The following is a 91,474-nucleotide window of genomic DNA, read 5'->3' on the forward strand; positions in this document are numbered from 1 at the left end:
CTCAAAAGTGAGGCGCTGTAAAAGCGCAACCGATAGTCGCCGTGACTGCGGTAACGGATATGCACACAAAAATAACTAATGGACGGTGTGTGGTCCACGGCACTCCTCAATCCCACCCATCCCCCCATCTTTGCTAGAATCCGCCCCGCGCTGCACACCCTGCGCGTTTTTATTGAATTATTTTCTATCCGGTAGGCCCTTTGCGAGGGTCGCCACCTGGAGATACACATGACACAACAGCCGATGAATCAGCCGATCGTCGTAGCGGCGCTATACAAATTCGTCACCCTCAGTGACTACGTCGAACTGCGCGAGCCGCTGCTGCAGGCGATGGTCGACAACGGCATCAAAGGCACCTTGCTGATCGCCGAAGAAGGCATCAACGGCACCGTTTCCGGCAGCCGTGAAGGCATCGACGGGCTGCTCGCCTGGCTCAAAAACGACCCGCGCATGATCGACATCGATCACAAGGAATCGTACTGCGACGAACAGCCGTTCTACCGCACCAAGGTCAAACTGAAGAAAGAAATCGTCACCCTGGGCGTCGAAGGTGTGGACCCGAACAAGGCCGTTGGCACCTATGTCGATCCCAAAGACTGGAACGCAATCATCAGCGATCCGGAAGTACTGGTGATCGATACCCGTAATGATTACGAAGTGTCCATCGGCACCTTTGAGGGCGCCATCGATCCCAAGACCACAACCTTTCGCGAGTTTCCCGAATACGTCAAAGAACACTTCAACCCCCAAGTGCACAAGAAAGTTGCGATGTTTTGCACTGGAGGCATTCGTTGCGAGAAGGCCTCCAGCTACATGCTTGGCGAAGGCTACGGCGAGGTGTTTCACCTCAAGGGCGGTATTCTCAAGTACCTCGAAGAAGTCCCGCAGGATGAAAGCCTGTGGCGTGGCGAGTGTTTCGTGTTCGACAATCGGGTTACCGTCCGTCATGACCTGACCGAAGGCGACTACGATCAATGTCATGCGTGCCGCACCCCGATCAGCGCAGAAGACCGTGCCAGTGAGCACTACTCGGCCGGTATCAGTTGCCCGTATTGCTGGGACAGCCTGAGCGAGAAGACTCGCCGCAGCGCCATCGACCGGCAGAAGCAGATCGAACTGGCCAAAGCCCGTAACCAGCCACATCCGATTGGTCGCAATTATCGTTTAGAAGACCGCCAGCCAGACGAGGCCTGATCCATGACCACCCGCTTGCTTTATGTGATGGACCCTATGTGCTCCTGGTGCTGGGGGTTTGCTCCTGTGGCGCAAGCGCTGGTTCAACAGGCGCAGGCGAGTGGTGTGACCTTGCATCTGGTGATGGGTGGTTTGCGCACCGGCAGCGGGGCAGCGCTCGACCCCACCACCCGCCGGTACATTCTTGAGCATTGGCAAGCGGTGGAGAAAAGCACCGGGCAGACGTTTCGTTTTGAGGGCGCGTTGCCCGACGGTTTCGTCTATGACACCGAGCCCGCATGCCGGGCTATCGTCGCGGCGCGGCATCTGGAGCCGGAGTTTGCCTGGAAGCTGGTGGGGTTGATCCAGAAGGCGTTCTACGTCGAGGGGCGTGACGTAACCCGTGCTGCGGTGCTGACGGAGCTTGCCGAGCAGGCTGGCTTGCCGCGTATCGAGTTCGCTGCAGCGTTCGACAGCGCCGAGCAACTGGCTGCCACTCAAGCAGACTTCGCTTGGGTACAGGATTTAGGCATTGCTGGTTTCCCGACCTTGCTGGCTGAACGCAATGGCCAGTTGGCGTTATTGACCAATGGCTATCAGCCGCTGGAAGTATTGGCCCCCTTGCTGGGCCGCTGGCTCGAGCGTGCTGCCAGTGCCTGAGCCTCTCAAGAGCACCGCTGATCAGGACGACGCCTGTACCACGTTCAACCGTTTGAGCTGGGCGCAGATCCGTCGTCTGGCTTCACGGCATAAAAAAGCGTTGTGGGTTGCCAATGGCGTGGCAGTGTTGGCCACGCTGTGCACCGTGCCGATTCCGTTGCTGCTGCCATTGCTGGTGGACGAAGTGTTGCTGGGCCACGGCGACAGCGCGTTGAAGTTCATGAATAACTTCCTGCCTGACAGCCTGCAGAAACCTGTCGGTTACATCGCCTTGATGCTGCTATTTACCTTTGGCCTGCGCATTGGAGCGTTGGTGTTCAACGTGGTACAGGCCAAGCTGTTTGCCCGGCTCTCCAAAGATATTGTCTATCGCGTACGGGTTCGTCTGATCGAGCGCCTCAAGCGAATCTCTCTGGGGGAGTACGAAAGCCTGGGAGGCGGTACGGTCACCGCGCACCTGGTGACCGATCTGGATACGCTGGATAAATTCATCGGCGATACCCTGAGTCGGTTTTTGGTTGCGATGCTGACGCTGACCGGTACCGCGTCGATTCTGATGTGGATGCACTGGAAACTGGCCCTGCTGATCCTGTTGTTTAACCCGTTGGTGATCTACGCCACGGTGCAATTGGGCAAGCGGGTCAAGCACCTGAAAAAACAGGAAAACGACAGCACTTCCCGTTTTACTCAAGCGTTGACCGAAACTCTGGATTCTATTCAGGAAGTTCGCGCAGGTAATCGGCAAGGGTATTTCCTGGGCCGACTTGGCGTACGCGCCCGGGAAGTCCGGGATTATGCGACCTCTTCACAGTGGAAAAGCGACGCGTCCAATCGCGCCAGTGGGCTGTTGTTCCAGTTCGGCATCGATGTGTTCCGCGCTGCGGCCATGCTGACGGTGCTGTTTTCCGATCTCTCGATTGGCCATATGTTGGCGGTGTTCAGCTACCTGTGGTTCATGATTGGCCCGGTCGAGCAGTTGCTCAACCTGCAATACGCTTATTACGCGGCGGGTGGGGCACTGACCCGGATCAACGAACTGCTGGCACGTGCTGATGAGCCGCAGTATCCGGGCGGTGTCGATCCGTTCGCGGGGCAAAAAACCGTTGGGATTGAAGTCCGTGGTTTGAGCTTCGGTTATGGCGAGGAGAACATTCTCGATCAGTTGAACCTGACGATTGCCCCGGGTGAAAAAATTGCCATCGTGGGTGCCAGTGGTGGCGGTAAGAGTACGCTGGTGCAATTGTTGTTGGGGCTCTACACGCCCCAATCCGGCACGATCAGCTTCGGTGGTGCGAGCCAGCAGGAGATTGGTCTGGAGACTATTCGCGAGAACGTTGCGGTGGTGCTTCAGCACCCGGCGTTGTTCAACGATACCGTCCGCGCAAATCTGGCCATGGGCCGCGAGCGCAGTGATGACGCGTGCTGGCGAGCGCTCGAAATCGCCCAGCTTGAACAGACCATTCGCGGGTTGCCGCACGGGCTCGACAGTGTTGTGGGGCGTTCGGGTGTGCGCTTGTCGGGGGGGCAGCGTCAGCGGCTGGCCATCGCTCGAATGGTGTTGGCTGATCCGCGGGTCGTCATCCTCGACGAAGCCACCTCGGCACTCGATGCGGCGACCGAGTACAGCCTGCATCAAGCTTTGTCACGATTCCTCAGTGGGCGCACGACGTTGATCATTGCTCACCGCCTATCTGCGGTAAAGCAGGCAGACAGGGTGCTGGTGTTCGACGGCGGGCGTATAGCCGAGCAGGGCGATCACCAGCAATTGATCGCTGAAGGCGGGCTCTACGCAAAACTCTACGGGCACCTGCAGCACATTTAATTTCCATGACCACTTGCCAATAGCGCGTTTAGGGTCTTTCTTAATAGTAAGTTCTCACAGCAGTAACAGCACTCGCTCATCTGATTCACACTCGCTTATCCATCTTTATGTGCACTGCCTCGCGATTCCACAATGCGGGGCGGTAGCGTGTTTCAAATTTGATAATTTGCACGACCGGTTTTATGGATTTGGCCTAGGCTCTGCTCAGGACGAAATAAACGCAGCTTGTTGAGCATCTGGCACCGCTTATGAAAGGGAACCCATGAAGCAAACGCGGATCCTCGAAAAGCCCCGCCTGCTGGGCATCGTATGGCCATTTATCGCCGTTGCGCTGTTTCAGGCCCTGTTGGGCTGCGTCAGCCTTTACATGCTCTCGGCCGTACGCAGTTATGTCGGAGGCGAAAGCCTCTGGTCCAAGGGCCAGAAAGACGCCATCTATTATTTGAACCTCTATGCCAACGGGCACGACGAGATCAATTACCTGCGCTACGAACAGGCCATTTCCATCCCTAAAGGTGGACATACGTTGCGTATCGCGCTGGATAAACCCGTACCGGATATCGATACAGCGACGGAAGGTATTCTGCAGGGCGGTAATCATCCTGATGATGTGGCCGGGATTATCTGGCTGTACGTAAACTTTCGGGAATTTGGCTACATGAAAAAGGCTATCGACCAGTGGCGCCTGGGCGATGAGTACCTGATGCAGCTGGACGATGTCGCGCAGCGGATGCATGAGCAGATTTCATCGGGCGAAGCCACCAATGCCGACATCATTAACTGGCGGGGGCAGATCACAGCAATCAATGAGAGTGTCACGCCGGTAGCGCGTGCATTCAGTGATGCGCTGGGCGAAGGCTCAAGGGGAATCCTGCGGCTGTTGCTGATGATCAATCTGGCGACAGCGGTGGTGTTGATTATTCTCGCCTTGCTCAGAACTCACAAATTGCTGGCTCAGCGCCATGCTTTTGCCGACGCTCTACAAGTGGAGAGAGAGCGCGCTCAGGTGACGCTGGAGTCCATCGGTGACGGGGTGATTACCACCGATGTTGAAGGTGCCATTGTTTACATGAACCCCGCTGCCGAAAATCTGACCCACTGGAAAAACGTCCAGGCCAGCGGGTTGCCGCTCGCTGCGCTGTTCAATCTGCTGGACGAAAATGATCAGAAGGACAGCTCGACGCTCATTGAGCATATTCTGAGTGGCAAGCTCAGTGGTGGCAGTGAACATTCCAAGTTGATCCAGCGTCTGGACGGCAGCACCGTTTCAGTGGCACTTGTAGGTTCTCCGATTTTCACCGATGGCAAAGTCAGCGGCACAGTCCTGGTGCTGCACGACATGACGCAAGAGCGGCAATACATTGCCAATCTGTCCTGGCAGGCGACACATGATGCGCTCACCGGGCTGGCCAATCGGCGAGAATTCGAATATCGCCTGGAGCACGCGCTCAATGATCTGGCACGGCAACCCAGCAACCACTCGGTGATGTATCTGGACCTTGACCAATTCAAACTGGTCAATGACACCAGTGGTCATGCGGCAGGTGATGAGTTGTTGCGTCACATCTGCACGATATTGCAACAGGGCCTGCGGGAAGGCGACACGTTGGCCCGGTTAGGTGGGGATGAGTTCGGGATTTTACTGGAGCATTGTCCTCCAGACACTGCACAAATCATCGCAGAAAACCTGCGTCAGACGGTTCAGAGCCTGAACTTTGTCTGGAAGGGCAGGCCATTTCAAAGCACGGTCAGCGTGGGGCTGGTGCATATTTCGCATGTTCCCACGACGCTTGAGGCATCGCTGCGTGCGGCGGACATGGCGTGTTATATGGCCAAGGAAAAAGGCCGTAATCGAGTGCAGGTCTACCACGCTGATGATTCTGAAGTGTCGTTGCGCTTTGGTGAAATGGCCTGGGTTCAGCGCTTGCACATGGCGCTGGATGAGAACCGGTTTTGTCTGTTTGCCCAGCAGATTGCGGCTATCGGTCATCACGGGGCAAATGACAGCGGGCATATAGAGATTTTGCTGCGCCTGCGCGATGAGACGGGGCGCATGATCCTTCCAGAGAACTTCATCCCGGCCGCCGAGCGCTACGGCCTGATGACGTCGCTGGATCGCTGGGTGGTACGTAACGTCTTCAAAATCATTGCGCAGTGTCAGGATGATGAAGGCTACAGCGGCCCTATGGTGGTCTGTGCGATCAATCTTTCCGGGGCGAGTATTGGCGATGAGGCCTTTCTCGACTACCTGAAGCAGCAATTCAGTATCTTCGGTATCTCTCCGTCGCTGATTTGCTTCGAGATCACCGAAACCATTGCGATTGCCAATCTGGGCAGTGCAATTCACTTCATCAACGAGCTGAAGGCTTTGGGCTGTCAGTTTTCCCTCGATGACTTCTGCGCTGGCATGTCTTCGTTTGCCTATCTCAAACATCTGCCGGTGGATTACCTGAAGATCGATGGCAGTTTCGTCAAGGACATGCTCGATAACCCGATCAACCGTGCGATGGTGGAGGTGATCAATCACATTGGGCATGTCATGGGCAAACGTACGATCGCTGAATTTGTCGAGACACCACAGATCGAAATTGCTTTGCGCGAGATTGGAGTTGACTTCGCTCAGGGGTATCTGATTGAACGTCCTCAACTGTTTACGTGTGAAAGCCTTCACGCTCGTCCTTCAAGGGCAGCCCCACTTTTGTTCAGCACGCCAGGAACATTTCGCTAAGCCATTAACTTACTAAAAAGGAGTTACACAGTGATCGATACTTTCAGCAGGACCGGTCCGCTCATGGAAGCCAGCAGTTATCCGGCATGGGCACAGCAACTGATCAAAGATTGCAGTTTCGCCAAATCCAGAGTCGTCGAGCATGAGCTGTATCAGCGCATGCGGGATGGGCGGTTGAGTCCAAAAATCATGCGCCAGTACTTGATTGGCGGTTGGCCGGTGGTCGAGCAGTTCGCCATTTACATGGCTAATAACCTGGCTAAAACCCGGTTTGCCCGCCATCCCGGTGAAGACATGGCGCGACGCTGGTTGATGCGCAATATACGCGTAGAGCTCAACCATGCTGACTACTGGGTCCATTGGGCGGAGGCACACGGTGTCAGCCTTGATGATCTCAAGGCACAGCACGTGTCACCCGAATTGCATGCGCTCAGCCACTGGTGCTGGCACACCAGTTCGTCTGATTCACTGGTTGTAGGCATGGCGGCCACCAATTACGCCATTGAGGGGGCTACGGGTGAGTGGGCGGCGGTGGTCTGTTCGTCCGACGTGTACGCCGACGGCTTTCCCCAGGAGTCGCGCAAGCGCGCGATGAAGTGGCTGAAGATGCACGCCCAGTATGACGATGCGCATCCATGGGAAGCGCTGGAAATTATCTGCACCCTGGCGGGTAATAACCCCAGCGTGCAGTTGCAGACTGAGCTGCGGCAGGCCGTTACCAAGAGCTACGACTACATGTATCTGTTTCTCGAGCATTGCATGCAGTTGGAAAAAGCCAAATCGGTTCGCACTCGCGTAGCTGAGCTGGAAACCTGATTTTTACCCGGCCATTGCCAGGCGATTGCGTCCTTGCCGTTTGGCGACGTACAGCGCGATATCGGCACGCCGCATGAGACTGTCCGCAGACTCTGCTGGCAACAGCGTTGAGCAGCCAAGACTGATGGTCAGTTCCAGCGAGCTGTCCAGGCCTGGATGCAGCAGGCCGTGAGTCGATCGACGCAAGCGCTCACCCATCAAGCCCGCCGCGTCGCGATCAGTGTTGGAAAGCACAATCAGAAACTCCTCGCCACCGTAGCGAAAAATCCGGTCGATGTTTCTCAACTCGCTTTTGATCGCCTGGGCGACGGATTTGAGTACGTCGTCGCCTGTGGCGTGACCGTAGGTATCGTTGACTCGTTTGAAGTGATCAATGTCGAGCATCAGTATTGACAGCGGGTGTGAGTGGCGCCGGGCAAGCTCGATTTCGCGTGTCAGCGTCTGATCCATCGCAATGCGGTTGCCGGTATCTGTCAGCGGGTCGCGTAACGCACTTTGCATCGCGGCCCGATAGAGCAGCGCGTTGCGCAGCGGGAACAGCATGCACGTCATGAGTGACTCCAACGCCGCGAATTCCTGCTCGTTGAAGCGTTTACTGCGTTCGAAAGTAAACAGTCCTACCGGTTCGCCGTCATTGCTCAGGTTGTAGCTGACACTGTGTGGGGCGTGTTCACCCAACTGCAAGTGCAGGTCACTTTCAGCGTATTGGTAGGTCAACCCATTGAGAGGTATCAGACGTTGAACACCCTGAAAAAACAGGGTCAGGATTCGTTCGGCTTCCAGGCTGGTCTGCAACTGCAGGTTCAGTTGCTGTGTCAGCTGTTCCAGATCGACGGGCGGCTGAACGGTCTCCTGAACCTGTCGCTGGTACATGCCCAGGCGTTTCAATTTAGCAGCGTCAAAATCGATGGCGTTAGACGGGGTAGGAGAAATCATGGCTTCATTCCTCAGCGTGCAGTGCTGGATTAGCTGAGTCAGAGCGAAAGTCGTGCCAGTCCTGAATTTTTAATATAGGTCTTTAAATTCAAGAGCTTGGTGATTCTAGTCGGACGGATTTTGACTCTTGGTGACATAACCTTGACTTGTAGAACTCATTAGTCACCCGCCAGCGACGGTTTTCTGTCGTGGCGGATGGTTAGCAGGTCGGTCACTGAGCGTTAAAGGCCTGGCCGTTGACGTCGCTGCTGTCCGGTCCCATCAGATACAGGTACACCGGCATGATTTCTTCCGGGGTCGGATTGTTCAGCGGGTTCTCTGCGGGGTAAGCCTGCGCACGCATGCTGGTGCGCGTGCCGCCAGGATTGATGCTGTTGGAGCGGACTGGAGCTACGGTATCGAGTTCGTCGGCAAGGGTTTGCATCAGGCCTTCGGTCGCAAATTTCGAGACCCCGTAGGCGCCCCAATAAGCGCGACCTTTGCGTCCAACACTGCTGGAAGTGAATACCACCGAGGCGTCCTGAGACAATTTGAGCAGCGGCAGTAACGCACTGGTCAGCATGAACATCGCATTGACGTTGATGTGCATGACGCGCATGAAATTCTCGCCGGACAACTGCTCCAGTGGCGTGCGGGGACCGATGATCGAGGCATTGTGCAGCAGGCCGTCAAGTCGGCCGAACTCGTTTTCGATCATGGCTGCCAGTTCATCGTATTGATGGGGCTGGGCCGTTTCCAGATTAAAGGGGATAACGGCAGGCTTGGCATGGCCAGCGGCTTCGATTTCGTCGTACACCTGAGTCAGGTTAGCTTCGGTTTTGCCCAGAAGCAGTACAGTCGCGCCATGTGCCGCGTAGGTTTTCGCAGCCGCAGCACCAATGCCGCGTCCTGCGCCGGTGACCAGAATGACCCGGCCAGTGAGCAGGTCGGGGCGAGGGGAGTAATCAAACATGGGTTACCTCTTGAAACCGGGTTGTCGGCCTGCGCAAATCCCTGTGGGAGCCGGGCTCGCCTGCGATAAGGGCGCCGCAGACATGAAGTCAATTGCGTCCAGCTTTATCGCGGGCAATTCCCGGCTCCCACAGGTCCGGGCTTTGCATGCAGTTCTGAAGTGCCTTCAGCAGCTACAAAGCGCGTTATCCAGCACCTTGCGCAGTTCCAGCGGGTGATCCACTACCACGTCTGCGCCCCAATGATCGGGGTTGTCGTTGGGGTGAATGTAACCGTAGCGAACCGCCGCCGTTTTAGTGCCTGCGTCTCGGCCCGATTCGATGTCGCGCAGATCATCCCCTACAAACAGTACGCTTGCCGGATCCAGGTCAAGCATTTTGCAGGCGAGGGTCAATGGTTCAGGGTCGGGTTTGCTCTTGGTGACATGATCAGGACAGATCAATAAGGCCGAGCGTTGCGAGAGCCCGAGCTGATCCATGATCGGCTGCGCAAAACGTACCGGTTTATTGGTGACGACGCCCCAGATCAGGTTGGCCTTTTCAATATCAGCCAACAGTTCTGCCATGCCGTCGAACAGTTTGCTGTGTACGGCGCAGTCGCGCTGATAGCGCTCCAGAAACTCCAGGCGCAACGCCTCGAACCCTTCAGCCTCAGGCGACATAGCGAACGTTGCAGCGACCATCGCTTTGGCTCCGCCGGAAATCTCGTCCCGGATCAGCTTGTCTTCAACCGCCGGGAAACCGCGCTCTGCCAGCATCGCCTGGCAAATGGCGATGAAATCCGGGGCGGTGTCGAGCAGGGTGCCGTCCATGTCGAATAGAACTGCTCTCAAACGCATGGTTACGCCTCCCGAAGCGTCTGGATCATGTAGTTGACGTCTACGTCCGAAGCCAGCTTGTAGTGCTTGGTCAGCGGATTGTAGGTCAGCCCGATGATGTCTTTGACTTGCAGGCCTGCGGCGCGGCTCCAGGCGCCTAGCTCGGACGGGCGGATGAATTTCTTGAAGTCGTGGGTGCCGCGCGGCAGCAGGCCCATGATGTATTCGGCGCCGACGATGGCGAACAGATACGCCTTCGGATTGCGGTTGATGGTCGAGAAGAACACCTGGCCGCCGGGTTTGACCATGCGGTAGCAGGCGCGAATCACCGACGACGGATCTGGCACGTGCTCAAGCATTTCCAAGCACGTTACGACATCGAACTGCTCGGGCATCTCTTCGGCCAGGTCTTCAGCCGTGATCTGGCGGTATTCGACCTGAACGCCGGACTCCAGCTGATGCAGTTGGGCGACAGCGAGTGGCGCCTCGCCCATATCAATACCGGTGACTGTCGCGCCGCGCAGTGCCATGGCTTCACTGAGAATCCCGCCGCCACAGCCGACGTCCAGAACCTTCTTGCCCGCCAGATTGACACGCTCGTCGATCCAGTTGACCCGCAACGGGTTGATATCGTGCAGCGGCTTGAACTCGCTGTTACGGTCCCACCAGCGATGGGCCAGTGCCTCGAATTTGGCGATTTCTGCGTGATCGACGTTGCTCATGGAATGTCCTCTTGAACTCAAAATACGTGCAGCGGGCTGGCGATTGAAAACGCCAGCCCGGTCTTATTCGGTGTGCCCGGAAATACGCTTGCCCCAGGCTTTGGCGGTGTCGCAGAGCGCCTGCTCATCCATACGTGTCAGGCGGCGATCATCGAGCAGTTGCTTGCCAGCGACCCATACATGGCTGACACAGTCGCGGCCGGTGGCATATATAAGCTGTGAAACCGGATCATAAATCGGTTGGCGGGCCAGACCGGACAGGTCAAAGGCGACGATATCCGCAGCCTTGCCGATTTCCAGAGAGCCCACTTCGTTCTGGATGCCCAGTGCCCGTGCGCCATTCAGGGTTGCCATACGCAATGCGCGGTGGGCGTCCAGTGCGGCAGCCGAGCCTGCAACAGCTTTGGCCAGCAGTGCGGCGGTTCGGGTTTCTCCGAGCAGGTCCAGATCGTTGTTACTGGCTGCACCGTCGGTGCCTATCGCAACATTGACGCCCGCCTGCCACAGTCGTTCGACCGGGCAAAAGCCGCTGGCCAGTTTCAGGTTCGATTCAGGGCAATGGATGATGCTGGAGTTGCTTTCTACCAGCAACGCCAGGTCGTCATCGCTGATTTGCGTCATGTGTACCGCTTGAAAGCGCGGACCGAGCATGCCCAGGCGGTTCAGGCGTGCCAGAGGGCGCTCGCCTGTCTGGGCTACAGCTTGCTCGACTTCAAAGGCAGTCTCGTGAACGTGCATCTGGATCATGGCGTCCAGTTCGTCGGCGATGACCCGGATCCTCTCCAGATTTTCGTCGCCAACGGTGTAGGGGGCATGAGGGCCGAACGCGATCTTGATGCGTGGATGGTGAGCCAGATCATTGAACAGCTGCACGCCAATGTGCAGCGCTTCGTCGGTATTGCGTGCGCCGGGAATCTGGAAATCGAGGACCGGCACCGTAATTTGCGCACGGATCCCGCTGTTGTGAACGCGGTCAGCCGCCACCGAGGGGTAAAAGTACATATCTGAAAAACAGGTGATGCCGCCTTTCAATTGCTCGGCGATCGCAAGATCAGTGCCGTCGCGTATGAACTCCTCGTCGACCCATTGGCTTTCGGCGGGCCAGATATGGTCCTGCAGCCAGGTCATCAGCGGCAAATCGTCGGCCAGACCTCGGAACAAGGTCATCGCCGCGTGGCCGTGAGCATTGATCAGTCCTGGGCTGAGCAGCATCTCGGGCAGTTCCAGGGTTTGCAGCGCCGGCTGTTTCAGAGCTTCGGCGCGAGGGCCGATGTAAGCGATGCAACCGTCGCGGATGCCCAGCCCATGATCCTTGAGTACCACGCCAGCAGGTTCGACCGGCACCAGCCAGGCGGGCAGGAGCAAGAGGTCGAGCGGGGCAGCGGCGTTAGGCATGACTGGGCTTCCGGGGCTTATTATGGGGACGGAGCAGTATACCCGAGCGTCTTCGTCGACGGCTCGCTATAATCGGCCGCTTTTGATGTCCGGCTTGGGTTTTTTGAGTATGGGGTGTGCTATGCGCGATCGATTGTTGGCTGCTGAAAAGGTGAAAGCCATCGATTGGCGGGATGACGCTCTGTATCTGCTGGATCAGCGCATCTTGCCGTTCGAAGAAACATGGCTCGCTTACGACAGCGCGGCCGGGGTTGCCGAGGCAATTCGTTCAATGGTTGTACGGGGTGCTCCGGCGATCGGTATCAGCGCCGCTTACGGTGTGGTGCTGGGGGCTCGTGCCCGGATCGCCGCGGGAGGTGACTGGGTCGCCGCTCTGGAGGAGGATTTCCGGCTGCTGGCAGATTCGCGCCCGACGGCCGTCAACCTGTTCTGGGCGTTGAACCGTATGCGCGATCGGCTGCAGCGCCTCAAAGAGGGAGAAAATCCTCTGGTAACGCTGGAGGCCGAAGCTGTCTCGATCCACCTCAGTGACCGTGAAGCCAATCTGACCATGGCTCAACTGGGCGCGGACATGATTCGCAAACATCAGGGCAACCTGCAGGCGGTGCTGACCCACTGCAATACCGGTGCGTTGGCCACTGGCGGGTTCGGCACCGCGCTGGGCGTGATTCGCGCCGCGCATCTGGAGGGCATGATCGAGCGTGTCTACGCCGACGAGACCCGGCCCTGGTTGCAAGGCTCCCGTTTGACTGCCTGGGAGCTGGCTAACGAAGGTATCCCGGTGACCCTTAATGCCGATTCGGCAGCCGCTCACTTGATGCGCACCAAAGGTATTACCTGGGTGATCGTAGGTGCCGACCGGATTACCGCTAATGGCGATGTGGCCAACAAGATCGGGACTTACCAATTGGCCGTTGCTGCAATGCATCACGGCGTGCGTTTCATGGTTGTGGCGCCGAGTTCGACGATCGACATGGACATGGCCAGCGGTGAGGACATCGTCATTGAGGAGCGTGACGGTCGTGAGTTGCTTGAGGTCGGCGGTCAGCGAGTCGGTGCCGATGTCGATGCATTCAACCCGGTATTCGACGTGACGCCTGCTGACCTGATCGACGTAATCGTCACTGAAAAGGGGATTGTCGAGCGTCCGGACACTGCAAAAATGGCTCAATTGATGTGCCGCAAACGTCTGCATTGATCGCTTGGGCAGCCGGTGAAAGTTTTCGCCGCAAGGGCGCTGAACGGGCCTGTAAGCGTTTCTCAGCAATCTTGCGACGGATAAGCTCGTTTTCAGGGCTTTCAAAGGATAGGTGCTTAGCGGCGATTGTGGTAACATCCGGCGGTTTCCAGGGACGCTTGCGGTAGTCGTCCCTACTGCGCAGATCCAGGGCATAACTCGTTGATTTGTCGTAAGTCGTTGCCAGGCAAACGTGCCGGTAGCGGCGAGCTTCGTTCCTCCCGAATGGATGTACGAAGTTTCACCAGAAAAAGGAATCGAGCTTCTCATGGGCGAACTGGCCAAAGAAATCCTCCCGGTCAATATCGAAGACGAGCTGAAGCAGTCCTACCTCGACTACGCAATGAGCGTAATCGTCGGGCGGGCACTGCCCGATGCACGCGATGGCTTGAAGCCCGTGCACCGGCGTGTGCTGTTCGCGATGAGCGAACTGGGTAACGACTGGAACAAGCCGTACAAGAAATCCGCCCGTGTGGTCGGTGACGTTATCGGTAAGTATCACCCGCACGGCGACACTGCCGTATACGACACGATCGTTCGTATGGCGCAGCCATTCTCGCTGCGCTATTTGCTGGTAGATGGTCAGGGTAACTTCGGTTCGGTCGACGGCGACAACGCTGCGGCCATGCGATACACCGAAGTACGTATGACCAAGCTGGCTCACGAGCTGCTGGCTGACCTGCATAAAGAAACCGTGGACTGGGTGCCGAACTACGACGGCACGGAAATGATCCCGGCCGTTATGCCGACCCGTATTCCCAACCTGTTGGTCAACGGCTCCAGCGGTATCGCCGTGGGCATGGCGACCAACATCCCGCCGCACAACCTGGGTGAAGTCATCGACGGCTGTCTGGCGCTGATCGACAACCCGGAAATCTCCATCGATGAACTGATGCAGTTCATCCCGGGCCCGGACTTTCCGACTGCCGCGATCATCAATGGTCGTGCCGGTATCGTCGAAGCCTATCGCACCGGTCGTGGCCGCATCTACATGCGTGCCCGTTCGATGGTTGAAGACATCGACAAGGTCGGTGGTCGTCAGCAGATCGTTATTACCGAGCTGCCGTATCAGTTGAACAAGGCCCGTCTGATCGAAAAGATCGCCGAGCTGGTTAAAGAGAAGAAGCTCGAAGGTATTACAGAGCTGCGCGACGAGTCCGACAAAGACGGTATGCGCGTCGTGATCGAGCTGCGTCGTGGTGAAGTGCCTGAGGTCATCCTCAACAATCTTTATGCCCAGACCCAGCTGCAAAGCGTTTTCGGTATCAACATCGTTGCGCTGATCGATGGCCGTCCGCGAATCCTCAATCTCAAGGATCTGCTGGAAGCCTTTGTTCGTCACCGTCGTGAAGTGGTCACCCGTCGTACCGTATTTGAACTGCGTAAAGCCCGCGAGCGTGGTCATTTGCTCGAAGGTCAAGCGGTAGCCCTGTCGAACATCGATCCGGTTATCGCCCTTATCAAAGCCTCGCCGACACCTGCAGAAGCCAAAATCGGGTTGATTTCGACCCCTTGGGAGTCCAGCGCAGTCGTGGAAATGGTCGAGCGCGCTGGTGCGGATTCATGCCGTCCGGAAAATCTTGATCCACAGTACGGGCTGCGTGACGGCAAGTATTTCCTGTCGCCGGAACAGGCCCAGGCCATTCTCGAATTGCGTCTGCACCGCCTGACTGGTCTTGAGCATGAAAAACTGCTCACCGAGTATCAGGAAATCCTCAGCCAGATCGGCGAACTGTTGCGCATCCTCAACAGCGCCGTGCGTCTGATGGAAGTGATCCGCGAAGAGCTGGAACTGATCCGCGTCGAGTACGGCGATGTTCGTCGCACTGAGATTCTTGATGCGCGTCTGGACCTGACACTGGGCGACATGATTCCTGAAGAGGAGCGCGTCGTTACGATTTCCCACGGCGGCTATGCCAAGACTCAGCCTCTGGCGGTCTATCAGGCGCAGCGTCGTGGCGGTAAAGGCAAATCGGCTACCGGCATCAAGGATGAGGACTACATTGCTCACCTGCTGGTTGCCAACAGCCACACCACGCTGCTGATGTTCTCCAGCAAAGGTAAGGTGTACTGGCTCAAGACCTACGAGATCCCGGAAGCGTCCCGCGCTGCCCGTGGCCGTCCGTTGGTCAACCTGTTGCCATTGAGCGACGGCGAGTACATCACGACCATGCTGCCGGTCGACCTGGAAGCCATGCGCAAGCGGGCTGACGAGGAGGAAGAGGCTGGCATCGAAGGTGAGATCGACGACGCAGAGAACAGCAACGAGACCGAAGAAGAGCGTAAAGCACGCATCAAGGCTGCAGACAAGAAGAAGGCTCCATTCATCTTCATGTCCACCGCCAACGGTACCGTGAAGAAAACCCCGCTGGTGGCCTTCAGCCGTCAGCGTAGCGTGGGCCTGATCGCACTTGAGCTGGACGAAGGCGACATCCTGATTTCCGCAGCCATCACCGATGGCGAGCAGGAAATCATGCTGTTCTCTGATGGCGGCAAGGTAACGCGCTTCAAGGAATCTGACGTTCGCGCCATGGGTCGTACTGCTCGCGGTGTTCGCGGCATGCGTCTGCCTGAAGGGCAGAAGCTGATTTCGATGTTGATCCCGGAAGAAGGCAGCCAGATCCTGACTGCTTCCGAGCGTGGTTACGGTAAGCGTACGGCGATCACCGAGTTCCCTGAGTACAAGCGTGGCGGTCAGGGCGTTATTGCCATGGTCAGCAACGAGCGTAACGGTCGACTGGTCGGCGCGGTACAGGTACTCGACGGCGAAGAAATCATGCTGATCTCCGATCAGGGCACTCTGGTTCGTACCCGTGTCGATGAGGTTTCCAGTCTGGGTCGTAACACTCAGGGCGTCACGCTGATCAAGTTGGCCAGCGACGAGAAACTGGTCGGCCTGGAGCGTGTGCAAGAGCCATCGGAAATCGAAGGTGAAGAGCTGGTAGTCGGTGAAGACGGTGAAATCATTGAAGGCGAAGCGTTGAGCATTGCTGACGAAGACGTTTCCGCCGACGAGCTGCAAGCAGACGCCGCCCCGGACGAAGAAGAACCGCAGGAGTAACGCACAGCCTGCGGGAACGCGGTTTTTTCTGTAGGAGTGAGCTTGCTCGCGATAGCGTCAAGGTAGTCGATGAGTAATTGCCGAAATGACGCTATCGCGAGCAAGCTCACTCCTACAGGGATCATGTACATCAAGCAACCCTGTGTTGTTTGACAGAAGTAGCCAAAGGCTGCGAACGGTTCTGAACTGTGTCGCGGCCTTTGCCATCTTCGACTCCAAATGACCAAGCCTGAGAAAATCAGAGCGTAGTGAGAGTGGATATGAGCAAGCGAGCCTTTAACTTCTGCGCAGGTCCTGCTGCGCTTCCTGAAGCTGTTCTGCTGCGTGCCCAGGCGGAACTACTGGACTGGCATGGCAAAGGCCTGTCCGTCATGGAGATGAGCCATCGCAGTGATGAATTCACCTCCATCGCCAACAAGGCTGAGCAGGATCTGCGTGACCTGCTGACGATTCCCTCGAACTACAAAGTTCTGTTTCTGCAGGGTGGCGCGAGCCAGCAATTTGCTCAGATCCCCCTGAATTTGCTGCCGGAAAACGGCTCTGCCGACTATATCGATACCGGTATCTGGTCGCAGAAGGCTATCGAAGAAGCTTCGCGTTATGGTCACGTGAATGTGGCTGCCAGCGCCAAGCCCTACGATTACTTCGCTATCCCGGGTCAGAACGAGTGGAAGCTGTCCAAGGATGCTGCCTACGTTCATTACGCCCCGAACGAAACCATCGGTGGCCTGGAATTCGACTGGATTCCAGAAACCGGTGATGTGCCGCTGGTAGCTGACATGTCTTCGGACATTCTGTCCCGTCCGGTAGACGTCTCGCGTTTCGGCATGATCTACGCGGGTGCCCAGAAAAACATTGGCCCGAGCGGTATCGTCGTCGTGATCATTCGCGAAGACCTGCTGGGTCGCGCTCGTTCGCTGTGCCCGACCATGCTTAATTACAAGGTCGCAGCCGATAACGGCTCGATGTACAACACGCCGCCGACCCTGGCCTGGTACCTGTCCGGTCTGGTCTTCGAATGGCTGAAAGAGCAGGGTGGCGTTGAGGCCATCGGCAAGCTCAACGAAGTCAAAAAGCGCACGCTTTACGACTTCATTGATGCCAGTGGCCTGTACAGCAACCCGATCAACAAGTCTGACCGGTCGTGGATGAACGTGCCGTTCCGTCTGGCTGATGATCGTCTGGATAAGCCATTCCTGGCTGGCGCTGATGCGCGCGGGCTGCTCAATCTCAAAGGTCACCGTTCGGTCGGTGGCATGCGTGCCTCTATTTATAATGCTGTGGACATCAACGCGATCAATGCGCTGGTGGCTTACATGACAGAGTTCGAGAAGGAACACGGCTAATGTCCGAGCAAGAACTCAAGGCGCTGCGCGTCCGCATCGACAGCCTGGACGAAAAGGTCCTGGAGCTGATCAGTGAGCGCGCACGCTGCGCCCAGGAAGTGGCGCGGGTAAAAATGGCCAACCTGGCTGAAGGCGAAGTGCCGGTGTTTTATCGTCCTGAGCGTGAAGCCCAGGTGCTCAAACGTGTTATGGAGCGCAATCGCGGGCCGTTAAGCAATGAAGAAATGGCGCGTCTGTTTCGCGAAATCATGTCTTCATGCCTGGCGTTGGAGCAACCGTTGAAGGTTGCTTACCTCGGACCTGAAGGTACTTTCACCCAGGCGGCAGCCATCAAGCATTTCGGCAACGCAGTCATCAGTCTGCCGATGGCTGCGATTGATGAAGTGTTCCGTGAAGTGGCTGCCGGTGCGGTGAACTTTGGTGTGGTGCCGGTGGAAAACTCCACCGAAGGTGCGGTCAACCACACGCTGGACAGCTTCCTTGAGCATGACATGGTGATCTGTGGCGAAGTCGAGCTGCGCATCCACCATCATCTGCTGATCGGCGAAAACACCAAGACTGAAAGCATCAGCCGTATCTATTCCCATGCCCAATCGCTGGCCCAGTGCCGCAAATGGCTGGATGCTCATTACCCGAATGTCGAGCGGATCGCGGTTGCCAGCAACGCCGAAGCTGCCAAACGGGTCAAAGGCGAATGGAATTCCGCAGCGATTGCCGGTGACATGAGTGCAAACCTGTACGGTTTGACGCGCATCGCTGAAAAAATCGAAGACCGTCCGGACAACTCCACCCGGTTCCTGATCATAGGCAGTCAGGAAGTCCCGCCGACGGGTGATGACAAAACTTCGATCATTGTCTCGATGAGCAACAAGCCGGGTGCGCTACACGAGCTGCTGGTGCCTTTCCATGAGAACGGCCTGGATCTGACGCGCATCGAGACTCGGCCTTCGCGAAGTGGCAAGTGGACTTACGTGTTCTTCATCGACTTTGTGGGGCACCACCGAGATCCATTGGTCAAAGCGGTGCTGGAGCGGATCAGTCAGGAAGCGGTGGCGCTCAAGGTGTTGGGTTCGTATCCGAAAGCGGTTCTCTGAGGATTGAGCCGATACCTGTAGGAGCTCACAAGCAACGCGAGGCAGCGATAGCGGTGTATCAGACAGGACGCCATCGCTGCCTCGCGGTGCTCGTGAGCTCCTACGGATAATTGTTCCAATTCAGTAGATTGCATTTGTTGATAAGAGGTTAGCGACACATGACTGGCGACTTCCTCGCACTGGCTCAGCCGGGCGTGCAAAAACTTTCGCCTTATGTTCCAGGCAAGCCTGTGAGCGAACTGGCACGCGAGTTGGGCATCGATCCGGCAAAGATCATCAAGCTGGCCAGTAACGAAAATCCATTGGGTCCTAGCCCTAAGGCGCTGGCTGCAATTCGTGACGAGCTGGCAGAACTGACGCGTTACCCGGATGGCAATGGGTTTGAGCTGAAAAAACGCCTTGCCGCGCGTTGTGGTGTGCAAATCGAGCAAGTGACATTGGGTAACGGCTCCAATGACATTCTTGAGTTGGTCGCCCGTGCATACCTTGCGCCCGGGCTGAACGCGGTGTTCAGTGAATTCGCTTTCGCGGTGTATCCGATTGTCACCCAGGCCATCGGCGCAACGGCTCGTGTCACGCCCGCCAAGGATTGGGGGCATGATTTACCCGCAATGCTGGCAGCTATCGATAACGATACCCGCGTGGTGTTCATCGCTAATCCGAACAACCCGACCGGGACCTGGTTTGGCCCGCAGGCGTTGAGTGAGTTCCTTGCTGCCGTGCCGGAGCATGTGCTGGTGGTGCTGGACGAGGCGTACATCGAGTATGCCCACGGTGCCGACTTGCCCGATGGCCTCGATTACCTGGCTGATTATCCGAATCTGCTGGTCTCGCGCACGTTCTCCAAAGCCTACGGGCTGGCCTCGTTGCGGGTCGGCTACGCCCTGTCGTCCCCGGCAGTCGCGGACGTGCTTAATCGGGTTCGACAACCCTTCAACGTCAACAGCTTTGCGCTGGCTGCGGCATGCGCTGCTCTGGACGACGTTGAGTACGTGACCAAGAGTCGCCAGTTGAACGAAGTCGGCATGGAGCAGATTGAGGGTGGCTTGCGTTTACTTGGGTTGAGCTGGATTCCATCCAAAGGCAATTTCATTGCCATCGATCTTGGACGTGAAAGCGCTCCGGTTTATCAGGGGCTGCTGCGCGAAGGGGTGATTGTTCGCCCGGTCGCTGGCTACGGTATGCCCAATCATTTGCGTGTGAGTATCGGTTTGTTAGAAGAAAACACTCGTTTCCTTGAGGCGTTGGCCAAGGTTCTGGCGCGTGATTGATGTCATCTCAGTGAAACCAATCCAGCCTATTATTCGGCGCTTGGTGGTCGTGGGGCTTGGCCTGATTGGCGGGTCTTTCGCCAAAGGCATTCGTGAAAGTGGCGTGTGTGGCGAGGTAGTCGGCGTTGATCTCGATCCCCAGTCACGCAAGCTGGCCGTCGAGCTGGGTGTTGTGGATCGCTGTGAAGCGGATCTGGCTGTGGCGTGCCGTGATGCTGATGTGATTCAGCTCGCTGTTCCGATTCTCGCGATGGAAAAAGTCCTGGCGTTGCTGGCGACCTTTGACCTGGGCGACGCAGTGCTGACCGATGTTGGCAGTGCCAAAGGCAATGTGGTTCGAGCTGCGCGTCTGGCGTTCGGCGCAATGCCCCCGAGGTTCGTTCCTGGGCATCCAATTGCCGGGTCCGAACAGAGCGGCGTCGAAGCTTCCAATGCGCAGTTGTTCAAACGACACAAAGTAATACTCACGCCATTACCCGAGACTGATCCTGAGGCTCTGGCGGTGGTCGATCGACTCTGGTCCGAACTGGGTGCTGACGTGGAACACATGGAGGTCGAACGTCACGATGAGGTGCTGGCGGCAACCAGTCATCTGCCTCATCTGTTGGCGTTCGGGCTGGTGGATTCGTTGGCCAAGCGTAACGAAAATCTCGACATCTTCCGCTATGCAGCAGGCGGTTTTCGCGACTTCACGCGCATTGCGGGTAGCGATCCGGTGATGTGGCATGACATCTTTCTGGCCAACCGCGAGGCGGTTCTGCGCACACTCGATACCTTTCAAGCTGACCTGTATTCGCTGCGTGAGGCCATGGTCGCGGGCGATGGTCGTCAGTTGCTCGGGGTGTTTACCCGTGCAAGGGTGGCGCGCGAGCATTTCGGCAAGATTCTTGCGCGGCGAGCTTACGTAGAGCCAGCAGCGGCGGAGGATATGGTGTTTCTGGCCAGTCCTGGCGGTAGCGTGTCAGGCCGGGTGCGCGTGCCGGGCGACAAGTCCATCTCTCATCGTTCGATCATGCTGGGCTCGCTGGCTGAAGGGGTCACGGAAGTTGACGGTTTTCTTGAGGGCGAGGATGCACTGGCGACACTGCAAGCATTCCGCGACATGGGCGTGGTTATTGAGGGTCCGCACCATGGCCGTCTGACGATTCACGGCGTTGGCCTGCAGGGTCTCAAATCTGCACCTGGGCCGATTTATTTAGGCAACTCCGGTACGTCGATGCGTCTGCTGGCGGGTTTACTGGCTGCGCAAAGTTTCGACAGTACCCTGACCGGTGACGCTTCGCTGTCACGGCGTCCGATGGGGCGAGTTGTTGAGCCGTTGCGGGCTATGGGCGCAGTGATTGAAACCGCCGCAGAAGGGCGTCCGCCTTTGAAGATCAAGGGGGGGGAAACGCTCAATGGCCTGACCTATAACATGCCGATCGCCAGCGCTCAGGTCAAATCTTCACTGCTGTTGGCGGGGCTTTATGCCCACGGTATAACTACAGTGACCGAGCCAGCCCCGACGCGTGATCATACTGAGCGTATGCTGCGTGGCTTCGGTCATCCGGTGGACGTTGACGGGCCGAAAGTCTCGTTGTCTTCAGGCTCCGGATTGACGGGTGCGCGTATTGAAGTGCCTGCCGATATTTCCTCCGCCGCGTTCTTTATGGTGGCAGCTTCCATTGCCGAGGGTTCCGACCTTCTGCTTGAGCATGTCGGTATCAACCCGACACGTACCGGTGTTATCGAGATTCTGCGTCTGATGGGCGCGGACATTACGCTGGAAAATCAGCGTGAGGCGGGGGGCGAACCGGTGGCTGATGTGCGTGTGCGGTCTGCGCCGCTCAAGGGTATCGAGATTCCCGAGGCGTTGGTGCCGTTGGCGATTGATGAGTTTCCGGTGCTCTTTGTGGCGGCTGCCTGTGCCCAGGGGCGCACAGTGCTGCGTGGCGCGCAGGAGCTGAGAGTCAAGGAGTCAGATCGTATTCAGGCCATGGCCGACGGTCTGCTGGCGCTCGGCGTCAGTGTCGAGCCCACGCCGGACGGTATTATTATTGAGGGTGGTCAGATTGTTGGTGGTGTCGTGCACGCTCATGGCGATCACCGTATTGCGATGGCATTCAGTGTTGCGGCGTTGCGTGCCAGCGCGCCGATTCAGATCCATGATTGTGCGAACGTCGCTACGTCGTTCCCAAATTTTCTCGCGCTTAGCGCTCAAGTCGGCATGCGTGTAGCGCAAGAGGGGCAGTTGTGAAAACTCAAGCACCGGTTATTACCATTGATGGACCTAGCGGTTCGGGGAAGGGCACAGTTGCAGGGTTGCTGGCAAAGCGACTTGGCTGGTGTCTGCTCGATTCAGGCGCGCTGTATCGTTTGCTGGCGTTTGCTGCCCGCAACCACGGCGTGGACCTGACCAATGAAGAAGCCTTGAAGCTGTTGGCTGCACATCTGGATGTGCAGTTCGAAACCGGCACTGAAGGTCAGGAGCAGCGGATCATTCTCGAGGGTGAGGATGTCACTCACTCGATTCGTAACGAGCAGATTGGCAGTGGCGCCTCGCAGGTTGCTTCATTGCCTGCGGTGCGTGATGCATTGCTGCAGCGTCAGCGTGCTTTTCAGGAAGAGCCGGGCCTTGTCGCAGACGGTCGCGACATGGGAACCGTGGTTTTTCCGGATGCTCCGCTGAAGATATTCCTCACCGCCAGCGCCGAAGAACGTGCCCGTCGACGTTACTTGCAGTTGAAGGCCAAGGGGGATGATGTTAGTCTGTCGAGTCTGCTAGATGAGATAAGTGCCCGCGACGAGCGAGACACCCAGCGAGCGGTAGCTCCGCTCAAGCCAGCGCAAGACGCTATTCAGCTGGATTCAACCGAATTATCCATCGAGCAGGTGCTTGAACGCATTCTGAGTGAAATCGCGCTTCGCGATATCACCGGGTGACAAAGAAGCGTGTGGGAGACCAGAAATAGTCCCGCAGGCTTTCTTTTACTTGAACGAAACCCACGTTGTCTGGAGCGTGGCAGATGGGCGTATCCTTCGCCCTTGATCAACAGGAATTAAAATGAGCGAAAGCTTTGCAGAACTTTTTGAAGAAAGCCTAAAGACCCTCAACCTTCAGGCCGGTTCGATCATCACCGCTATCATCGTTGATATCGATTACCAGGCAGGCTGGGTGACGGTTCACGCCGGTCTGAAATCTGAAGGCCTGATCCCGCTGGAACAGTTCCACAACGACGCTGGCGATCTGACCATCAAGATCGGCGACGAAGTTCACGTTGCTCTGGACGCGGTAGAAGACGGCTTTGGCGAAACCAAGCTGTCCCGCGAAAAAGCCAAGCGTGCCGAGTGCTGGATTGTTCTGGAAGCGGCTTTCGCAGCTGAAGAAGTGGTCAAGGGCGTTATCAACGGTAAGGTTAAAGGCGGCTTCACTGTCGACGTTAACGGCATCCGTGCGTTCCTGCCTGGTTCTTTGGTCGACGTTCGCCCTGTGCGCGACACGACTCACCTGGAAGGCAAAGAGCTCGAGTTCAAGGTCATCAAGCTGGATCAGAAGCGCAACAACGTTGTTGTTTCGCGTCGCAGCGTGCTGGAAGCCGAGAACAGTGCCGAGCGCGAAGCTCTGCTCGAGTCCCTGCAGGAAGGTCAACAAGTCAAAGGTATCGTCAAGAACCTCACCGATTACGGCGCATTCGTCGATCTGGGTGGCGTCGATGGCCTGCTGCACATCACCGACATGGCCTGGAAGCGCATCAAGCATCCATCGGAAATCGTCAATGTTGGCGATGAGATTGATGTAAAAGTGCTGAAGTACGATCGCGAGCGCAATCGTGTTTCCCTGGGTCTGAAGCAACTGGGCGAAGACCCATGGGTTGCTATCAAGGCTCGTTACCCAGAAAGCACTCGCGTAACTGCGCGTGTTACCAACCTGACCGACTACGGCTGCTTCGCAGAGCTGGAAGAAGGCGTGGAAGGTCTGGTACACGTTTCCGAAATGGACTGGACCAACAAAAACATCCACCCTTCGAAAGTCGTACAAGTCGGCGACGAAGTGGAAGTTATGGTTCTGGACATCGACGAAGAGCGTCGTCGTATCTCCCTCGGCATCAAGCAGTGCAAATCTAACCCATGGGAAGATTTCTCTGGCCAGTTCAACAAGGGCGATAAAATCTCCGGCACCATCAAGTCGATCACCGATTTCGGTATCTTCATTGGTCTGGATGGCGGCATCGACGGTCTGGTTCACCTGTCCGACATCTCTTGGAACGAAGTGGGCGAAGAAGCCGTACGTCGCTTCAAGAAGGGCGACGAGCTCGACACCGTGATCCTGTCTGTTGATCCAGAGCGTGAGCGTATCTCGCTGGGCATCAAGCAGCTGGAAAGCGATCCGTTCTCCGAGTACGTCACTGTCAATGACAAAGGCGCAATCGTTCGCGGTATCGTTAAAGAAGTTGACGCCAAAGGCGCCATCATCACTCTGGCCGACGACATCGAAGCTTCCCTGAAAGCCTCCGAAATCAGCCGTGACCGCGTTGAAGACGCGCGTAACGTTCTGAAAGAAGGCGAAGAGATCGAAGCCAAGATCATCAGCGTTGACCGCAAGAGCCGCGTGATCAGCTTGTCCATCAAGTCGAAAGACGTTGAAGACGAGAAAGAAGCGATCCAAAGCCTGCGTAGCAAGCCAGAAGCCGCTGAAAACACTGGTCCTACCACTCTTGGTGACCTGTTGCGTGCACAAATGGAAAAGCAGAACTAAGTTCTGACTGACCATTAGAAAAAGGGCGACTTCGGTCGCCCTTTTTTGTGGGCGCAATTTGACCTTGGGTAGTCTGCATGACTTGTATTTCGGGGGTTGGCGCTTATGAGTGGATATCCCTCCATTGGAAGAGCAGCACATAAGTCAATACGCAGGCTATTAAATTTTATCCGGTCATGCTAAAACCTTCGGAGCGCTTATCTAGCTGCTTGAAAAAGAAGGGAAAAATATGACGAAGTCGGAGTTGATCGAACGAATTGTCACCCATCAAGGGCTGCTCTCATCGAAGGATGTCGAGCTGGCTATCAAGACTATGCTTGAGCAGATGTCCCAATGCCTGGCGACAGGCGACCGGATTGAAATACGGGGCTTCGGTAGCTTCTCACTCCACTATCGTGCGCCGCGTGTGGGGCGTAATCCGAAAACTGGCCAGTCGGTGAGTCTCGACGGCAAGTTCGTTCCTCATTTCAAGCCAGGGAAAGAACTTAGGGATCGTGTAAACGAAGATGAAGAGCACGATGATTGATTGTGCGTAGGGGGAAGGTATAAATGCTCAACCTGAAGCGTATGCTGTTTGCGTTGTTGCTGTTAGCGGTCGCTGCAGTCGTAGTGTTTTTTGTGCTGGAGAACCGGCAATCGGTTGTTCTGGTGTTGTTCGGTTGGTCGGCTCCTGCGGTGCCATTGGCGATCCCGGTACTGGTGGCTTTGCTCCTTGGGTTGGGTATTGGGCCCGTTTTGGGGGCTTATGTTGCACTGAGATCCAGGCGTCGTCTGCGCAGATCGAGCATCTGAATTAATTTTTCCTGACTGTCGCCGCTACTCGATATTTTCGGATATTTCGTACAGCGCTGGTCGAAGCATCCTAGATTCATCCGTGGTTTTTTATGGGGTAATGACGCCCCTCAAAAACACCATGGAGCGAGCAGGTGCGCATCTCATATCCCTTCATTTCCCATCATGGCGCTGTTCAAGGCGTCACGGGCTCCTGCCATCAGCTTCATCTTGATCCTGCGCAAAGTCTTCTAGTCGATTGCGGGCTGCATTTGGGGCTTGATGCAAGATCTGCCGACTCGTCGCGTATAGACTTTCCCACTGCGGGAATTACCGCGTTACTAGTCACTCATGTTCATCTGGATCATGTCGGGCGTATCCCTGATCTCATCGCAGCAGGTTACCGGGGGCCAATCCTGTGCAGCGAGCCTTCCGCGTTATTGCTTCCTTTGGTGCTCGAGGATGCGTTGAAAGTCGAGGGAGGTCGTGAGCCGAACGTAATCGATCAATATCTTCGCCATATTCGCAACGTGATTGTGCCGATCCCGTTCGGGCAATGGCACAGCCTGATTCTTGATGATGAGCTTACCTGTCGGGTCCGGTTGCAGCGTGCCGGGCATCTCCTTGGGTCGGCCTATGTAGAGTGCGACGTCTCATATCCTCTGCAAAGTCGAGATCAAAGGGTGGTTTTTTCAGGAGATGTCGGTGCGTCTCCAAATCCGTTGTTACGTGAGCCTTGTTCGCCGGAGCGAGCCGATATTCTCGTGCTGGAAAGCACTTACGGCGACAGGCTGCATGCGGACCGGTCAACGCGGCAGCAGCGTCTGGAGCAAGTGATAGATCGGGCGCTGGCTGATCAGGGAACAGTCCTGATCCCCGCGTTCAGCATCGGCCGTACTCAAGAGCTTCTGTTCGAGATCGAGGACATTCTGCATCGCAAATCGTTGCTGCTCGGCGAGACAGATGAGGATGGGGCGCAGGAGGCGTTTTCACCAATCGATTGGCCTCAGCTCCCCGTGATTCTCGATTCGCCCTTGGCAAACAGGTTCACGCAGGCGTATCGCGACATGAACCAGTACTGGAATGACTCTGCGCAGCAAAGGCTGGCCGGGCATCGCAACCCATTGAAGTTCAAGCAACTCATCAGTATCGAAAGCCACCAACAGCACCAGCAGGTAGTGAACTATCTGAAGAGTACCGGTCGGCCTGCAATCGTCATTGCGAGTAACGGCATGTGTTCCGGCGGACGCATCGTTAACTACCTCAAAGCCATGTTGGGAGATCCCCGGCACGAAATAGTCTTTACCGGCTACCAGGCCAAAGGCACCCCCGGAGCGGTTATTCAGGCGAGTGAGGGGGCTGAAGGCTTTGTGAAGATTGATCTGGATGGCGAGATGTACGAAATCAAGGCAAAGATCGCGACGGTGGGCGGATATTCGGCCCATGCGGACCAAGCGGGACTGGTGGATTTTGTAATGGGTATGAGTGAGTTGCCTGGACGTGTGGTGTTGGTCCATGGCGAAGACAGGGCGAAGCGCAGCCTTGCGGCAAAGTTGGAGTTTCACGGTCGCGAGCGTGGGGTTGAGTTGGAGGTGGTAGTGCCAGCATAACGGCTAAATCTATGCATGCTCGTTGCGCTGTGTATCGGATTGGTAAGTAAGTCTAAGTGCTCGGTGTAGAGCTGAAGATGGTTTGTGCAAGTCGCGGAAAAAGCTCAAGGGTCGCGATTGTCGAATTTGAATTTCGCCCGCATTTGCGGTCAGGTGGCGATTAGGAAGATTGCGAATTATGAGAAGTGAAGATAAGTACTCCGGTGAGGAGGATGTGGGATTTTTCGATTTGATGGTAAGTCTTTTTGCAAGAAAGACTCTTGTAGCGGGTATAGCTTTTCTAGCGATCATCGTTTCGATGGCTTATGTATTTTTAAAACAACCGATTTACGAAGCTAAGCTCTTTATTCATCCGCCTTCGCAAAATGATATCTCCTCTCTGAACTACGGTCGTGGCGAGTCAAGTGGTTTGAGGATGCTGGGAATAGAGGATGTATACGCTGTTTTTGTGCAAACTCTGCAATCTGAGTCGGCACGATACGATTACTTCAGGGCCGTTGTTGTGCCTGCATTGGGCGATGATCAAAGTAAAGGGTTCACGAGCGAGATGTTCAAAAGCTTCAATAAAACCCTCACAGTGGCAATGCCATCCAAGGATTCTCCGCAAGTCTACGTCGTGACCCTGGAGCATTCAGATCCAGAAAAGGCTGCTCGGTGGGTTTCAGAGTTTGTGGCGCTCGTTGCGCAGCGTGCAAGCCGAGAGATAATCAAGAGTGTTCAAAGTGATGCGGAGCTGAAAGCAAATAACCTGGATCAGCAGGTTTCGAGCGGTCAGGAAAGCGCTCGAAACCAGCGAGAGGACCGCATTGCTCGTCTGACGGAGGCGTTGGCTATTGCGCGATCAATCGGTATGGAGAGGCCAGTGCGTTTCTTTGGACCAACTGCAAATGGGCGCCCCTCGGAGGCTGATGGTGTTCTGGCATATATGCGGGGAACGAGAGCGTTGGAGGCAGAGATTCAAAATCTGCAGGAGCGCCCTTCGGATGACCCTTTCATTGGGGATTTACGTCATAAGCAATCACTGTCGAAATTTTATCGTCAGCTGAAAATTGATCCTGCCGGGATTTCCGTTTATCGCCAGGACGGAAATATTGAGTTGCCCCACGAGCCTGTTAAGCCGAGGGCTGCGCTTATTATTCTTCTGGGTGGAGTCATCGGTCTGATCGTAGGAATCCTTATCGCTGTCATTCTTGATTTCTTGGACGTTCGAGCTTCGAAGAGGGAGGAGAGTTTTGCCGATCAGAGGTAGATTTAGGCTCTTTCGTTTAATGAGCGGCCCCCATCAACCCTAGGCTTTCATCGTCCCAGCGAGCAGCTTTTTGAGTAGGGTGATCGCTTTTCCCGGTCCATGAGGTTCAGAGAGCGTGGCATCCGCGCCAAGAAGTGGCACAATCTCGGAAATATCATCGCGTGGCTAAGCTTGACCTCCAGTCTTGAGCTGCGGTTCTTTTTATTTTGTTTTACCACGACTCAGTTCGCTGGGGTGGGCACGTTAGGGGTTGGAAGATGACTACCGTTTTAGTTACGGGTGCTGATGGCTTCATTGGCTCGCATTTGACCGAGTTGCTCGTGCGTGAAGGCTATAAGGTCAAGGCGCTTTCTCAGTACAACTCGTTCAACTATTGGGGATGGCTTGAGGATGTGGATTGTTCACGAATCGAAGTCCTCAACGGTGATGTGAGGGATCCCCATTACTGCAAGCACATCACTAAAGATGTTGATATCGTTTTTCATTTGGCCGCGCTAATCGCTATTCCCTATTCTTACGTGGCCCCTGATAGCTACGTGGACACTAACGTGAAGGGTACGCTGAATATCTGCCAGGCAGCCCTTGAAAACGGCGTTAAGCGGGTTATTCATACGTCGACCAGTGAAGTTTATGGTACTGCGCAATATGTGCCGATTGACGAAAAGCATCCGCTGCAGGCGCAGTCACCCTACAGCGCGTCAAAAATAGGCGCAGATGCCATGGCGATGAGTTTTTTTAACGCCTTTGACCTCCCCTTGACTATCGCGCGTCCATTCAATACCTACGGTCCTCGGCAGTCTGCCCGCGCGGTCATCCCGACCATCATCAGCCAGATTGCCAGTGGGCAAAAACAGATCAAGCTCGGCGACGTCACGCCGACCCGTGATTTCAATTATGTGGCAGACACATGCCGAGGTTTTCTGGAACTCGCGCGCTGCGATCAGGCCATTGGCGAGACAGTCAACATTGGCTCCAATTTTGAAATCTCAGTGGGCGATACCCTCGATTTGATCCGGAAGTTGATGGGCAGTGATGTCGAGTTTCTGACCGATGACCAGCGCATGCGGCCTGGCAAATCAGAGGTCTTCCGGCTGTGGTGCGATAACGCCAAGATTCATGCTTTGACTGGTTTCACGCCGGCCTACGACATCGAGCGAGGGTTGCAGGAGACCATTAACTGGTTCACCCGCCCTGAGAATCTCGCCAAATATAAAGCCGATATTTACAACGTCTGAGGTGCTCGATGTACCAGTCCCTTGTCTCATTCATTCGCGAGCAGTATTCCAGCAATGAATTTATCCCTCTTCATGCTCCGGTGTTCGCGGGGAATGAACAGGAGTACGTTGCGGAAACCATTAAATCGACCTTCGTTTCGAGTGTCGGCGCATTCGTAGATCGATTCGAGCACGATATGCAGCTCTATACCGGTAGCCCTCGAGCCGTGGCGACTGTCAACGGTACGGCGGCGCTACATGTGGCGTTGCTTTTGGCTGGGGTTGAGCGTGGCGATCTTGTTATTACCCAGTCGCTGACATTTGTCGCGACGTGCAACGCTATTGCCTATTGTGGCGCTGAGCCAGTTTTTGTGGATGTGGACCGACACACGTTGGGCCTTTCGCCTCTCGCATTGGAGACTTGGCTGGAGTCTGAAGCTTTCCTTGATTCCGATGGTGGTTGCAGATTGCGCAAGAATGGCCAGCCGATCCGCGCATGTTTACCAATGCATACCTTTGGACACCCGGCGGATCTGAATGGCCTGGTTTCAGTTTGCGCAAAGTGGGGGCTTGCGCTTGTTGAGGACGCTGCAGAATCTCTTGGGAGCCTTTACAGCGGTCGCCACACCGGTACGTTTGGGCTTGTCGGGACCCTCAGTTTCAACGGAAACAAGATCATCACTACAGGTGGCGGGGGCATGATACTTGCCGATGAGGTGTTAGGTAGCAAAGCCAAGCACCTGACTACCACCGCGAAGCAGCCCCACCCCTATGAGTATGTACATGACGAAATTGGATACAACTACCGCCTGCCGAATCTGAACGCCGCACTTGGCTGTGCTCAGTTAGAACAGCTGGAGGGCTTTGTCGCGGCCAAGCGTTCATTGGCGCATGCCTACGCGGAAGAGCTTGCTGGCAGTGCGTTGCAATTTGTCATTGAGCCCGACGGATGTCGTTCAAACTATTGGCTCAATGCTGTTGTCTGCGAGGATCCATCGCAGCGGGACGAGCTGTTGAAATTTACCAATGAAAAGGGTGTCATGACGCGTCCGATCTGGACGCTAATGAATCGATTGAAGGCTTACGAGCATTGTTTGCAAGGCGATCTTAGTAATGCGCAGTGGCTCGAGTCTCGCGTCGTTAATCTTCCCAGTAGTGTTTCTGAGCGGGAAGCATAATGGCGCGCAGAGTTGCAGTTTTCACAGGAACCCGAGCTGAATATGGTCTACTTTACTGGCTTATGTCGGAAGTCAGGCAGGATCCAGCTCTTGAACTGCAGACTATTGTAGGTGGCATGCACCTGTCGCCGGAGTTTGGTGAAACCTGGCGTCTGGTCGAGAGTGATGGATTCACTATCGATGCCAAGGTCGAAATGCTGCTGTCGTCGGATACTGCCGTCGGGGTGGTGAAGTCAATGGGGCTTGGTGCCATTGGTTTTGCTGACGCCCTTGATCGTTTGCGGCCCGATGTGCTGGTTGTATTGGGAGACAGGTTCGAAGCGTTGAGCATTGCCCAGGCCGCTTTGGTCATGCGTATCCCTATCGCTCATTTACATGGTGGCGAGCTAACTGAGGGAGCTTACGATGACGGCATCAGGCATGCGTTGACAAAAATGGCTTACCTGCATTTCGTTGCCGCTCAGCCCTATAAGGCCAGAGTGATACAGATGGGTGAGGCTCCTGAACGTGTATTCAATGTCGGTGCGGTGGGACTGGATCACCTCAAGCGCACTCCATTGATGTCGCTGGAGGAACTTGGCGAAAGTCTTGGTTTTGACCTTCGTCCACCTTTTCTGCTGGTCACATACCATCCGGTTACTCTGGCCAATGAAGACCCTGTGGGGAGCTTCATGAATATTCTGAGTGCTTTGGACCAATTCACGGATTACCAGATAATTATCACTTACCCCAATGCTGACAACGGCGGTCGAGCAATCATTCCTGTGTTGGAGGCCTACGCGGCCGCACGGCCAGATCAGGTTCTGGCCATTCCTTCCCTTGGGTTTCGTCGTTATTTGAGCGTTGTAAAGCTAGCAGGTGCGGTGGTCGGCAACTCGTCCAGTGGCATCATAGAGGTGCCGTCCTTTCACGTACCTACGGTAAATGTGGGTGTCCGCCAGGCAGGTCGCTTGTGCGCTGACTCTGTCCTCCATTGCGCTGCAACCGTGGAGGGCGTTACTCAGGCGCTCGATACAGCCCTAAGCGCTGACTTCTCAGCCTTATGCAACTCCGCAGTAAATCCTTATGGAGAGGGTGATGCCGCGCGTAGCATTGTCGAGGTGCTCAGCACTTGCGATCTTGGGGTACAAAAGACCTTCCATGACTTGAGCTGACAAATGAATACACAGAATAAAGATGCGGTCTACATTATCGCCGAGGCAGGCGTTAATCATAACGGCGATAGAGAACGAGCATTCGAGCTTGTGGATATCGCTGCCGACGCGGGAGCGGATGCGGTCAAGTTTCAGACTTTTGACGCCCGTAAGCTGGCGTCGGTCAAAGCGCCGAAAGCCGGTTATCAAAAGCGGACAACTGATCAGTCCGAGAGTCAGCTCGAGATGCTCAAAAAGCTTGAGCTTCCTCGAGAGTGGCATCGTGATCTTTTAATTCATGCCAATAAGCGTGGGATCGACTTTCTGAGCACTGCATTTGATGGTGATAGTCTCGATTTTCTGGCCACTTTGAAAATTCCTTTATTTAAAGTCCCTTCTGGGGAGTTGACTAATGGCCCGCTGCTTTGGAAGTTCGCTCGTACAGGGTTACCACTGGTCTTGTCCACTGGCATGGCTACATTGAGTGAGGTCGAACAAGGTCTGGCGATAATTGCCCATGCCAAGGGGCATGAGCGAGAGCCTGCAAGTATGGAGGAGGTCTGGAAGTACTGGAGTCAACCAGACGCCCAGAAGCTCCTGGTGGATTCTGTAACGTTGCTTCATTGCACTTCGCAGTACCCAACACCATTGGAGGAAGTTAACCTGCGTGCGATGGATACCCTCAAGCATGCCTTTGGGCTTGCGGTTGGCTATTCCGATCATACGGAGGGGTTGCTGGTACCCGTAGCTGCCGTAGCGCGTGGTGCAAAAGTGATAGAGAAGCATTTTACGACGGATAGATCCCTGCCGGGACCAGATCACAAGGCATCTCTTGAACCCGCCGAGCTCAGGGAAATGGTTAGTCGTATCCGCGCCCTGGAAAAAATTCTGGGGGATGGGAGAAAGGCGCCACATCCCACTGAATGGGATACGCGTCTGGCGGCGAAACAACAAGTAGTGGCCGCGCGCGCAATTCCGGCGGGACAAACCTTTGTCCGTGATGACCTCACCACTGCGCGTTGCGGTGCAGGTCTGCCAGCCGTTTTGTTATGGGAAAAAATTGGCTGTCCTGCAAGCAGAGCTTATGAGCCTGGCGAGATTATCGAATGATCTTGTCGCGCAATCACGAGGCACCTCTGCCGGTGATCATTATGGGTGCTGGCGGGCACGCAAAGGTATTACTTTCATTGCTTCACTCTTTACGGGCTGAAGTTGCTGGTGTGTGTGACCCTGCATTAGGCGCTGATAAAGGGGGAGTGTGGAGGGGGATCCCGATTTTAGGCGGTGATGAGGCCTTGCAGAGTGTGAATCCTTCTGAGGTACTGCTCGTCAATGGTCTTGGGCAACTGGTACACGGGACTCGTAGGCAGAAACTGTATGAAGCGTTGATCGCGCGGGGATTCACTCTTCCCTCGGTGATCCATCCTGCGGCCTGGGTCGATCATACGGCGTATCTGGATGATGGCGTGCAGGTCATGGCTGGGGCGATTATTCAGGCCGATGCTCGTATAGGCAGTAACTCGATCATAAATACCGGGGCTGTAATCGACCATGACTGTATAATCGGTCGTCATGCGCACATTGCCCCTTCCTCTGTGCTTTGCGGCAGCGTATCTGTTGGTGATGGAAGTTTCATCGCTGCCGGTGCTACCGTAATTCAAGGCATCGCAATTGGGGAGCTAGCTGTAGTGGGCGCTGGCGTCACTGTCGTCAGAGATATTCCAGATGGACAGGTCATTCTGGGGGCGCCCGTACGAATCAAGGAATCGAGACATAATGTTCAGCCGAAGAAATCATGAAGCCAGTTGATAATCAGTTGTGGCGCAGTGTGCTGCTGCCAGCCGGGGCCACTATTCAACAGGCCATCAGCAATCTTGACGAGTCCGGATTACAAATCGTGCTGGTTGTCTGTGCTGAAGGGCGTCTGCAGGGAAGTGTCACTGATGGTGATGTGCGGCGTGCGTTGCTAAAAGGGCTGAAGCTCGAAAGTGCCGTTCAGGACATCATGTTCAAGGCACCGTTGGTTGTGCCGCCGGAAATCGGCCGTGAGATGGTCCTGCATTTGATGCACGCCAACAAAATTCACCAATTGCCGATAGTCGATGCGGAACGTCGCGTCGTCGGATTGCATTTGTGGGATGAGGTAATTGAGCCTGCGAATCGACCAAACACCATGGTGATCATGGCTGGCGGGTTGGGAAAGCGTCTCTTGCCTTTGACCGAAGATTGTCCCAAACCGATGCTACCGGTCGGCGGCAAGCCAATGCTGGAGCGAATCATCGAGCGGGCTAAAAGTGAAGGATTCCGTCGTTTTATCGTCTCCGTACATTATCTTGGCCACATTATCGAAGAGTATTTCGGGAATGGGGAACAGTGGGAGGTAGAAATTCGCTACCTCCATGAAGAGTCTCCACTTGGGACTGCCGGTGCGATCAGTCTCTTGAATCCTCGCCCGGACGAGCCCTTTGTCGTCACAAATGGTGATGTACTCAGCGACATTCGTTACGGTGAGATGCTTGATTTTCATACTCGTCATGGTGCAAAAGCCACAATGGCGGTTCGTTTGCATGAATGGCAGAACCCTTTCGGTGTAGTGCGCACTGAAGGTATCAACATCATCGGCTTTGATGAAAAGCCCGTGCATCGTACTCATGTCAATGCTGGTATATACGTTCTGGCTCCGACTGTGCTTGATGAACTGATCGCGGGTGAGCAATGTGATATGCCAACGCTGTTCGAGAGAATACAGCGCATGGGGCAGAGCACCATTGCCTATCCGATGCATGAGCCCTGGCTGGATGTCGGCAGGCCTGATGATCTTCAGAAAGCCCGAAGCCAGTACCTGGTTTGAACACGTTTTATGATTGGAGAATGATTTGAAAATTACCCCTAGTTCGTCCACTGATCTGTCCAGATTCTCCAAGCCTGTGGGTGAATTGGAAGTCTTCTACGGACTTCCGCGTGACGTGAAATTTTGCAAAATCTGCAACATGTCTAATCAGCAGCCGATGTCGAGCAACGAGTACGCGCATAGCCATAGCTCGACCAAAACAACGTTGAGCTTTGACGAAGAAGGCGTGTGTCATGCGTGTCGTTTCAACAAGCTCAAGGAAACCGGTGAAATCGACTGGGACGAGCGCGAGCGCGAGTTGCAGGAGCTATGCAACCAGTACCGGAAGTCTGACGGCTCGTACGACTGCATTGTAGGTGGCAGTGGCGGCAAAGACAGTGCCATGCAATCGCACCTGTTGAAATATAAGTACGGTATGAACCCGCTTACCGTTACCTGGTCTCCGCATTTGTATACCGATATCGGCTGGAAGAATTTTCAGAACTGGCTGCATGTCGGCGGTTTCGATAACTTCCTCTATACACCCAACGGTAAAATTCACCGCCTGCTGACGCGTAACGCGACTATTAATCTTCTTCACCCTTTTCAGCCTTTTATTCTCGGGCAAAAGACGTTCGTTGCAAAAATGGCCGCTCAGCTCAATATTCCGCTGATTTTCTACGGGGAAATGCCGGGTGAGTATGGCGAAAAAATCTCCCACAAGACGTCTAGCTATGCTGCTGCCAGCGAGTCAGCAGAAGCTGAAGGTTTCTCGTTGGATTATATTGGCGATACAGATGTAAGGGACATTTATCTAGGCGGCCAGCAGATCGGGAAATACCTGGATGAAGGTGTTCCACTGGTGGATTTGAAAAGTTATTTGCCAATGCCCCCTGATGTTCTGGAGCGCAAAGGGATTGATTTCAAATACTTGGGGTACTACAAAAAGTGGGTGCCGCAGGAAGCTTACTATTATGCCGTTGAGAACACCGGGTTCGAGGCTAATCCAGTCCGGACGGAAGGGACATACTCAAAGTACAACAGCCTCGACGACAAAGTAGATGGCTTCTTCTACTTCACCCGCTGGATCAAATTTGGTGTCGGTCGGACCATGATGGATTCCGCACAGGAAATCCGAAACCATCACATTGACAAGGAAGAAGCGTGCGCGCTCATGCGTCGCTACGAGGGTGAATACCCGGCTCGTTATGAGAAAGAATTCCTGGACTACATCAGCATGGACCGTGAAGAGTTTTTGGCGATCTGCGATCGCTTCCGCTCTCCACACCTCTGGCATGTAGTGGACGGTGAATGGAAGTTGCGTCATACGCCTTGGGATCAGCAAGGGTTTGGTGCATGAGTAATACCCGCCTCATTGCGCGCCTTGATGTCAAAGGCGCCAACCTGATAAAGGGGATTCATCTGGAGGGGCTGAGGATCATCGGCCCCCCTAATGACTTCGCTGCGAAGTACTACGAGCAGGGTATTGACGAGCTTATCTACATGGACTGTGTGGCCAGCCTCTACGGGCGTAACAGCCTTGGCCATTTGATTCAGCAAACGGCAGAGAATGTTTTCATTCCCATGACGGTGGGGGGAGGCGTTCGCTCTGTCGATGATGTTACCCATTTGTTGCGATGCGGTGCTGACAAGGTTGCAGTTAACACTGCGGCGGTGAATCAGCCCGCACTCATTACCGAAATCGCAAGGCGCTTTGGAAGCCAGTGCATGGTTCTTTCCATTGAAGCGAAACGGATGGGCCCTGATCGCTGGGAAGTGTTTACTGACAATGGTCGGGAAAGTACCGGACTTGATGTTGTCGAGTGGGCGGCCAAGGGTATGGCGCTGGGTGCTGGAGAGATTCTGTTGACCTCTGTCGACCAAGAGGGAACCCGCAAAGGCTTTGATCTGCCTCTGGTTCGGGCGGTGAGCAGCGTGGTCGATATCCCGGTAATTGCCAGCGGGGGAATGGGGAAGGCCGATGATATTGTTGCGGCGGTTGCGTCTGGCGCCGATGCTGCTGCCATGGCGGACATCCTGCATTACAACCGCGAATCACTGGCAGATATTCGCCGACAGGTATTAGCGGGTGGAGTAAGAGTGCGTGACTATGAGTAATGTAATCAGCCTGGTTGATTATGGTGTCGGTAATCTTCTTAGCGTACGGCGGGCATTAGAGCATTGCGGCGCCCAGGTTGAGCTCGTCACTACGCCTGAGCAGCTCGCCTGTGCGGGTAAGGTGTTGCTCCCTGGTGTCGGCGCTTACGCTAACGCGATGGCGATATTGTCGGAGCATGGTTTAGCCGACGGTCTGAGAGATTTTTCTCGCACGGGGAATCCGCTGTTGGGTATTTGTCTAGGTATGCAGTTGTTACTCGACAGCAGTACCGAATTTGGTTTTGTTGAAGGACTGGGTTTGATTCCTGGTAGCGTGCTGCCCATTCCTCGCAAGGGTGTGAGCGGAGAGTCCGTGAAAGTACCGAACATAGGTTGGCGCGATCTGCAGCCTGCGTCGGGGCGTGACGGTTGGAATGACACGCTGCTACATGGAACTCAGCGAGAGAACAATGCTGTTTACTTTGTTCACTCGTTTATGGCGGTCCCTGATTCTGACGAGCATCGGGTAGCTGATTGCATGTATGGAGGAGCGCCGGTCGCTGCCGTGATTGAGAATGGCAATGTTTGGGGGGCTCAGTTCCACCCCGAAAAAAGCGGCAAAGTGGGTCTTTCAATGCTCCAAACATTTGTAAACCTCAGATGAATATCCTTGCAGTTGTACCGGCGCGTGGCGGTTCCAAGCGCTTACCTGGCAAGAATATAAAGCTGTTAGGTGGAAAGCCCTTAATCGCCTGGACACTCGAGGCCGCTCTTAGTAGTGGTGAGTTCATTGATGTAGTCGTCACGACGGATGACAGCAACATCGCGAGTGTTGCTGAACAGTTCGGCGGGTCTGTCCCCTATTTGCGGAGTGCTGAGTTAGCAACGGATACCGCTACCAGCTATGACGTGGTGATGGATGTCCTCAAGCACTACGAGGCTATTCATGGGGAGGTTGATGGCGTCATGCTACTTCAACCTACCTCGCCGTTTCGGACCTCTGAGTCGATGAGTTCTGCTGTGCAACTGTTCGTTTCCAGTCGGGCGCCTGTGGTAAGCGTATGCGCAGCGGCAGTTCATCCTGCGTGGACGTTCAAAATTATCGAATCTTCACTCGACCCTTTTCTGGGATGGGACGATGTAGCCCAGAGGTCCCAAGACCTCACGCCAGCCTATACGTTGACGGGATCTCTTTATTTGATTAGTCCGCAGGATCTTCGCCGTCACAAACGATTCTTGATTCCGGGTACGCAGCCACTTGTTACCCGCAGTGGGGCGGAGGCGCTTGATATCGACACTGCTGATGATTGGCAGTTGGCTTTGAATTATCTGGCGTGCATGCGTCCATAGATAATTACGCAAACAGTTGCCGTTAAGTTTCAGCCATTAACCGGTTGTGCTAGTGCAGTGTTCAATCAATGTGTGCTGAGTATTGATAATGAGTCTAAAACAAATAGGCGGCGCAGCGGTTATTTATACTGCCTCTAATGGGTTTGCATCAGGTGCGCAGCTGCTCCTGCTTTTTTATTGTGCCTATGTCCTCCCCGGAGAAGCGCTGGGAACTCAGACATTGTTTATGGCCGTTGTAGCGCTTTCCAGTCAGGTTCTGGGATTAGGGTTGGTTGCGGCTTTTCAGAGGGATTTTTTTTCTGCAGAACCAGAACAGCGGCCTTTATACCTGTCGAGTATTGTCTGGATGTTGTTGATGAGCGGTGTGGTTTGCTGCGTCGTTGCGGTCTTGGTGGGGGCCGTCGTTTCTTCTTATTGGCTGGCTGCTCTGTACGTATTGCCTGTAGCACTTTTGGGCGCGCTAGGGCAGGCGCTTCAACAAGTTATTTTAGTGGTGTGGCAGTCTGAGGGTGCTCCACGACCTTATCTTTTCTACATGCTTTTTTATTGTGGTCTTCAGCTTGTTATCCCCGTCGCGCTTTTAAATATGTGGGGGGGTAGATGGGAAAGTGCCGTTTACGGCCAAGCACTGGTGTTTATTGTCGGTGGCCTCATGTCTGTGTATGGGTTGCGCGTTAAGGGCTATTTAACGCTCTCATTAAGCCGCGCTTACCTGAAGAAAGCATTAGCCTATGGGCTCCCCCTGGTCCCTTACCAGATAGCCGGTTGGGGAATGGCGATGCTGGATAGATTTATTATCACCGGTGTACTCGGTGTCGCCATCGCAGGTTATTACGCGCTGGCCTTTCAGGTCTCACAGCTGGTAAATATTGCTTCTGGTGGATTTGTTCAGGCCTTCACGCCTTGGCTTTATAAGGTCCTCGGTGATAAAGACGCTCGAACAATGGAGGTTGGCCGTCTGGTTTTTATTTATTCAGCATCTCTATCCGTACTGTGTTTGGTAAGTTTTCTAGCTTTTAAGGGCGTTGTAATCGTTATGGATCAGGAGTCTTACTGGCAGGCGTTGGGTTTTGCACCCTGGCTGTTTGCTGCCATGTTTTTCAATGGAATGTACAGAATAGCCAGCAGTTATTGTCTGTATTATGGCCAGACCCGTGCTTTGGCGTGGATGATCGGTGCTGTCGCGTTGCTCAGTGGTGTTCTGAATTGGTACCTGGTCCCTCTGTATGGGGCTATATCGGCAGCATGGACTTCCTGCTTTTCTTTTGCGTTGTTATTTGCTGCAACGTCTGTATTTACTCGTCGTAGGTATAACGCATGAGGCTGCTTTTTTCTTCGACAAGAACTCTCTCTGAACGTCATTCATGGTTGGCCGGATTCTGTCTTGCTTTTCCTTTTGCGTATCCAGGCGTACCGTATTATTGGATAGCGTTCGCAGTTTTTGGCTCGATGCTGTTTTACGGGCGACAACCCATACCGTTGCGAATACAGTTGCTTATCACCCTCGCTATGTTGAGCGCTGCGTTATCCAGTTACCTCGGCCTTTCAGGGTATTACATCGGCGAACGGCAGATTGCAGGTTCAATCCTGTTTTATGGTTTTTTTGTCTTCGGTTCTTTGGTTCCTGATTTACAACGATTTTTCAAAGGGCTTTTTGCGGGCATCTGTGTGGTTGCAACGCTCGTGATGCTGGTGTTTTTTATTGAACGCCCTTACCAGGTCGGATTGATAATGTTCTCTGTGGCCGATTATCGTCTCTGGGGTGCCAATTATTTCCCTGATTGGCCGAATTATTTGGCATTTATGCTTGGGTTGGGTTTTCTGTTGGGCATTTTCGTCGAGCGTCGTTTTGTCCTGGCGGCCGTTTGCCTGATAGCCGCTTTTATGACCACTTCTCGAACGCCACTGTTTGCGCTGGGATTTGCGCTGATTTTCATTCTCTTCAAGATGGGATGGCGGGCGCGTATTATTTCGTTTTTGGCAGGGTTGGTATTTTTGATTATCAGCGCAGTAGTGCTATTGCCGACTGCGGATATGGGGGCGGAGTTTTTCGTACGACTCTTCTTGTTTTCTGATCGCGCGGAGGTTTACTCCTCAGCCTGGCGTCTCTTTGAGGTTTCGCCTTACCTCGGGAGTGGAGCGGTATTGCTGGATGAGCGCGTTGGTAATCACGGCGCCGCTTCGTTCCACAACACCTATCTGGACATTCTCGTCCGGCAGGGTTTTTTGGGGCTGATAATTTTTCTGGCGCTGGTGTTTCCGAACATTCGCCGCGCACGCCCTGAACACGTTTGGATGATGGGGGCGATTATTATGTATTTTTTGGTCCCCTCAATGTTCCAGAACTTCCTGAAGCACCCCCATTTCGTAATGATTTACTCAGCGATCTTGGCGACTCTTGTTCGGCGGAAGGATTTGTAAGATGAGCCTGGAATACTGCGTACTGACAGATGGGTCGGTTGTTCAAGCTGTTGATATACGTGCTAAGTACGCATTGAGCATCTTTCAGACAGATTTATTCTACGACGTCTGTGAGGTGTTGGCGCGTCGGCATCGCCTTGAGGGTGTAGATCACAAGGTGTTAGTGAATCTGTACGCGCTGAAATCTTCTCGCGTAAAAGATATTGCAGCGCTTGTCTATTATGTCAGTGAGCACCTTTATGACGTGGCAGAAGTGCATGGTCGTGATGACTCGATCTTCGTTTTACGCGCCCTTGTTGGTACTGATGCTTTATCCATTCACAGCGTTGGGGACGCTCCTGGCTCGCATGTCGAAAGGTCTGCGCGACTGTCGATCGCAATGAAGATTATTTTTCACAGGGTCTTCCGACTGATACCGTCGCGAGTTCGCACTTCAGACACTGTCGTCAGGGGGTGGGTTGACGTCACTGAAGCGATGTACCCTGAGGAGGTCTTCGAGTCCACCCTGATGCTCTACCCATTCCCCTACGGCGTTGCTCGCCAGTTTCGCTTCTTCAGGTCCATGCGGCGACGTGGGGCAAAAGTGAAATTTGTAGGTTTGCCATATCCTTTTATCTCACTGGCGCGTTTGTTGTTGGGGGGGAACAAGCTTGATGCCCATATCGTCCGCCTTGAAACACTGGCTTATCAGCGTTATGCGCGCGAGCTAATTGCTATGGGCGTGCGCGAAGTGCGTACCAGTGACGAATTCGAGGTGGGCGCAGTCGCCATGTACGAACGTCTTATGGACGGTGGAGTAGAGGTGGTGAATACCGCCCATGGTGTTGGGCTATATTCGCCTTATGTCGCTTACAGCGAATTCAAGGGTGTGAACATCGCGCAGTCAAATTTTTACCGGCAGCGATGCCCGCGTATGAATCCAGGCCTACGGAGAAGTAAAAACTCAACGTTGCCTCTTGCTTCCGCCGACGCCGCTCGAAATCTCCCTCCAGCGATCGTGCTACTGGATCAGAACTTCATGGTTTTCAATTGTGTTGCGGAAGCTGAGGCGCTTGCTGAAACACAACGCCTTCTTGAAGCGTTCTGCACCTCGGCAAAGCTTCCACTGTTCATAAAGATTCATCCTAACAGTGCGCCAACGGAACAATCTGACCACGTCAGGCAGGTTAGGGATTGGGCTGATCTCGCTGGCTATCGTCCTGTTTTCGTCACAATAAACTCGACTGCCTTTTATGATGTTCAGGGTTATGGCCCTATTCTGGTGTGCGATGAGCCCTCTTTCCTCCCTGTCATCTACTTTGGTGAGGATTTGCTGGTTTACCGCTTCGACACTTTGGCCACAATGCTCGAAAATCTGATCAGCGAAAATGCCTGGTGGTCCGCTGCATCCAGACACATGCCAATTGCGGGTGACTAAGTGATCAAGCGTTTTATACTTTTCCTCTATACAGGTTTTCAGTTGCGGGCTCTTTATCGCTTTAGACGCGTGGGCGCGAGAGTTCGTCTCGGTAGGCGATTGTTTGTGTTCCCTAATAAGGTAAGCCTGGGTGAATATTGTTATGTCGGTTCGGGCTGTTATCTCGATGGAGATATCACGATTGGGGCCTATACGATGCTTGCCAATAACGTTGCGATCGTCGGAGGCGACCACGCATTTGGTTGCCCAGGGGTCACGATGCGGGATGGTGGGCGTGAGGAGTGGAGGCATACGGCACTAGGCCGTGATGTTTGGGTGGGGCACGGTGCAATCATCCTGAATGGTCTCAGTATCGGTGATGGAGCAATTGTTGCGGCAGGATCGGTGGTCACCAAAAATGTGGAGGCCTTTTCCGTTGTTGCTGGTAACCCGGCCCGCCACCTAAAATGGCGGTTTGATGAGGCAGGGCAAAAAGTGCATATAGAACGGTTGGACAGGAGCGGTACGCATGTTTGATTCAAAGAAGCTGTTGATCTCAGGCGGCACCGGCTCTTTCGGCAATGCTGTTCTCAAGCGTTTTCTCGACACGGACATTGCTGAAATCCGGATCTTCAGCCGTGATGAGAAAAAGCAGGACGACATGCGCAAGCTGTACGCCAGCAGCAAGCTGAAGTTCTACATTGGTGACGTGCGCGATTATCAGAGCGTGCTTAACGCGACGCGCGGGGTTGACTATATTTTCCATGCTGCTGCGCTCAAGCAGGTCCCGTCATGCGAGTTCCATCCTATGGAAGCGGTCAAGACGAACGTCATTGGCACCGAGAACCTGTTGGAAGCTGCGATTCAGAATGAGGTGCGCCGCGTCGTTTGTCTGAGCACCGATAAAGCTGTTTATCCGATCAACGCCATGGGTATTTCCAAGGCGATGATGGAAAAAGTCATGGTCGCGAAGTCTCGTAATATCGACGATACAAAGACGGTGATCTGCGGCACGCGTTACGGCAACGTCATGGCGTCGCGTGGCTCGGTGATTCCGCTGTTCATCGAGCAGATTCGCGCTGGCAAAGAGCTGACGCTGACTGATCCCAACATGACGCGTTTCATGATGACGCTTTCGGATGCTGTAGACCTGGTTCTGTATGCGTTTGAACACGGAAACAACGGCGATCTGTTTGTACAAAAAGCACCAGCTGCGACTGTTCAGACCCTTGCCCAGGCGCTGACCAGTCTGGTGGGTAAGCCCGATCACCCGATTCAGGTCATCGGTACCCGGCATGGCGAAAAACTGTATGAAGCCTTGTTGAGCCGCGAAGAAATGGCGTGCGCTGAAGACATGGGTGAGTACTACCGTATTCCGCCGGATCTGCGTGACCTGAACTACGCCAAGTTTGTAGAGCAGGGTGAAACCAGGATTTCATCCACTGAAGACTACAACTCTCACAATACCGAGCGGCTGGATGTTGAAGGTATGCAGCGCCTGTTGCTTAAGCTTGACTTCATGCGTGCTATCCAGCGTGGCGAAAACGCCACGCCGGAGGAGTGAGGATGAAAGTCCTGATTACCGGCGCCAATGGATTTGTCGGTCAGAATCTCGTCGCCCGTTTGGGTGAGCGTACCGATGTGGAAGTGCTGAGTTATACCCGTGCAGATAGCATGGACAGCCTTCCGGAGCTCGTGGCACAGGCTGACTTTGTTTTTCACCTGGCAGGCGTCAACCGCCCTCAGGATCCTCAAGAGTTTCGTACCGGTAATACCGACCTCACCACGGCGTTGTGCAATGCTGTTGCGGCTTGTGGAAGGCCGGTGCCTGTTTTGTACACCTCGTCCATTCAGGCCGGGCAGGAAAACCCGTATGGCAGCAGCAAACGGGGTGCTGAAGAGGCGCTTCTGGCATTGCATGCAGCGCATCAGGTGCCGGTGTTCCTGTTCCGTTTGCCCAATGTGTTTGGCAAATGGGCGCGCCCGTATTACAACTCGGCTGTAGCGACCTTTTGCCACAATATTGCTCGCGATCTGCCTATCAGCATCAATGACTCGTCTGCGTTGATTTCTCTGGTTTACATTGATGACGTTGTTAGCCGGTTCATGGCGATCATGGACGGTGCGTCCGCAGACCAGCCTTTTGTCAGCGTCGAACCTGAATATTCGATCAGCGTTGGCGATCTTTCGCAGCAGTTGTACGCCTTTCGCGACAGCCGCCAGTCGATGGTCACAGAGCCGGTGGGCACCGGATTGGTTCGGGCGCTGTACTCGACCTATCTCAGCTATTTGCCTCCTGAGCGATTTACCTATGAAGTCCCACGGCACGCCGATCCCCGTGGCGTGTTCGTAGAGATGCTCAAGACCCGCGATTCGGGTCAGTTTTCCTACTTCACCGCGCACCCCGGTATTACCCGCGGCGGGCACTACCACCATTCGAAAACTGAAAAGTTTCTGGTCATCAAAGGCAATGCCTGTTTTCGTTTCCGTCACATCGTGTCTGGTGAGTTTTATGAGTTGTTCACCACGGGGGAGCGACCGCAGATCGTCGAGACAGTACCTGGCTGGACGCACGACATCACCAACGTCGGTGATGACGAGATGATTGTGATGCTCTGGGCTAACGAAATTTTTGATCGCGAGCATCCGGACACTTTTGCCCGCCCCGTCGGTACCGAAGCCTGAGCCGCTGTTGACAGGATATTGAAATGAAAAAGCTGAAAATTGTAACTGTCGTAGGTACACGACCGGAGATTATTCGTTTGTCGCGCGTGATGGCGGCCCTGGATGAGCACTGCGATCACATTCTGGTGCATACCGGCCAGAACTATGACTACGAACTTAACGAGATATTTTTTCAGGACCTCGGCATACGCAAGCCTGATCATTTCCTTAATGCAGCGGGCGCCAGTGGTGCAGAAACCATTGGTAATGTGATTATTGCTGTTGACCGCGTACTGGCTGAGATTGAACCCGAGGCGCTTCTGGTGCTGGGGGATACGAATAGCTGCATGGCTGTTTTGCCCGCCAAGCGTCGCAAGATCCCCACCTTTCATATGGAAGCAGGCAATCGCTGTTTCGATATGCGTGTGCCTGAGGAAATCAATCGGCGTATCGTTGATCACACGGCGGATATCAACCTTACCTACAGCACCATCGCCCGCGATTACCTGCTGCGCGAAGGGCTGCCTGCCGATCGGGTGATCAAGACCGGTAGCCCGATGTTTGAAGTACTGGGTTACTACCGTGAGGGGATCGATAACTCGGATGTCCTGACGCGTCTCGGTCTCGAGTCCGGAAAGTTCTTTGTGGTCAGTGCGCACCGGGAAGAGAACATCGATTCGGACAAAAACTTCCTCAAGCTGGCTGACGTGCTCAACACGGTAGCCGAGCAGTTTGGACTGCCGGTCATTGTGTCGACGCATCCTCGGACACAAAAGCGTTTTGACGCCATGGGTGTAGAGTTTCACGCCAATGTGCGCTTGTTGAAACCGCTAGGGTTCAAGGACTACAACAAGCTTCAGCTCGAATCAAAAGCCGTGCTGTCCGATAGCGGCACCATCAGCGAAGAGTCCTCCATCCTGAACTTTCCTGCACTGAACATCCGCGAGGCGCACGAGCGTCCTGAAGGGATGGAGGAGGCGGCGGTGATGATGGTCGGACTGGAAACCGAGCGTGTGCTGCAAGGACTTTGTGTTCTTGAAAGCCAGGGGCGAGGTGATGCACGTAGCTTGCGTCTGGTCGCTGACTACAGCATGCCCAACGTTTCGGACAAGGTCGTGCGTATACTGCATAGCTACACCGACTACGTGAATCGCGTCGTCTGGAAGCAATACTGATTCGAGTAGTAAGCATGTGTGAAAGCAGTTTGAGAGTTCTGGTCGTTACGCAGTATTTCTGGCCAGAGAACATGCGGATCAATGATCTGGTTCGCGATCTTTCGGAAAAAGGCCATCAGGTTACCGTACTGACCGGGTTGCCCAATTATCCTGAAGGAGCCGTGTTCGAGCAGTTTCGCGAAAAACCGGAAGCATTTAGCGCCTACTGTGGTGCTGAAGTGGTGAGAGTACCGCTGATCCCGAGGGGCAAACGTAGTATCAGCCTGGCGCTGAATTATCTTTCGTTCTTTTTCAGCGCCTCAACCCTTGGCGCGTTCAAGCTGCGTAAGCATGAATTTGATACTGTCTTCGTCTATGCCGTATCACCCATCATGGCAGCCATTCCTGCACTGGTGATCGGGCGGCTGAAGCGTGCACCTGTCTTTGTCTGGGTACTGGACTTGTGGCCGGAGACATTGCGTGCGGTTGGTGTGCTCAAGCAGCCAATGCTCCTGGGGCTTGTCGGCAAGGTCGTGTCCTGGATTTACAACCGCACGGATTACTTGCTGCTGCAGTCTCACGGCTTTATCGAGAACGTTCGACGCTATTGCACCCGACCTATCAATAACGAGCGTCTGGTCTACTTCCCCAGTTGGGCTGAAGACGATTTTTCATCCTCTACACCACCTGCTTGCGACCTGATTAAGCCGGATCCCGAGGCCTTTACTGTCGTGTTCGCCGGTAATCTGGGCGATGCTCAGGACTTTCCCGCGGTGCTGGATGCTGCCGAGTCGCTACGTGGAAGCGTATCTGTGCGCTGGGTGATCGTTGGCGATGGGCGAATGAGCGAGTGGATTGCTGAGCAAATCGCGGCTCGTCAGTTGGACAATGTGCACTTGCTGGGGCGGCATCCGCTGGAGGCGATGCCTGGCTTGTTCGCGCAGGCTGACGCTTTGCTGGTTTCCCTGAAAACCAATGATGTGTTCGAAAAAACCATCCCGGGCAAAGTCCAGGCCTATCTGGCTTCCGGCAGGCCTCTGCTCGGCATGATCAATGGTGAAGCGGCGCGAGTGATAAAAGAGTCAGGCGCAGGCTTTGCCTGTGATTCCGGAGATGCACAGGGGCTGGCTGCCATTACTCGCTCGCTGGCCGATGCATCGAAGGACCGTCGCGACGATATGGGCCAGGCGGGCCGTCACTATTACGAGCAGCACTACGCCAAGGGCAATCTATTGATGCGCCTGGAATCCCTATTTCGTGATGCAACCCTTCGCAAGGCAAGCCAGCAATGAGTACTGCAGTTTTATTGACCGGTGCCACCGGTTTTGTTGGCAATGCATTGCTGAACAACCTTCTCAAGCGCGGCGACAGGGTCGTAGCCGCTGTACGTGACGTCTCGGCAGCGCTTGATCCGCGGGCCTCGCTTGAGTACATCGCTGGCCTGGATGGCAAGACTGACTGGGGAGACTGTCTCAAGGACGTGCAAGTGGTGATCCATTCGGCCGCGCGCGTGCATGTGATGAATGACACCGAAGCCGATCCTCTGGCAGCTTTTCGCGCTGTCAATGTCGAAGGTACCCTTAATCTGGCGCGTCAGGCTGCGGCAGCAGGCGTTAAGCGCTTCATCTTCATCAGTTCCATCAAGGTCAATGGTGAGGGCACTGCGCCAGGCCAGTCTTATCGAGCAGATGACACTCCAGCTCCCGCCGACCCGTACGGCGTATCCAAGATGGAAGCGGAGCAGGGGCTGCGCGCGCTGGCCGAGCAAGTGGGTCTGGAGGTGGTGATCATTCGCCCTGTACTGGTCTATGGCCCAGGGGTCAAGGCGAACTTCCTGTCGATGATGCGTTGGCTGGACAAAGGGGTACCGCTTCCTTTCGGCGCCATCGACAACCGACGCAGCCTCGTAGCGCTGGATAACCTGATCGATCTTATCCTTACGTGCATGACGCATCCTGCCGCTGCCAACCAGACGTTTCTGGTCAGTGACGGCGAAGACCTGTCGACAACCATGTTGTTGAAACGCATGGCTCGTGCTCTGGGGAAAACTGCGCGCTTGCTGCCGGTTCCGTCGGTGTTGCTTGTATGGGCCGCGACCCTGTTGGGAAGACGTTCGCTGTCCCAGCGCCTTTGCGGGTCCCTACAGGTCGATATTGAAAAAAACCGCTCGTTATTAGGCTGGACGCCCGTGGTAAATGTTGACGAGGCTTTGTCTATGGCTGCCCGTCCCTACCAGAAGCATGCACAGGAACAGGCAAAGAAATGACTCAATGGTGGCTTGTTCCGCTTGTGCTACTGGCGTCGTTATTGATGACCGCAGGCTTGCGCAGGTACGCGTTGGCAAAAAGTATCATCGACATTCCCAACGCTCGCAGCTCCCACGTCATCCCGACCCCCCGAGGCGGCGGCGTCGCCATCGTACTGGCGTTTCTGATCGTCCTTGCTGCGCTTGGTCTGAGTGGTCTTGCCGACTCCCGCTCAGTGATTGGTTTGGCAGGCGCTGGTGGCCTGATCGCGATCATTGGCTTTATGGATGATCACGGGCATATCGCAGCTCGTTGGCGTCTACTGGGGCATTTCACTTCAGCCGCGTGGGGGCTCTACTGGATGGGCGGCCTGCCACCGCTGTTGATGTTCGGTCATGAGTTTCATCTGGGGTGGATTGGCGCAGTTTTAGCGGCTTTTTATCTGGTCTGGGTGCTCAATCTTTACAACTTCATGGACGGAATCGATGGCATCGCAAGCATTGAAGCCATCTGCGTCTGCCTGGGGGCTTGTCTGATCTATGCGATGTCCGGTCACGCAGAGTTGATTATGTTCCCCTTGCTATTGGCTGCTGCTGTTACCGGTTTTCTGTTCTGGAACTTTCCCCCGGCACGCATTTTCATGGGCGATGCGGGAAGCGGTTTTCTGGGCATCATTCTGGCTCTGCTTTCACTGCAGGCGGCTTGGGCCGAGCCCTCCCTGCTGTGGAGCTGGCTGATCCTGCTGGGTGTATTCATTGTCGACGCTACAGTGACACTGATACATCGCTTGATTCGGGGCGAGAAGGTATATGAGGCCCATCGTTCTCATGCCTACCAATTTGCGACGCGCAGGTTTGGGCGGCACCTGCCAGTGACCCTCACTGTCGCGGTGATAAATATCGTCTGGTTGCTGCCTCTGGCGATGGCTGTCGGGGTATGGGGGATGGAGGGTACGACTGCATTGGTTCTTGCGTATGCCCCTCTGGTTGTACTCGCATTCAAGTTTTCAGCCGGAGCTGCCGAATAAGTCGGCGGGACGCTTTGTAATAAAATTGCTACACACCGGTTTTTTCATCAACTCTGTGCCTGTCGAAATCGTACAATGCGGCACGGAGTCTGTTGGAAGCAGAGGGATGATGATGAAGTTACGCTCGCGAATGCTTGGTCTTTCGCGCAAGAACAAGCGGATTGTGCAGGTTGGCGCCGATATTGTGCTGATCTGGATAGCGTTGGTGCTCGCCTTCGTCGTGCGATTGGGTTTTGACGCGGCCTATTTGCCTATCTCGAATCACGTCTGGTTGTTTGCCACTGCGCCTGTATTGACGATTCCTATCTTCATCCGTTTTGGCATGTACCGTGCCGTAATGCGATTTTTCGGCAACGATGCGCTTATTACCATTGGCAAGGCTGTTAGCCTCTCTGCGCTCTTGCTGGCACTTGTTGTCTACTGGTACAGCGACCATCAGGTCGTTGTACCGCGCTCAATCGTTTTCAATTACTGGTGGCTGAGCCTCGTCATGATCGGCGGCTTGCGATTACTCATGCGCCAGTATTTTTTAGGTGACTGGTTCATGGGAACTCTCCATGTGCCTTTCGCTACGCGGCACGACGGACTCCCCAAGGTTGCTATCTATGGTGCCGGTGCGGCCGGTAATCAACTGGTAGCAGCATTACGCATGGGGCGTTTGATGCGACCGGTGGCGTTCATTGATGATGATGACAACATCAGCAAACGCACTATTGCCGGACTACAGGTTTACAAGCCTAAACATATCCAGCAGATGATCGACGCCACGGGTGCCGAGGAGATTCTTCTGGCCGTGCCATCGGCGACCCGTGCGCGTCGCCGGGAAATTCTCGAGTACCTGGAAGGTTATCCGCTGCATGTGCGCAGTGTGCCCGGGTTTATGGACTTGGCCAGCGGCCGGGTGAAGGTTGACGACATCCAGGAAGTGGACATTGCCGACCTGCTCGGGCGTGATGCTGTACCTGCTCAGGAAGATCTGCTGGAGCATTGCATCGTCGGCAAGGTCGTATTGGTTACCGGAGCTGGCGGGTCGATTGGTTCCGAACTGTGTAGGCAAATCCTGGAGCAGGGGCCTACGACGCTGTTGATGTTCGAGCACAGCGAATTCAATCTTTACAGCATCATGAACGAGCTGGAGCAGCATGCGAACAGGAGCTCCTTGCCCGTTCAGCTCCTGCCGGTGCTTGGCTCCGTACGCAATGCCGGGAAATTACTGGAGGTCATGACAGCATGGAAGGTTGACACCGTTTACCATGCAGCCGCCTATAAACATGTCCCTATGGTTGAGCACAACATTGCCGAAGGCATCCTTAATAATGTCATTGGTACGCTGAATACAGCACAGACGGCCATACAGGCGGGCGTGAGTAACTTCGTGCTGGTTTCGACGGATAAGGCTGTAAGGCCGACCAATGTAATGGGTAGTACAAAACGCTTGGCGGAGATGGTATTGCAAGCGTTGAGCCAGGAAAGCGCTCCGGTTCTTTTCGGCAAAGCTGACAATGTTCCCTGCTTGAACAAAACCCGCTTTACCATGGTCCGCTTCGGCAATGTTCTGGGTTCTTCAGGATCAGTGATCCCGGTCTTTCATCGCCAGATAAAGGCTGGAGGTCCGATTACAGTAACCCACCCCAATATCACCCGCTATTTCATGACCATTCCTGAGGCTGCACAGCTGGTGATTCAGGCTGGCTCAATGGGTCAGGGGGGAGACGTTTTCGTGCTGGATATGGGCGAACCCGTGAAAATCGTAGCGCTGGCGGAAAAAATGGTTCATTTGTCAGGCTTGAGCATTCGTTCTGAGCGTAATCCGCATGGTGATATAGCGTTGGAGTTCACCGGCCTCAGGCCCGGTGAGAAATTGTATGAAGAGCTTTTGATCGGCGACAACGTATCCGCGACACGTCACCCTATGATCATGAGCGCGCACGAGGACTGCTACACATGGGAGGCGCTGAAGGAGCTGATAGGAGAACTCCTTGAGTCGTTGGAGAAGGATGATTACGATCAGGTCCGAAAAAACCTGCGTCGCATCGTGAGTGGTTATAACCCAGACGGTGAAATTGTCGACTGGTTTTATCTGCAGCGACGCAAGCCGGGCTAAGCGTTGTAGGCGTGGGTTCGGTGCCGCAAAAGCATCGCACCCAGCCTGGAAGCGAGGCTCTGGATTCTGCTCGGCCATCAGGCGCTGACACGGCGCTGTATCTTTCCAGGTCTGCCTGGTGCATGAGGTTGCTTGCTAAATCGCTTGGCAAGCGTTGACTTGTAAAGACTGTCGCCCGCAAAATCCCGAAATAACCCTATTGACGCCTAGATAGTTGAATCAAGCGGTTGGGCGCGATTGTTAATTCAGAAAAGCTACGGTTAAGGATTGATTTTGGCAGGGGCGAAAAGTATCTCATCTTCAGGTGAGGCAAAGTTTTTAATTCTTGCTGGCGTTTTGTATGCGTTGATGCATGGAGGCATTTTATTTATCCCCTCGGCGGTATTTTGGGATGACTGGGTAACGTTTGAAACCAGTGCCAGTGTGACTCTGGAAAACTATCGACAGGCTGGCGCTTTCTTTAATCTAGCCGGCTACCTACACATAGGTCTCACGTCCCTGGGGTTGTGGAGTTACAAGGTTCTCACCTTTGTTTTAATGGGGGGCTCAGGTTTTTTTCTGAATGCTATTTTAAAACGTAATGGCGTATTCGGGATTAGAGCACGGTATTTAGTTGTTTTACTCTTTATGCTGTTGCCATTTAATCTGGCACGTGTTGCCATGATCGATTTTCCTTACTCGATCTGCTACGCGCTGTTTTTTGCTGCGTGGCTGGCGATGGATCGCTATAGAGTGCTTGCGGCGGCGCTTTTTTTTCTGAGTTTTAATAGCAACTCGCTGTTGGTTTTTTACGCATTGCCAATGCTCGACCTTTTGTACCGAACTCAAGAGCGTTACACCCTTAATGGGTTGTGGCGTTTTTTTATATCCCGCTGGGAATTATTTTTCATTCCGTTCTTGTACTTCGGGATGAAAACCATGCTCTTCAAGCCAGAGGGTTTTTACGCAGGCTATAATCAGGGCTACAGTCTGATTGCGATTCCTTTGGCTATCAAAGCTCAGCTGAAAGATGTTGTCAATTTGAAGGTGGACTTTGCGGTTATGTTCTGCATGCTCGTGCCTGTCTATTATGCGTTGCGCAGGCAGTTTTTTATTCACAGGGATCCGGTTTCACTTATTAATTTTACCGTATTGTTCGGTACGGGGTTTTTGGCGCTCGTCCTGGGTGGCATTCCTTACTGGATACTCGGCTATATTCCTACGTTCCTCGAATGGACTTCAAGACACCAGTTACTGATGCCTTTGGGCGTAGCGCTCATCATGACAGCATTGCTCACATGTGCCACTGAGAGAGTTCAGCGCCTTCTGATATCACTGATCCTTTCCGCTTGCATCAGCTACGGGGTGGTGGGTTACGTCGGCTTCTACGTCGATTGGCAAAAGCAAAAAATCATTTTAAGTCAATTTAAACATGATCCTCTCGTCGCTCGCGCCAGTTTCGTGATCATCGATGATCAGACGAAGCAGTACAACGCGATCCATCGAAACTATCGCTTCTATGAGTGGAACGGGATGCTCACTCATTCTTTAGGAGATGAGTCGAGATTTGCCGTTGAAGTCGGTGATGTTGATGCTTACCGGAGTGGTAAGTTCGATGATTACTTTTCAAGTCTGTACAAGGCGGGTGCCCATCGACGTAGACCGGATGAGCGGGCGGTAGTCGTGACCCTTCGGAAAGGAGAAGGAGACGATGAAGAACGATCGTTTACTCTTTTACCTAAAATCGTCTACAGCTCTCGGCCGTTATCCTCGGAAGTGTTGAACGGAATGAACGCCGCCACAAGGCAGGAATAAGATGAAAAAAGTTGCCATTTTGCAGTCGAATTACATGCCGTGGAAGGGTTATTTTGATCTTATCGCAGCAGTCGATGAGTTTATTCTTTATGATGATATGCAGTACACGCGTCGGGATTGGCGCAACCGCAACAAGATAAAAACACCCCAAGGACTTCAATGGCTCACTGTCCCCGTCGAAGTGAAAGGGAAGTATCATCAGTTGATAAAAGACACCCAGATCGTTTCGGGCGGGTGGGCGAACGATCACCTGAACGCATTGAGCCAAAACTATAAACGTGCCAAGTTCTTCGATGAGGTGATGGCATGGTTGGTTCCAATATATACGGAATGCTTGCCACAGGACCTGTCTACGTTGAATCGACGCCTGGTGGAGGCGGTTTGCAACTACCTCGGAATACGCACGGTCATTCGCTCATCCAGTGAATTTAATCTTAAAGAAGGGAAGACTGAGCGTCTGGTAGACCTTTGCCTGCAGGCGCAGGCTACGGAATATGTTTCGGGGCCCTCTGCAATGGACTACGTGGTGCCAAGTCTTTTCTCAGACGCTGGAGTAAAGCTTACCTGGTTTGACTACAGCGGGTATCCTGAATATCCGCAACTCTGGGGTGCTTTTGAGCACGGTGTTTCTATCTTGGACCTTTTAATGAACTGCGGCCAGTCTGCCAAAGGCTTCATGAGGTTTGTAAAATGAAGTTGTCCATCGTTGCGACGCTGTATAAATCTACATCCTATATAAACGAGTTTTGCCAGCGTGCGGGTTCTGCAGCCCAGGCCCTCGTGGGCGATGAGTATGAAATCATTCTGGTCAACGACGGGTCGCCAGATGACAGCCTGAGTGTTGCTCAAGGCGTTGCTGACTCCAATGAAAAAGTTTGTGTGGTGGATCTCTCCAAAAATTTTGGTCATCACAAGGCCATGATGACAGGATTGAGCTTGGCAAAGGGGGAAAGGGTTTTTCTGATCGACAGCGACCTTGAGGAAGACCCCGAGTGGCTCACTCTGTTTGCTGAGTGCATGGCCACTCATCGTTGTGATGTGGTGTATGGCGTTCAAGGCACGCGTAAAGGCGGATGGGTAGAGCGGTTGACCGGCAATATCTTTTATCGCGCCTTCCGGTTGCTGACAGGCATATCCCAGCCAGACAATATTGTCACGGCACGCCTCATGACTGCGCAGTACGTAGCGGCACTGCTGCGGCATGAGGAGCGGGAGCTCAATATTGGGGGGCTGTGGATACTGACCGGATTTGATCAGCGTCCTTTAATGGTTGCTAAAAAAGCCAGTAGTCCTACGACCTATTCGCTGCGTAGCAAGCTGGGCCACCTGGTTAATGCCGTAACGTCCTTCAGCAGTCTCCCTCTTGTTTTCACATTCTATGTTGGCGCGGCTATCTCGTTCACCGCAGCCTGCTTCATTCTATACTTGCTTTTTCGCTATTTTATTGGATCCGCCCCGCCAACGGGCTATACCTCTGTTGTGGCATCGATCTGGTTTTTCTCGGGGTTGATCATATTTTTCATAGGGGTCCAAGGGATTTATATCTCGAAGATCTTCACCGAGGTGAAGAAGCGCCCATACACCATTATCAAGTCGATCTATAAAAAAGCGGACTGAGGGCACGGCATGGATAGGCAAGAGTCATCAGAACCTTCCTATGGAGTTCTTGGCGGGTTCCGGGCTCAGGGGCAGGATCATCCGGCAGTTGAGCAGATACGGGCAATCGGGTATGCCGTTGTTGAGTGTGGGTATACGCAAGCGCAAATCCAGGATATTGCCCAGCGTTTTGCAGCTGTATCCGAAGGCTATCGAGCAAAATATGGACCTGAAAGGTTACGAGCTTGCGATGAATTAAATACTGTTCGAGCGATCCTGGCTCAAGGGGACCCTGCGTTTCTACAGTTGGCGATGAATATTCCGTTGAACACGGTTCTGCAAAGCCTCATCGTGGGGAAGTTTATGTTGAGCCAGCAAAACGGCATCATCAATCCAGCCTGCGAAACCTACAATCAGGCGGCGTGGCATCGTGATCTTCCCTACCAGCATTTCGTGTCGTCTCGTCCACTCGCTCTCAATGCGTTGTATTGCATTGACGATTTTACTCTGGACAACGGCTGTACGTTCGTATTACCGGCGTCACACAGACTGGAAAATTTTCCCAGTGATGAATACATACGTCGAAATGCTGTGCAGGTCGAGGCAAAGGCTGGGTCATTTGTTGTCCTCGATTGCATGCTATTTCATCGCGGTGGTTACAACAGTACGCGGCAGCCCAGACGTGCGGTCAATCACCTGTTCACAGTTCCTTACTTTAAGCAGCAAATAGATTTGCCCTCGCTCATGGCCGCAGAAACACTGACTGCAGCGCAGAAGGATTTCCTGGGCTTTAACTACTCAACCCCTGCCACTGTAGAGCACTACCTCCACGGCAGGGGCGCATAGCGTGGTCGTATCAAATGCATAATCTTAATTTTATTCAGTAAGGATAGCCCATGACACATTCACCCTATTGCTGTCCTGTCACGCATCAGCCTCTTCACACGCATGATGGGAAACTGATCAGCGCGTGCGGCCATTCATATTCGTTGCTTTCTTCCGCACAGGGCAACGATATTCCTGTTTTCGTCGAAGCAGACAAACTCTCGGGTGGAGATGTCATCTCGCGTGCGATGTACACTCAAGATGACTCGGAAGGCGCATATGATAATTTCCTCTCATGGCTATTTGCTACGTTTGCACAAGACGAGCGTAGCTTTCGATTGGCACTCATTGAGCGTTTAAATATAGAGTCAGGTCACCGGGTTCTGGTTACCGGATGCGGATTAGGCGATGATCTGAAGTACATTTACCCTCTGCTGGGCGAAACTGGCGAGCTCTTCGCTCAGGATCTGTCAGATTTGATGGTTGCCGCTACCTCTCGTCGAATGGCTAGTGTGGTCCCTCAAGGACGGCAAAATCTTTATCTCTCCGTTTCAAATGCGTCGGCCCTGCCTTTCCCGGATGGTTATTTTGATTCCGCCTATCATTTTGGCGGCATTAATTTGTTTTCCGATATCCCCGGAGCTATCGCGGAAATGAACCGGGTCACCAAGACGGGTGGGAGGGTGTTGATAGGCGACGAAGGTGTCGCGCCTTGGCTGAAAAATACCGAGTACGGCAAGGCGGCAATACAGAACAACGGGTTGTGGGCATGCGATGCTCCACTTGAATATGTACCGTCGACCGCAAAAGACGTTTCTCTTTCCTGGACGTTGGGGAACTGTTTTTATGTCATTGACTTCACGGTTGGTGAAACGCTCCCTTTTATTGACATGGACGTTGTGCATAAAGGCACTCGTGGGGGCTCGATGCGTACGCGCTATTACGGCCAGCTTGAGGGCGTTAGTCCAGCCGTTAAGAACCGTGTAAAAGACGCGAGCCTGGAAGCCGGGGTTAGTGCAAGCCAATGGATAGAGGATGCCTTACGAGCACGTCTGGATACAGGTGAATGAAAATTATGACTTCAAAATCCGGACCTGAAGCCATCGGTCTATCTGACAAAGCGCTGCTGGCCGAGGTGTCTGACTACTACACTCAAAAGCTCTCGACTCATGGTGAAACACCCAAAGGCGTTGACTGGAATGGTGCCGAAGGGCAGGTACTGCGCTTCACCCAGCTTTGCAGGCTGATACAGCTTCAAACATTTTCTATCGCAGATCTTGGCTGCGGATATGGCGCGATGTTCGATTATCTTCGTACGAGTTACGATGATTTTTCCTATATCGGTGTCGATATTGCTGACGCAATGATTGATGCTGCGAAAAAACGATATGCACACCAGGACGCTGCCCGCTTTATCACTGCCAATCGCCCGGATGAGGTAGCTGACTATGCTGTGGCCAGCGGTATCTTTAATGTGCGTCTAGGTCGTTCTGATTCGGAATGGAAGGCGTATCTCGTAGACACACTTGATGTCTTGGCCAGTTCCAGCCGCTATGGTTTTGCGTTCAACTGCCTGACCAGCTACTCAGACGCGCCTTTTATGCGCAGTGATTTGTACTATGCGGACCCATGCTGGTTGTTTGATTTGTGCAAGCGTCGCTATTCAAAAAATGTAACGTTGTTGCATGACTATGACCTGTACGAGTTTACAATCCTTGTGAGGAAGTCATCGTGAAGAAATTGGTGATATTTGGAGTAGGGCAAATCGCAGAGCTTGCTCATCATTATTTTTCCACGGATTCCGACTATGAAGTGGTAGCGTTTACTGTGGACGCAGCCTACAGGCTTGAGTCGGAGTTTTTTGGCTTGCCGGTTGTGCCGTTCGAAAGTATTAGTGAGCACTTTCCACCCAGTGAATACAGTATGTTTATCGCGCTCAGTTATTCGGGGCTTAATTCAATACGTGCAAATAAATTTTCAGCAGCCCGGCAGTTGGGATATGGCTTGGCAAGTTATGTGAGTTCCCGGGCGAATTACTTAAGCTCTTCGTCGCCCGGAGAAAACTGCTTCATTCTCGAAGACAATACCATTCAGCCATTCGTCAGAATCGGTGAAAATGTCACGTTGTGGAGCGGTAATCATATTGGGCACCACAGCACATTGGCTGACCACTGTTTTATTTCCTCGCATGTCGTTATATCCGGAGGTGTCACGGTCGGTGCGTATTCCTTTATCGGTGTTAATGCCACGTTGCGTGACCATATAACTATTGGCGAAAAATGTGTGCTGGGGGCGGGCGTGCTTATATTAACAGACGCGGAAGCGGGTGGCGTTTACATGGGGACAGCCTCCCCGCGATCAAAGATACCGAGCTCACGGCTGCGTGGTTTATGAGCAGGGAATGGCAGAAGCTTGGGTTGCTTTACTGTCCAGGCACTGATGCTCGACATACCAAGCTGTTGACCCATGCTGCTAATCCGCTGCCTCTTCATCTGGAAGGTGATGTTTATCGAATATTTTATTGTGGCAGAGACGTTGAAAATCGTTCTTCAGTCGGCGCCGTCGATATTGACATTGTCAAACGTGTTGTAATTAAAGAGCATGTCGCGCCGTTCTTCGAGCATGGCGGGGAAGGAAGTTTTTTTGCAGATGGAGTCAGCATCGGAAATTGTTATACGGTCCAAGGGCGACGCTATATGGCCTTCATGGGGTGGCAGACACCGTCGGATGGCCATTGGCGTGGTGATATTGGTCGTGTAGAGGTTTTTGACAATCTTACTATTGCGACGGGTAGCGAATCGCTACTTATGGGTATGGGGGAAGAAGATCCCATTAGTCTTGCCTACCCTTGGGTGGAAGCCGGTGAGCACGGTTTAGATATGTGGTACCCATCGGTTGTTTCCTGGGAGGCCGGCAATGGTGAGATGCTCGCCGTGATTAAACATGCCACTTCCTCAGATGGGGAGCACTGGGAAAGGCATGGCGCTTCTGTGCCCTATAAATTGGGGGTTGCCCAAGCGTTTTCCCGGCCGACCATTTTAAAAGGTGACGACAATTTATTTCATATGTGGTTTTCCTTTCGCTCTGGAACAGGAGAGTCCTACCGGATCGGTCATGCCGCCAGCGTGGATGGTGTCAGCTGGCAACTAGCGTTCGACACGGCGATGTTGAATGTATCCCCTCACGGGTGGGACAGCGAAATGGTCGAGTATCCCTTTGTTTTAAGGCATGGCGGGGCTACGTACATGCTTTACAACGGCAACGGCTATGGGCGAAGTGGTTTTGGTTTGGCGGTATTGGCTGATGTATGAGCTGCTGGAGCGGTACCGGAATAACCGCACTCTCCGAGAGTTGTTTCGTTACGGCGTGGTCGGGCTGTTGAACAATGGGATAGGATTTTGCGTGTACCTTTTGCTGACATGGCTCGGCACTGACCCCTCGTTGACGATGACCTGCCTTTACGCAGTGGGAGCAACCGCCGGCTTTTTTGGCGCAAAAAAGATTGCCTTCAATCACTCTGGGCGTTTTTGGCAGACGGCCATCCGGTATGGCCTTGCTCATTTAGGGGGGTATAGTATCAATTTGGCCATGCTGCTTTACCTGCACGAGCGGCTGGGATGGCCGCATCAGTGGGTTCAGGCAGTGGCCATTGTAGTGGTGGCAGGTTATCTATTCATCGTACTGAAGTTCTTCGTATTTTCATCGCCCCGTGATGCCTCGACAAGCCGCTAGCGATAACTGTACTGCAGCTGTACGGCCAGTTTATAGGCTGAATTTATAGGTTGAAGGGATTGAAATGACTGACAAAAAAATTGAATTCAACCGGCCCTACATGACAGGTAAAGAGCTTCATTACATTGCTGAGGCTAAATTCGGCAATATGCTGGCAGGCGACGGGCCGTTTACCAAGCGCTGTCATCGCTGGTTAGAAGAGGTCGGTGACGTACCTACAGCGCTGCTGACGCATTCGTGTACCGCTGCGCTGGAGATGGCGGCCCTCCTGCTTGACATCCAGCCGGGGGACGAAGTGATTATGCCTTCCTATACCTTCGTTTCGACGGCCAATGCGTTTGTGCTGAGGGGCGGGGTGCCGGTGTTTGTGGATGTTCGGGCTGATACCCTTAATCTTGACGAGACTTTGGTCGAAGCTGCTATTACTGCTAAAACCCGCGCCATTGTTCCTGTGCACTACGCCGGGGTAGCGTGTGAAATGGATACGCTATTGGCGATCGCAAAAAAACACAGCTTGATGATTGTTGAGGATGCGGCGCAAGGTGTAATGGCCTCCTACAAAGGTCGTGCGTTAGGAAGTATTGGTGAACTCGGCGCCTACAGCTTTCATGAAACGAAGAATGTGATATCAGGAGAGGGAGGAGCGTTATTGGTACGCGATCCTCAGTTGGGTGCACGAGCGGAAATTATCAGAGAAAAAGGGACAGACAGAAGTCGTTTCTTCAGGGGACAGGTGGATAAATATACCTGGCAGGAAATGGGTTCCTCGTTTCTGCCCGGAGAGTTGACGGCTGCGTTTCTCTGGGCACAGTTGGAAGAGGCGCAAGCGATTACTAACTTGCGGCTGGCTATTTGGGAAAACTACCATACTCTTCTTGCTTCGCTTGAAACGGATAAGCTGATTCGTCGACCTATCGTACCCGCCGAGTGTGGGCATAATGCGCATATGTATTATGTGTTGCTAAACCCTGAAATTGACCGGGGAAAAGTGATCGAGTATCTAAAGCAACACTCCGTTTCCGCTGTCTTCCATTACGTGCCTCTGCACTCTTCACCCGGGGGGGTGAAGTTCGGACGTCATCATGGGAGCATGCAGGTGACTGATGATGTTTCGTCTCGAATTTTACGACTCCCCCTGTGGGTGGGTATGACAGCCCAACAACAGCATCGTATTATTGACGTCCTGGCAAAGGCGTTATTGATTGCGCGAAGATAAACAGACAAAACGTTGTTGCAGAGTGGCGGTCCTGATCGTTCATCAGAGCGCTCTGCAAGCGGAAATCGATCTGGGCTGAGCATTATTGGCGTTGTTCGTTGTTAAATACGCTACGTGTGCTCCAGTTCCCGAGGCCGCGGGATTTGAGGGGCGACGGCTTGCTCCCGTCTAGCAGCGGGCCACGCAGTTCGGAGTTTTATGTTTTCCAGTAAGTGGCGGTATGCCGCCTTAGTGCGCTGTCAGGGTCAAGAAGGTCATGGGTTAAGCGCACGATGCGTGAGAGTATCATCTAAAATATTTCTTAAAACCTACAAGGATTTTAGCATCTTTTATTGTTGGAATTTCATTGTAAGCTTCTGTGTAGTCATGCTGAAAAATAATGATCTCAGAAATGTTAGAGTTTAGGGGCTGTGTAATAACTCGACACGCTTACTTTAATTGACAGCTCACGACCCTGAACTAACTTTGGAAGGCGGCACACGGAATGTCGCATTCAATCAAATGATGTTACGGAGTGTTCCAGATGCGTAAAGCTTTTCTCTCCTCGCTGTTGTTCGCTGTGTTAACCAGTGTTTCGGTGGTTGCTACTGCCGCGCCCACTGCCCCTTTGGAAAAGACCGCGCCCGTCATGCAGGAGCAAATGGCAGCCAAGGTCAATATCAACACAGCTGACGCTGAGACCCTGCAAAAACAGCTCTCCGGTATCGGGAAAGGCAAGGCAGAAGCCATCGTTGCTTATCGAGAAGCCAACGGCGAGTTCACCTCGGTGGATGAATTGATCGAAGTCAAAGGCATTGGCAAAGCACTTCTGGACAAAAATCAGGACAAGATCGCGGTTGAGTAACCTTCGCTAAACCCTCTCAGAAGGCCGGTTTAGAGCCGGCCTTCTCGTCACCCTGGTCAAATTGATCACTTCTTCTTTGTCGGCCCGTGCGTCAGGCACCTCAGTGCTGATTCACTCCTTGACACATCAAATGACAATCGACATACAATATTTGAAATTACAGTCGTAATACTAAGATTTTGATCACGTGTGGAGATTTCAAATGAGCACTGTTAACGCAAAAGGGACAACCCTGATCATTGGCGCCTCTGCAGGCATTGGTCTTTTCGCTGTCCGTTAAAAGTCTTGAAGTCGTGACAAACAAGGTGCAGAACATCATGAGTGGTCGACGAATTGTTGTAACGGGCATGGGGCTGGTGACGCCCTTGGGGTCTGGTGTTGAGGCGGTCTGGCAGCGTTTGCTGGCAGGGCGTTCCGGCATCGTTCGGCTAGGTGATGAAGACGTCGCTGACCTGCCGGGCAAGGTCGGAGGTCGTGTACCGCTCAAGGCTGATGATCCCGAGGCGGGTTTTGATGCCGACAGCGCGGTGCCCGTGAAGGAACAAAAGAAGATGGACCGTTTCATTCTGTTTGCTCTGGCCGCCGCGAAAGAGGCGATTGAACAGGCAGGTTGGGTCGCCGAGAGTGAAGAGGCCCAAGAGCGTACCGCGACGATTATTGGCTCGGGTATCGGTGGCTTCGGAGCGATTGCCGATGCTGTACGCACCACTGACAGCCGTGGACCTCGGCGATTGTCGCCGTTTACGGTCCCTTCGTTTCTGGTCAATCTGGCGGCCGGGCATGTGTCTATCCAGTATGGCTTCAAGGGGCCGCTTGGCGCACCGGTGACGGCCTGCGCTGCAGGTGTGCAAGCGATTGGCGATGCTGCAAGGCTGATTCGTTGTGGTGAGGCGGACATTGCCATTTGCGGTGGCGCGGAAGCGGCTATCGACCGGGTTAGCCTGGGAGGCTTTGCGGCGGCCCGGGCCTTGTCCAGCGGCTTCAATGAAACGCCCGAGCGAGCTTCACGCCCCTTTGACCGGGACCGTGACGGTTTTGTGATGGGTGAGGGCGCGGGAATACTCGTGATTGAATCCCTGGACCATGCATTGGCTCGGGGAGCGAAGCCGATTGTCGAGCTCGTCGGGTATGGCACCAGCGCAGACGCGTATCACCTGACGGCAGGGCCCGAGGACGGTAGCGGGGCGCAACGAGCCATGGGCGCGGCAATCCGTCAGGCGGGGATCAAGCCGGAACACATCCAGCACTTGAATGCCCATGCAACGTCGACACCGGTTGGTGACAAAGGTGAAATGGCCGCAATCAAAGCGCTGTTTGGTGATCAGCACGCGATTGCGGTGACGTCGACCAAATCGGCGACCGGGCATTTGTTGGGGGCTGCGGGCGGGATAGAGGCCATCTTTACCGCTTTGGCTATTCGCGATCAGATAGCCCCGGCGACCCTTAACTTCGACAATCCCGACGACGCGGCTGCGGGGATTGATATTGTCCATGGCGCAGCGCGGGGCATGAACATCGAATACGCCTTGTCGAACGGCTTTGGCTTCGGCGGCGTCAACGCCAGCGTGCTGTTCAGGCGCTGGCAGGACTGATCAGGATTCGCTCGCCTGCTGCGTTAGCCAGTCTCGGGTCGTGTGCAGGATCCGCTGCGAAAGTGCCGGATCCTGCGTGCTGCGCGACAGCATCAGTGCACCAACCAGGGTCGACAGCATGACCACGCTTTGCGCGTCGGCATCTGGTCCGCACAGAGATTTTTGCAAGGACGCCAGGCGCGACTCGATCAGCTCATCGGTGATCGGACTGGCTTCCCCGCGCTGGCCAAGCTCCGAACTCATGGTCGGAATCGGACAGCCTTTTTCGGGAGCATTGCGATGCGTTTCCGAGAGGTACATTTCGATAAAGGCAGCCAGGCCGTTATCTTCTGTAAATGCTTTGCTGGAGTGCTCGTTGGCTTCGTCTGCAGCACAGCGTAGCGCCTTTTTCACCAAGTCATCCTTGGATTTGAAGTGCGCGTAAAAGCCGCCATGGGTCAGGCCCAGTGCTTTCATCAGGGGCTGTAGACCGGTCGCGCCGATACCGTCACGTCGGAAGCGTGCCGATGCTTCATGAAGGATGCGTTCGTGGGTCTGGGCCTTGTGATCTTGCGCGTACCGCATGCAACTCTCCTCACGCTGTGACCTTTAAATGTTGATCGACATTTTTACATGGATGAGGGTAAGGCGGAGCGTAAATTTCCTGGGCGGTCGCGCGGCAACACCGGCCCTGTATGAGCTCATCGAGGTTACGAGGCCAGCGATCAAGGTTTGTCTGACACTCCGCCATCGCTGGCCTCGTAACCTCGGTGAGCTCCTACAGGATTGGATTCAACGTGGAAGGTCGTGTTGCTTGACTGAAACCCGGCATTAAATTTTCCCGGCCCGAGCACGTTTTCTCATTGAATCAGCCCTTTTTCGTGAGCCCAAAGCATGCCTCAGTCATTACCCGCGACGGCTATGCCGTTGATTCGCCCGGCCAAGCCAACAGGCGAAGTCTATCGACGTTTCGATGCCAGTCTTGGCACCTCGATTTCCCTGCGCACGCTGGATGTTGATCAGGACCTTGAGCGTTTCAATCGTTGGCAGAACAACCCACGTGTTCTGCAGTTCTGGCAAGAGGGCGGAACCCTGGCGCAGCATCGAGAGTACTTGGAGAAGCAGGCCGCCGATCCCCATACGCTGACGTTGATCGGGTCCTTCGACGATGAGCCATTTGCATACTTTGAGGCCTACTGGGCGCTCGAAGACCGGATTGCGCCGTTCTGTAATCCCGGCGATTACGACCGCGGAATTCATATGCTGGTCGGCGAAGAAAGCCATCGGGGCCCTCATAAGGTCGCCAGTTGGCTCACGGCACTGGTGCATTATCTTTTTCTCGATGATGAGCGCACTCAACGGCTGGTTTCAGAGCCGCGCGCCGACAACGCGAAGATGATTGCTTACATGCAAAAACAGGGCTTTGAGAAAGAAAAGGAATTCGATTTTCCGCACAAGCGCGCGGCGTTGATGACCCTGGACCGACAACGTTTTTTTGAGCGGTGCGAGTGGGTTTAACAAGCCGGATTCTGTAGGAGCTGCCGAAGGCTGCGATTGGGGCAAAAAAGCTTCGCAGCCTTCGGCAGATCCTACAGGCGCAGTGTCGATCGCGTTCAGCGACGTACGGCGCGTGCTTCCTGGAGAGAGACCTTGCGGCAATGCACTAAAGCATCGCGAATCATGAAGTTCACCAGTGTGGGTGATACACCTAACTCTTTGGCAATGTCTTTCTGCGGAACGCCGTGCAGTCGATACATTTCGAATGCATAGCGCGTGCGGCTAGGCAGTTCGGTCAGTGCATCGGCGATGGTTTCCAGCGTCGTGAAGTTGATGTGTGAGGTTTCAGGGGAGGCGCCGTGGATAACCACATTGAGTCCCTCTTCCTCCGTGCCCGAGTACTTCTGCTCAAGCGCCTGTTTGCGGTAGTGATCGATCGCCAGGTTGCGCACGATCTGAAACAGGTAACTGAGCTGGGCTTTGATTGACGACGTAATTTGTGGCGCGGACTGCAATCGAAAGAAAGCGTCCTGTACGACATCTTCGGCCCGCGATCGGCAACCGGTGATTCGGGCTGCAATCTTGACCAGGATCAGGCGGTTCTCGACGAACGCCTGAAGAAGCGGTGAATCGCACGTACTTGTGGATAGTTGTTCCGGCATGGAAATCACCTTGCAGCAATTGGGCAGATGAAGCTTTCGTAGGGAAGCCCCCTACACACCGGGCAACAAATTAGGCTTGATGATAATGATTGTCAAATGAGAAATATATCTATCGGTATGCTTTTCTCAGCAGTCTGCGTCGCAGGTCTTGCTCTGCCTGACGATCAGCGCCCCTCGTGTTACTAATTATTTTTCACGCCCATCCGTTCTCTTTGATGACAGTCCCGGCTACCCGCCAGGCACCCATGCAGCAGGAGAATGACATGGTATTTGATCGCGAAGACCTCACCTTTCAGGTCGTGTGCAACCACGAAGAACAGTACTCGATCTGGCCTGAGTACAAGGCTATTCCTAATGGCTGGCGTGCAGTCGGCATGAAAGGTCTGAAGAAAGAGTGCCTGGAGTACATCGAACAGCACTGGACCGACATGCGCCCGTTGAGCCTGCGACAGAAGATGGATCAGGACAAAGTGGTGGCCTGAAGTGAGCGCCTTTAACAGTCTGCGCCTGTTCTGTCTGCCGTACTCCGGGGCCAGTGCCATGGTCTTCAGTCGCTGGCGTCGCACCTTGCCGCAGTGGCTTGAAATCCATCCACTGGAACTGCCCGGGCGAGGTATGCGCATGGGTGAGCCGCTGCAGACCGATATTCGTCAGTTGGCCTCGCAACTTGCTCGCGAGGTCAGCCGCCAGTTGCAGCAAAGTCCCGGACAACCCTACGCACTATTCGGGCATAGCCTTGGCGGATTGCTCGGTTATGAGCTGGCACATGCCTTGCTGACGTTGAACGTCCCGTCGCCGCTATGTCTGTTCGCCTCGGGCACGGCGGGGCCGGCGCGACGTGACGTCAGCGAATATCGCCAGGCCAAGACTGATGCCGAGCTGATCGAACGTTTGCGTACGCTCAAGGGCACCTCAGAAGTGGCGTTGGCAGATCCTGATCTGATGGCGCTGATGCTGCCCATTCTGCGTGCTGATTTTCTGATGTGTGGCAGCTTCGAATACCTGCCCCGTGAGCCGCTGCCAATGCCCGTGCATGTGTTCGGTGGCAAGCAGGACAGCGTGCGCGTCGAGGAACTACTCGACTGGCAGGATGAAACCACCGTCGGTTTCTCGCTGGACATGTTTGAAGGTCATCACTTTTTCCTGCAAAGCCAGGAAGCCTCTTTGTTGCGCTGTCTGCGTCGCTATGCCGAGCAGCATCTGGCGCGCGCCAATCGCCAGCGTTCACCTGCGGCGGCGGCCAGCTGAACCAGACAGCAGTACCCGGCGCGCATCTGGCGCGCCTCTCTTCGTGAACTCCCGATTGCAAGCCGGACTCAGGCAGGAACAACCATGAACGACGCGTTCGAACTCCCCAACACTCTGGTGCAGGCCCTGCAACAACGTGCAGAAGGCCAGCCTGATCGCATTGCCTTGCGTTTTCTGGCTGAGGAGGCCAGTGACGGCGCGGTGCTCAGTTATCGCCAGCTTGATCAGCGGGCGCGCACTATCGCGGCAGCCTTGCAAGCTCAGGTCGAGCCCGGCGAACGTGCAGTGTTGTTGTTCCCCAGCGGGCCGGATTATGTCGCGGCATTTTTTGGTTGCCTGTATGCCGGTGTTATTGCGGTGCCTGCCTATCCGCCCGAGTCGGCGCGTCGTCATCATCAGGAGCGTCTGCTGTCGATCATCGCCGACGCCGAGCCGCGGCTGATCCTGGCTCACAGCAGTTTGCGCGAATCCCTGCTGCAAATGAGCGAGCAGCTCAATGCCGCCGATGCTCCCCAACTGTTATGTGTGGATACCCTGGACATCGATCTGGCAAACGCCTGGCGTGAGCCGAGCCTGCACCAGGATGACATCGCGTTCCTGCAATACACATCCGGCTCTACCGCGTTGCCCAAAGGCGTGCAGGTCAGCCACGGCAATCTGGTGGCCAACGAGCTGCTGATTCGTCGCGGCTTCGGCATCGATCTCAACCCGAACGATGTCATCGTCAGTTGGTTGCCTCTGTATCACGACATGGGACTGATCGGCGGCTTGCTGCAACCGATCTTCAGCGGTGTACCGTGTGTGTTGATGTCGCCGGGCTACTTCCTCGGCCGTCCACTGCGCTGGCTGGAGGCAATCAGTGAGTACGGCGGCACGATCAGTGGCGGGCCTGATTTCGCCTATCGGCTATGCAGCGAACGAGTCAGTGACTCGGCTCTGGAAAAGTTAGACCTGAGCAAATGGCGCGTGGCATTTTCCGGCTCCGAGCCGATTCGTCAGGACAGTCTCGATCTGTTCAGCAGCAAGTTCGCCGCCAGCGGTTTCACGGCAGACAGTTTCTTCGCCTGCTACGGCTTGGCCGAAGCCACATTGTTCGTGACCGGCGGGCAGCGCGGACGCGGTATTCCGAATCTGGAAGTGAGCGATCAGGCGTTGGCGCAGAACCGCGCCGAGCCAGGTGCTGGCAGCGTGTTAATGAGTTGCGGTGGCAGTCAGCCCAAGCATGCGGTGTGTATTGTCGATGCCGTGAGTGGTGAGGTGCTGGCAGACAATCAAGTGGGGGAGATCTGGGCCGCCGGCCCCAGTATTGCCCATGGCTACTGGCGCAACCCCGAAGCCAGTGCCAGGACTTTTGTTGAGCGGGACGGCCGTACCTGGCTGCGTACCGGTGATCTTGGTTTTCTGCGTCATGGCGAACTGTTCGTCACAGGTCGCTTGAAAGACATGTTGATCGTGCGAGGTCATAACCTTTATCCGCAGGACATAGAGCAGGCCATCGAGCGCGAAGTCGACGTGGTCCGCAAGGGGCGTGTTGCCGCGTTTGCGGTGACTGAAAACGGTGTGGATGGCATTGGTATCGCGGCGGAAATCAGCCGTAGCGTGCAGAAAATCCTGCCGCCGGACGCTTTGATCAAGGCTATTCGGCAAACCGTGGCTGAGGCATTTCAGGAAACGCCAAGCGTCGTTGCATTGCTCAATCCCGGCGCATTGCCAAAGACTTCCAGCGGCAAGCTGCAACGCTCGGCCTGCCGCATCCGTCTGGCGGATGGCACGCTCGACAGTTATGCGTTTTTCCCGGTCGCCCAGCATAGGGGTGAGACTGATGCTGAACGGGCAACGGATAACACGGCTGCTGGCGATGACCTGCAACAGCGCATCGCCGCGATCTGGCGTGAGCAGCTGCACGTCGAGCACATTGCCGACGATGACCATTTCTTCCTGCTCGGTGGCAACTCGATCGCCGCAACCCAGGTCATGGGACGTTTACGTGAGGCTCTTGGTCTGGAGCTGAATCTACGCCTGTTGTTCGAGGCGCCTTCACTGGCCGAGTTCTGCACTGAAGTCGCGCGTCAGCAAGCCTCAGGTGCAACCCGCCAGAACAGCATTGCGTTGCTGCCGCGTGATCGTGATCTGCCCCAGTCGCTGGCGCAAAACCGCCTGTGGATTGTCTGGCAACTGGAGCCGCAAAGCGCTGCATACAACATTCCTGCCGCGCTGCGTTTGCGCGGCGATCTCGATCAGCAGGCCTTGATCAACAGCTTCGAGCAGTTGATCGAGCGGCATGAATCCCTGCGTACACGTTTTCTGGAGCGCGACGGGCATGCACTGCAACGCATTGAGCCCTCAGCAACGTTCACCTTGCAGCATCTGGACTTCAGTCATGTGCCGCAGGCCGAGCGCGATGCTCAGGTTGTGCAGGCCCGGGATCAGGACGCACGGACGGCCTTCGACCTTGAGCAAGGGCCGCTGCTGCGGGTGACGCTGGTGCGTCTCGACGACCAGGAGCATCAACTGTGGGTCACGTTGCACCACATCATTGCTGACGGCTGGTCGCTGAACGTGCTGATCGACGAGTTCTCACGCCTTTATGCAGCCGCCACTCAGGGACAGAAAGCGACCCTCACGCCCTTGTCGCTGCACTACGCTGATTACGCGCAATGGCAACGCGACTGGCTGGCGGCAGGCGAAGCACACCGCCAGCTCGTTTACTGGACGCAACAGTTGGGTGACGAACAGCCGGTATTGAGTCTGGCGACAGATCATCCGCGCAGTGCCTTGCGCACGCATCAGGCGGCGCGCTACAGCGTCCTGCTTGATGAGGGTTTGAGTAGCGCCTTGCGTTACACCGCCCATGAGCAAGGGGCGACGATGTTTATGGTCCTGCTGGCGGCATTCCAGAGCTTGCTGCATCGCTACAGCGGGCAGACCGACATCCGCATCGGCGTGCCAGGTGCCAACCGTCCTCGCCTTGAAACTCAAGGCCTGGTGGGCTTCTTCATCAATACTCTGGTGCTGCGCGCGACGGTTGATGCGCGCGAACCGTTCAGCCAATTACTCGACGAAACCCTGCACACGACGTTAGGCGCTCAGGCTCACCAGGACCTGCCTTTTGAGCAATTGCTTGAAGCGTTCCCGCAGGCCCGCGAGCAAGGCTTGTTTCAGGTGATGTTCAACCACCAGCAGCGAGACCTGAGCGCCTTGCGCCGTTTGCCGGGTTTGCTGGCCGACGAGCTGCCGTGGCACAGCCGGGAGGCCAAGTTCGACCTGCAACTGCACAGCGAAGAAGATCATCGCGGGCGTCTGGCACTGCATTTCGACTACGCCGCCGAGCTGTTTGATGTGCAGACCGTAAGGCGCATGGCGGAACACTTCACCGCGTTGTTACAGCAAGTCAGTGATCAACCCGACCGGTGCATTGGCGACCTTGTCTTGCTCAGCGCGGTTGAGCAGGCTCAGCAACTGGACTGGAGTCAGGCGCCTTGCGTGCCTGCCACCCGCTGGTTGCCGCAACTGTTGGCTGAACAGGCCACGCAGACACCCGAAGGTACCGCGCTGGTCTGGGACGGCGGGCAAATGGACTACGCCAGCCTGGATACTCAGTCCAATCGTCTCGCTCACTATTTGCGCGACAAGGGCGTCGGCCCGGACGTTTGCGTAGGTATCTGCGCCGAGCGTTCTCCGCAGTTGCTGATCGGCTTGCTGGCGATCGTCAAGGCGGGTGGCGCCTATGTGCCGCTGGACCCGGATTACCCCCGCGAGCGCCTGAGTTACATGCTGCACGACAGCGGGGTCAAACTGCTGCTGACCCAGAGCCATCTGTTGCCGGGCTTGCCGGTCAGCGAAGCCATCACCGCGATTACCCTCGATAATCTGCACCTGGACAACTGGCCGTGCAACGCACCGGGTCTGCATCTGTCTGGCGACAACCTCGCTTACGTGATTTACACCTCCGGCTCTACGGGGCAACCCAAGGGCGTGGGTAACACCCATGCGGCGTTGGCCGAGCGCCTGCAGTGGATGCAAGCGACTTATTGCCTTGTTGCCGGTGATGTCTTGATGCAAAAAGCCCCGGTCAGTTTTGATGTGTCGGTCTGGGAGTGTTTCTGGCCCCTGATCACTGGCTGCCGGTTGCTGATCGCCGCGCCGGGGGAGCATCGCGATCCCGCACGGATCATCGAACTCGTTCAGCAGTTCAACGTGACGACCCTGCACTTTGTGCCGCCGCTGTTGCAGCTGTTCATCGAAGATTCTGGCGTGACGCAGTGCACCAGTCTCAAGCGAGTGTTTTCCGGAGGCGAAGCACTGCCGACTGAGCTACGCAATCGGGTACTCAAGCAACTGCCGAACGTGCAACTACACAACCGGTATGGTCCGACCGAGACCGCGATCAACGTCACCCATTGGCATTGCCAGGCTGACGATGGCGAGCGCTCGCCGATTGGTCGACCGCTGGGCAACGTGCTGTGCCGGATTCTCGACAACGAGTTGAACCCGGTGCCTGCCGGAGTGCCGGGTGAACTGTGCATTGGTGGCATCGGTCTGGCGCGTGGTTATCTCGGACGTCCAGGGCTGAGCGCCGAGCGCTTTGTGCCGGATCCATTGGGCGAAGAGGGCGCTCGGCTGTACCGCACGGGTGACCTTGCGCGCTGGTCCGCCGATGGCGTCATTGACTATCTGGGGCGTCTCGATCAGCAGGTCAAACTGCGCGGTTTCCGGATTGAACCGGAAGAAATCGAAGCACGACTGCTGGCACAGCCCGGTGTGCGTCAGGCGGCGGTATTGGTACGCGAAGGCCCAGGCGGCGCGCAACTGATCGGCTGGTACACCGCCGACACCGACATTGCGGCCGAGCCATTGAAAGCCGCACTGGCTGTAGAGCTGCCGGAGTACATGGTACCCGCGCAACTGGTGCGTCTGGACCGCATGCCGCTGAGTCCCAGCGGCAAACTGGATCGCCGTGCGTTGCCGGACCCGCAATGGCAACAACGTGAACATGTGGCCCCGCGCACTGAGTTTGAACAGCAAATTGCTGCGATCTGGTGTGAGGTGCTAGGCCTTGAGCGGGTCGGGCTGAGCGATGACTTCTTCGCGCTGGGTGGCCATTCGTTGCTGGCGACGCAGATTGTTTCTCGTACCCGTCAGGCATGCGATGTCGAGCTGCCGTTGCGTGTGTTGTTCGACGCCAGTGAACTGGGTGCGTTTGCCGAACAGGTTCGTCTGATTCAACTGGCCGGCGACAGCAACCGCCAACTGCCGATCGAGCGCGTCGACCGCAGCCAGCGGGTACCGTTGTCTTATTCCCAACAGCGCATGTGGTTCCTCTGGCAACTGGAGCCGAACAGCCCGGCCTACAACGTCGGCGGTATGGCACGCTTGCGCGGCGTACTGGATATCAGCCGATTCGAAGCGGCATTGCACGCGCTCATCGCCCGTCACGAAACCCTGCGCACCACCTTCCCGAGCGTCAACGGCGTGGCCTGGCAGCAGGTGCAAACCGACTTGAATTTGCGCATGCAGTGGCAGGACTTTTCCGCGCTGGATGACAGCACCCGTGATCAGCGCTTGCAGGCATTTGCCGATGCTCAGGCTCACGAGCCATTCGACCTTGAGCGTGGCCCACTGCTGCGTGCCTGCCTGGTCAAAGCGGGTGAGCAGGAGCATTTCTTTGTTCTGACCCTGCATCACATCGTCACTGAAGGCTGGGCAATGGATATCTTTGCCCGGGAGCTCAGCGCGCTCTACGAAGCGTTCGTCGACGATCGTCAGTCGCCGCTTGAGCCGTTGGCAGTGCAGTATCTGGATTACAGCGTCTGGCAGCGGCAGTGGCTGGAGTCCGGTGAGCGTCAGCGCCAGCTGGATTACTGGACGACCAAACTCGGCAACGAACATCCGCTGCTGGAACTGCCCGGCGACCGCCCGCGTCCGCCTGTGCAAAGCCATCGCGGCGGCCTGTATCGCTTCGATCTGGGCGACGAGCTGGCGGCTCAGGTTCGTCAGTTCAACGCCGAACAGGGGCTGACCCTGTTCATGACCATGACCGCCGCGTTGGCCGTATTGCTCTTCCGCTACAGCGGTCAGCAGGACTTGCGCATTGGTGCGCCGGTGGCCAACCGGATTCGCCCGGAAAGTGAAGGGCTGATCGGTGCGTTCCTCAACACTCAGGTGCTGCGTTGCCAGCTCAACGGGCAGATGAGTGTCGCCGAACTGATCGATCAAGTACGCCAGACGGTGATTGAAGGCCAGTCCAATCAGGACTTGCCGTTCGATCATCTGGTCGAGGCACTGCAACCACCCCGCAGTGCTGCGTATAACCCGCTGTTCCAGGTGATGTGCAACGTGCAGCGTTGGGAGTTCCAGCAAAGCCGCACCTTGGCCGGGATGACCGTGGATTATCTGGTCAACGATGCAGCGGCGACCAAGTTCGACCTCAACCTGGAAGTGACCGACCTTGATCAGCGCTTGGGTTGCTGCCTGACCTACAGTTGCGACTTGTTCGACGAGGCGCGCATTGCTCGCATGGCCGAGCACTGGCGCACGTTACTGCAAGGTTTGCTGACGGATCCTGAACAGCGCTTGAGCGAGCTGCCGCTGTTTGAGTCGGCTGAGCGCGACCAGTTACTGTCCGGGCTGGCAGAAGAGAGCGGCGAGCATGACCTGTCGCACTGCATTCATGAGTTGTTCGCCGAACAGGTCCGCAAGACACCGGACGCTGGCGCCCTGACCTTTGCCGGACAGACACTGACCTACGACCAGCTCAATCGACGCGCCAACCAGTTGGCTCGTGCCCTGCGCGAGCGAGGTGTTGGCCCGCAAGTGAGAGTGGGTCTGGCCCTTGAGCGCTCCCACGAAATGGTCATAGGTCTGCTGGCGATTCTCAAGGCGGGCGGCGCTTATGTGCCGCTGGATCCGGAGTATCCGCTGGACCGTCTGCATTACATGATCGAAGACAGCGGCATCGGCTTGCTGTTGGCTGATGCGCAGTTGTTTGAAGCGTTGGGGGAATTGCCGGAGGGAGTCGTGAACTTCTCGTTCTCTGTTGGAGCGAGGCTTGCCCGCGAACCAGACGCCCCGGTGCAGCAGTCCCCCCGCGTTAACGTTCTTCGCGGGCAAGCCTCGCTCCAACAGAAGGACGTCTATCAATACGACGACGCTGAACTACCCAACCTGACCCTGCCGCAACATCAGGCCTACCTGATCTACACCTCCGGTTCCACCGGCAAGCCAAAAGGCGTCGTGGTCAGTCATGGCGAAATCGCGATGCATTGTCGTGCGGTCATTCAGCGTTTCGGCATGCGCAACGACGACTGCGAACTGCACTTCTACTCAATCAACTTCGACGCGGCCACCGAACGCTTGCTGGTGCCATTGCTCTGCGGTGCCCGTGTGGTCTTGCGGGCTCAAGGGCAATGGGGCGCGCAGGAAATCTGCGAGTTGATTCGTGAGCAGCACATCAACATTCTCGGCTTCACGCCCAGCTATGGCAGCCAGTTGGCGCAATGGTTGGCCAGCCAGCATGAAACGCTACCAATTCGTATGTGCATTACCGGCGGCGAAGCCTTGACCGGTGAGCACTTGCAGCGCATTCGCGCAGTGTTTAAACCACAGCAGTTTTTCAACGCCTATGGCCCTACGGAAACCGTCGTCATGCCTCTGGCCTGCCTGGCTCCCGAGGCGTTGGAGGAGGGCATGGCGACTGTGCCGATCGGTCGTGTCGTCGGCGCTCGCAGTGCTTACATTCTTGATGCCGATCTGGCCCTCGTTCCTCAGGGCGCGACGGGCGAGTTGTACATCGGCGGTGCCGGGCTGGCGGGTGGTTATCACCAGCGTCCCGGTATGACCGCAGAGCGCTTTGTGGTCGATCCGTTCTCGGCAAACGGCGGGCGTATGTACCGCACCGGTGATCTGGTACGGCAGCGTGCCGATGGGCTGGTGGAGTATCTGGGGCGTATCGACCATCAAGTGAAAATTCGTGGTTTCCGCATTGAGCTGGGCGAAATCGAAAACCGTCTGCTGGAGCACGCGTCGGTGCGCGAAGCTGTGGTGCTGGCCCTGGAGGCGCCGAGCGGAAAACAGCTGGTGGGCTATGTGGTGGGCGAGGGCGACGCGGCTCAGTTACGCGATGCCTTGAAGAAGCATTTGCTCAGTCAGCTCCCGGAATACATGGTGCCTGCTCAGTTGATTGTGCTCGATAGCATGCCGCTGACCGCCAACGGCAAGCTCGACCGTCGTGCTTTGCCTGCGCCTGATCCGGAGCACAGCCGCCAGCAATTCATGGCCCCGCAAAATGAGCTTGAGCAAGCGTTGGCGGCGATCTGGCGTGAGGTGTTGAACGTCGAACGCGTCGGTTTGCTGGACAACTTCTTCGAGCTGGGTGGCGACTCGATCCTGTCGATCCAGGTGGTCAGCCGCGCTCGGCAGGCCGGGATTCATTTCAGCCCGCGAGACATGTTCCAGCATCAGACCGTGCAGACGCTGGCCAACGTTGCGACTCGCGCCGAGCAGGTTCTTGCCGAGCAAGGGCCGGTGCTGGGTGCCGCGCAACTAACGCCTATTCAGCACTGGTTCTTTGCCAGCGACATCCCGCAGCGCCAGCACTGGAACCAGGCGGTGCTGCTGCAACCCAACGAAAACCTCGACCCGGCGCTGCTGGAGCAAGCCTTGCGTCAAGTCCTGGTGCAGCATGACGCGCTGCGCCTGCGCTTCACCGAACACAGCGGTCAATGGCATGCCGAGCACGCACCACTGGAACAGTGCGCAGTGCTCTGGCGCGCCGAAAGCGCTTCGCCGGAGCTGTTCGCCGATGCGCAACGTAGCCTCAATCTCCAGCGCGGTCCGCTGTTGCGTGGGGTTCTGATCAGCGATAACAGCGGGGCCCAGCAACTGCTGCTGACGATCCATCACCTGGTGGTGGACGGCGTGTCGTGGCGAATTCTGCTCGACGACTTACAAGCGGCTTATCGTGAGCAACCGCTGCCCGCCAAGACCAGCGCGTTCCGGGACTGGACCCAACGCTTGCAGGCATACGCCAACAGCGAGCCACTGCGCGAAGAGCTTCAGTGGTGGCAGACCCAATTGACTGGCAGCGGCGAGTTGCCGTTCGATCATCCGCAAGGCCGTCAGCTAAATGCTCAGGCTCAAACCTTCAGCGTGCGTCTGGATGCACAGCACACCCGACAGTTGCTGCAGCAGGCTCCGGCGGCCTATCGGACGCAGGTTAACGACTTGTTGCTGACGGCGCTGGCGCGGGTGGTGTGCCGCTGGACCGGCGAGGAATCTGCGCTGATTCAACTCGAGGGTCATGGGCGTGAAACCCTGTTCGATGATATCGACCTGACCTGCAGTGTCGGCTGGTTCACCAGTGCTTATCCGCTAAGGCTTACGCCGCAGGATGTGGCGGAAGAGACGGGTCGTGCTGCATCGATCAAGGTCATCAAAGAGCAACTGCGTCAGGTGCCACACAAGGGGCTGGGCTATGGCGTGCTGCGTTATCTGGCTGACGAGACATGTCGTCAAAGCATGGCCGCATTGCCTGAGGCCTCGATTACTTTCAATTATCTGGGGCAGTTCGATCAGAGCTTTGCCGACGATGCGCTGTTCAAACCGCTGGACGCTTTTGTCGGCCCGACTCACGACGAGCATGCACCACTGCCGAATGCCTTGAGCATCGACAGCCAGGTGTATGGCGGGGAACTGGTGCTGCGCTGGACCTTCAGCCATGAACGCTTCGCAGCAGCGACGATCGAAACGCTGGCCATGGCTTATGTCGATGAGCTGCAAGGCCTGATCGCTCATTGCCTGGACGATGCAGCAGGCGGGCTGACTCCCTCGGACTTCCCGCTGGCGCGTCTGACTCAAGCCCAACTGGACGCGCTGCCGGTTCCCGTCGCTTGCATCGAAGATGTCTATCCGCTGACGCCCATGCAGGAAGGCCTGCTTCTGCATACGTTGCTTGAGCCGGGTACCGGTATCTACTTCATGCAGGACCGCTATCGCATCAACAGCGAGATCGACCCGCAGCGTTTTGCTCAAGCGTGGCAAGCCGTCGTGGCCCGTCATGAAGCTTTGCGTGCTTCGTTTTGCTGGGACAGTGGCGAGCAGATGCTGCAAATCATTCACAAGCCGGGCGGTACGCGAATCGAGTTCGTCGACTGGAGTGCCGAGCCAGAAGCCACGCATGAAGAACGTCTGCAAACCCTGCTCAAAAGCGAGCGTGAAGCCGGTTTCGATCTGCTTCACGAAGCGCCTTTCCAACTGCGTCTGATCCGGGTCGCTGAGGGGCGCTACTGGTTCATGATGAGCAACCACCACATTCTGATCGATGCCTGGTGCCGTGGCTTGCTGATGAGCGATTTCTTTGAAATCTATACCGCGCTGGGCGAGGGGCGTGAAGCACAACTCGCCTTGCCGCCGCGTTATCGCGACTATATTGGCTGGCTGCAACGTCAGGACATTGCTCAGTCGAAGCAATGGTGGCGCAACAACCTGCAGGGCTTTGAGCGCACCACCTACATTCCCACGGATCGGCCATTGTTGCGCGAGCATGCAGGGCAAAGTGGCGGCATGATCGTCGGTGATCGCTACACGCGCCTTGATGCCGCCGAGGGGCAGCGCCTGAAAGAGCTTGCCCAGCGTCACCAGTTGACCGTCAACACCTTCGCCCAGGCGGCGTGGGCGCTGACCTTGCAGCGTTTGAGTGGCGACGCTGACGTGGTGTTTGGTGTCACGGTAGCGGGTCGTCCGGTAGACATGCCGCAGATGCAGCGCACGGTTGGCCTGTTCATCAACAGCATTCCGTTACGGGTCAGCCTGCCAGCCAACGATCAGCGCTGCACGGTGCTGGACTGGCTGCACGGCCTGCTGGACAGCAACCTGCAACTGCGCGAACACGAATACATGCCGCTGGTGCAGATTCAGGAATGCAGCGAACTGCCTAAAGGTCAGCCGCTGTTCGACAGTCTGTTTGTGTTCGAAAACGCCCCGGTTGAAGTCTCGGTACTGGACCGCGCCCAAAGCCTGAGCGCCAGTTCTGATTCCGGCCGCACTCACACCAATTTCCCGCTGACGGCGGTGTGTTACCCAGGCGACGACCTTGGGCTGCATCTTTCCTTCGACCAGCGCTATTTTGATGGTGAGACGGTTGAGCGCCTGCTGAGTGAATTCAAACGCCTGCTTCTGGCATTGGTAGACGGCATTCAGGGCGACATGGCCGAGCTGCCGTTGCTGGCAAATGTCGAGCGCGAGTGGCTGTTGCAAGGCTGCAACCAGAGCCAGCGTGATTACCCGTTGGAGCAGGGCTATGTGCGATTGTTCGAAGCTCGGGTCGAGGCACACCCTCAACGTATCGCTGCGACCTGCCTGGAGCATAAGTGGAGCTACAAAGACCTGAACCAGAACGCCAACCGCCTTGGCCACGCCCTGCGCAATGCCGGTGTTCAGGTCGATCAACCGGTAGCGTTGCTGGCTGAGCGCGGGCTGGATTTGCTGGGCATGATCGTCGGTAGCTTCAAGGCCGGGGCGGGATACCTGCCTCTGGATCCAGGCCTGCCCGCGCAACGTTTGAGCGGGATCATCGAGCAGAGCCGCACGCCATTGCTGGTGTGTACGGCAGCCTATAAAGAACAGGCGATGAGCCTTCTCGAAGCGTTTTCCTGCGCGGGCAAACCTCGTTTACTGGTTTGGGAAGACGTACAGCAGGGCAAGCACTCGACAGAAAACCCCGGAATTTATTCCGCCCCGGATAACCTGGCCTACGTGATCTTTACCTCCGGCTCCACCGGACAGCCCAAGGGGGTGATGGTCGAGCAGCGCGGCATGCTCAATAACCAGTTGAGCAAAGCACCGTACCTTAGCCTGGATCAGTTTGATGTGATCGCCCAGACGGCGTCGCAAAGCTTCGATATCTCGGTCTGGCAGTTCCTCGCCGCACCGCTGTTCGGGGCGCGGGTGGACATCGTGCCTAATGCGCTTGCCCATGATCCATTGGGCCTGCTCAAGCATGTTGAAAGCAGTGGCGTCACGGTGTTGGAGAGTGTGCCGTCGCTGATTCAGGGCATGCTGGTCGATGATCACCCACCGCTGGAGCGTTTGCGCTGGATGCTGCCGACCGGGGAGGCCATGCCGCCTGAACTGGCGCATCAATGGCTGCAGACTTATCCACACATCGGATTGGTGAATGCCTACGGTCCGGCCGAGTGTTCCGACGATGTTGCGTTCTTCCGTGTCGATCAGGCGTCTACTCAAGGCAGCTATCTGCCCATCGGCACGCCGACTGATAACAACCGTTTGTACCTGTTGGATGACGCGCTTGATTTGGTGCCGTCGGGTGCGGTGGGCGAGTTGTGCATCGCGGGTGTCGGCGTTGGCCGAGGCTATGTGCACGATCCGTTGCGTACGGCACCGGTTTTTGTGCCGCATCCATTCGGAGCACCGGGTGAGCGACTTTATCGCAGCGGCGATCTGGCGCGGCGTCGGGCTGATGGTGTACTTGAATACGTGGGGCGTATCGACCATCAGGTGAAGATTCGCGGTTTCCGGATCGAGCTGGGTGAAATCGAAGCGCGCCTGCATGAACAGCCAGAAATTCGTGATGCTGCTGTGGCGGTGCAGGAAGGGCCGAACGGTAAATACCTCGTTGGCTATCTGGTGCCTGTCGAGGCGCACGAGGGCGAGCTCCCGGAAGTCATCAAGGCACGCCTGCGAGCCTCGCTGCCGGATTACATGGTGCCGCTGCACTGGCTCATCCTCGACCAGTTGCCACGTAACGCCAACGGCAAACTGGATCGCAGGGCTCTACCCGGGGTCGACATCGGCCAGTTGCAAAGCCAGGCCTACGTCGCACCGCGCAATGAGCTTGAGCAGACCCTGGCGGACATCTGGGCTGAAGTGCTTAAAGTCGAACAGGTCGGCATCTACGACAACTTTTTCGAACTGGGTGGTCACTCATTGCTGGCCACGCAAATCGCCTCCCGTGTGCAGAACGCATTGCAACGCAACGTGCCATTAAGGGCGATGTTCGAGTGCAGCACGGTGGAGCAACTGGCCGCTTATATCGACGGGCTTGAGTCGAGTGAAATGACCGAGGAGAAAGTGGATCGTTTGAGTGACCTGATGGCGCAGTTGGAGGCACTGGACCAGGCCTGAACCTGCTGAGTTTTTGGGAGCAGCGCGAGGCCGCGATAGTGATTTTCTGATACACCGCTGTTGCGGCCTTGGTGAATTCTTGTTGCTTTTACAGGCCGTTCTTGTGCTGCAAGACGGTGCTGTAACTCGGAAGCCGAAGGGTTACACCCATAGAAAATGCAATCGTTTGAATTAAGGCGCTTTACCTGTAGCTGCCGAAGGCTGCGAAAGCAGTCTTCCTGACATATCGCCATTGCAGCCTTCGGCAGCTCCTACAGGGCTTAATCATCCAGATGGCTACTCAACAGGCTGCCATCGGCGCTAGTTCGTTGATCCATCTCAATGGCAGGCACCACCCGGGAGCGCATGATGCAAGTTGTGCAAGCTCCCTGTTTGCGTTGCGCCCGATCAAGGAAAGCCCATGAACGCCTCTTCAACCATCCCCGAGCAGCCACCCGCCCAGGTCAAGTTACCCATAGGTCTGCTGGTTGGCATCGCGGTCATGGTTGCCGTGCTGTTGCTGCCATTCCCGGCGGATCTACCCATTGCCGGGCAGCGCATGCTGGCGATTCTGGCGTTTGCTGTGGTGGTGTGGATCACCGAAGCGGTGTCGTACGAAGCCAGTGCAATCATGATCACCTCGCTAATGGCGTTCCTGATCGGCACGGCGCCGACCCTTAAAGACCCGTCCGTGATCTACGGTTCTTCTGCCGCGATTACCATGGCCCTGACAGGCTTCTCCAACTCGGCATTGGCGTTGGTGGCAGGCGCATTGTTCATTGCCGCTGCCATGACCCATACCGGGCTGGATCGGCGTATCGCTCTGGTCACGTTGTCACGCATCGGCACCAGCACGCGGCGGATCATGCTGGGTGCCATTGTCGTCACTATCCTGCTCAGCCTGGTGGTGCCCAGTGCCACAGCGCGCAGTGCGTGTGTGGTGCCGATCATGATGGGCGTGATTGCTGCGTTTGGTATGGACAAACGTTCCAATGTTGCTGCCGCGATCATGATTATTGTGGCTCAGGGGACCAGCATCTGGAATGTCGGGATTCAGACCGCTGCTGCGCAAAACCTGCTGACAGCAGGCTTCATGGACAAGATGCTCGGCGCCCGTGTGTCATGGCTCGACTGGCTGATTGCCGGTGCCCCCTGGGCGATCATCATGTCGGGCGTCCTGATCGTTCTGGTGCTCAAACTGCTGCCCCCGGAAAGTGACAATATTCCTGGCGGCAAAGAGGCGGTCGCCCAGTCCCTTGCAGAGATAGGCCCTATGACAGGGGCACAAAAGCGCCTGATGACCGTATCCATTGGCTTGCTGTTGCTGTGGGCCACCGAGGGCAAACTTCATAGCTTTGACACAACGTCCACGACTTACGCCGGGCTGGTCCTGTTGCTATTGCCGCGTTGGGGCGTGATGACCTGGAAAGACGTGCAGTCGCGAATCCCTTGGGGCACGGTGATTGTCTTCGGGGTCGGCATCAGCCTGGGTACGGCGTTGCTCACCACTCAGGCGGGACAGTGGCTGGGTGTTCAGGTGGTCAGCCGTACCGGGCTGGATCAGGTTGGGCCATTGAGCGTGTTCGCCATTCTGGCGGGCTTTCTGATTCTGATCCATCTGGGCTTCGCCAGTGCCACGGCACTGACCTCGGCAATGTTGCCGATCCTTATCGCTGTGCTGCAAACCCTGCCCGGGGATTTCAACCGACTGGGCATGACCATGCTGCTGGGGTTTGCCGTCAGTTACGGGTTCATTCTGCCGATCAATGCGCCGCAGAACATGGTCTGCCTGGGCACTGAAACCTTCACCGCCCGGCAGTTTGCCCGGGTCGGCATTCCGGTCACCGTGATCGGCTATCTGTTGATGCTGGTATTCGGCGCTACCTACTGGAAATGGTTGGGCTGGATGTAAGCGGCGGCAGTAAATCCCGACTGCGCTGGTGCGTTTCCTTAAGACAGGAATCTACCGGCGCTGAATGGCGTGGCAGATGCCCACTTCCGTGCTTTGCATCCACCGCATGCTATCGAGGGTTTGAAGGATGTCAGTCGCCATCAGTCGCAATGAAAATTTATCTGCCCGGCTCAACAGCGAGCCGGAAGAAGTGCTTTATCAGTTCGAAGACTCACCACTGCTGGAGCGTCAGAAGCAGCAGGAATCCAATGCTCGCAGTTATCCCCGACGCCTGCCGCTGGCGCTGAAACGCGCCCAGGGTATCTACGTTGAAGATGTGGAAGGTCGCACCTTTATTGACTGCCTGGCGGGAGCCGGGACCTTGGCGTTGGGGCATAACCATCCGGTGGTCATCGCCGCTATTCGCAAGGTACTCGATGACGGTCTGCCGCTGCATACCCTTGACCTGACTACCCCGGTCAAGGATCAATTCGTCCAGGACCTGTTCGGATTGTTGCCGGAAACCTTTGCCCGCGACGCGAAAATCCAGTTTTGCGGCCCCACCGGGACCGACGCAGTGGAAGCCGCATTGAAGCTGGTGCGCACCGCGACCGGGCGCACGACCGTGCTGTCGTTCCAGGGCGGGTATCACGGCATGAGCATGGGCGCACTGAGCCTGATGGGCAGTCTCGGGCCCAAAAAGCCTATGGCTGCATTGCTCAACAGTGGTGTGCAATTTCTGCCGTTTCCCTATGACTATCGGTGCCCGTTCGGGCTGGGTGGCGCCGAGGGTGTGAAGGTCAACCTGCGTTATCTGGAAAACCTGCTCAATGACCCGGAGGCTGGCGTGCAACTGCCCGCGGCCGCCATCGTTGAAGTGGTGCAGGGCGAGGGCGGGGTGATCCCGGCTGACCTGGACTGGCTACGTGGCCTGCGTCGGATCACCGAAAAGGCCGGAGTCGCGCTGATCGTCGATGAGATTCAGAGCGGTTTTGCCCGCACCGGCAAAATGTTTGCCTTTGAGCACGCGGGCATTGTGCCGGACGTCGTGGTGCTCTCAAAAGCCATCGGCGGCAGCCTGCCGCTGGCCGTGGTGGTTTATCGCGAGTGGCTGGACAAGTGGCTCCCGGGGGCGCATGCCGGGACTTTCCGTGGTAACCAGATGGCGATGGCGGCGGGTTCTGCCGTCATGGCTTATCTCAAACAGCATGATATCGCTGGCCATGCGACCGCGATGGGCGCTCGCCTGACCGAGCACCTGCGGGTACTGCAACGCGATTTCCCGCAGATGGGCGACATTCGTGGTCGTGGCTTGATGCTCGGGGTTGAACTGGTGGACCCGACAGGCGCTGTCGACGGTTTGGGCCATCCTCCGGCATTTGGCAAACTGGCACCGTTGGTGCAGAACGAATGCCTGAAGCGCGGGTTGATTCTGGAGCTGGGTGGTCGTCACGGCAGTGTCGTGCGCTTCCTGCCGCCCTTGGTTATCACCGCCGAGCAGGTGGATGAAGTGGCAAGGCGTTTTGCCAAGGCGCTGGCCGCAGCGGTGGAGCGGGTTTAGCCCGCTCTCATTAAACATAAAATAACTATCCGAATTTAGAAGCTTTTCTGTAGGAGTGAGCTTGCTCGCGATAGCGTCAGATCAGACGAGATCTACTTAACAGATCTACCGCTATCGCGAGCAAGCTCACTCCTACAGGGCTTGTGGTTAGCCCAACATCACATGCCGACTCAACAGTGCCCGCAACGCAGCGGGCTTGACGGGTTTGGGCAGGTAATCCAGCCCGGCTGCGTGCACTTGAGCGATCAGTTCCGGACGGCCGTCGGCGCTGATCACGACTCCCGGGAGCGGGTTGCCGAGGCGGGTACGCAGCCAGGCCATCAACTCGGTGCCGGTTTCGCCGTCATCCAGGTGGTAATCCACCAGCGCCAGCTGCGGGCGTACGCCTTCGTCCAGTAGCGCCTGGCATTGCTCGCGGCTGCGAGCGGTCCAGACCTGACAGCCCCAACGAGTCAGCAGGCTGTTCATGCCGATCAGAATGCTGTCTTCATTATCGATACACAGCACCTGCGTACCGGTCAGCGCTGTGCGGTTTGCATCGGCAACCACGCTGACGGGGACCGTCTGATGCTGGGCCAGTGGCACGCAGACACTGAACACGCTGCCTTTGCCCGCCCATGAACGTACCTGCAAGGTGTGGCCCAGCACACGACACAACCCGTCAGCGATGGCGAGCCCCAGCCCCAAGCCCTTTTCGGCGCGGGTCTGGTGGCTGTCCAGGCGCTTGAACTCCTCGAAAATCACCCGCTGCTTGTCTTTCGGAATACCAGGACCCCGATCCCAAACTTCAAGGCTCAGGTAGGTGCCCCGACGGCGTACACCCAGCAACACCGGACCCTTGCCATACCGGAACGCATTGGTCAGGAAGTTCTGCAGGATGCGCCTTAGCAACTTGGCATCGCTGTCGACCCGCAGTGCGGTGCCGCGTACCCGAAATGTCAGCCCTTGTTCTTGCGCCAGTGCTTTGAACTCTGCGCCCAGTGTGTCGAACAGCGTGTTGAGGGCGAACGGTTGGCGATCCGGGGTGATCTTGCCGTTTTCCAGGCGGGAAATATCCAGCAGGTCGCTGATCAGGTCTTCGGCCGAGCGTAGTGAGCTGTCCAAGTGCTGCACCAGTTGCCGGGCGTCAGCCGACATGCCGTCGTCTTGATGTGAAAGCGCTGCGGAAAACAAGCGTGCGGCATTCAGCGGTTGCATCAGGTCATGGCTGACTGCTGCAAGGAAGCGGGTCTTCGACTGGTTGGCGGTCTCTGCGGTGCCCTTGGCTTCGGTCAGTGCCAGGTTTAATTGCGACAGTTCGTGGGTCCGCTCGGCCACCCGCTGCTCAAGGCTTTCGTTGGCACCCTTGAGCGCATGTTCGGCATCGCGGAAGGCGGTAATGTCGGTGAAGCTCATGACAAAGCCGCCACCTGGCATCGGGTTGCCGATCAGCTCGATGACCCGGCCATTGGGGAACATGCGTTCTGAGGTGTGAGCACGGCCTTGGCGCATCCAGTGCAGGCGCCGGGCCACGTGGACTTCCGCCTCACCAGGGCCAAGCAAACCGCGTTCAGCGTTGTAGCGAATGATGTCGGCAATCGGCCGACCGATGCTGATCAGCCCCTCGGGGTAATTGAACAGCTCCAGATATCGGTGATTCCACGCCACCAGCTTCAGCGACTGGTCGACCACGCTGATCCCTTGCGTAATGTTCTCGATGGCGCCTTGCAGCAGAGCACGGTTGAACTGCAGGACTTCCGAGGCTTCGTCGGCAATGCGCACCACGTCTTCGAGCTGCATGTCGCGGCCTTCGATGGCTGCTTTCACCACGGCCCGGGTCGATGACGCGCCCAGTACACCGGCCAGCAAGCGTTCGGTGTGGGCAATCCAGTCGCCATTGGCGTTCTGGTTGGGGTTGAAGCCTTTGCCTTGTCGGTAGGCAAAGCGAATGAAGCTCTGGCGGGCGCGTTCTTCGCCAACAAACCGGGCAGAGAGGTTTAGCAAGTCTTCGACCTGTACAGCCAGCAGCGGCCGGTTGCCGCTGCTGACGCTGGCGTCCTGACCGATGAAGCGGCCAGCCTGCCAGTGCTCCGAAACCCGTGTTTTTGAGATCACCGAGACCCAGCCGAACAGAATGAAGTTACCCGCCAGCGACAGCACCACGCCTTGAGTCAGGGGCGTAATCGGCAGCCCCAACGGATTGCCGTGCAGCCAGGCCAGCAGCGGGAAGCTTTCCAGCGACCAGCCGAGGCTTTCAGCGGAGATCGGCAATACCAGTGTGTAGAACCAAAGGAAAATTCCTGCGCCCAACCCGGCGAAAACACCACGGCGGTTGGCTTGTTTCCACCACAGTGCGCCGAACATGGCGGGCGAAAGCTGAGTAATGGCTGCGAAGGCTATCTGGCCAATGGTCGCCAGACTGGCTGTCGAGCCGAGCAGCCGATAGCAGACATACGCCAGTAACAGAATGACCACGATGCTGACCCGGCGTACCGACAGCATCCAGTGGCGGAAGGCTTCGAATGGGCGTTCGGCGGTTTTGCGGCTCAGCAGCCAGGGCAGCAACATGTCGTTGGAAATCATCGTCGACAGCGCCACGCTGGCGACAATCACCATGCCGGTGGCCGCCGAGGCGCCGCCGATAAAGGCCAGCAAGGCCAGCGACGGATGTGTGGTCGCCAATGGCAGGCTGATCACGAATGAGTCAGGCAGTACCGAGTCAGGCAGCAGCATTTGCCCGGCGAGTGCGATTGGCACCACGAACAACGCTGCCAGCACCAGATAGGCCGGGAACACCCACTTGGCCAGACGCAAATCCTGCGGGTCGATATTTTCCACGACAGTGACGTGAAACTGTCGCGGCAGGCAGACAATCGCCATCATCGCCACGCCGGTCTGAACCACCATGGACGGCCAGTTGATGGTTTCTTTCCAGTATTCCTCAAGCCGTGGCGCAATCAGGGCTTGATTGAACAGATCATCGAAGCCGTCGTACAGGCCGTACGTCACGAACGCGCCCACCGCCATGAACGCGAACAGTTTGACCAGCGCCTCAAAGGCTATGGCCATGACCATGCCGCGGTGGTGCTCGGTCACGTCCAGATTGCGCGTGCCGAAGACGATCGTGAACAGCGCGAGCACCAGCGATACGATCAGTGCGGTGTCCTGCGCGCGGGTGCCGGTGGCATCGGCAACTGCGCCAATCAGGATGTTCACCCCGAGCACAATGCCTTTGAGCTGCAAGGCGATATAGGGCAGCACGCCAACCAGGCAGATCAGCGCAACGACCACCGCCAGGGACTGCGACTTGCCGTAGCGGGCGGCGATGAAGTCGGCAATAGAAGTAATGTTCTCCTGCTTGCTGATCAGGACCATCTTCTGCAACACCCAGGGTGCCAGCAGCATCAGCACCACAGGGCCGAGGTAGATCGGCAGGAACGACCACAACTGCTCTGCGGCCTGGCCTACCGCACCAAAGAACGTCCAGCTGGTGCAGTAAACCGCCAGCGACAGGCTGTACACCCACGCCCGCAACCGGGGAGGCAGCGAGGTGCTGCGCCGATCGCCGTAAAAGGCGATGGCAAACATGATGGCCATATAAGCGAGGGCGACGGCTGCAATCAGCCCGCTGGACAGCGACATAGACATTCAGAGCCTCAATGACAAGCTGGCTAGTCTCGCATGAAGGTTCGCGATTGTAGGAGCGACTTTAGTCGTGAAGCGGCATAGGGTCGCAGCCGGTGAATTTGCCAATATGCGATTCGTCGAGTTGAAACGTGCTTACTGTAGGAGCTGCGGAAGGCTGCGATTGCGGTATGTCAGAAAGATTGCTCTCGCAGCCTCCGGCAGCTCCTACAGATCACTTGATGTGTTCCATGACAGCCCGGTGTCAGAACACGTCGAACGCCTCCGGAAGAGTTTGCATTCGCAACAATCGGAAACGTCCTATCGACATTCCGTCATCTAACGTCTTCAATGTGGCCCAAGTCATTCAGGATCGCGGACGATGAGCCATCAGTCACAATTCTCCCTGCTTGGAAAGCGCCGTTTCCTGCCGTTTTTCATTACCCAGTCCCTTGGGGCGTTCAACGACAACATCCTCAAGCAATCGCTGATTCTGGCCATTCTTTACAAGTTGAACATCGACGGTGACCGTTCGATCTGGGTCAACCTGTGCGCCTTGCTGTTTATCCTGCCGTTCTTTCTGTTCTCGGCGCTGGCTGGGCAGTTTGGTGAAAAGTACGCCAAGGATGCCCTGATACGCCTGATCAAGCTGGCTGAGATCGGCATCATGCTGGTCGGAGCGGTGGGGTTTCTGTTCGGGCACCTGTGGCTGATGTTGCTGGCGTTGTTTGCCATGGGCACCCACTCGGCGCTGTTCGGGCCGGTGAAGTATTCGATCCTGCCGCAACACCTGCGCGAAGAGGAGTTGGTGGGCGGCAACGGGCTGGTGGAAATGGGCACTTTTCTGGCGATTCTGGCCGGGACCATTTGCGCCGGTGTGATGATGTCCACCGCCCATTACGAGATGATTGTCGCCAGCGCCATGGTCCTCACCGCGTGTCTGGGGTACGTCGCCAGCCACGGCATCCCTCGGGCTGCTGCCGTTGCGCCACAGATGAAGCTGGAGTGGAACATCTTCACTCAGACCTGGGCCACGTTACGCCTGGGGCTTGGGCAGACGCCAGCGGTGTCACGCTCAATCGTTGGCAACTCGTGGTTCTGGTTTGTCGGCGCGATCTACCTCACGCAGATCCCGTCCTACGCCAAAGAGTGGCTCTACGGTGACGAAACCGTTGTCACCCTGATTCTCACCGTCTTCTCCATCGGCATTGCGCTGGGGTCGATGCTCTGCGAGCGTCTCTCCGGACGTAAGGTGGAGATTGGTCTTGTGCCGTTCGGCTCCATGGGGCTGACCGTGTTTGGTCTTTTATTGTGGTGGCACTCCGGAGAGATGCCGCAGAACGTCATGGCCAATGACTGGTTGGGCGTGCTCGGTTTCAGCCAGGCGTGGTGGGTGCTGCTGGATATTCTCGGGATCGGGATTTTTGGCGGCTTCTATATCGTGCCGCTGTACGCGCTTATTCAGTCGCGCACGCTGGAAAGCGAGCGCTCGCGGGTCATTGCCTCTAATAACATCCTCAATGCGCTGTTCATGGTGGTATCGGCCATCGTCTCGATCCTGCTGCTCAGCGTCGCGAAGTTGTCGATTCCGGAGTTGTTCCTCGTCATCTCGTTGATGAACATTGCCGTCAATGTATACATCTTCAAGGTGGTGCCTGAGTTCACCATGCGCTTCCTGATCTGGTTGCTGAGCCATTCCATGTACCGGGTCAAACACCAGAATCTTGACTCGATTCCGGATGACGGACCGGCATTGTTGATCTGCAACCACGTGTCCTTTGTAGATGCCTTGCTGATCGGCGGAGCGGTTCGGCGGCCGATACGCTTTGTCATGTACTACAAGATCTACAACCTGCCGGTGCTCAATTTCATCTTCCGTACTGCCGGGACCATTCCCATTGCCGGGCGCAACGAGGACCTGCTGATCTACGATCAGGCTTTCAAAAAAGTTGCCCAGTACCTGAGCGAAGGCGAACTGGTATGCATCTTCCCGGAAGGCAAGTTGACCAGCGACGGCGAAATCGACGAGTTCAAAAGCGGCATGACGCGCATTCTTGAGCAAACCGCCGTGCCGGTGATTCCGCTGGCGTTGCAAGGCCTGTGGGGCAGCTTCTTCAGCCGCGCTCCGGGCAAGGGCTTGTTCCGGCGCTTGTGGTCGCGGGTAACCGTTGTCGCCGGTCCAGCGCTGAGCGGTGAGGCATCGGCCCCGGCAGCCGCTCGCGAGCAGGTGGCGTTGTTGCGTGGGGAATTGCGTTAAACCGCGGTTTATCAAGTTCGCGAAATCCTTGATTGAAACGTACCCCCTGTAGGAGCTGCCGAAGGCTGCGAATGCATCAGACCTGACACACCGCGATCGCAGCCTGCGGCAGCTCCTACAGATATTCCTTAGTGGTGTCGCACCCCCTGTAGACCACATAACCGTCGCGTCGGCTGTTCCGCCCCCGGCGTCGATGCCAGTTCTCGGCCATTCGTTAAATTTTGTTTCCTTGCCCTCGTTTCCTACTCAACAGGCCACCTTGCTGGCCATTCGATTGACGAGTACGAAACATCCCCCGAGGACACTGGAATGACACAGGCTCTTGTATCTGCCGTGGTTCACGATTTGATCGGTATCGGTTTTGGTCCATCCAATCTGGCACTGGCGATTGCCCTGCAGGAGCGGGGCGAGCGGGAGGGTGCGCTGGATGCGTTGTTCCTCGACAAACAGGCTGATTATCGCTGGCACGGCAACACGCTGGTCACGCAGAGTGAGTTGCAGATTTCCTTCCTCAAGGATCTGGTTACCTTGCGCAATCCCACCAGCCCGTTTTCTTTCGTCAACTACCTGAAGCAGCACGGTCGTCTGGTGGACTTCATCAACCTGGGCACTTTTTACCCGTGCCGTATGGAGTACAACGATTACCTGCGCTGGGTGGCTGCGCAGTTCAACGACCAAAGCCGGTATGGCGAAGAGGTCACTGCAATCGAGCCGGTGCTGCACAAGCAGCAAGTGGAAGCATTGCGAGTGATTTCCCGTGATACCCAGGGGCAGAGTCACGTGCGGACCACCCGTTCGGTGGTCGTCAGCCCGGGCGGCACCCCGCGTATTCCAGAGGCTTTCACGAGCCTGAAAAACGATGCGCGGGTGTTCCACCATTCCAGGTATCTGCAGTCCATGGCCCAGCAAGCCTGCGCCAATGGCAAGCCTATGCGCATCGCTATCATCGGCGGGGGGCAGAGCGCTGCCGAGGCGTTCATTGACCTCAATGACAGCTATCCGTCTGTTCAGGTCGACATGATCCTGCGCGGGTCGGCACTTAAACCTGCCGATGACAGCCCGTTCGTCAATGAAGTGTTTTCCCCTGAGTTCACTGACCTGATGTTCAGCCAGAACGGTGCCCAGCGCGAACAGATGATTCGCGAGTATCACAGCACTAACTATTCGGTGGTCGATATCGATCTGATCGAGCGAATTTACGGTGTGTTCTATCGCCAGAAAGTTTCCGGCATCGCCCGCCACACGTTCCGCAGCCTGACCTCGGTGCAGAACGCGACGGCTACGGCCAATGGCATCGAGGTAGCGCTGGGCAACCTGGCCAATGGTGAAAGCAGCGTGCAAACCTATGACGCGGTGGTGCTGGCCACCGGTTACGAGCGCCAGTTGCACCGGCACCTGCTGGAGCCGCTCAGTGAGTACCTGGGGGATTTCGAAGTAGACCGCGACTACCGGATCAAGACCGACAGCCGCTGCAAGGCTTCGATCTATATGCAGGGCTTTTGCGAGTCCAGCCACGGCCTGAGTGACACGTTGTTGTCGGTGTTACCGATCCGTGCCGATGAAATTGCCGAGTCGTTGTACGACAACGTTGTGCGTACAGGGCGTGATCAATCGGTGCTGGAGCGGTTGTTGGCGGTGGGCTAAGCACACCTCATTGAATTGAAATGCGATCTCTTGTGGGAGCCGGGCTTGCCCGCGATAAGGTCGACGCGATCTAACAGAGATTCGCGGTGTCCTTATCGCGGGCAAGCCCGGCTCCCACAGGCATCGCATTTCAATCAGACGCTGATCAATCCCACTTTGGCGCAAGGCTCGCGGGGCTGGTCAGGCGGTGGCCGCGATCCAGTGCTGCGATCTCTGCCATATCTTCATCGCTCAATTTCAGCTCGCGGGCCTTGAGGTTACTTTCCAGGTTGCTGCGTTTGGTCGAGGACGGGATCACCGCGTAGCCCAGTTGCATTGCCCACGCCAGAGTGACCTGCGCGGTTGAAGCATTGTGGCGTTTGGCGATCTGTTCAATCACAGGATCTTTAAGTACTTCGCCGTAAGCCAGCGTCATGTACGACGTGATCTGAATGCCGTTCTGTTTGGCGAAGTCAGCTACTTTGCGGTTCTGCAGGTACGGATGCAGTTCAATCTGGTTGGTCGCGATGTTCTCGGCACCGACCACCTCGATGGCTTCCTTCATCAGGGCAACCGTGAAGTTGGAAATGCCGATCTGCTTGGTCAGCCCCTGCTTTTTAGCCTCCAGCAACGCGGTCATGAATTCTTTGACCGAGACTTTGCCTTCAGGCGAAGGCCAGTGGATCAAGGTCAGATCAACGTGATCGGTCTGCAGTTTCGCCAGGCTTTCCTTCAGGCTCGGTATCAGCTTGTCGGCGGCAAAATTGTCAGTCCAGATTTTGGTAGTAATGAACAAATCATCGCGCGGCACGCTGCTGGCGGCGATGGCTTTGCCAACCTCTGCTTCGTTGCCGTAGATCTGTGCGGTATCGATCACCCGATAGCCAACTTCAAGACCGTTGGTCACCGAGTCAATGACAACCTGATCCTTGAGGCGAAAAGTGCCGAGGCCGAATGCTGGGACGGTCATGTGCGGTGCTCCTTCAATTGATTCAATAAACAAGACGTGAGCGCAGTATCCCGGCTCGAACCGCAGAGAAAAACAGTGGGGCGGGAAAGGGATATTTGCCTGTGCGTCACGAATAGGCTTGTGAGGTTGGTCAGTACCAGACGCGCAGGGTTCAAGATTTAGCGCATCTGTCCGGCACATCTCTGTCGTGCCGCACACCCTTGAACTGTAGGAGCTGCCGAAGGCTGCGATCGCTGTGAGTCAGGATAAACGCTTCG

General features: G+C 55.7%; 66 protein-coding genes and 1 pseudogene. 58 read left to right on the forward strand and 9 right to left on the reverse strand.

The genetic code is table 11. The features are described from left to right. The first annotated feature begins 243 nt into the window (after nucleotides 1–243). From trhO to AUC61_RS12585, 5 genes are all read left to right on the forward strand, one after another. A complete protein-coding gene (trhO, locus tag AUC61_RS12565; RefSeq protein ID WP_479692267.1) occupies nucleotides 244–1,194 on the forward strand; it encodes an oxygen-dependent tRNA uridine(34) hydroxylase TrhO in 951 nt (316 codons plus the stop codon). 36 nt (nucleotides 1,195–1,230) lie between these two features. Next, the gene (locus AUC61_RS12570) at nucleotides 1,231–1,833 is read left to right on the forward strand and encodes a DsbA family protein (protein ID WP_243246820.1); all 603 of its coding nucleotides are present in this window, start codon (nucleotides 1,231–1,233) and stop codon (nucleotides 1,831–1,833) included. After that, nucleotides 1,763–3,655 carry an ABC transporter ATP-binding protein gene (locus tag AUC61_RS12575; protein WP_243246543.1) on the forward strand — a complete coding sequence of 631 codons (1,893 nt, stop codon included), beginning with the start codon at nucleotides 1,763–1,765 and terminating at the stop codon, nucleotides 3,653–3,655. Before AUC61_RS12570 ends, AUC61_RS12575 begins: the two co-directional genes overlap by 71 nt. Nucleotides 3,656–3,917: 262 nt before the next feature. Further along, a complete protein-coding gene (locus AUC61_RS12580; RefSeq protein ID WP_243246544.1) occupies nucleotides 3,918–6,383 on the forward strand; it encodes an EAL domain-containing protein in 2,466 nt (821 codons plus the stop codon). A gap of 63 nt (nucleotides 6,384–6,446) precedes the next feature. After that, complete coding sequence (locus tag AUC61_RS12585) at nucleotides 6,447–7,199, forward strand: iron-containing redox enzyme family protein (protein ID WP_279291022.1); 753 nt, start codon at nucleotides 6,447–6,449, stop codon at nucleotides 7,197–7,199. Between the two features lie 3 nt (nucleotides 7,200–7,202). Here the strand turns inward: AUC61_RS12585 and AUC61_RS12590 are convergent, their stop codons facing one another. The 5 genes from AUC61_RS12590 to AUC61_RS12610 all read right to left on the reverse strand — a co-directional run bounded on the left by AUC61_RS12590 (nucleotide 7,203) and on the right by AUC61_RS12610 (nucleotide 12,020). After that, on the reverse strand, nucleotides 7,203–8,135 hold the full coding sequence (locus AUC61_RS12590) for a GGDEF domain-containing protein (protein ID WP_243246546.1): 933 nt from the start codon (nucleotides 8,133–8,135) through the stop codon (nucleotides 7,203–7,205). A 211-nt stretch (nucleotides 8,136–8,346) separates the two neighbouring features. Next, on the reverse strand, nucleotides 8,347–9,087 hold the full coding sequence (locus AUC61_RS12595) for a YciK family oxidoreductase (protein WP_243246547.1): 741 nt from the start codon (nucleotides 9,085–9,087) through the stop codon (nucleotides 8,347–8,349). Nucleotides 9,088–9,252: 165 nt separating this feature from the next. Next, entirely contained in the window at nucleotides 9,253–9,924 is a 672-nt protein-coding gene (gene mupP / locus AUC61_RS12600) for an N-acetylmuramic acid 6-phosphate phosphatase MupP (protein WP_243246548.1), read from the reverse strand. Nucleotides 9,925–9,926: 2 nt separating this feature from the next. Continuing rightward, on the reverse strand, nucleotides 9,927–10,625 hold the full coding sequence (gene ubiG / locus AUC61_RS12605) for a bifunctional 2-polyprenyl-6-hydroxyphenol methylase/3-demethylubiquinol 3-O-methyltransferase UbiG (RefSeq protein WP_122665838.1): 699 nt from the start codon (nucleotides 10,623–10,625) through the stop codon (nucleotides 9,927–9,929). 63 nt (nucleotides 10,626–10,688) lie between these two features. After that, nucleotides 10,689–12,020, reverse strand: a complete 1,332-nt coding sequence (locus AUC61_RS12610) for a TRZ/ATZ family hydrolase (RefSeq protein WP_243246549.1) — start codon at nucleotides 12,018–12,020, stop codon at nucleotides 10,689–10,691. A gap of 121 nt (nucleotides 12,021–12,141) precedes the next feature. On the opposite strand from AUC61_RS12610, the gene mtnA reads away from it, so the two are divergent. From mtnA to fabF, 45 genes are all read left to right on the forward strand, one after another. Further along, the gene (gene mtnA / locus AUC61_RS12615; RefSeq protein ID WP_243246550.1) at nucleotides 12,142–13,218 is read left to right on the forward strand and encodes an S-methyl-5-thioribose-1-phosphate isomerase; all 1,077 of its coding nucleotides are present in this window, start codon (nucleotides 12,142–12,144) and stop codon (nucleotides 13,216–13,218) included. Nucleotides 13,219–13,525: 307 nt separating this feature from the next. Then, complete coding sequence (gene gyrA / locus AUC61_RS12620) at nucleotides 13,526–16,318, forward strand: DNA gyrase subunit A (protein WP_243246551.1); 2,793 nt, start codon at nucleotides 13,526–13,528, stop codon at nucleotides 16,316–16,318. Nucleotides 16,319–16,578: 260 nt separating this feature from the next. Beyond that, nucleotides 16,579–17,664 carry a 3-phosphoserine/phosphohydroxythreonine transaminase gene (serC, locus tag AUC61_RS12625; protein ID WP_243246552.1) on the forward strand — a complete coding sequence of 362 codons (1,086 nt, stop codon included), beginning with the start codon at nucleotides 16,579–16,581 and terminating at the stop codon, nucleotides 17,662–17,664. After that, nucleotides 17,664–18,758: a prephenate dehydratase gene (gene pheA / locus AUC61_RS12630; RefSeq protein WP_027902853.1), complete on the forward strand. Its 1,095-nt coding sequence runs from the start codon at nucleotides 17,664–17,666 to the stop codon at nucleotides 18,756–18,758. The genes serC and pheA overlap by 1 nt, the downstream gene beginning before the upstream one ends. A 158-nt stretch (nucleotides 18,759–18,916) precedes the next feature. Further along, nucleotides 18,917–20,029 carry a histidinol-phosphate transaminase gene (gene hisC / locus AUC61_RS12635; protein ID WP_243246553.1) on the forward strand — a complete coding sequence of 371 codons (1,113 nt, stop codon included), beginning with the start codon at nucleotides 18,917–18,919 and terminating at the stop codon, nucleotides 20,027–20,029. 28 nt (nucleotides 20,030–20,057) lie between these two features. Then, nucleotides 20,058–22,265: a bifunctional prephenate dehydrogenase/3-phosphoshikimate 1-carboxyvinyltransferase gene (locus AUC61_RS12640; protein WP_243246821.1), complete on the forward strand. Its 2,208-nt coding sequence runs from the start codon at nucleotides 20,058–20,060 to the stop codon at nucleotides 22,263–22,265. Next, nucleotides 22,262–22,951: a (d)CMP kinase gene (gene cmk, locus AUC61_RS12645; RefSeq protein WP_122665830.1), complete on the forward strand. Its 690-nt coding sequence runs from the start codon at nucleotides 22,262–22,264 to the stop codon at nucleotides 22,949–22,951. The genes AUC61_RS12640 and cmk overlap by 4 nt, the downstream gene beginning before the upstream one ends. 121 nt (nucleotides 22,952–23,072) lie before the next feature. After that, nucleotides 23,073–24,764: a 30S ribosomal protein S1 gene (gene rpsA / locus AUC61_RS12650; RefSeq protein WP_122665829.1), complete on the forward strand. Its 1,692-nt coding sequence runs from the start codon at nucleotides 23,073–23,075 to the stop codon at nucleotides 24,762–24,764. 229 nt (nucleotides 24,765–24,993) lie between these two features. Next, nucleotides 24,994–25,290 carry an integration host factor subunit beta gene (gene ihfB / locus AUC61_RS12655; RefSeq protein WP_122704315.1) on the forward strand — a complete coding sequence of 99 codons (297 nt, stop codon included), beginning with the start codon at nucleotides 24,994–24,996 and terminating at the stop codon, nucleotides 25,288–25,290. Nucleotides 25,291–25,313: 23 nt separating this feature from the next. Further along, complete coding sequence (locus AUC61_RS12660) at nucleotides 25,314–25,556, forward strand: lipopolysaccharide assembly protein LapA domain-containing protein (protein WP_243246554.1); 243 nt, start codon at nucleotides 25,314–25,316, stop codon at nucleotides 25,554–25,556. 140 nt (nucleotides 25,557–25,696) lie between these two features. Beyond that, nucleotides 25,697–27,145, forward strand: a complete 1,449-nt coding sequence (locus AUC61_RS12665; protein WP_243246822.1) for an MBL fold metallo-hydrolase RNA specificity domain-containing protein — start codon at nucleotides 25,697–25,699, stop codon at nucleotides 27,143–27,145. Between the two features lie 178 nt (nucleotides 27,146–27,323). Beyond that, nucleotides 27,324–28,394 (forward strand): LPS O-antigen chain length determinant protein WzzB, encoded by a 1,071-nt coding sequence (locus AUC61_RS12670; RefSeq protein WP_243246555.1) that lies wholly within the window; start codon nucleotides 27,324–27,326, stop codon nucleotides 28,392–28,394. Between the two features lie 257 nt (nucleotides 28,395–28,651). After that, nucleotides 28,652–29,629 (forward strand): NAD-dependent 4,6-dehydratase LegB, encoded by a 978-nt coding sequence (locus AUC61_RS12675; RefSeq protein WP_243246556.1) that lies wholly within the window; start codon nucleotides 28,652–28,654, stop codon nucleotides 29,627–29,629. Between the two features lie 8 nt (nucleotides 29,630–29,637). Beyond that, complete coding sequence (locus tag AUC61_RS12680; protein WP_243246557.1) at nucleotides 29,638–30,786, forward strand: LegC family aminotransferase; 1,149 nt, start codon at nucleotides 29,638–29,640, stop codon at nucleotides 30,784–30,786. Further along, nucleotides 30,786–31,940: a UDP-N-acetylglucosamine 2-epimerase gene (gene neuC / locus AUC61_RS12685; protein WP_243246558.1), complete on the forward strand. Its 1,155-nt coding sequence runs from the start codon at nucleotides 30,786–30,788 to the stop codon at nucleotides 31,938–31,940. The genes AUC61_RS12680 and neuC overlap by 1 nt, the downstream gene beginning before the upstream one ends. Nucleotides 31,941–31,943: 3 nt before the next feature. Beyond that, nucleotides 31,944–33,029, forward strand: coding sequence for an N-acetylneuraminate synthase (neuB, locus tag AUC61_RS12690; protein ID WP_243246559.1), 1,086 nt, complete (start codon nucleotides 31,944–31,946; stop codon nucleotides 33,027–33,029). Next, on the forward strand, nucleotides 33,026–33,718 hold the full coding sequence (locus AUC61_RS12695; protein WP_243246560.1) for an acetyltransferase: 693 nt from the start codon (nucleotides 33,026–33,028) through the stop codon (nucleotides 33,716–33,718). Before neuB ends, AUC61_RS12695 begins: the two co-directional genes overlap by 4 nt. Further along, nucleotides 33,715–34,770: a nucleotidyltransferase family protein gene (locus tag AUC61_RS12700; protein WP_243246561.1), complete on the forward strand. Its 1,056-nt coding sequence runs from the start codon at nucleotides 33,715–33,717 to the stop codon at nucleotides 34,768–34,770. The genes AUC61_RS12695 and AUC61_RS12700 overlap by 4 nt, the downstream gene beginning before the upstream one ends. A gap of 25 nt (nucleotides 34,771–34,795) precedes the next feature. Beyond that, nucleotides 34,796–36,109, forward strand: coding sequence for an N-acetyl sugar amidotransferase (locus tag AUC61_RS12705; protein ID WP_243246562.1), 1,314 nt, complete (start codon nucleotides 34,796–34,798; stop codon nucleotides 36,107–36,109). Continuing rightward, nucleotides 36,106–36,867, forward strand: a complete 762-nt coding sequence (gene hisF, locus AUC61_RS12710; protein WP_243246563.1) for an imidazole glycerol phosphate synthase subunit HisF — start codon at nucleotides 36,106–36,108, stop codon at nucleotides 36,865–36,867. The genes AUC61_RS12705 and hisF overlap by 4 nt, the downstream gene beginning before the upstream one ends. Further along, complete coding sequence (gene hisH / locus AUC61_RS12715) at nucleotides 36,860–37,510, forward strand: imidazole glycerol phosphate synthase subunit HisH (protein WP_243246564.1); 651 nt, start codon at nucleotides 36,860–36,862, stop codon at nucleotides 37,508–37,510. The genes hisF and hisH overlap by 8 nt, the downstream gene beginning before the upstream one ends. Further along, entirely contained in the window at nucleotides 37,507–38,196 is a 690-nt protein-coding gene (locus AUC61_RS12720; protein WP_243246565.1) for an acylneuraminate cytidylyltransferase family protein, read from the forward strand. Before hisH ends, AUC61_RS12720 begins: the two co-directional genes overlap by 4 nt. Before the next feature lie 88 nt (nucleotides 38,197–38,284). Next, complete coding sequence (locus tag AUC61_RS12725; protein ID WP_243246566.1) at nucleotides 38,285–39,517, forward strand: lipopolysaccharide biosynthesis protein; 1,233 nt, start codon at nucleotides 38,285–38,287, stop codon at nucleotides 39,515–39,517. Then, a complete protein-coding gene (locus tag AUC61_RS12730) occupies nucleotides 39,514–40,617 on the forward strand; it encodes an O-antigen ligase family protein (protein ID WP_243246567.1) in 1,104 nt (367 codons plus the stop codon). Before AUC61_RS12725 ends, AUC61_RS12730 begins: the two co-directional genes overlap by 4 nt. Before the next feature lies 1 nt (nucleotide 40,618). Continuing rightward, nucleotides 40,619–42,034 carry a hypothetical protein gene (locus AUC61_RS12735; RefSeq protein ID WP_243246568.1) on the forward strand — a complete coding sequence of 472 codons (1,416 nt, stop codon included), beginning with the start codon at nucleotides 40,619–40,621 and terminating at the stop codon, nucleotides 42,032–42,034. Continuing rightward, nucleotides 42,035–42,550, forward strand: coding sequence for an acyltransferase (locus AUC61_RS12740; RefSeq protein ID WP_243246569.1), 516 nt, complete (start codon nucleotides 42,035–42,037; stop codon nucleotides 42,548–42,550). It begins immediately after the preceding gene. Continuing rightward, complete coding sequence (locus AUC61_RS12745) at nucleotides 42,543–43,577, forward strand: polysaccharide biosynthesis protein (protein WP_243246570.1); 1,035 nt, start codon at nucleotides 42,543–42,545, stop codon at nucleotides 43,575–43,577. The genes AUC61_RS12740 and AUC61_RS12745 overlap by 8 nt, the downstream gene beginning before the upstream one ends. Nucleotides 43,578–43,579: 2 nt before the next feature. Next, entirely contained in the window at nucleotides 43,580–44,698 is a 1,119-nt protein-coding gene (gene wbjC, locus AUC61_RS12750) for a UDP-2-acetamido-2,6-beta-L-arabino-hexul-4-ose reductase (protein ID WP_243246571.1), read from the forward strand. Nucleotides 44,699–44,721: 23 nt separating this feature from the next. After that, nucleotides 44,722–45,852 carry a non-hydrolyzing UDP-N-acetylglucosamine 2-epimerase gene (gene wecB, locus AUC61_RS12755; RefSeq protein ID WP_243246572.1) on the forward strand — a complete coding sequence of 377 codons (1,131 nt, stop codon included), beginning with the start codon at nucleotides 44,722–44,724 and terminating at the stop codon, nucleotides 45,850–45,852. 14 nt (nucleotides 45,853–45,866) lie between these two features. Beyond that, on the forward strand, nucleotides 45,867–47,123 hold the full coding sequence (locus AUC61_RS12760) for a glycosyltransferase family 4 protein (protein ID WP_243246573.1): 1,257 nt from the start codon (nucleotides 45,867–45,869) through the stop codon (nucleotides 47,121–47,123). After that, nucleotides 47,120–48,097: a UDP-glucose 4-epimerase family protein gene (locus AUC61_RS12765; RefSeq protein WP_243246574.1), complete on the forward strand. Its 978-nt coding sequence runs from the start codon at nucleotides 47,120–47,122 to the stop codon at nucleotides 48,095–48,097. The genes AUC61_RS12760 and AUC61_RS12765 overlap by 4 nt, the downstream gene beginning before the upstream one ends. Beyond that, the gene (locus AUC61_RS12770) at nucleotides 48,094–49,104 is read left to right on the forward strand and encodes an MraY family glycosyltransferase (RefSeq protein ID WP_243246575.1); all 1,011 of its coding nucleotides are present in this window, start codon (nucleotides 48,094–48,096) and stop codon (nucleotides 49,102–49,104) included. The genes AUC61_RS12765 and AUC61_RS12770 overlap by 4 nt, the downstream gene beginning before the upstream one ends. Nucleotides 49,105–49,213: 109 nt before the next feature. Continuing rightward, nucleotides 49,214–51,208: a polysaccharide biosynthesis protein gene (locus tag AUC61_RS12775; protein ID WP_243246823.1), complete on the forward strand. Its 1,995-nt coding sequence runs from the start codon at nucleotides 49,214–49,216 to the stop codon at nucleotides 51,206–51,208. Between the two features lie 273 nt (nucleotides 51,209–51,481). Beyond that, the gene (locus AUC61_RS12780) at nucleotides 51,482–53,002 is read left to right on the forward strand and encodes a hypothetical protein (protein WP_243246576.1); all 1,521 of its coding nucleotides are present in this window, start codon (nucleotides 51,482–51,484) and stop codon (nucleotides 53,000–53,002) included. A 1-nt stretch (nucleotide 53,003) separates the two neighbouring features. Then, nucleotides 53,004–53,696, forward strand: coding sequence for a WbqC family protein (locus AUC61_RS12785; RefSeq protein ID WP_243246577.1), 693 nt, complete (start codon nucleotides 53,004–53,006; stop codon nucleotides 53,694–53,696). Beyond that, complete coding sequence (locus AUC61_RS12790) at nucleotides 53,693–54,619, forward strand: glycosyltransferase family 2 protein (protein WP_243246578.1); 927 nt, start codon at nucleotides 53,693–53,695, stop codon at nucleotides 54,617–54,619. The genes AUC61_RS12785 and AUC61_RS12790 overlap by 4 nt, the downstream gene beginning before the upstream one ends. Before the next feature lie 9 nt (nucleotides 54,620–54,628). Beyond that, nucleotides 54,629–55,444, forward strand: a complete 816-nt coding sequence (locus AUC61_RS12795) for a phytanoyl-CoA dioxygenase family protein (RefSeq protein ID WP_243246579.1) — start codon at nucleotides 54,629–54,631, stop codon at nucleotides 55,442–55,444. Between the two features lie 50 nt (nucleotides 55,445–55,494). Further along, the gene (locus tag AUC61_RS12800) at nucleotides 55,495–56,493 is read left to right on the forward strand and encodes a class I SAM-dependent methyltransferase (RefSeq protein ID WP_243246580.1); all 999 of its coding nucleotides are present in this window, start codon (nucleotides 55,495–55,497) and stop codon (nucleotides 56,491–56,493) included. Continuing rightward, nucleotides 56,490–57,158 carry a class I SAM-dependent methyltransferase gene (locus tag AUC61_RS12805; protein ID WP_243246581.1) on the forward strand — a complete coding sequence of 223 codons (669 nt, stop codon included), beginning with the start codon at nucleotides 56,490–56,492 and terminating at the stop codon, nucleotides 57,156–57,158. The genes AUC61_RS12800 and AUC61_RS12805 overlap by 4 nt, the downstream gene beginning before the upstream one ends. Further along, nucleotides 57,155–57,817, forward strand: a complete 663-nt coding sequence (locus tag AUC61_RS12810; RefSeq protein ID WP_243246582.1) for an acetyltransferase — start codon at nucleotides 57,155–57,157, stop codon at nucleotides 57,815–57,817. Before AUC61_RS12805 ends, AUC61_RS12810 begins: the two co-directional genes overlap by 4 nt. Then, the gene (locus AUC61_RS12815) at nucleotides 57,814–58,734 is read left to right on the forward strand and encodes a glycoside hydrolase family protein (RefSeq protein ID WP_243246583.1); all 921 of its coding nucleotides are present in this window, start codon (nucleotides 57,814–57,816) and stop codon (nucleotides 58,732–58,734) included. Before AUC61_RS12810 ends, AUC61_RS12815 begins: the two co-directional genes overlap by 4 nt. After that, nucleotides 58,727–59,155 (forward strand): GtrA family protein, encoded by a 429-nt coding sequence (locus AUC61_RS12820; protein ID WP_243246584.1) that lies wholly within the window; start codon nucleotides 58,727–58,729, stop codon nucleotides 59,153–59,155. The genes AUC61_RS12815 and AUC61_RS12820 overlap by 8 nt, the downstream gene beginning before the upstream one ends. Nucleotides 59,156–59,219: 64 nt before the next feature. Further along, nucleotides 59,220–60,371, forward strand: coding sequence for a dTDP-4-amino-4,6-dideoxygalactose transaminase (gene rffA / locus AUC61_RS12825; RefSeq protein WP_243246585.1), 1,152 nt, complete (start codon nucleotides 59,220–59,222; stop codon nucleotides 60,369–60,371). A 523-nt stretch (nucleotides 60,372–60,894) separates the two neighbouring features. Continuing rightward, the gene (locus tag AUC61_RS12830) at nucleotides 60,895–61,215 is read left to right on the forward strand and encodes a ComEA family DNA-binding protein (protein ID WP_243246586.1); all 321 of its coding nucleotides are present in this window, start codon (nucleotides 60,895–60,897) and stop codon (nucleotides 61,213–61,215) included. Nucleotides 61,216–61,532: 317 nt separating this feature from the next. Beyond that, nucleotides 61,533–62,807 (forward strand): beta-ketoacyl-ACP synthase II, encoded by a 1,275-nt coding sequence (gene fabF / locus AUC61_RS12835; RefSeq protein ID WP_243246587.1) that lies wholly within the window; start codon nucleotides 61,533–61,535, stop codon nucleotides 62,805–62,807. Here the strand turns inward: fabF and AUC61_RS12840 are convergent, their stop codons facing one another. Further along, nucleotides 62,808–63,371 (reverse strand): TetR/AcrR family transcriptional regulator, encoded by a 564-nt coding sequence (locus AUC61_RS12840; RefSeq protein ID WP_243246588.1) that lies wholly within the window; start codon nucleotides 63,369–63,371, stop codon nucleotides 62,808–62,810. It lies immediately after the preceding gene. 348 nt (nucleotides 63,372–63,719) lie between these two features. Between AUC61_RS12840 and AUC61_RS12845 the strand changes: the two are divergent. Then, nucleotides 63,720–64,304: pseudogene (locus AUC61_RS12845) on the forward strand (GNAT family N-acetyltransferase); the annotation flags it as partial. Nucleotides 64,305–64,399: 95 nt separating this feature from the next. Here the strand turns inward: AUC61_RS12845 and AUC61_RS12850 are convergent. Next, the gene (locus AUC61_RS12850; protein ID WP_243246589.1) at nucleotides 64,400–64,945 is read right to left on the reverse strand and encodes an RNA polymerase factor sigma-70; all 546 of its coding nucleotides are present in this window, start codon (nucleotides 64,943–64,945) and stop codon (nucleotides 64,400–64,402) included. Nucleotides 64,946–65,208: 263 nt separating this feature from the next. Between AUC61_RS12850 and AUC61_RS12855 the strand changes: the two genes are divergently transcribed. From AUC61_RS12855 to AUC61_RS12875, 5 genes are all read left to right on the forward strand, one after another. Next, a complete protein-coding gene (locus tag AUC61_RS12855) occupies nucleotides 65,209–65,427 on the forward strand; it encodes an MbtH family protein (RefSeq protein WP_243246590.1) in 219 nt (72 codons plus the stop codon). Nucleotide 65,428: 1 nt separating this feature from the next. Continuing rightward, the gene (locus tag AUC61_RS12860; protein WP_243246591.1) at nucleotides 65,429–66,193 is read left to right on the forward strand and encodes a thioesterase II family protein; all 765 of its coding nucleotides are present in this window, start codon (nucleotides 65,429–65,431) and stop codon (nucleotides 66,191–66,193) included. A gap of 84 nt (nucleotides 66,194–66,277) precedes the next feature. Beyond that, nucleotides 66,278–79,333, forward strand: coding sequence for a non-ribosomal peptide synthetase (locus AUC61_RS12865; protein WP_243246592.1), 13,056 nt, complete (start codon nucleotides 66,278–66,280; stop codon nucleotides 79,331–79,333). Nucleotides 79,334–79,733: 400 nt separating this feature from the next. Continuing rightward, the gene (locus tag AUC61_RS12870; RefSeq protein ID WP_243246593.1) at nucleotides 79,734–81,224 is read left to right on the forward strand and encodes a DASS family sodium-coupled anion symporter; all 1,491 of its coding nucleotides are present in this window, start codon (nucleotides 79,734–79,736) and stop codon (nucleotides 81,222–81,224) included. A 127-nt stretch (nucleotides 81,225–81,351) separates the two neighbouring features. Beyond that, a complete protein-coding gene (locus AUC61_RS12875) occupies nucleotides 81,352–82,764 on the forward strand; it encodes an aspartate aminotransferase family protein (RefSeq protein ID WP_243246594.1) in 1,413 nt (470 codons plus the stop codon). Between the two features lie 147 nt (nucleotides 82,765–82,911). On the opposite strand, the gene AUC61_RS12880 is transcribed toward AUC61_RS12875, so the two are convergent. Beyond that, entirely contained in the window at nucleotides 82,912–86,385 is a 3,474-nt protein-coding gene (locus tag AUC61_RS12880) for a PAS domain-containing hybrid sensor histidine kinase/response regulator (RefSeq protein ID WP_243246824.1), read from the reverse strand. 364 nt (nucleotides 86,386–86,749) lie between these two features. Here AUC61_RS12880 and AUC61_RS12885 point away from each other — a divergent pair, with 364 nt between their 5' ends. Together AUC61_RS12885 and AUC61_RS12890 are read left to right on the forward strand one after the other, a co-directional pair. Then, nucleotides 86,750–88,624, forward strand: coding sequence for an MFS transporter (locus AUC61_RS12885; RefSeq protein WP_243246595.1), 1,875 nt, complete (start codon nucleotides 86,750–86,752; stop codon nucleotides 88,622–88,624). Between the two features lie 309 nt (nucleotides 88,625–88,933). After that, complete coding sequence (locus tag AUC61_RS12890; RefSeq protein WP_243246596.1) at nucleotides 88,934–90,268, forward strand: lysine N(6)-hydroxylase/L-ornithine N(5)-oxygenase family protein; 1,335 nt, start codon at nucleotides 88,934–88,936, stop codon at nucleotides 90,266–90,268. Between the two features lie 145 nt (nucleotides 90,269–90,413). Here the strand turns inward: AUC61_RS12890 and dkgB are convergent, their stop codons facing one another. Next, complete coding sequence (dkgB, locus tag AUC61_RS12895; protein ID WP_243246597.1) at nucleotides 90,414–91,217, reverse strand: 2,5-didehydrogluconate reductase DkgB; 804 nt, start codon at nucleotides 91,215–91,217, stop codon at nucleotides 90,414–90,416. Between the last annotated feature and the right edge of the window lie 257 nt (nucleotides 91,218–91,474).

Source organism: Pseudomonas maioricensis (genome assembly GCF_022790535.1).
Lineage (GTDB): Bacteria > Pseudomonadota > Gammaproteobacteria > Pseudomonadales > Pseudomonadaceae > Aquipseudomonas > Aquipseudomonas maioricensis.

Excerpts from the sequence above, each read along its gene's own strand:
- dkgB (WP_243246597.1), bottom strand. The coding sequence starts at position 91,217 with ATGACCGTCCCAGCATTCGGCCTCGGCACTTTTCGCCTCAAGGATCAG.
- AUC61_RS12595 (WP_243246547.1), bottom strand. The coding sequence starts at position 9,087 with ATGTTTGATTACTCCCCTCGCCCCGACCTGCTCACTGGCCGGGTCATT.
- AUC61_RS12865 (WP_243246592.1), top strand. The coding sequence starts at position 66,278 with ATGAACGACGCGTTCGAACTCCCCAACACTCTGGTGCAGGCCCTGCAA.
- AUC61_RS12730 (WP_243246567.1), top strand. The coding sequence starts at position 39,514 with ATGAGGCTGCTTTTTTCTTCGACAAGAACTCTCTCTGAACGTCATTCA.
- AUC61_RS12880 (WP_243246824.1), bottom strand. The coding sequence starts at position 86,385 with ATGTCGCTGTCCAGCGGGCTGATTGCAGCCGTCGCCCTCGCTTATATG.
- AUC61_RS12735 (WP_243246568.1), top strand. The coding sequence starts at position 40,619 with ATGAGCCTGGAATACTGCGTACTGACAGATGGGTCGGTTGTTCAAGCT.
- AUC61_RS12575 (WP_243246543.1), top strand. The coding sequence starts at position 1,763 with ATGGCTATCAGCCGCTGGAAGTATTGGCCCCCTTGCTGGGCCGCTGGC.
- AUC61_RS12875 (WP_243246594.1), top strand. The coding sequence starts at position 81,352 with ATGTCAGTCGCCATCAGTCGCAATGAAAATTTATCTGCCCGGCTCAAC.
- AUC61_RS12805 (WP_243246581.1), top strand. The coding sequence starts at position 56,490 with ATGAAAATTATGACTTCAAAATCCGGACCTGAAGCCATCGGTCTATCT.
- AUC61_RS12610 (WP_243246549.1), bottom strand. The coding sequence starts at position 12,020 with ATGCCTAACGCCGCTGCCCCGCTCGACCTCTTGCTCCTGCCCGCCTGG.
- AUC61_RS12815 (WP_243246583.1), top strand. The coding sequence starts at position 57,814 with ATGAGCAGGGAATGGCAGAAGCTTGGGTTGCTTTACTGTCCAGGCACT.
- AUC61_RS12670 (WP_243246555.1), top strand. The coding sequence starts at position 27,324 with ATGAGAAGTGAAGATAAGTACTCCGGTGAGGAGGATGTGGGATTTTTC.
- hisC (WP_243246553.1), top strand. The coding sequence starts at position 18,917 with ATGACTGGCGACTTCCTCGCACTGGCTCAGCCGGGCGTGCAAAAACTT.
- neuC (WP_243246558.1), top strand. The coding sequence starts at position 30,786 with ATGGCGCGCAGAGTTGCAGTTTTCACAGGAACCCGAGCTGAATATGGT.
- AUC61_RS12870 (WP_243246593.1), top strand. The coding sequence starts at position 79,734 with ATGAACGCCTCTTCAACCATCCCCGAGCAGCCACCCGCCCAGGTCAAG.
- AUC61_RS12850 (WP_243246589.1), bottom strand. The coding sequence starts at position 64,945 with ATGCCGGAACAACTATCCACAAGTACGTGCGATTCACCGCTTCTTCAG.
- gyrA (WP_243246551.1), top strand. The coding sequence starts at position 13,526 with ATGGGCGAACTGGCCAAAGAAATCCTCCCGGTCAATATCGAAGACGAG.
- mtnA (WP_243246550.1), top strand. The coding sequence starts at position 12,142 with ATGCGCGATCGATTGTTGGCTGCTGAAAAGGTGAAAGCCATCGATTGG.
- ihfB (WP_122704315.1), top strand. The coding sequence starts at position 24,994 with ATGACGAAGTCGGAGTTGATCGAACGAATTGTCACCCATCAAGGGCTG.
- rpsA (WP_122665829.1), top strand. The coding sequence starts at position 23,073 with ATGAGCGAAAGCTTTGCAGAACTTTTTGAAGAAAGCCTAAAGACCCTC.
- AUC61_RS12725 (WP_243246566.1), top strand. The coding sequence starts at position 38,285 with ATGAGTCTAAAACAAATAGGCGGCGCAGCGGTTATTTATACTGCCTCT.
- AUC61_RS12580 (WP_243246544.1), top strand. The coding sequence starts at position 3,918 with ATGAAGCAAACGCGGATCCTCGAAAAGCCCCGCCTGCTGGGCATCGTA.
- AUC61_RS12885 (WP_243246595.1), top strand. The coding sequence starts at position 86,750 with ATGAGCCATCAGTCACAATTCTCCCTGCTTGGAAAGCGCCGTTTCCTG.
- AUC61_RS12745 (WP_243246570.1), top strand. The coding sequence starts at position 42,543 with ATGTTTGATTCAAAGAAGCTGTTGATCTCAGGCGGCACCGGCTCTTTC.
- ubiG (WP_122665838.1), bottom strand. The coding sequence starts at position 10,625 with ATGAGCAACGTCGATCACGCAGAAATCGCCAAATTCGAGGCACTGGCC.
- AUC61_RS12770 (WP_243246575.1), top strand. The coding sequence starts at position 48,094 with ATGACTCAATGGTGGCTTGTTCCGCTTGTGCTACTGGCGTCGTTATTG.
- AUC61_RS12720 (WP_243246565.1), top strand. The coding sequence starts at position 37,507 with ATGAATATCCTTGCAGTTGTACCGGCGCGTGGCGGTTCCAAGCGCTTA.
- AUC61_RS12890 (WP_243246596.1), top strand. The coding sequence starts at position 88,934 with ATGACACAGGCTCTTGTATCTGCCGTGGTTCACGATTTGATCGGTATC.
- AUC61_RS12790 (WP_243246578.1), top strand. The coding sequence starts at position 53,693 with ATGAAGTTGTCCATCGTTGCGACGCTGTATAAATCTACATCCTATATA.
- AUC61_RS12570 (WP_243246820.1), top strand. The coding sequence starts at position 1,231 with ATGTGCTCCTGGTGCTGGGGGTTTGCTCCTGTGGCGCAAGCGCTGGTT.
- AUC61_RS12590 (WP_243246546.1), bottom strand. The coding sequence starts at position 8,135 with ATGATTTCTCCTACCCCGTCTAACGCCATCGATTTTGACGCTGCTAAA.
- AUC61_RS12680 (WP_243246557.1), top strand. The coding sequence starts at position 29,638 with ATGTACCAGTCCCTTGTCTCATTCATTCGCGAGCAGTATTCCAGCAAT.
- neuB (WP_243246559.1), top strand. The coding sequence starts at position 31,944 with ATGAATACACAGAATAAAGATGCGGTCTACATTATCGCCGAGGCAGGC.
- AUC61_RS12660 (WP_243246554.1), top strand. The coding sequence starts at position 25,314 with ATGCTCAACCTGAAGCGTATGCTGTTTGCGTTGTTGCTGTTAGCGGTC.
- AUC61_RS12775 (WP_243246823.1), top strand. The coding sequence starts at position 49,214 with ATGATGAAGTTACGCTCGCGAATGCTTGGTCTTTCGCGCAAGAACAAG.
- wbjC (WP_243246571.1), top strand. The coding sequence starts at position 43,580 with ATGAAAGTCCTGATTACCGGCGCCAATGGATTTGTCGGTCAGAATCTC.
- AUC61_RS12840 (WP_243246588.1), bottom strand. The coding sequence starts at position 63,371 with ATGCGGTACGCGCAAGATCACAAGGCCCAGACCCACGAACGCATCCTT.
- AUC61_RS12700 (WP_243246561.1), top strand. The coding sequence starts at position 33,715 with ATGAAGCCAGTTGATAATCAGTTGTGGCGCAGTGTGCTGCTGCCAGCC.
- hisF (WP_243246563.1), top strand. The coding sequence starts at position 36,106 with ATGAGTAATACCCGCCTCATTGCGCGCCTTGATGTCAAAGGCGCCAAC.
- hisH (WP_243246564.1), top strand. The coding sequence starts at position 36,860 with ATGAGTAATGTAATCAGCCTGGTTGATTATGGTGTCGGTAATCTTCTT.
- fabF (WP_243246587.1), top strand. The coding sequence starts at position 61,533 with ATGAGTGGTCGACGAATTGTTGTAACGGGCATGGGGCTGGTGACGCCC.
- mupP (WP_243246548.1), bottom strand. The coding sequence starts at position 9,924 with ATGCGTTTGAGAGCAGTTCTATTCGACATGGACGGCACCCTGCTCGAC.
- AUC61_RS12585 (WP_279291022.1), top strand. The coding sequence starts at position 6,447 with ATGGAAGCCAGCAGTTATCCGGCATGGGCACAGCAACTGATCAAAGAT.
- serC (WP_243246552.1), top strand. The coding sequence starts at position 16,579 with ATGAGCAAGCGAGCCTTTAACTTCTGCGCAGGTCCTGCTGCGCTTCCT.
- wecB (WP_243246572.1), top strand. The coding sequence starts at position 44,722 with ATGAAAAAGCTGAAAATTGTAACTGTCGTAGGTACACGACCGGAGATT.
- AUC61_RS12820 (WP_243246584.1), top strand. The coding sequence starts at position 58,727 with ATGTATGAGCTGCTGGAGCGGTACCGGAATAACCGCACTCTCCGAGAG.
- AUC61_RS12830 (WP_243246586.1), top strand. The coding sequence starts at position 60,895 with ATGCGTAAAGCTTTTCTCTCCTCGCTGTTGTTCGCTGTGTTAACCAGT.
- AUC61_RS12785 (WP_243246577.1), top strand. The coding sequence starts at position 53,004 with ATGAAAAAAGTTGCCATTTTGCAGTCGAATTACATGCCGTGGAAGGGT.
- pheA (WP_027902853.1), top strand. The coding sequence starts at position 17,664 with ATGTCCGAGCAAGAACTCAAGGCGCTGCGCGTCCGCATCGACAGCCTG.
- AUC61_RS12800 (WP_243246580.1), top strand. The coding sequence starts at position 55,495 with ATGACACATTCACCCTATTGCTGTCCTGTCACGCATCAGCCTCTTCAC.
- AUC61_RS12855 (WP_243246590.1), top strand. The coding sequence starts at position 65,209 with ATGGTATTTGATCGCGAAGACCTCACCTTTCAGGTCGTGTGCAACCAC.
- AUC61_RS12760 (WP_243246573.1), top strand. The coding sequence starts at position 45,867 with ATGTGTGAAAGCAGTTTGAGAGTTCTGGTCGTTACGCAGTATTTCTGG.
- AUC61_RS12795 (WP_243246579.1), top strand. The coding sequence starts at position 54,629 with ATGGATAGGCAAGAGTCATCAGAACCTTCCTATGGAGTTCTTGGCGGG.
- rffA (WP_243246585.1), top strand. The coding sequence starts at position 59,220 with ATGACTGACAAAAAAATTGAATTCAACCGGCCCTACATGACAGGTAAA.
- AUC61_RS12765 (WP_243246574.1), top strand. The coding sequence starts at position 47,120 with ATGAGTACTGCAGTTTTATTGACCGGTGCCACCGGTTTTGTTGGCAAT.
- AUC61_RS12695 (WP_243246560.1), top strand. The coding sequence starts at position 33,026 with ATGATCTTGTCGCGCAATCACGAGGCACCTCTGCCGGTGATCATTATG.
- AUC61_RS12675 (WP_243246556.1), top strand. The coding sequence starts at position 28,652 with ATGACTACCGTTTTAGTTACGGGTGCTGATGGCTTCATTGGCTCGCAT.
- trhO (WP_479692267.1), top strand. The coding sequence starts at position 244 with ATGAATCAGCCGATCGTCGTAGCGGCGCTATACAAATTCGTCACCCTC.